Consider the following 114,030-nt stretch of genomic DNA (forward strand, 5'->3'; position numbering starts at 1 on the left):
TGCGCGTCATCACCTACGTCCACGACGACGTCGCCGCCGTGGCCGAGCTGCTGGCCGAGGAGCTCGCCGTCCTCGACGACCGCGACATGGGCCTCGAGACCGCACGATCGGGACGCTTCGGCTACGCGAGCCGGCACCTGCTCGTGGCCGTCGACGCGAGCCGCACCGTCCCGACGGCCTACGAGGCGCTCCGCCGACGCAGCGCGTCCGTGCAGATCCGGACGGTGCTCCAGCACGCGTGGGCCGAGTTCGAGCACGACATCCGCTACAAGGGCACCGTCCCCGAGGAGCACGCGCACGACCTCGACCGCCGCTTCACCCTGGCCGCCGGGCTCATCGAGCTCGCCGACCGCGAGTTCTCGGCCATCCGCGACCGGCTCCAGATGGCCCTGCCGGCGAGTCCGCCCGACGCGGTCGCGCAGGACTCCCGCATCAGCACGCAGGACCTCGCGAAGTTCCTCGCCGCGAAGTACGCCGACGCCGGCTGGTCGCGCACCGACCACTACACGTGGGTGTCGGGCCTGCTGCTCGAGCTCGGCATCACGTCGGTCGACGCCCTTGCCGAGGTCATCGCCCCCGTCGACGGCACCGCCCTCATCGAGCGGATGGGCTACAAGTACCCGCCCGGCGCGGTGCGCCGACTCGACGACGCGCTGCTCGCGACCTTCGGCACGCGCTACCTCGACCTCGAGGGCAACGCCCACCGCCGGGCCTCGCTCGAGGGCCGCCTCGAGCGTCTCGGGGGGAGCTGACCGAACCGGCCCGAGATTCTCGGGACCGCGTGTCGATTCCCATCCGGCGAGTTCGTCAGGATGATGTGGCGAGAGTCGCCACCCGCGCAGATCTCACGGCTGCGCGCCTGTTCGAGAAGGAGCCGGCCATGGCCGACACATACGTCTACCTGATCCACGAGGGCGACTGGGACTCCGACGCCTACCTCGGTGGCGAGCCCACGACCGACGCCGGCCCCGCCGGCAAGGACCCCAGCGCCGCTGCGGCGTCCGACATGGACGCGTCGTTCCCCGAGCACAAGGCCTTCCAGCAGGCCGTCGCCGACCTCGGGGCCCGCATCATGGGTGGCGCCGCCCTGCAGAACTCCCGCTACGGCGGCACGGTGACTCCCGGCTCCGGAAACCGCGCCGTCGAGGACGCGGTCTACACCGACGGGCCCTTCACGGACACCTCGGAGGTCATCACGGGCTTCTACCTCGTCGAGACCGACGACGAGGACACGGCCCGCCGGATCGCCGCCCTCGTGCCGACCACCAGTCGGATCGAGTGGCGCAAGGTCTTCCCGACGGGGATGTGAGTGCCGCTCGGGACGGGTGAGTTCGAGGAGGCGTGGCCGCGCATCGTGCGCGCCCTCGCCTCCTTCACCGGGAGCCTCGACGACGCCGAGGAGTATGCCGCCGAGGCCGTCGCACGAGCCGCCGCGCACGAGCGCGCCGGCGGGGCGCCGATCGAGTCGTATGCCGCGTGGTGCACCTCGGTGGCCCGGCGCGCCTGGCTCGACGACGCTCGACGGCGGACGACGCTGCGCCGGCTCGCCCCCGAGCTCGCCCGTCCCGAGGCGGACCACGCCGCCATGGATGCCGACGACCTGTCCCTGCACGGACGCGAGGGGCTCGACGACCGCCTCGCCCTGCTCTTCGTCGCGTGCGACGAGGCCATCTCGCCCGCGTCCCGCATGGTCCTGGCCCTGCGCGTCGTGTGCGGCCTGACGATCCCGGAGATCGCGGGCCACCTCGGCGTGCAGGACACCGCGGCCGCAGCCCGGCTCACGCGCGCCAAGCGGGCCCTCGCCGAAGCCCGGGGCACCTTCCACGTGCCGGACGCCACCGAGCGCGGTCGGCGGCTCCCTGTCGTCATCGCCTGCGTCTCAGGCATGTTCACGGTCGCGCACCGGACGGTCCTCGACCCTGCCGATGCCTTGGCCGACACCGGGCGCCAGGCGCTGTCCATCGCCGACGCCCTCGTCGCGGCCTACCCCGACGACACCGAGGTGCGCGGGCTGCGAGCCGTCATCCGGCTCGGCCTGGCCCGTCGGCCCGGCCGCGTCGACGACACCGGGACAGGGCTCGCGCTCGACGAGGTCGACCGCAGCCGGTGGGACGGCGCCCTGCTCCGGGCCGGGCTCGCCGACGCGACGGTCGCCGCGGCAGGAGACGGTCGCTTCGCCATCGAGGCGGCGATCGCCGGACTGCACTCGAGCGCGCCGTCGTTCGAGCGCACCGACTGGAGGCGCATCGTCCAGCTCTACGGCGCGCTCGAGCACCGGTGGCCCTCCCCTTCCGTCCGGGTCGCTCGACTCGTCGCCACGGCCCAGGGCATCCTCGCCGCCGACCCCGGTGGGTCCGTCGCCGAGGTGGAGGCCGAGCTGGCCGCGATCGAGGCCGGCTCACCGGCCTACGCCAGCCGCGACGCGAGCCTCGCCCTCGCCGACCTCGAGTGGCGCACGGGGCGACGCGAGCACGCGGCGCAGCGCTACCGCGACCTCGCCGAGGTCATGCCGGCGGAGCCGCTCCGTCGCTTCTGCCTCCGGCGGGCCGTCACTCCCCGGTGACGCCGTCGACCGCCTCGCGGAAGAAGTCCGCGTGGCCGTTGTGGCGGGCGTACTCCTCGATCATGTGCAGCAGGATCCAGCGGAGGCTGAACGTCTGGTTCTCCTTGCGCGACAGCGTCGCCGAGCGGAACTCGAGCCCACCCGCGGCGAGCGCCGCGTCGATGTCGCGCCGGGCCTGCTCGACCGACTCGTCCATGATCCGGCGCAGCTCCTCGGGGCTGTCGTCGCGCGCCGACGTCATCTCCCAGTCGCGGTCGGCGTCCCAGTCCGCGCTCGCCCACGGCTCGGGCATCGGACGTCCGTGCAGCACCTCGCCGAACCAGCTCGCCTCGTTGAGCGCGACGTGCTTGAGCAGGGCCCCGAGCGTCAGGGTGGACGGCGCGAGGGGCTGGGCGAGCTGCTCGGCCGTGAGGCCCTCGGTCTTCAGACGGAGGGTGTCGCGGTGGTAGTCGAGGAAGGCCACGAGGGTGGTGGCCTCGTCGGCCGCGAGGGGCGGGTCGGTGCGGTCGGTCCGAGCAGGTGTCGTCATCCCCCGACGCTAGTGTCCGAGCCTCGAAAACCGCCTGCCCTTTGTCGGCCGCCGGGAGCACACTGGTCCGGTGCCGTCATCGAGCCAGTGGGTCGCGTTCCTCGTCGCGTCGATCCTCTTCATCCAGGTCCCGGGCCCCAGCCTGCTCTTCACCATCGGTCGCGCCCTGACCGTCGGGCGGCGCGAGGCGCTGCTCTCGGTCGTCGGCAACGCCGTCGGCGTCACGGCGCAGGCCGTCTTCGTCGCCGTCGGCCTCGGCGCGGTCGTCGCCGCGAGCATCACCGCGTACACCGTCATCAAGGTCGCGGGCGCCGCCTACGTCATCTACCTCGGCGTCCAGGCCATCCGCCACCGCCACGACGCCCGGGAGGCCATGGAGGCGCACGTGTCGGCGAAGCGCGGACACGCGCTGCGCATCGGTGCCGTCGTCGGCCTCACCAACCCGAAGACGATCCTCTTCTTCGTCGCCTTCCTCCCGCAGTTCGTCAACACCGGCGCGGGCCACGTGGGCGTCCAGATGGCCGTGCTCGGCGGGGTCTTCGGTCTCATGGCCATCTGCAGCGACAGCATGTGGGCGCTGCTCGCCGCGCGGGCCCGGGAGTGGTTCGCCCGCAAGCCCGCCCGGCTCGACACGCTCGGCGCCACCGGCGGGGTCATGATGGTCGGGCTCGGCGCCGCGATGCTCGCTCGCGAGTAGTCGCGCATCCCGAGCGCACCCGATCCGGATCTGTTTGACTGACATGGTGGCAACCCCTCAGGTCACGTCTCCTGCGGATCGGCACGACCCCCTCCAGCGGGTCCGCGAGCACGAGCGTGCACTCGAACAGGTGGGGAGGGCGTATGCCGCCCTGCCGCCCGACCGGCCCGTCCGGCTCGCGAAGCGCACGTCCAACCTCTTCCGCGACCGCAGCGCCACCGACTCCCCCGGGCTGGACCTCTCGGCCATGACCGGCGTCGTCGAGGTCCGCCCCGGCGTCGACGGCGGTCCGGCGACCGCGCTCGTCGGGGGTCTGACGACGTACGAGCAGCTCGTCGACGAGCTCCTGCCACACGGCTTCGTGCCACTCGTCGTGCCGCAGCTGCGCACCATCACGATCGGCGGGGCCGTCACGGGTCTCGGCATCGAGGCGGCGTCGTTCCGCAACGGCCTGCCGCACGAGTCGGTGCACGCGATGCGGATCCTCACCGGGGACGGCGCGGTCGTGACGGCGACGCCCGACGGCGACCACGCCGACCTCTTCCACACCTTCCCCAACTCCTACGGCTCGCTCGGCTACGCGCTCGACCTCGTCATCGAGCTCGAGCCCGCCCGGCCGTACGTCGCCCTGCGGCACGTGCGGTTCGACTCGGTGCGCGCACTCACCGACGCGGTCGACGTCGTGCTGTCGTCCCAGACGTGGGACGGCGACCGGGTCGACTTCGTCGACGGCGTCGTCTTCGGCGCCACCGAGGCCTACCTCTGCCTCGGACGCTGGACCGACCACCTCGAGGGCCAGGCCCGGCCGAGCGACTACACGGGCGAGCACGTCTTCTACCGCTCGATCCAGCAGCGGCGCACCGACGTGCTGACCGCCCACGACTACCTCTGGCGCTGGGACACCGACTGGTTCTGGTGCAGCCGGGCCTTCGGCGCCCAGGTCCCGGCGATCCGCCGGCTCTGGCCGCGGCACCTGCTGCGCAGCGACGTCTACTGGCGGATCGTCGCCTTCGAGAACCGGCACCGCGTCATGGGCCGGCTCGACCGGCTGCGCGGACTGCCCGACCGCGAGCGCGTCGTGCAGGACGTCGAGATCCCGCTCGCGCGCACGGCCGAGTTCGTCGACTGGTTCCTGCGCGAGGTGCCGATCGAACCGGTCTGGCTGTGCCCGATCCAGCTGCGCCCGGCTCCGGGCACGGCCCCCGACGAGACGCCGTGGCCGCTCTACCCGATGCGCCGGGACGAGCGCTACGTCAACGTCGGCTTCTGGTCGACGGTCGCCATCGAGCCGGGCGCGGCCGACGGCGACGTCAACCGCCGCATCGAGGCCGAGGTGACCCGGCTCGGCGGCCACAAGTCGCTCTACTCCGACGCGTACTACGACGAGGGGACCTTCGCCGCCCTCTACGGCGGCACGGCATACGCCCCCGTCAAGCGCAGGTACGACCCGGGGGGACGGTTCCCGACGCTCTACGAGAAGGCGGTGCAGGCTCGATGACCTTGACAGTGGGACAGGCATTCGACCAGGTGTTCGGCCCCGGGGCCCCGGTGCGGGTCGTCGCGTGGGACGGCTCGGAGGGCGGCAGCCCCGACGGGCTCGTGCTGCGCCTGACCAACCCCGACGCGCTCAACCACCTCCTGACCGCGCCCGGCGAGCTCGGCCTCGCCCGCGCGTACCTGCTCGGTGACCTCGTCATCGACGGGATCGACGAGGCCGACCCCTACGACGTGCTGCGCGTCGTCGGCGACGGGCTCACCCCGCGCCGCCCCTCGCGGCACGAGGCGACGGAGCTGGCGCGCTTCGTCGCCCACCACCGGCCGCACGCCCCGACCCTGCCGCCGGAGGAGACGCCGGGGCAGCTGCGTCGGCTGGCACACGGGTTGCGGCACGCCCGGACACGCGACGCCGAAGCCATCAGCCACCACTACGACGTGTCGAACGCCTTCTACGAGAAGGTCCTCGGCCCCTCGATGACCTACACCTGCGCGTGCTTCCCCACCGACGAGGCCTCGCTCGAGGACGCCCAGGCGTACAAGTACGACCTCGTCGCCCGGAAGCTCGGCCTGCGGCCGGGCATGCGCCTGCTCGACGTCGGGTGCGGCTGGGGCGGCATGGTGCGCCACGCGGTGCGGCACTACGGCGTCACGGCGCTCGGGGTGACGCTCTCGCGCGAGCAGGCGACGTGGGCGCAGGCCGCGATCGAGGCCGAGGGCCTGGCCGATCGGGCCGAGGTCCGGCACGGCGACTACCGGGACGTCTCCGAGCGCGGCTTCGACGCGATCAGCTCGATCGGGCTGACCGAGCACATCGGGGTCGGCAACTACCCCGCCTACTTCCGCTTCCTGCGCGAGCGGCTGCGGGACGAGGGCCGCCTGCTCAACCACTGCATCACCCGCCCCGACAACCAGCACCCGGGACTGCCGCCCCGCGGCTTCATCAACCGCTACGTCTTCCCCGACGGCGAACTGACCGGCAGCGGCGACATCGTGCGGGTCATGGAGGACGAGGGCTTCGAGGTGCGCCACCACGAGAACCTCCGCGAGCACTACGCCCGCACGTGCGCGGCGTGGAACGCCAACCTCGCCAAGAGCTGGGAGGACTGCGTCGAGATCGCCGGTCTCGGCACCGCTCGGGTCTGGGGCCTCTACCTCGCGGGGTCGCGGCTGGCCTTCGAACGCAACGAGATCCAGCTGCACCAGGTGCTGGCCTCGCGCACGAGCACGGAGGGGGTGTCGGGCTTCACGCTGCGGCCGCGGTTCGAGCCCAGCGCCTGACCGAGGGCCTAGCCCGAACCACCGAGGTCGACGTCGTAGGCCTCGTAGACGAGGTCGCCGCCCTTCTGGCGGTGGCGCACGAGCCGGCCGACGAGGACCGTCAGCTCCTCCCGGAAGACGGGCAGGTCGGCCATCGTGCCGCCGTGCTCGAGCACCGCGAGGTAGCCGTGCAGGGCCTCGCGCAGGTCGCGGTGCTCCTCGAGCAGCCGCTCGACGCGGACCGAGAGCCGCGGCGCGCTGCGCCGGGCCCGGTCGTAGATGCCGCCCGGGCTCTCGGTCAGCGCGACGTGGTCGTCGAAGTCGTGCGCCAGCTCGGCGAGGGCCGCCCGCACCCGCTCGCGCCACATCCCGCCGCGGGCGATCGGCGCCTCGAGCGCGAGGTCGACGGCGGCGACGGAGTCACGCAGCTCGGACCGGTGTCGCCGCACTCGTTCGAGATGGACGGCGAGGTCGGCGGCGGTCTCGACCCGGCCACGATCGAACCCCTGCGCATCGAGCTGGCCCGCCGGGGCGAGGGGCGGGATGGCGGCATTCGGCTGGACGTTCATGGCGCGACCTCCGTGCCCTCCATGGTCGCGCCGCAGTGCCCGGTTCGTCCAGAGTCCAGCCGCCCACGATTCGCTCGGATACCCCCTGGGGTATTATCAGGGCATGGAACACATCATCATCGGCGGCGTCGCGGGCGGCATGAGTGCCGCCACGCGCCTGCGCCGGCTCGACGAGGACGCCCACATCACCGTCGTCGAGCGCAGCGGGCACGTGTCCTTCGCCAACTGCGGCCTGCCGTACCACGTCGGCGGCGTCATCGAGGACCGCGGGTCCCTGCTGCTCCAGACGCCGGCGTCCCTCGGGCGCCGCTTCGGGCTCGACGTACGCGTCGGCACCGAGGCCGTGCAGATCGACCGCGAGCGCCGGGTCGTCGTCGTGCGCGAGCTCGCCACCGACACCGTGTCCGGGCTGCCCTACGACCACGTGCTCCTCTCCCCCGGCGCGCGGCCGGTCCGGCCGCCGATCCCGGGCATCGAGCGCGCCCTCTCGCTGCGCGACATCGAGGACACCGACGCCCTCGTCGCGGCCAGCACTCCGGCCCGCACCGCCGCGATCATCGGCGGCGGATTCATCGGGCTGGAGCTCGCCGAGAACCTCACCCGCCGCGGCATCGCCGTCACGGTCGTCGAAGCCGCCGACCAGGTCATGACGCCACTCGACCCCGAGATGGTCGCCCCCGTCCACGACCACCTCCGCGCCTCCGGCGTGGTCCTGCGGCTCGGTGCATCCGTCACGGCCGTCGGACCCGACACGGTGACGCTCGCGACCGGCGAGCACGTCCCCGCCGACCTCGTCGTCTCGGCCGTCGGCGTCCGGCCCGACACGCGCCTGGCCGACGACGCCGGACTCGAGACGGGCCGCCTCGGCGGCATCCTCGTCGACAGCAGGTTCCGCACGAGCGACCCGCGGATCCTCGCCGTCGGTGATGCCGTCGAGAAGCGCGACGCCCTCGACGGGGAGCAGGTCCTCGTGCCGCTCGCCAACACCGCGAACCGACAGGGCCGCATGGCTGCCGACGTCATGGCCGGCCTCCCGGCCCACGACCGGCCCGTGCTCGGCACCGCGATCGTCGGCGTCTTCGGCCTGCAGGTCGCGACGACCGGCTGGAGCGAGAAGCGCCTCGTCGCCGCCGGGCGCCCGCACCGCGTCGTCCACACGCACCCGGCGTCGCACGCGACGTACTACCCCGGCGCCGAGGGTATGAGCCTCAAGCTCCTCGTCGACCGCGACACCGACGCGATCCTCGGCGCGCAGGGCGTCGGCCGCGAGGGCGTCGACAAGCGCATCGACGTCATCGCGACCGCCATGACCGGCGGTCTGACGGCGTCAGCCCTCGCCGACCTCGAGCTGGCCTACGCCCCTGCGTTCGCCTCGGCCAAGGACCCCGTCAACATGCTCGGCTACGTCGCCGACAACCTCCGCACGGGCGTCAGCCGCTCGGTCCAGTGGCACGAGCTGGCGGACGCCGTGGCGGACGGCGCGGTCCTCGTCGACGTGCGCACCCACGAGGAGCACGAGTCCGGGGCCATCCCGGGCGCGGTCCTCATCCCGGTCGACGAGCTCCGCGGACGCCTCGACGAGATCCCGCCCGGCCCGGTCGTCGTGCACTGCGCGGTCGGCCAGCGCGGCCACACCGCCGCCCGGGTGCTCGCGCACGCCGGTCGCGAGGTGCGCAACCTCGACGGCGGCTACCGCACCTGGCTCGCCGGCACGGGCCTCCGCCACCCGGTGCTGGCCCACTGACCTCAGGCCAGGGAGAGGAAGAGCTTCTCCATCTGGGCGACGTCCATCGTCTCGCCGTCCGGGTTGGTGATGCACTCGCGCAGGCCGGTGGCGATGACGGCGAAGCCGGCCCGGTCGAGCGCCTTGGAGACGGCGGCGAGCTGGGTGACGATGTCCTTGCAGTCGCGCCCCTCCTCGATCATCTTGACGATGCCGCCGATCTGGCCGCGGGCGCGGTTGAGGCGACGGATGACCGACTGCATCTCGTCGAGGTCGAGCTCCACGGCATCCTCCTGGGGTCGTTGCGGGAACGCCCCATGATACCCCCGGCCGTATGCCGTCACGAGCGTCCGAGAGGCACCGCTCAGCCCGAACGGGGTGCGTACATGATGAGTGCGACGCCGACGAGGCACACGAGGGCGCCGGCGACGTCCCACCGGTCGGGTCGGAAGCCGTCGGCGACCATGCCCCACACGAGCGAGCCGACGACGAAGACGCCACCGTAGGCGGCGAGGATGCGCCCGAAGTTCGCGTCGGGCTGGAGCGTGGCGACGAAGCCGTAGAGGCCGAGAGCGACGACTCCCGCGCCGGCCCAGATCCAGCCCCGGTGCTCCCGCACCCCCTGCCAGATGAGCCAGGCGCCGCCGATCTCGGCGAAGGCGGCGAGCACGAAGAGCAGGATCGAGCGGGTGACGGTCATGCTCAGAGGTCCCCGGCCGCGCGCCGCTCGTCGTCGCTGCGCAGGATGCAGAACTCGTTGCCCTCCGGGTCGGACATGACGACCCAGCCACGACCGTCGTCCGTGCGGCAGTCCTGCACGACGGCCGCCCCCAGCCCCGTGACGCGCTCGACCTCCTCGTCCCGCGGTCGGTCGGTGGGGCGCAGGTCGAGGTGGACGCGGTTGCGCACCTGCTTGGCGTCCTCCACCTCGATGAAGAGCAGCCGGTGCGACTCGTCGGGCGAGAAGATCATGCACTCCTCGTGCCCCGGCTCATTGGGGTCGGCGGGGTCCTCGTGGTAGCCGAGGAGGTCGGCCCACCACACGGACTGCGCGTGCGCGTCGAGGGCGTTGACGGTCGTGTGCGAGAGCTCGAGTGCCATGCCGCCATCCTGCTGGGCGCGCACCGGTCGGGCCACTCCTGCGCAGGCGCCCCCCCCCGTCAACATTGGTTGACGGACCCGGCCACGCGGCCTACGCTGTCAACAGAAGTTGACACGGCACGGGAGGTGACCGCCGCGATGACGAAGGAGGTCGACGACATGCTCCAGCTGGCTCGGGCCACCGGTGACGACGACCCGCGCGCCGCCCTCGCCGCGGCGCGCGAGCTGCGGCGCACCGCCGACCGCACCGAGGCCGCCGTGGTCCGGCGCGCCCGCAACCAGGGCCTGGCCTGGGCCGAGATCGCCGAGCAGCTCGGCGTCAGCCGCCAGGCCGTCCACCAGAAGTACGGCAAGCGCTAGGGCAGGGCGCTCAGCCCTCGCGGTGCAGCACGACCACGGTGTCGAGCGCGACGCGCTCACCGTCGTCGGTCGCGACCGGACGCTCCCGGATGCCCGACTGCAGGGCCGCGACGGGAAGCCCCTCGGCCCGGTCGAGCACCTCCTCGGGGTCGTAGAGCACGGCCCGGTCGCTCGGGCCGCCCCAGCCCTCGGCGAGGTTGCGACCGGCGTGGCCGACGACGACGACCAGGCCGCCCGGGCGCACCGCCTCGACGGCCGAGCGCAGCGCCTGCCGCCACTGCTCGGCCGGCAGCTGGAGGTAGCAGAGCAACGCGAGGTCGTAGGCGGCCGGGCCGCCGGGCGTCGACAGCGTCGCGTCGGCGACGACCGCGGTCAGCCGGCCCAGGTCGTCGCCGAGACGGTCGGCCGCGAGCGACCGCATCCGCTCCACGGCCACCGGCGAGTAGTCCGACGCCGTGACCACCCAGCCCTGCTCGACCATCCAGATCGCGTTGCGCCCCTCGCCCGCGGCGAGGTCGACCGCGTGACCCGGCGTCAGCGGGCCGATGATCTCGGCGACGAAGCGGTTCGGCTCGGCCGACCACACGAGGTCGTGGGCGGCATACCGCTCGTCCCAGTCCTTGGCGTCCACGGTGACTCTCCTCGTCGTCGGCTGGCGACCCGGTGGAGGCCGCGAATCCCATTGTGTCGCGGCACGTCTCGTGCGTCACGATTCGTACGCGCCCACGCACGCCGCGCGTAGCGTGGATGGCGGAAGGGATCCATGATGAACGTCCTCATCGTCCACGAGTCCATGTTCGGCAACACCCGCGAGATCGCCTCGGCCATCGCCGACGGGCTGCGCCGTGGCAGACCGGTCGAGGACGGTGACGTCCGGCTCGTCCACGTCGACGACGCCCCGACCGTCATCCCCGACGACGTCGACCTGCTGCTCGTCGGCGGACCCACGCACGCCCTCGGCATGACCCGCCCGAAGACGCGCGAGGACGCGACGACGAAGGGCGGCACCGCCGCACACGAGGGCGTCCGCGAGTGGATCGAGTCCGTGACACCGCGGCCCGAGCTCCCCGTCGTCACCTTCGACACGCGCGTGCACGTCAAGATGCTGCCGGGGTCGGCCGCGAGCGCCGCGGCGAAGTCCTTGCGGCACCACGGATTCGGTCGCGCCGAGCGCGGCGAGACCTTCTGGGTCCAGGGCACCCCCGGACCCATCGAGGCGGGCGAGCTCGACCGCGCCCGCGAGTGGGGCACCGAGCTGGCCTCACGCGTCACCCACGGCGTCGCCTGATGCCGGCGGGTCCCTTCAGACGAGGGAGTCGAGCCAGGGCTCGAGGTGCCCGAGCACGTCATCGGGCGCCTCGAGCTGAGGCGTGTGGCCCATCCCGTCGAGCCAGGCCGTGCGCCAGGCCGGATTGAGCCGCGCGGCGCGGCGGGCGGCCGAGACGGGCACGAGGCGGTCGCTGGTGCCGTGGATGAGCAGCACCGGGCGGTCGAGGTCACGCATGATCCGGTCGTACTCGCGGCGCCCGCGGAGCACGCGCAGCAGCGACCGCGCGGCACCGAGGAACTCGCCCTCGGGGTCCGGGAGCGACCGGCGCCAGGCGGCGAGCTCGATCCCGGCCTCGACGACGTCGTCGTCGGCACGTGACGGGTCGGCGAAGCACAGTGCCACAGTGCCGAGCACGCGCTGCCGGTCCGAGACGCTCTTGTTGTAGCGGGTGAGCACGAGCTCGCCGACGCGCGGCACGGCATACATCGCGAAGGTGGCGGCGACCTGGGGGTCGGGCCGCGCACCGGGGTTGGGCAGCGCGGGGTCGACGAGCGCGAGACCCACGACCTGCTCGGGGCGACGGTCGGCGAGCAGCAGGCTCACCATGCCGCCCATCGAGTTGCCGACGAGGACGACGGGGCGGCCGAGCACCTCGTGGACGAAGCGGCTGAGCAGGGCCGCGTTGTGGTTGACGCTCGTCGCACGACCGAGGGCCGGGCTCAGCCCGAAGCCCGGCAGGTCGATCGCGACGACCCGGCGACGGGCGGCGAGCGCCGGTGCGATGCCGACCCAGTTGAGGTGCGAACCGCCCAGACCGTGGACGAGGACCACCGGTGGCGCCTCGGGCACCTCCGGATCCGCGTCGGGGCCGCCGAAGTCGACCCAGTGGACGGGGCCGTCGAGGTCGATGGTGCGGCCGACCCCTCCCCACGGGGACGCGATGTCGGTCGGAGCGGTGGACGGCGGGGTCGTCATGACCGCAGGTTACCGCCGGTCACCTGTCCGCGCCGCAGCTCCGGCAGCTCTGGCGGCACGGGCCAGCAGGTGGCGCGACTCGGGCCCGTTGTCGCTGAGCCCGGCGGCCCGGTCCCACTCGGCGGCCGACTCCGGCCACCGCGCGAGACGACCGAGCAGCTCGGCCCGCACGACGTGGAGGGCGACGTAGCCGTCGAGGTCCAGACGGTCGAGGAGGGCGAGCGCGGCCTGTGGACCGTCGAGCTCGGCGACGGCGACGGCCCGGTTGAGCCGCACGACGTCGGTCGGCGCGAGGCGCAGCAGGTGGTCGTAGAGCGCGACGACCTGGGACCAGTCGGTCTCCGCCGCGGTGCGGGCATCCGTGTGCACGGCGTTGATCGCGGCCTGGAGCTGGTACGGGCCGGGGGCGCCGCGCCGCAGGCACCGGTGCACCAGCGCCTGGCCCTCATCGACGAGCGCGCGGTCCCAGAGGGAGCGGTCCTGCTCCGCCAGGACGACGAGCTCGCCCGCGGCGTCCGTGCGCGCCGGGCGCCGGGCCTCGGTCAGCAGCATGAGGGCCAGCAGGCCCGCGGCCTCCGGCTCGTCCGGCATCAGCTCGACGAGCACCCGGGCCAGCCGGATCGCCTCGGCGGCGAGGTCCGGTCGGCCGAGGTCGGCGCCGGCGGTGGCCGTGTGACCCTCGGTGAAGACGAGGTAGAGCACGGCGAGGACCGAGGCGAGCCGGGCGGGCAGGTCCTCGTCGCGCGGCACCCGGTAGGGGATGCCGGCCGAGCGGATCTTGCTCTTGGCCCGGACGATCCGCTGGGCCATCGTCGACTCCGGCACGAGGAAGGCGTGCGCGATCTCGGGTGTCGTCAGGCCGCCCAGCAGCCGGAGCGTCAGCGCGATCTGGGCCTCACGCGAGAGGGCGGGGTGGCAGCAGGTGAAGACCAGGCGCAGTCGTTCGTCCCTCACGGGTCCCTCCTCCGGGAGTCCAGAGCCGTCGTCCGGCGCGTGCAGGGCGAGCGCCTCCGTGTGGCGGGCCTCCCGCGTCGCCTCCCGGCGCAGCCGGTCGATGGCACGGCGCCGCGCGGTCGTGATGATCCAGCCGGCGGGACTCGGCGGCATACCGTCGCGGGGCCAGCGCTCCACGGCCACGGTGAATGCGTCCTGGACGGCGTCCTCGGCGAGGTCGATGTCACCGAGCGCGCGGATGAGCACGGACACCGCGCGGCCGTGCTCGGCGCGGAAGACCCGCGCGATGTCCGCGCCCGAGACCGTCATGACGTGCGCGCCGTCACTGGTCGGTCGGCGCCTGGCCGGGGTCGCCGTCGCCCTGGAACGGGCGGACCTCGACGGGCAGGCCCGTGGCTCCGGCGATCCGCTCGGCCCAGCCGAGGACGACGTCGTAGTCGTCGGAGCGCAGGATCGTCAGGCCGCCCAGGTGCTCCTTCGCCTCGGCGAACGGCCCGTCGGTGAGGACGGCGTCGGCCACCCCGTCGCGCGGTCGGCGGATCGTCGTGGCGCTGGCCTGGTCGGCGAGGCCGCCGGCGAACACCCAACCCCCGGCCGCGCGGATGTCGGCGTTGACGACCTCGAGGTCGGCCATGACCGTCGTGAGGTCGAGGTCCTCGGGCGGCGGCCCGTCGGGCGAGAAGAGGCTGATGAGGTAGGTCTTCACGATGATCTCCTCCTGCCGGCGCTGCCGGCTGGTCGGTGGTGCACCCGGTGTGCACCCTGCACCACCTACACGAAAGGGGTCACCCGGAATCGACAGATCGCCCGGTCACGCGTCGGTCAGCCGCGCGGTCGCTGCTCGACGAGTCCGACGAGGTTGCCCTCGGAGTCGACGACGAACGCCATCCACTCGTCGGTGCCGGCCGGCCCCAGGGTGTCGTCGTCGTGGCCGAAGATGACGTGCGGCTCGGCGCGCACCTCGACGCCGGCCGCTCGCAGACGCTCGACCGTGGCGTCGATGTCGTCGACCCGCAGGTAGTGCAGGGCGCTCGGCGCGCCCTGGTCGAGGAGCAGTCGCACGCCGCCGACGTCGAAGAAGACGAGCCCCGGAGGGTCGAACGTCGCGAGCGGCTCGGACCCGAGCAGGTCGCGGTAGAAGGCGGTGGCCCGGCCGAGGTCGTCGGCGTGCTGGGCGATCTGGACGAGTCCCATGCCCCGACGGTAGACCCGCCGGGGCCGCGGGCGTCAGTCCTTCGAGCTGCTGAAGGCCGCGTCGAAGGAGGCGGTCGGGCGCTCGAAGTTGAGGCCCCGGACGTACTCGAGTGCCCCGGGCGCACCGACGAGACGGTCCATGCCGGCGTCCTCCCACTCGATCGAGATCGGGCCGTCGTAGCCGATCGCGTTGAGCGTGCGGAAGCAGTCCTCCCACGGCACGTCGCCGTGACCCGTCGACACGAAGTCCCAGCCGCGGCGCGGGTCGCCCCACGGCAGGTGCGAGCCGAGACGACCGTTGCGGCCGTTGCCGATCCGCTTGCGGGTGTCCTTGCAGTCGACGTGGTAGATCCGGTCCTTGAAGTCCCAGATGAAGCCGGCCGGGTCGAGGTCCTGCCACACCATGTGGCTCGGGTCCCAGTTGAGGCCGAACGCCTCGCGGTGCCCGATCGCCTCGAGCGTCGCGACGGTGCTCCAGTAGTCGTAGGCGATCTCGCTCGGGTGCACCTCGTGGGCGAACCTCACTCCCACCTCGTCGAAGACGTCGAGGATCGGGTTCCAGCGGCGGGCGAAGTCGGCATAGCCCGCCTGGATGACGTCGTCACCCACGGGCGGGAACATCGCGACGTACTTCCAGATCGCCGACCCCGTGAAGCCGATGACGGTGTCGACGCCGAGCCGTGCCGCGGCGCGGGCCGTGTCGGCCATCCGCTCGGCCGCGCGCTGCCGCACGCCCTCGGGGTCGCCGTCGCCCCAGACGGCCGACGGCAGGATGTCCTGGTGCCGCTGGTCGATGGGGTCGTCGCAGACGGCCTGGCCGACGAGGTGGTTCGAGATGGCCCAGACCTTCAGGCCGTGGCGCTCGAGGATCTCGTGACGTGACTCGATGTAGCCGTCCTCGGAGAGGGCCCGGTCGACCTCGAAGTGGTCGCCCCAGCAGGCGATCTCGAGACCGTCGTAGCCCCACTCCCCTGCGAGGCGGCACACCTCCTCGAAGGGCAGGTCGGCCCACTGTCCGGTGAAGAGCGTGATCGGTCGGGCCATCGTGGATCTCCTTGCTGCTGCTGTGAGGGCTGCGGTGAGGTGCTGGGTCAGTGGTGGGTGGCTGCGGCGACGGGGACGCCGGCGGCCTCGAGGACGAGGTCGTGGACGTCCGCTGCCGCCACCGTCTCACGGCGCAGGCTCGCGTCCGAGGTGAGGACGACGGGTCCGTCCGCGGGGTCCGCGGGCAGCCGTCCGTGGCTGCCGCGCACCCACCGCGGATCGAGCGGGACGACCTTCATGGCATACCGCAGGCCGAGCTTCTTGCGCACGAGCCCGAGCCCGGCGCGCGCCTTGGCGGAGCGGTCGGCGGGGTCGAAGAAGAGCTCGGCGGGGTCGTAGCCGGGCTTGCGGTGGATCTCGACGCCGCGAGCGAAGTCGGGTGCGCGCTCGTCGTCGAGCCAGTAGTAGTAGGTGAACCAGGCGCGTGGCTCGGCGACGAGGACGAGGTCGCCGCTGCGCTCGTGGTCGAGGCCGTATGCCGCTTGGGCGGCCCGGTCGAGCACCTGGTCGACGCCGGGGGTCGCCTCGAGCAGCGCGCGCACCTCCTCGAACCGGTCGGCGTCCTTGACGTAGACGTGGGCGACCTGGTGGTCGGCGACGGCGAAGGCCGCCGACGCCCACGGGTCGAGGTACTCCATGCCGGCCTGGGTGTGGACCTCGAGCAGCCCGGCCCGGCGCAGCACCCGGTTGACGTCGACGGGCTGGTCGACGGCGGTGATGCCGTACTCGCTGACGACGACGACACTGACGCCGAGGCGCTCCGCGTCGTCGAGGAGCGGCGCCAGGGTGGCGTCGAGCTCGCGCGCCGCGGCGCGGGCCTCGGGCGACTCCGGGCCGAAGCGCTGGAGGTCGTAGTCGAGGTGCGGCACGTAGGAGAGCGTCAGGTCGTGCTCGGGCAGCAGGATGCGGGTCGCCTCGACGATCCAGCGGGACGAGGCGATCGACGCGGTGGGGCCCCAGTAGTGGAAGAGCGGGAAGGCACCGAGCCGGTCGGTGAGCCGGTCGTGGAGGGCCGCCGGTCGCGTGTAGCAGTCGGGCGACTTGCGGCCGTCGGCGTGGTAGACCGGGCGCGGCGTGACGATCGAGTCGACGTCCATGCCCATGGCGTACCACCAGCAGACGTTGGCGACCCGCGCGCCGGGGTGCGCGCGGCGCAGGGCCTCCCAGACCTTCTCGCCCTCGACGAGGGCGTGGTGCTGGCGCCAGAGGAAGACCTCGCCGAGGTCGCGGAAGTACCAGCCGTTGCCGACGGCCCCGTGGTCGGCGACGGGGCGACCGGTGAGCATCGTCGACTGCACCGAGCACGTGACGGCGGGCAGCACGGTCCCGAGCGACGACTGCCAGCCGGAGCGGGCGAGCCGGGAGAGGCGTGGCATGTCCGCGAGGGCGCGCGGCGTCAGGCCGACGACGTCGAGGAGCAGCACCTTCGTGGGCTGCGTGGTCGGGGTGGGCTGCGTGGTCGGGGTGGTCATGCGGACTCCTTGAGGCCGAGATCGATGAGGGTGTCGCGCAGCCAGGCGAGCTCGCCGGCGATGCTCACGGCGAGGGCCGCGTCGTCGGTCGGGCGCACCGCCTCGGGCACGACGGTCCACGTGTAGGTCTCCACCTCGAGGTGGTCGGTCAGGGCGGTGTCACCGCCGACGAGGACGTCGAGCGAGTGCCGCAGGTCGCCGGTCGTCGCGGAGAGCGGTGGCTCGGGGGCGTGGTCGAGCGGCACGTGGAAGTGGACCCGCCACGGACGCTCGGTGCCACCCGGGCACGGGTCGAGGGGGCGCGGGCCGCCGAGCGCGTCGCCGAGGTCGTCCCGGGCCCGCAGCTGGTGGCCCTCGCCCGGCTGGCCCGGCGAGCGGGTCTGGTGCAGGAAGCGGTTCTCGTCGAAGGCGGCGAGGGCGCTGCGGGTGGCGTCGTCGCCGGGGTGCTCGACGTGCAGCGCAGCGGAGACCTGCGCCTTGACGACGCGACGGCCGGCGGCGGCGAGCCGAGGCACGGCGACGGCCGCGTCCTCGAAGCCGACCGCGAGGTGGCAGAGGTCGAGGCAGACCCCGAGCACCTCCTGATCCCACCCCGCCATCCGGTCGACGAGCTCGGTCGTCGTCTCGATGACGCAGCCCGGCTCGGGCTCGAGGCCGACGCGGATCTCGCGGCCGGTGCGGTCGCGCAGGGCGTGGAGGTGGTCGGCCAGCCGGTCGAGCTGCTCGGCGGCGAGGACCTGCCGGTCGCCGAACCACGGGTGCCGCCACCCGAGGGGAAGCGTCGAGATGCTGCCCCGGGCGGCGTCGTCGGGCAGCAGGCGGGCGAGCACCTCGGTGAGGTCGGTCGTGTAGGCGAGGCGGGCCGGCTCGGTCCAGTCCGGGTGGTAGACGCGGTGCTTGACGACCTCGTCCTGGAAGCCGCGGTAGGGGAAGCCGTTGAGGGTGACGACCTCGAGACCCCGCGCGTCGAGGGCTGCGCGCAGGCGGTCGGTCTGCCGGGGGTCGTCGGCGAGGCCACGGGCGACCGGGGCGCTGAGCCAGAGACCGAGGCCGAGGAGGTCGGCGCCGACGTGGCGACGCACGGGCAGGGCGAAGCGGTCGAGCTGCCCGATGATCGTGTCGAGGTCCTCACCCGGGTGGACGTTGGTGCAGTAGGCGACGTGGACGGTCTGGCCGTCGGCGTGGAGCAGGCGCACGACTCACTCCCTCGCGCCGCGGAGCACGGAGTTGCCCATGAACGTCGCGCCGGCGCCGACGAGCTCGGTCTCCGGCGCCTCGGTCTCGGGCAGCTCGAGCCGCCCGCTCTGGGCGTAGAACTCGACGGGGTTGCGCCACAGCACCCGGTCGACGTCGTCGGCCGTGTAGCCCGCGGCGAGCATCGTCTCGGCGACGCGTCGGGTCTTGAGCGGGTCGCTGTTGCCCCAGTCCGCGGCCGAGTTGACGATCATCCGCTCGAGGCCGTGGTGGCGGAGGATCTCGACCATGCGGTGCTCGTCCATCTTCGTGTCCGGGTAGACGGAGAAGCCCATCCAGCAACCGGACTCGGCGACGACGCCGACCGTCATCTCGTTGAGGTGGTCGACGAGGACGGCCCCCGGCTCGAGCGCCGACTCGCGCACGACGTCGAGCGTGCGGCGCGTCCCGGCGAGCTTGTCGCGGTGCGGCGTGTGCACGAGGGCCGGCAGCTCGTGCTCGGCGGCGAGCGCGAGCTGGGCGGCGAAGACGTCGTCCTCCTCCGGCGTCATCGAGTCGTAGCCGAGCTCTCCGACGGCCACGACGCGGTCCTTGGCGAGGTAGCGCGGCAGGACGTCGAGCACCTCGCGGCAGCGGGCGTCGTTGGCCTCCTTGGGGTTGAGGCCGATCGTCGCGTGGTGCGCGATGCCGTACTGCGACGCGCGGAACGGCTCCCACCCGAGGAGCGCGTCGAAGTAGTCGGTGAAGGAGCCGACGCTCGTGCGCGGCTGGCCGAGCCAGAAGGAGGGCTCGACGACGGCCCGGACGCCGGCGGCATGCATGCGCCGGTAGTCGTCGGTGGTGCGCGACGTCATGTGGATGTGGGGGTCGAAGATGCGCACGGCTGCTCCTCAGTCGGCTCGGTGGGCAGGGGACAGGTCGAGGACCGTTCGGGCGTCCGGCGGCACGACGCGCCCGGCGGCCTCGCGCTCGGCGGCGTAGTCGCGCACCATCCGGGCCAGCTCGTCGTCGGCGCGGTCGGCGAGGCCGGCGACCTGCTCGACGGGGATGCCGGTGAAGAGGACCTTGAGCACCGCCTGACGCCAGGCATCGTCGTCGAGGTGCGCGGCGGCATACGGACCCAGCGCAGCTGCGACGAGGCGGGTGTCGTTGGTGCGCAGGGCATCCCGCACGATCGGGAGCGCGCCGTCACCGATGGCGTTCGCGCGGTCGGGTGCGTCGAGCGCGGGCAGCGCGAGCAGCACCGCACGCCGCTCGGCCGCGTCGCCGTGGTCGTAGACCCGACGCACGACGTCGACGACGTATGCCGCCGCGCCGGGCACAGCGAGCAGCAGCGCCTCGCGTGCCGCGTCGCCGTCGAGGCCCTCACGGGCCGCGGTGCGTGCAGCGGCCGGGAAGTACCGGTCGATGGCGTCGGGGTCGGACGCCACCTCGGCGATCGCGTCCTGCGTGGTCACCGGGCTCATCGGCCCACCTCCTGGGGTCGTCGGGCGGCGTCGCGGAGGAACGTGAGGCTCGAGGCGGCCAGCGACGGGGCGGCGTGCGAGTGGCGGGGCAGCTCGACGGCGACGAGGCCGGCGAACTCGATGGCCTCCAGCGCGGCGAGCACCGGGGGGACGTCCACCTCGCCCTCCCCGAAGGGCAGGTGCTCGTGGACGCCGTGCCGCATGTCGTCGATCTGGACGTTGGCGACGAGGTCACCCGCACCGAGGATGCAGGCTGCCGGTTCGGCGTCCTCGGAGCAGCGCAGGTGACCGACGTCGATCGTCAGGCGCAGCCGGTCGGGTGAGTCGAGGCGACGTCGCAGCTCGAGCACGTCGGCGATGCGCTCGACGAACATGCCCGGCTCCGGCTCGAGGGCCAGGTCGACACCGTGGGACTCGGCGACGGGCAGCAGGGCGGCGACGCCGGACTCGACGCGGGCCCAGAGCTCGTCCCGGCTCGTGCCACGCGGGGCGATGCCGCTCCAGAAGGACACGACGGGCGAGCCGACCTCGGCGGCGACGCGGATCGCTCTCTCCAGCAGGTCGATCCGTCTGTCGCGGCCGGTCTGGGACACGAGGGTGGGCTCGTGCTTGTGACGCGGGTCGAGCACGTAGCGGGCCCCGGTCTCGACGACGACCGCCAGCCCATGACGCTCCAGCAGGGCCCCGGCCCGGGCCGCGCGGCCGGCCAGGTCGGGCGCGAAGGGGTCGAGGTGGGCGTGGTCGAGGGTCAGGGCGACGCCGTCGTAGCCGAGGTCGGCGAGGAGCGCGAGCGCATCGCCGAGCCGGTGATCGGTGAAGCCGTTGAGGCCGTAGCCGAAGCGGAGGCTCATGTCGCCGACACCCGCCTCATCGCGGCCGCACCGACCGGCGCCGATGCGGCGAGGCCGAGGGCGGCCGCGTGGTGGCCGGTCGCCGCGAGAGCCGCGCCCTGGAGCGGCACGAGGCCACGGATGCCGGCACCCGTGGCCCGGCGGACCGTGCCGGCGTCGGGGGTGCGCGCGGCGGCGAGCTGGGCGCGGAGGACGCCCACGGCATACGCCCCCGTGAGGGCGACGGAGACCGCGGCGCCCAGCGCTCCCCCGGCGCGTCCGCGTCCGGCGACCGGGACCTGGCGCAGCGCCGAGGCGGTGGCGACGGCCGCCGTCGCGACGACGCAGGCACGGGCGAGACCGGTCGAGCCGCCGTGGACCTCGCCGCGGCTCAGGGCCGTGACGCCGGCGGTGTGGACGGCGACGAGGGTGGCCGGGACGGCCGCGGCGCGCAGGCCGGACAGGCCGCCGGCACTGGCGCCGAGGAGGACGTCGAGCCCGCGGGTCGAGGCCATCGTCGCGACGCTGAGCGGACCCTGCTTCGGGGAGAGGTCGTAGGCCCAGACTGCGGCGGCGAGGACCGCGGCGGTGGCGGCCGAACGACGCCCGCCGGCAGCCGCCGCGACGGCGACACCAGTGACGGTGAGCCCGGTGGCGACGGCGAGGGCCGTCCGCGCCGGCACGCGACCGGACGGGATGGGTCGCTCCGGACGCTCGACCGCGTCGGTGCGCCGGTCGGCCCAGTCGTTGAGCGCCATCCCCGCCCAGTAGAGGCACGTCGACGCGACCGGCAGCGCCGCCGAGCGCGCGCCGGCCGGCCAGCCCGCGCTCGCCGCACCCGCGAGGGTGTCGCCGGGCACGGTGAGGGCGGCCGGTGCGCGCACCAGCTCCACGAGGTCGCGCAGGGTCGTCACGACGCGGTCGCCCAGGCGGTCAGCACCCGCTGCTGCTCGAAGAGGCGGTGCTCCTCGGAGCCGACGGGGTCCTTGAAGAAGAAGCCGAGGGCCGGCAGCGGGCCCACCTCGCCGCGACGCAGGGCCAGGTCGACGAGGCGCGCGAGGTCGATGACGAGCGGCGCGGCGAGGGCCGAGTCGCAGCCCTGCCACGTGAACTGCATCGACATCCGCGTGCCGAGGAAGCCGGAGAACGTCAGGTGGTCCCAGGCCGTCTTCCAGTCGCCGAGGTCGGCGATGTTGTCGATGTGGACCGGGCCGTCGACGGGGTGGCCGAGCATCGCCTCGAGGCCGCGAGCCTTGCTGCGGGCCTTGCTCTCCATCGCCTCGGGGTCGGCGAGCGTGGCACCGTCACCGCCGCCGAGGAGGTTGGTGCCGGCCCAGGAGCGGACCCGGAGCGCGCGGGCGGCGAACATCGGCGCGAGGACCGACTTGACGAGCGTCTCGCCCGTCTTGCCGTCGCTGCCGCCCCACGGCACGCCGTGGCGCCGGGCGAGCTCCTCGAGCGCGGGCAGGCGCGCACCCGTCGAGGGGGTGAAGTCGACGAACGCGGCTCCCGCCGTGAACGCGGCCGCCGCGTAGACGGCGCTCGGTGGGAGCGGGGACTTCCCTGCAGCCCAGGCCTGCTCGAGCGCGTCGAGCGAGGCGTGCGCGGGGTCGTCGCGGACGACCGGCTCGGTGGAGCTGACGTTGACGACGACGACGCGTGCCAGCGACTCGGCCTGCGCGAACGCGCGGATGTCGGCCGCCAGCCGCTCGACGGCGTCCGCCTGACGCTCCTCGGCGTCCCGGTGTCCGTGGCGGATCCGGCTGCAGGTGCGGTCGAGCTCGTCGGACACCAGCGCGAGAGCGGTGTGCGGGATGACGCCGGCGTCGGCGAGCTGCGCCGCGCGCTTGACGAGCGGCACGTCGGCGACGTCGTGGCCGCCGACGACGAGGTGGTCGAGCGGGACGAGGCCGGCGCCGGCCAGGTCGGGTTGCTCGGTGACGAGCCCGTCGGGTCCGGCACCACCGGCGGTGATGAGGGCGAGGCCGGTGGCGACGGTCGTGGCGACCGAGCCGCGTGCGCCGACGAGCCAGAGTCCGGTTCGTGCGTCCGTCATGGTCGTTCTCCTCTACGTGGTGGGGCCGGTGGCCCGGCGGCGGGGGCGTGTGCCCGCCGCCGGGCCACCGGGATGGGTCAGCGCAGCGAGGCGATGACCGCGTTGGCGTCGCGCTGCAGGGCCGCCGAGGCCGCCGCGTCGCGGACGTTGGAGCTGGACTTCGCTGCCGCGACGAAGCCCTCGAGCTGCGAGATCGCTGCCGCGGTGCGACCACCGGCGACGTGCTTCTCGGCCTGCTGGAGACGCTTCTCGAGCTCCTTCTCACCCGTCGGGGTGACGAGTCCCTCGCGGGACAGCCGCTCCGTCAGGGCGGTGAGCGTCAGCAGCGACGTGCGGGTCGTGAAGGTCACCGTCGTGCTGCGCTCGAGACCGGCCTTGTCCTTCGCCGTGACGACGAAGGTGTGGCTGCCCAGCGAGAGCGTCCACAGGGCGAGCGGCTTGTCGGCCGCGACCGGGGTGCCGTCGACCGTGGCGGTCACGGTGTCGATGCCACTCGTCGCGTCCGTCGCCGTCCACGTCACGTCACCGGAGTTGCCGACGGTGGCGCCGTCGGTCACCCCGGACACCGCGACCGCGGGCTGGGTCTTGTCGAGCCTGACCGTCACCGAGCCGACCTGCGAGACGTTGCCGCCGTTGTCGGTGGCGCGGTAGAGCACGGTCGTCGTGCCCTCGATCGAGATCGTCAGCGCCGTGTTGGCGTTGACCCACGTGGCCCCGCCGTCGGTGGAGCGCTGGCGCGAGGTGACGGTGCCGTTGTCGGTCGCGTTGACCGTCACGGTGACGTTGCTCGTGTACCAGCCGTTCGCACCGTTCGGCGTCGCCGGGTTCAGCGTCGCCGCGACGACCGGGGGCGTGACGTCGGCGACGCCGTTGCCCACGAAGGTGAGGGAGTCGAGGACGACCCCGCCCGACGAGGTGACGTAGAGCTTGCCGGTGCCGGTGGGCTTCGACGACAGCGTCGCTGCCGCGTCGGTCCAGCCGGGGCCGTTCACCGCGATGGTCCCGAAGGGAGCCGCCGTCGGCGAGTCCCACCGGAGCGACAGGGTGCCGCTGCCGGAGGCGCGGGCCGTCACACCGGTGACGCCGACGAGGTTCGCCGGGTCCCAGGCCAGCCAGTCACCGGCATCGAACGAGGTGACCTTGCGCAGGCCGCTCGCCGAGTCGTCGTTCGTGATCTCGACGCCCTGGGTCGCGTCGGCCCACTCGGCCTCCTGCTTCTTGGGGTTGAGGATCAGCTGCTCGGTGGTGGTCGCACCGGGCAGGCCGTTGGCGCCGTTGTCGGTGTAGGTGATGACGACGACGCCGAAGATGTTCTCCGTCTCGCCGTGCTGGGTCGCGTCGGCGGGGGTCGGGATCGCGAACTGGCAGCCCGTGCCCTGGCTCAGCGGGTGGGCGTGCGCGTCGTGGCCCAGCCCGAAGGTCCAGGTCACGCGGGAGCACACCGTCGCCGTCCCGTCCTCGGGGTCGGCAGTGGTGACGGTGAACGGCACGGCCTGGCCCCAGTCGAAGAAGGCACCGTTGGGCGGCGTGGCGATGGTGACGGTCGGGGCGACGTTGCCGACGCTGATCGACGTGCTCGTCAGCCCACGACGGCCCTCGGGGTCGGTGACACGCAGTCGTGCCGTGTACTTCCCGAGCTGGGTGTACGTGTAGCTCGCCGTGGCGCCGGTCGCGTCGAACGTGCCGTTGCCGTCGAAGTCCCACTCGTAGGTCAGGGCCCCACCCTCGGGGTCGACCGAGCCGGACGCGTCGAACCGGACCGTCAGCGGCGCGCTGCTGCTGCTGATCGGGTTCGCCGCGATCTTCGCCTGGGGCGCCTTGTTGCCGGGCGAGTAGTCGATCCGGTAGAGGCCGGCGTCGGGGTTGGCCCGGAAGAAGCCGTCGCCGTAGTCGAGGACGTAGAGCGACCCGTCCGGACCGAACTCGATGTCGATCGGGCTGTCGGTGATCGGCTGGCCGTTCGTCTCGAGGTCCCGGTTCGGCAGGAAGTGCGTGATGTGGTCGACGGGTCCGTTGGGCCACTGCACGTCGAACACCGCGAGGTAGTCCTGCGAGAACTCGGCGAAGAACGCCTTCTTGTCCCAGTAGGCCGGGAACTTCGTCGTCGACGGGTTGGTCGCGTCGTAGTGGTAGACCGGGCCGCCCATCGGGCCCTGGCCGCCCTGCGGGTCGAAGTCGGTCAGCTCGGGCCAGGGCTGGTGCGTGTTGTTGTCGCCGTAGTAGAGCGTCGGCGCGGTCGCCGGGGGCACCTGGGCGAGACCGGTGTTCCACGTCGAGTTGTTCAGGGCGCCGGCGCTGCAGTCGAACCACGGACCGGGCGTCGCCGTCGCGAAGTTCCACTCGTTGTAGTTCGCGTTGGGCCCGTGGCAGTAGGGCCACCCGCCGTTGACCGGCTTGGTGATGGCCGTCGACTGCCACTCGACGTAGCCCATCGGGCCGCGCTGCGCGTCGGGGGCTCCTGCGTCGGGACCGTAGTCGCCCCACGACACGGAGTTCGTGATCGGGTCGACGTCCATCCGGAACGGGTTGCGCACGCCCATGACGAAGATCTCGGGCCGCGTCTTGGCCGTGCCCGGCGTAAAGAGGTTGCCCGCCGGGATCGTGTAGGACCCGTCGGCCTCGGGATGGATGCGCAGGATCTTGCCGCGCAGGTCGTTCGTGTTGCCGGCGCCGCGACGTGAGTCGAAGCCGGGGTTGAAGCCCGGCGCGTTGTTGTTCGGCGCGAAGCCGTTGGCGCCCGGCGCGCTCGCCGGCGTGTTGTCGCCGGTCGAGAGGTAGAGGTTGCCGTCGGCGTCGAAGTCGACGTCACCGGCGACGTGGCAGCACTGGCCGCGCTGGGTCTCCACCTTGAGGATGACCTGCTCGCTCGCGAGGTCGAGCTTGTCGGCGGCGTCGTCCCAGCGGAAGCGGCTCAGCTGGTTGTAGCCCTTCCACTGGTCCCAGTAGGAGGCGTCCGCACCCGCGGGCAGGCTGTTCGGCGCCGACCCGGTCGGGGTCGTCGTCACGTACGGCGCCGTCATGGTGCGCGGTGCGTAGTAGAGGTAGACCCACTTGTTCGTGTCGAAGTCGGGGTCGATGGTGACGGTCTGGAGACCGTCCTCCGAGTTGTTGTAGACCGGGAGGGTGTTGACCACCTTGGTGACGCCGGTGTCGGGGTCGACCAGGCGGACGTCGCCGTTGCGGGCGGTCGTCAGCACGCGGCGGTCCGGCAGCACGGCCATGTCGATCGGCTCACCGGTGTCCTTGGTGAGCGTGATCTTCTCGTAGTTCGACCAGTCGAGCGCCGGCTCGGAGCCGTGGTCGACCCCGTCGTGCGCCTGGGCGGGGAGGGTGGCCACGGCGCCGAGCGCCGTGCAGGCGAGGACGGCTGCCGCAGTTGTGGCAACCAGCCTCCTCGCCCTGGATCGCGAAGTAGCATTCATCGGTACGTCCTTCTTGACAGAGACGGGCGAAGCCGGTCCCCGGGGAGCGCGCCGCTGCAACGGCACTGCACTCCCCGGGGGTCGGCGTTTCGTGCTTCAGGCCCCGTGGGGAACGGGACGGCGTCAGCCGCGAAGGGCGGCCATGTTGTCGTAGCTGACCTTCGAGAGCTCCATCGACTGGTTCGGTGCCGTCGTGGCGTTGCCCGGTGCGGTGTCCATCTCCCACATCGGGTTGTGCGAGCCCTTGGCACCGACGCGACGCAGGAACGTCGAGTAGTCGATGTCGCCCTGGCCGAAGGGGGCCATGACGTAGCCGTTGGCCTGCGTCGTGTCGATCTTGCCGTCCTTGGCGTGGAAGAGCGGGAAGCGGTTCGTCTGGGCGGCGACGACGGCGGCCGGGTCGAAAAGTGACGTGACGACCGATCCGTCCGGAGCGGTGTACGCCTTGTGCTTGTACTGCGCGACGTGCGCCCAGTAGATGTCCATCTCGAGGTAGACGTGCTTCGGGTCGGTGTTCGCGAGGAAGTGCTCGAGGCGACGGATGCCGGACGAGCGCGTCGGCCGGCCGGTCGCGTCGAGCGGCCCGCTGTCGAGCAGGAAGCTGTAGGCGATGTCGTGGTTGTGCGTGTAGAGCTTGAGGCCGTGGCGCGATGCCCGCTCGCCGTAGAAGTCCCAGCGTGCTGCGGCGGCCTCCCAGTCGGCGACGTAGGCGCTGCTCGTCGGGTCGCTGCCCGTGCCGATGTGGCCCATGCCGAGGATGTTGGCGATCTCGCAGGCCGTGTCGAACGCCGCGATGTTGGCGTCCGTGATCGTCGACGGGACGGAGCCGTGGTTGCCCTCGGCCTGGAGGCCGAGGTCGTCGAGCCACGAGCGGAGCAGGGTCGCCCCCTCGACGGTGTTGAGGTTGGCACCACCCTCCGAGTTGGCGTTCTGGGTGAGGCCGGCGAACTCGATCTGGCGGTAGCCGATCGAGGACAGCTCGGTGAGCACCTCCTTGAAGCCGGAGGCGTACGGCGAGGTCAGCGGGTTGCGACTGACGGCATCGCGCACGGTGTAGAGGATGATGCCGCGGCGGGGCGCCGGGATGAGGACCCCGTTGGCGCCGGGGGCGGCCTGGGCCGCGGCGGCCCCGGTCACGGCGACGGCGGCCGCCATGCCGGTCGTGGCTGCGAAGAACTGGCGACGGTTGAGGCCGAGCTTGCTGACGAGCTTGAGCGGGTTGACGTCATTGTCGTGCATGTGAGCTTGCTCCTTCAGGGGGTGACAGAGACGAGACGTGCGGTTGAGCCGAATCTCCTTGTCTTTGGGCGAGGTCGGGTGCACCACCGCAGCGTTCAGGACATGGCCGGTGACGTCGCGTGGGCCCCGTCGATCGGGGTCCAGGACCCCTCCCGCTCCACGCTCGTCTCGACCGCCGACAGGATCCGCTGCACCTGGAGCCCGTCGGAGAAGGAAGGCCGGGGGTCGGTGCCCTCGGCGATGGCGGTCAGCAGGTCGACCGCCTGGTGGGTGAAGCCGTGCTCGTAGCCGAGCACGTGACCGGGTGGCCACCAGGACGCCACGTAGGGGTGGCTGGACTCGGTGACGAGCACCCGGGTGAAGCCGGCGTCTCGGCTGGGGACACGTCCGTCGAAGACGTGCAGGACGTTCATGTCCTCGAAGTCGAAGGCGAGCGAGCCCTCGGTCCCGTTGATCTCCAGCCGGATCGCGTTCTTGCGGCCGTTGGCGAAGCGGGTCGCCTCGAACGTGGCGAGGGCGCCGCCGCTCATCCGCGAGACGAGGACGGCGGCGTCGTCGACGGTCACCGGACCGGTGGTGGCCGAGCCGTTCTGGGCGGCCGAGGCACTGATCCCGCCGGTGCCGACCGTCGTCGGGTCGGCGACCGGCCGCTCGCGAACGAACGTCTCGGTGAGCGCGCTGACACCGGTGAGGTGCTCGCCCGTCACGAACTGGGCGAGGTCGACGATGTGCGCGCCGATGTCGCCGAGCGCCCCGGAGCCGGCGCGCTCCTTCTGGAGCCGCCAGGTGAGCGGCGACTGGGGGTCGACGAGCCAGTCCTGGAGGTAGGCGCCTCGGACGTGGAGGATGCGACCGAGGCGTCCCTCCGCGACGAGGCGACGCGCGTACGCGATGGCCGGGACCCGGCGGTAGGTGAACCCCACCATCGAGCGGACCCCCCGCGACCGGGCCGCCTCGGCCGCCACGACCATCGCCTCGGCCTCCCCGACCGAGTTGGCGAGGGGCTTCTCGCAGAGCACGTGCTTGCCGGCCTCGAGCGCGGCGACCGCGATCTCGGCGTGGGTGTCGCCCGGCGTGCAGATGTCGATGATGTCGATGTCGTCACGCTCGAGCAGGCGTCGCCAGTCGGTCTCGACCCCGGCCCAGCCGAAGCGGTCGGCCGTGTTGCGCGCAGCCGCCTCGTTGCGCCCGGCCACGGCGACGAGACCCGGCGCGGCCGGCACGTCGAAGTAGCTGCGCGCGTTGCGCCAGGCCTGGGAGTGGGCCCGCCCCATGAAGGCGTAGCCGATCATCCCGACCCCGAGGGTGGGCTTGGTGGGTGTGCTCATGACGTCCTCACATCCGATGTGGGGTGGTACCGCTGACGGTTCGGTCCTGCGTGCGGTGCGGTGCCCGCGTCACCGGTGCGGCGGCGCGGGCACCGACCGGTCAGGACTCGAAGCCGAGAGGCAGGTACTGCTCGACGTTCTCCTTGGTCACGACGGGCGCGTTGAGGACGACGCGGTTGGGCACCTCGACCTGGACGAGGTCGCTCAGACCCTTGTTCTGGGCGATGAGGCGCGCGAGCTTGATGCCGTCAGCAGCCTGGGTCGGCGGGTAGATGACCGTGGCCTCCATCTTGCCCTCCTGGATCCAGCGCATCGCGTTGGCCGAACCGGCACCGCCGATGAAGGCCATCTCGTGGCGGTTGGCCTGGTCGAGGGCAGCCATGACGCCGACACCCTGGTCGTCGTCGTGGTTCCAGAGGACGTCGATCTTCGGTGCGGCCTGGAGCAGGTTGGACGCCTGCTTCTCACCGGACTCGACCGTGAACTCGGCCGCGACCCGGTTGTCGACGGTCTGGTTGCACGCCTTGAGCGCGTCGGCGAAGCCCTTGCTGCGGTCCTGGGTCAGGGGCAGGGCGTCGATGCCGGCGATCTCGGCGATGACCGGGTTGGTGAGGTTCTTGTCCTTGACGATCTTGCAGGCGTAGGTGCCGGCCGAGACGCCCATGCCGTAGTTGTCACCGAGGATCGTCGCGCGGGCGGCGAACGGGCTCGAGAACTCACGGTCGACGTTGATGACGGGGATGCCGGCCTGCATCGCCTTGGTCGCGATCTCGGTGAGCGCAGCGCCGTCCGTCGGGAGCAGCACGATGGCGTCGACCTTGTCGTTGATGAAGGTCTCGATCTGGGCGATCTGGGCGCTGGCGTCGTTGGTGCCCTCGGCGGCCTTGAGCTCGATGTCGCTGTACTTCTTCGCCTCGGCGAGGGCCGAGTTGTTGACGGCGGCGAGCCAGCCGTGGTCGGCGGCCGGTCCGGAGAAGCCGATGACGACCTTCTTGCCGGGGGCGTCGTTGTCGCTCACGGCGTTGCTGGCCTGCTGGGTCGAGGCCGCGGGAGTCGTGGCCGGGTCGTTGCTCGTGCACCCGGCGGCGACGAGTGCCGAGCTCAGGGCGACCGCCAGGACGGCGATGCGCTTGGTCGAACGGGAGAGTGATGCGGACACGCTGACTCCTATGTGAGCGAAGAGGGTGGTGCGGTGTGAGTGGTGCTCTGCCGTGCTGGTGGTGCTGTCGACCGGGCCGTTCGGCTAGCCCGACCTGGTGCGGGAGACCCGCTGCTGGAGCAGGACGGCGGCGACGATGATCGCCCCCTTGGCCACCGCCTGCGTCGACGTGTCGAGGTTGTTGAGGGTGAAGACGTTGGTGAGCGTCGTGAAGATGAGGACGCCGAGGACGGTGCCGACGATCGTGCCGCGACCGCCGCTGAGGAGCGTGCCTCCGATGACGACGGCCGCGATCGCGTCGAGCTCGTAGAGGGTGCCGTGCGTCGAGGTGCCGGTCGTCGTGCGGGCCATGATCATCACCGCCGCGATGCCGCAGGCGACACCGAGCAGGATGTATAGGTACATCGTCTGGCGCTGCACCCGGATGCCCGCGAGGCGAGCCGCTTCGGGGTTGCCCCCGATGGCCAGCGTGCGTCGGCCGAAGGTCGTGCGGTTGAGCAGGACCCAGCCGACGACGGCGACGATCGCGAACATGATCACGAGGACGGGGATGCCGAGGACGCTGCCGCCGAAGAAGTCGATGAAGCCTCGCTCGCGGATGATCTGGGTGCGGCGCTTGGCGATGATCTCGGCGAGCCCTCGGGCGGCCGCGAGCATCGCGAGGGTGGCGATGAACGGCGCCATCCGCCCGTACGCGATGAGCACCCCGTTGACGAGACCGCAGACCGCACCGACGACGAGCGCCGCGAAGACCAGGACGATCCAGTGGTAGTTCGCGGCCATCGTCTGCGTCGCCACCGTCGTGGCCCAGACGGACGAGAGGGCGACGATGGCGCCGACCGAGAGGTCGATGCCGCCTCCGGAGATGACGAACGTCATGCCGACGCTGACGACACCGATGACCGAGCCGAGGCGCAGGATCGTCAGGGCGTTCTCGGGGCTGGCGAAGCGGTCGCCCGCCGTGATGATGCCGACGACGACGAGGAGCAGGAGGGCGAGCACGAGGCCCGCGTTGCGCCCGGCCGGTCCGCTGAGGAAGCCGGCGAGGCCCCCTTCCCGGCGGGGCGCGGCACCACCGACCGGTGGTCCGCTCGGGGTGGCCGTGGCCTCCCCCTCGGTGCGGCCGGCGACGGGCTCCCCTGCCTGGTCGACCTTCGTGACGTCGGCGCTCATGCCGCGTCTCCCTTCAGGATGATGTCGAGGACGGCGTGCTCGTCGAGCTCGTCGGCCGGGCCCTCGTGACGGACGGTGCGGTCGGCGAGGACCAGCACCCGGTTGGACAGCCCCAGGACCTCGGGGATCTCGCTGGAGACGACGACGACGGCGACGCCCTCGTCGGTGAGGCGACGGATCAGTGCATAGATCTCGGAGCGGGCGCCGACGTCGACGCCACGGGTGGGCTCGTCGAGGAGCAGCACCTTGCAGCCGCGGAGCAGCCAGCGGGCCAGGACGACCTTCTGCTGGTTACCGCCGGAGAGGGTGCGCGACTCGCGGTGCACGCCGCGGGGGCGGACGTCGAGCGACTCGACCAGCTCCTCGGCAGCCTCGACCTCGGCTGACCCGTCGAGCAGGCCGCCTCGTGAGAAGCGGGGCAGCGTCGCGAGCGTGATGTTCGAGGCGAGCGAGGCGCCGAGGACGAGCGCCTGGCTCTTGCGCTCCTCGGGGCACAGGCCGATCCCGGCGGCGACGGCTGCGGCGACGGACCCGCCGCGCACCACCGTGCCGTCGACGGTCACCGTGCCGCTCGTGGCCTTGCGGGCGCCGAAGATCGTCTCGACGACCTCGCTGCGCCCCGAGCCGACGAGGCCCGCGAGCCCGACGACCTCACCGGGTCGGACGTCGAAGCTGACGGAGCCGAACTCGCCCGCCCGGCTGAGGCCCTCGATGCGGAGGACGGGCTCGGCGTCGGCGACGACCTCGGGCTTGGCCGGGAAGACGTACTCGATGGAGCGACCCGTCATGAGCCGGATGAGCTCCTGGGTCGGCGTGGACTTGGCGTCGAGGCCGGTCGCGACCGTCTTGCCGTCCTTGAGCACCGTGACGCGGTCGCCGATCTCACGGATCTCCTCGAGACGGTGGGAGATGTAGACGACGGCGATGCCCTGGTCGGTGACCTCGCGGATGACCCGGAAGAGCTGGTCGACCTCGCCGGCGTCGAGCACCGCGGAGGGCTCGTCCATGATGATGAGCTGCGCGTCGCGCGAGAGGGCCCGGGCCATGCTGACGATCTGGCACGACGCCGCCGAGAGCGTGCCGACCTCGGCGGCGGGCGAGATCTCGGGGTGTCCGAGGCGGGCGAGCAGCCGAGCCGCCTCGCGGCGGGCAGAGGTGCGCTGGGAGAACCCGAAGCGCGTGGGCTCGTGCCCGAGGAAGATGTTCTCGGCGACGGTGAGGCCCTCGACGAGGTCGAGCTCCTGGTACATCGTCGCGACGCCGAGGTCCATCGCGGCCTGCGGGTGGTGCAGGGTGACCGCGTCGCCGGCCCACTCGATGGTGCCCTCGTTGGGCTCGTGGACGCCGGCGAGCACCTTGATGAGGGTGCTCTTGCCCGCGCCGTTCTGGCCGAGCAGGCAGTGCACCTCGCCGGACTGCACGTCGAGGTCGACGCCACCGAGGGCCACGACCCCGGGAAAACGCTTGACCACGTTCGTCATTCGCAGGAGAGGGGCGCCTGCTACATCTCGCCGTCGAGATTCCATGCGTCACACCGTGACCCACTTTTGTCGGGACGTCAAGCAAAAGTTTTCTCGTTGAGACACCAAAGCCTGATGCATGACATACCGAAGCCGCGTGTGCTTGACTTGAAACGTGCGTCCAGAGCCATCGTCGTCCGCGTATGCCGCCACCGCCGTGAGCGGCGCCGGCGAGCTGCTGCAGCTGCTGCGCGACGAGACGCCACGCACCCGCGCCGAGCTCGCGAAGCTCACCGGACTCGCCCGCTCGACGGTCGGCGCGCGCGTCGACGCGCTGCTCGCCACCGGCCTGCTCGCGCCGAGCGGTGAGGCGGTGAGCACCGGCGGCCGACCGCCCGTCCGCTTCGCCTTCAACCCCGAGGCCCGCGTCGTCGTCGGCGCCGACATCGGCGCCACGCACGGCCGGGTCGCCCTGACCGACCTCAGCGGCCGTCCGATCTGCGAGATCGGCGAGAACCTCGACATCACCGACGGCCCCGAGGTCGTCCTCGACTGGCTCGTGGCGACGACCCGCCGGCTCCTCGAGCAGGCGGGCCGCGAGCCCCGAGACCTCATCGGCATCGGCATCGGCGTGCCCGGGCCCGTCGAGCACTCGAGCGGACGCCCGATGCGACCGCCGATCATGCCCGGCTGGGACGGCTACGACGTGCCGGCCCACGTGCGCCGCGACTTCGACGTGCCGGTCCTCGTCGACAACGACGTCAACATCATGGCGCTCGGCGAACACGCGATGGCTCACCCCGACGTCGAGCACCTCCTCTTCGTCAAGGTCGCCACGGGCATCGGCGCCGGCATCATCAGCGGCGGGCGCCTGCACCGCGGCGCCGTGGGCGCCGCCGGCGACCTCGGCCACGTCGCGGCGCCGCACGCCCCCGAGGTGCTCTGCTCGTGCGGCAACGTCGGCTGCCTCGAGGCGGTCGCCAGCGGGCCGGCGATCTCCAAGGCGCTCAAGGAGATCGACATCGTCGCCGAGTCCAACAAGGACATCGTCGACCTCGTCCGGGGCGGCAACATCCCCGCCGCCCTCGCGGTGCGTCAGGCCGGGCGCACCATCGGCGAGGTGCTCGCCACGTGCGTCAGCCTGCTCAACCCCTCGGTCATCGTCATCGGCGGCTCGCTCGTCCAGGCGGGCGAGAGCCTCATCGCCGGCGTGCGCGAGGTCGTCTACGGTCGCTCGCTCCCCCTCGCCACCGGCGTGCTCCAGATCGTGCCCGCCACCACCGGCGTGCAGGCCGGCGTCATCGGCGCGGCCACGATGGTCATCCAGCACGCCCTGACGGCCGACCGCGTCGATCTCGCCATCGCCCAGTCGGCGTCCTGAGGCGTCGGCTCGCTTCGCTCGTCAGTCCAGGCGTGACGCACGCCGGACCTGCGGCACGGCGGCCCGACCCGCCACAATGGGGTCCATGACCGATCACCGGCCCGTCGAGACGTGGCTCACCGACATGGACGGCGTCCTCGTGCACGAGGAGGACGCGATCGCCGGAGCCGCCGAGTTCGTCACGGCGCTCAAGGAGTCCGGCCGGGGCTTCCTCGTCCTGACGAACAACTCGATCTTCACGCCGCGCGACCTGCGCGCCCGACTGCTCCGCAGCGGCATCGACGTGCCGGAGGAGGCGATCTGGACCTCCGCCCTGGCGACGGCCCAGTTCCTCGCCGAGCAGCGCCCCGGCGGCTCGGCCTACGTCGTCGGCGAGGCGGGCCTGACGACGGCGATGCACGACGTCGGCTACGTCATGACCGACCGCGACCCCGACTACGTCGTGCTCGGCGAGACGCGGACCTACTCGTTCGAGGCCATCACCCGCGCGATCCGCTTGATCGAGAAGGGCGCCCGCTTCATCGCGACGAACCCCGACCCGAGCGGCCCGAGCCCGGCCGGCACCCTCCCCGCCACCGGCTCGGTCGCCGCCCTCATCTCGACGGCCACCGGTCGCCAGCCCTACTACATCGGCAAGCCGAACCCGCTCATGATGCGCAGCGCCCTCAACCGCCTCGACGCCCACTCCGAGACGACGATCATGGTCGGCGACCGGATGGACACCGACATCATCAGCGGGCTCGAGGCGGGCCTGCGCACCGTCCTCGTCCTCACCGGCTCGACGAGCCAAGAGCAGGTCGAGCACTTCCCCTACCGCCCGAGCCGGATCGTCGACTCCGTCGCCGACCTCGTGCGCTTCGTCGCGCACGAGGACTCCCAGCGGCACTGAGCCGCAACGGAGCCCACGACGACGTATGCCGTCACGCCCGTCGGTGACGGTCGTGACGGCATACGTGCTGCTGGCCCGTCGGGGCCGGCTGGTCAGGGCAGGTAGTACGTCGGGTTGGGCAGCTTGACCGCACGGTCGGCGTGGCCGCCGATGAGGTCGCTGTACTGGTCGCCGAGGTTCGCGACGACGTCGTAGCCGAGGTCCTGCTCGATGTGGGCGCGGGTCGTCGACTTGTACTCGATGGTCGCGCACGTCGGGTAGGCCTTGCAGTGGCCCTGCATGTAGGCCGGCGGCGTCTCGCTCGAGCGCCACTTCGTGAAGTAGAGGTCGTCGCTGAACTGCGGGTAGCCCTGCTCGTGGAGGTTGGCGAGCGTCGCGGCCTTCTGGCCGGTGTTGCGACCCGTCAGACCGATGACCGTGCAGCCGGAGTCGGCGACGGCCTTGACGACAGAAGGCATCCCGGGCGTCGCCGGGAAGAGCTTGTTCTGGACCCAGTAGTCCTGGCGCACGGGGTTGAAGACGAACTTCATGTCCGCCACCTCCATGTCGTAGGTCCACAGGGTCGTGTCGTCGGCGTCGAAGACGACGGCCGGCTTCGAGCCGGAGCGGGCGCCCTGCCGGCACTCGTTGACGAGCCGCTGGGTCGTGCGACGCTCGAGGGCGGCGAGCTCGGTGATGTACGGCGAGCTCGTCTTGTCAGCGATGCCGGTGCCGGGGTCGCCGTAGTAGGTGGCGATCGTCTTCTTGACCGAGTCGATGTTGGGGATGCCCTCACCGCTCTCGGTGAGGCCGCTCGAGCCGTCCGGCTTCATCGTGAAGTGGGTGCGCGGCGCGAGGCGGGGCTCGCTGACCCCGGGCAGGTCGGGCGACGGGAGGTAGTACGTCGGGTTGGGCAGCTTGACGTTGCGGTCGGCGTGCCCGCCCTGCAGGTCGGACCACTGGTCGCCGATGTTGAGGACGATGTCGTAGCCGAGGTCCTGCTCGATGTGCTTGCGCGTGCCCGCCTTGTACTCGACGGTCGTGCACTTGGCCGTGGCGCACGTGATGTACGCCGGCGGCGTCGACCCGGCCCACTTCGTGAAGTAGTGGTCGGGCGTGAACGCGTTGTAGCCGACGTCCTTGAGGTTGCCGATCGTCGCGTCCTTCTGGGCCGCGCCCCGGCCGGTCAGGCCGAAGATCGTGAAGCCCATGGCGTCGGCCTCGTTGACGAGGTCGACCATGGTCGGCGTCGCCGGGAAGAGCTGGTGCTGGACCCAGTAGTCCTGGCGCACGGGGTCGAAGACGAACTTCATGTCCGCGACCTCCATGTCGTAGGTCCAGAGCGTCGTGTCGTCGGCGTCGAGCACGATGGCCGGCTTCGTGCCCGCTCGCTCCGCGGCGGCATACGTCCGCTTGAGCTGGGCCCGGAGACCATCGGTGATCCGGCCCATCTCGGAGATGTAGGGCGAGCTCGTCCGGTTGGCCAAGCCCGTGCCGGGGTCTCCGTAGTAGCTGTAGATCGTCTTCTTGACCGAGTCGATGTTGGGGATGCCGGCGCCGTCGGCGCGGGCGCCGCTCGAGCCGTCGGCGGCCATGACGAAGTGGGTGCGCGGGGTCAGGGTCTGGTCGTGGCGGCCGCCGGCGTCGCCGTGGGCGAGGGCCGGGGACGCGCTGGCGACGACCAGGGAGCCGATGATCGAGCCGACGGCTGCGACGGCGAGGCCGGTGGATCTGGGGGTGGGACGCCTCATGGGTTCACCTCTGGGGCTGCTCGGGGTGCGGGTGGGCCGCTCGACCGTAGTCCCGGGCATGCCCCCGCGGGGGTCTGGCGACCCGCCGCGAGGGCATTCCCATCGAAATGGCATGCAACTCCCAGACTTCACCCAGACTCACGCCAGGTGGTGGGTCTCCGCGAGAGCGTAGACGGGGGTGTCGATGCCCTCCATCCGGGCCTTGAGCTGCATCGCGAGGTAGCGGGAGTAGTGCCGCGACTGGTGCAGGTTGCCCCCGTGGAACCACAGGTTGTCCTGTCGCGTGGGCTTCCACATGTTGCGCAGCTCGCCCTGCCAGGGACCCGGGTCCTTCGTCGTGTCGGAGCCGAGCCCCCAGCACTTCCCGACCGCGTCGGCGACCTCCTGGCTGATGAGCCGGGCGGCCCAGCCGTTCATCGAGCCGTAGCCGGTGGCGTAGACGACGGCGTCGGCCTCGAGCTCGGTGCCGTCGGTGAGGACGACGGCGTGCTCGGTCAGGTGGTCGACCTGCCCGCGCACCAGCCGGATCGCGCCCTTCGCGACGAGCTCGGAGGCGCCGATGTCGATGTAGTAGCCGGAGCCGCGACGCAGGTACTTGAGGAAGAGGCCCGAGTCGTCGTCGCCGAAGTCGAGGTCGAAGCCGGCCGCCTCGAGCGCGGCGTAGAAGTCCTTGTCCTGCGCACGGATCGCGTCGAAGGCCGGTCGCTGGAAGTCGGCGAGGATCTTGTAGGGGATCGAGGCGAAGACGAGGTCGGCGGTGTCGTGGTCGATCCCGCTCGCGACGGCCTCCTCGGAGTAGAGCGGGCCGAGGACCTGGTCCATGAGCGAGTCGGACCGCACGATGTGCGTGCTCGACCGTTGGAGCATGATCGGCTCGGCGCCGTTCTGCCACAGGTCGGCACAGATGTCGTGGGCCGAGTTGTTCGAGCCGATGACGACGACCTTCCTGCCGGCGTAGCGCGCGCCGCCCGGGTGCTTGCTGCTGTGGTGCTGGTCGCCCTGGAAGACGTCCTGCCCGGGCAGCGTCGGCACGTTGGCGATGCCGCTCATGCCGGTGGCGAGGACGAGCTGCGCCGGGTGGAGCACGACCTCGCGCCCCTCGCGGGTCACGTGCACGGTCCATGCCCCGGTCTCGGGGTCGAAGGTCGCCGACGTCGCCTCGCTGTTGCTCCAGTAGTCGAGCTCCATGACTTTCGTGTAGCTCTCGAGCCAGTCGCCCATCTTGTCCTTGGGCGTGAAGACGGGCCAGTGGTCGGGGAAGGGCAGGTAGGGCATGTGGTCGTACCAGACCGGGTCGTGCAGGCACAGCGAGTGGTAGCGGCTGCGCCACTGGTCGCCGGGCCGTGGGTACTTGTCGACGACGAGCGTCGGCACGCCGAGACGCTTGAGCCGCGCGGCGAGGCCGATGCCGCCCTGGCCGCCGCCGACGACGAGGACGTAGGGCTCGGCGTCGACGCCGAAGGACTCGACCTCCTGCTGCCGCTTGTCGAGCCAGTTCTCGGTCGAGACGTTGACGCCGTGCTCGGCGCCACGGGGCCGACGCGTGCCGGACGGCTCTGGGTGGTCCTTGAGCGACTGCGCGCTCGTCAGCAGGGTCCAGGCCAGGCCGTCGCGGACGCGGACCAGGCCCTTGCCGGTGAAGGTGGCGTTGCCGTAGGTGAACCACGCCTCGTGGACGCCGTCGGCCTCGGACTCGCTCGTCGCCACGATGTCGGTGGGCCACGCGCCGGGCTCGATGCCGGTGAGCATGTCGCCGATCTGCCCGCGCCCCTCGGACGTGTGGATGTTCCACGTCACGCTGATGAGGTCGCGCCAGTAGCACTCGTCGCCGAAGAGACCGGTCACCCGGTCGACCTCGCCGGAGGCCAGCGCGTCCCCGAACCTCCCGAGCCACTGGCTCGCCGTCAACTGCTCACCCATCGCCAACTCCTTTGTCCACGTCGTGGGGTCGTGGTGCTGACGCTAGGAGTGCGTGGGGTCGCCGGACAGGGTTGCAGAACGTTGCAGGTCGCCCCCGCTGGCGTATGCCGGGTGCTCAGGTCGCGTCGGTCCGCACCGTCGCGGGCGTGGTGAGGCGGTAGGGCCGGCTCTCGACGAGACCGCCGAGGCGCTTGCGCAGGCGCGACATCTCGGCCCGGATCGTCACGGGCGTCGTCGCACCGTCGAGCAGGGCCATCAGGCCGGCTGTGTCGAGCCCGGCGGGATGGTGCGCGAGGAGGGCGACGATCTCGGCATGCCGCTCGGACAGGGCGATCTCGACGGTCGACCCCGCGGTCGTGACGAGGAGGCGCGGGCTCGGGTGGCGCACCACCTCGACGGACGCCGGGGCGCTGACCGCCTCGTGGAGCACCCAGCCGCCGGTGATCGCCTCGGCCCGGACCTGCCCGATCTCGGGCACCCACACCGTGCCCTCGCGCAGGCTGCCCGGCACCCAGACACGCTCGCCGACGCCGTAGCCCTCCGCCCGGGCCACCCACCCGTGACGGTCGACGACGACGAAACGGCCCGACCCGGCATACGGCTCGCTGGCGCGGGCGACCCGGCGCAGGTCGCGCTCGTGCTGGCCGGCGAGCGTGTCGACGGCCTCACGGACGGCCATGGTCACGAGCATGAGCGTGTGCGGGTGGGCGGTGCGGAAGGCCCCGCTCAGCGTGACGACGCCGAGCGGCGTCCGCGCCCGCCGGTCGAGGATCGGGGCGCTCGTGCACACCCACGCGTGCTGGTCCTCGCGGGCGTGCTCGGGGCCGAAGATCTGGACGGGGCGGCGCTCCTCCATCGCGGTGCCGAGCGAGTTGGTGCCGACGTCGCCCTCGCGCCAGCGGGCGCCCTCGACAAAGCCGAGGCCGTCGCTGCGCCGGCGGATCGGCGACGGGCCGAACATCCACAGCGGGTAGCCCTCGTCGTCGCTGATGACGAGCTCGTTGCCGGCCTCGTGGGCGAGGGGGAGGAGCCGGTCCTTGAGGACGGGGACGACGGAGGAGAGCAGGCGCGAGCGCTCGCGGCGGGCGAGCAGCGCGTGGTCGGAGATCGGCGTCGAGATCTTGTCGCCCTCGGGCGTCTGCCGCAGCCACGAGCGGGCGACGACGCCCCGGGCGCCGGCGGGCACCTCGTGGGTGTGCGCCCACGCCCGGTGCAGGCGCAGCAGGTCCCGGGCCTTGGCTGCGGGGTCCTCGAACGCAGTCAGGGCCGCTTCGAGTCCGGAGGCTGTGGACATGCGCACCTTTGCGACGGGTGGCCCCGCGCGAGGTCGTACGCGTGGGGTCACGGCTCCTCGTGATCGTGACACGCGGGCGGCCGGTTGGGTAGGGCGCGTTCAGCCCCGGTCGGCGTCAGTCAGCGCCCGAGGAGACGACGCCACCAGGAAGGGCGCGTATCGGAGGCAGCGGCACGTGCCGCGGCAGCCTTGTCCTCCCGGGCTGCGCGCTGCTGCTCCTCGAGCGCGGCGCGCAGCGGCCGCCAGCGCCCGACCATCTCGTCGACGTCGAGGGTCTTGGCGATGAGCGGCGGCAGGTTGCCGACCGCCGGTCGCAGCCGGTTCGGCGAGGACGCGCTTGTTGTAGTCCTCGATGACCTCGCGGAATTGCGCCTCGGTGCGGACGTCGACGAGCGACTCCGGATAGCCCGCGGCCTCCTTGCGCAGCCCCAGCGCCCCCGGCAGGGCACCCCCGAGGTCGAGGTTCTCGCGGGCCGCGAAGCGCTTGACCCACCAGTCGGGATCGCCCGAGTCGCTGAGGTCGAGGGGTTTGCCGGCACCCGGCAGGTTGTCGAACTCCCCACGCTCCTGCGCCTCGCGGATCTGCTTGTCCACGGGGCTCTCCCAGTACGGCTGGCCCGTCATGCGATCCACGCTAACCGACGCCGGACGGCTCTCGTGGCCTCAGCCCGGCTGGACGCTCGGGCGCACGAGCACGGCGAGGGCCTCACCGTCGCCGAGCTCGAGGCGGTCGCCCGTGACGACGAAGGCCTGGGGTGCGTCGAGGAGGGCGAGCAGCCGCTGCTCCTGCTCCATCGCCTCGGGCGGGCCGGCCATGCGGGTCGTCGCGGCGTCGACCACGGTGAGCAGTCCCTCGGCGACCTCATAGCGCCCCATCACCCGGTTGACGCCGGTGGTGCCGGTGAGCCGGCCGTCGTCGCCGAACGCCAGCTCGGGCTTCGGGTCGGACAGGACGCCGCCGCCGAGCTCCTGGACCACCCACGACGTGCCGACGATCGCCTTGTCTGCCATGCGCCCCACGTTAACGGGATGCGCCCTGGGGGTGGGTCGGGTCGGTCGGAGACGAGTCAGCGTCCACGACGACAGGGGAGACCGTGCTCGGACTCGTGGCATGCCGCTCGACGAGTCGGAGGACGGCACGCACGAGGAGCTGATGGCCGCCGGGGCGCCTATACCGAGCTCTTCGAACTGCGGGCGCGGTCGTGTCGCCGAGGCGCGTGCTCTGGTGAGAACGTCTGCGCTGCAAGGGAATTGGTGTGGACAAGTCTTGTCTGGTCATTCGAACACCTGTACGATCAAGGGTATGGAGCAGAGCCGGAGCACGCAGCAGATCGAGCAGGACTGGGACCACGTCGCGTCCCTGGCCGCCGACCTGCACGACGCGCACGCCCGGCTCGTCGACTTCGTCGTCGCGGTCCTGGCCGACGGGTCCNGAGCAGGACTGGGACCACGTCGCGTCCCTGGCCGCCGACCTGCACGACGCGCACGCCCGGCTCGTCGACTTCGTCGTCGCGGTCCTGGCCGACGGGTCCTGGCAGGCCGCGGGGCTGCGGTCGCCGGAGCACTGGCTGATGCTCCGCGCGGGACTCTCGCGAGGCCAGGCCGGTGCGATGGTGCTGCTCGCCCGGCGGGCGCAGGAGCTGCCCGCCACCGTCGCCGCGTTGCGGGAGGGACGGATCAGCCTGGACCAGGCGGCGGTCGTGGCCCGGCACACCCCGGCCGCGTTCGACACCACGGTCGCGGAGTTCGCCCAGCACGCGACGGTGACCCAGCTGCAGCGCACCGTCACCCGNGCAGGAGCTGCCCGCCACCGTCGCCGGGTTGCGGGAGGGGTGGATCAGCCTGGACCAGGCSGCGGTCGTGGCCCGGCACACCCCGGCCGCGTTCGACACCACGGTCGCGGAGTTCGCCCAGCACGCGACGGTGACCCAGCTGCAGCGCACCGTCACCCGCTACGACTTCACCCTCCAACCCGACAGCGTCGACGACCGCGGCCGCGGCCTGCCCGGCGAGATCCCGCCCGGTCACGAGAGCGGTGACGAGATCGACCAGGAGGGCGGCGACGGTGGCGACGGTGGGTCGGGGAAGCAGGTGCCGGTCGAGCCGGCCCACCTGAGCATGGGCCTCGACGCCGACGGGCGGTTCCGGCTGCGCTACGACGCSCCSGCCGAGGTCGGCGCCCTCGTCGAAGCCGCCCTCGCCGAGGCCAAGGACCACCTCTTCCACACCCTCACCCCCGAGAGCGCCCGCGACGCTGACGGCGGTGTGAGCGACGAGCAGAAGCAGGCCCTCAACGGGGACGTGCTGCACCCGGACCGGTACTGCACCGACGGAGGCCGGCCCCGCGTCACGTGGGCCGACGCCCTGCTCGTGCTCGCCACCCGTTCCCTCGACGCCGCCACCACGTCCGGCGCCGCCCGGCGGGCTCGCTACCGGGTGCAGGTCCACCTCGACACCAACGGTGGCTGGCTCACCGGCCGGCCCCGCCTGCCCCAACACATCACGAACCACCTGACCTGCGACGGACAGCTCACCCCCGTCTGGGAGACCGACGGACACCCCGTCAACGTCGGCCGCACCCACCGCGTCGTCCCCCACCGCACCCGCATCCTGGTCCTGGACCGCGACCGCGGCTGCCGCTTCCCCGGCTGCGCCTCCACCCACCACCTCGAGATCCACCACCTCCGGCACTGGCGCGACGGCGGCCCCACCGACACCAGCAACCTCCTGGCCCTGTGCACCTTCCACCACGACGGACACCACCGCGGCGAGTTCACCCTCACCGGCGACCCCACCCACCCGGACGGCCTCACCTTCCACACCGACACCGGCCTGCTCATCGGCCCACCCCGCCTCGCCCTGGCGCCCGATGTGGCGCCCGACCCGGAGGCTGAAGACCACGGCGACCACAGCTCTGCCCCGGGCGCACCACATCGACGCAGACCCCCAGCCCGACTCGGCCGGCGCTACCCGGCCCCGACTGGCGGCCACCTGCACCTGCACCTCGTCGACTTCACCCCGACCTGAGGCCCTCCAGCGCGTGCCGCTCGGCTACTCCGCCTCCGGTCGGAGCCGGGCCGCGTCGAGACGATGGCTCCCACCCGCGAGCAGGTGCGCCGTCTCGGCTCGGGACACCGCACCGAGCGTGTGCATGAGCACCGAGACGTCGGCGGCGACGGTCCGCAGCGACACGGCGAGATCGCGGGCGATGGCCGAGTCCTTGGCCCCGAGGACGAGCCTCCGGGCGACCTCGCACTGGCGGGCGGTGAAGGGCGGCTTCTGGCCCGCGGGCACACCGGGGTGCGACAGCTGCCAGGTCAGTTCCCAGATGCCTCGGACGAGCGTCAGCACATCGGCGCGGGTCGTGAGCCACGCCGTCGGATAGCCCTCTTCGCTGTGCGGCCCACCGACGACGGCGACCGCCTCGTCGACGAGGATGAACTGTGAGCGGGCCGGGCCGAAGCGGACGTGCGGGATCTCCGAGGTGAGCAGGGGGTAGAGGTTCAGGCTGCGTTCGGTCGTGATGCACCGCATGTCGACGCCTCGGCGTCGGGTGTGGTCGTCGAGCAGCGTCATCTCGTTCGCGGGGTCGTAGCTGAGGATCGGGTGCATCGTCCAGACGCTGCGCTGAGCGGTGGGCTCGAGGGCCGTGAGCCCCTTGTCGATCTGGTCGATGCCCACGCCGAGCCGGCGGAAGCCAGGCGTCGGTCGACCGGCGAGCAGCCCGACGACGTGGTCGCTCACGAGCCGGGTGAGATCGGCAGCCGCCGCGTAGAGGTCGAGCCCGGCGCCTGCGGTGAGGTGCCGCTCCCTGTCGCCGCGCACCGGCACCTCCTGGTCTCTCTTGGTCTTCTCCGGGCCTCTCCCGGCTTCTCCGGTCCCGGCGAGGTGTCACGCCCGCCCACGGACCCGTCGGTCGGACGGGCCCTCCAACCGTAAGGGAGCCGAGCCGGGGCCCGTCCGTGGGCACCGTTTCTATTCACTGGTGCTCCCGCCCCGTCCGGACGAGCATGGGCCGCGTGGCCGGCGCATCGAGACCTCCCCTGCAGGGCGGCCTGCCGCCCGTAGGCGATCTCGCCGGCGCCGTCGTCGAGATCGCCTGCGACGAGTCGGGCTTCTCGGGCAGCAACCTGCTCGACCCCGCGACGCCGGTGTTCACGCACGCCAGCACCGACCTCAGCCTCACCGAGGCGACGGAGCTCGTCGATGCGCTCAGGAGCGACTCACGCTGGTCCCTCGACGAGCTCAAGTCCGGACAGCTGCTCCGCGGCCGCCACGCGGACGAGGCCCTGGTGTGGCTGCTCTCGCGCCTCGAGGGCCGTGCCCACGTCGAGGTCGTCGACAAGGAGTACTTCCTCGCGACCCGCGTCGTCGACCTCTTCCTCTCGGAGCCGTCGTGGGCGGCCGGCACCCGCCTGACGGCGCACCAGCGACCCGCCGCCATCGCGCTCCACCGGTGCGGCCGGTCACGCGCACCGGAGTGGCTGGCCTTCCTCGCGGCCTTCGTCGACCTCGTCCGCACCAAGCGCCGACACCACGTCGACCGCAGGGTGCTCGAGACCTTCTTCCAGGCCAGGGACGCGCTCGCGCCCGGGGTGGACCCCGAGGCCCGGGCCGTTCTCGCGGCGTTGACCCGGACCAGGGTGCGTGGCGTCGTGACGCGGCTCGTCCACGACGACCGCACGATCCCACCACCGCTCGAGCCCCTGCTGACAGCCCTCGCCGACACCGTCCTGACGTGGAGCGACGGTCGACGGCAGGTGCTCGTGGTCCATGACGAGCAGAGCGCCCTGACCGCCGACCGGCTCCGGCGCCTCCAGCAGGCCCTGTCGGACGGCACCGACGACGGCACCGACGACGGCGGCCACGGCGGCGGCCACGGCGGCGTGTCACCGCTCGCCGGGCTCGTCACGGTCGACTCCCGCGACGACGCGCGGGTCCAGGTCGCCGACCTGCTGGCCGGCGTCGCCCGGCGGTGGCCCGACCTGGGCGTCGACAGCCCCCTTCGCCCGTTCCTCTCCCCGACCTCGCTCCGGGTGCCCTAGCCGGCGAGGACGTGGGCCTCGCCATGGGTCTGGCGACGCAGCGCGGCCGCGCACTCGGCGACGACCGCGAGCGCCAGCGAGGCGGCCGTGTCGTCGGCAGGCTCGGGCACGATGCGGCTGACGATCCCCCGCGCGGCGAGATCGAGGACGCCCACCTGCTGGAGCTCGGCCATCTCAGCGGCGTGCGCCACGTCGCCGTGGACGATGGCGCTCGCGCCCTCGGGCGGGAGTGGCGAGAGCCAGGCGTGCTCGGCGGCGATGACCTCGCGGGCCGGCAGCAGCGCGAGTGCCCCTCCCCCGCAACCCTGCCCGAGGACGACCGACACCGTCGGCACGGTCATCGTCGTCAGGGTCGCGATGCACCGGGCGATCTCGCCCGCGATCGCGCCCTCCTCGGCGTGCGCCGACAGCTCGGCGCCAGGGGTGTCGATGACGGTGACGAGCGGCATACCCAGCTCTTCGGCGAGGCGCATGGCGCGCCGGGCCTCACGCAGCGCGCCCGGCCCCATCGGCGACGTCGGCGACTGCCGCGCCCGGTCCTGTCCGACGAGGACGCAGGGCTGTCCGTCGAGGCGCGTCAGCGCGACGAGCATCGTGGAGTCCCGCTCGCCCTCGTCGGTGCCCCGCAGCCGCAGGGTGCCGGTCGCGCCGTAGCGCAGCAGCTCACGAACGCCGGCGCGGTCCGGACGGCGAGTGACCTCGATGGACTCCCAGGCGGACAGGTGCCGGCTCGGCTCGCCGGCACGGTGGTCGAGACGCGGCAGGGTCGGGCCGTCGACGAGGACGCCCAGGGCCCGGTCGACGAGCATCGGCAGGTCCTCGGCGGCCACGACCGCGTCGAGCACCCCCTTGGCGGCGAGGTTCTCGGCGGTCTGCACGCCGGCCGGGAAGGGCACGCCGTTGAGCGCCTCGTAGACCTTCGGCCCGAGGAAGCCGACGAGCGCTCCGGGCTCGGCGACGGTCACGTGCCCGAGGGACCCCCACGACGCGTACACCCCTCCGGTCGTCGGGTGCCGCAGGTGTACGAGGTAGGGCAGCCGGGCGGCGCGGTGCGCCATGAGCGCCCGCGAGATCTCGACCATCTCGATGAACGCCGGGGTCCCCTCCTGCATGCGGGTGCCACCGGAGGCCGTCGAGGCGAGCACGGGCAGACCCTCGGCGGTCGCGCGCCGCACGGCGGCGGTGATCCGCTGGGCCGCGGCCCGACCGATCGAGCCGGCGAGGAAGCGGAACTCGTTGACGACGACGGCCACGGGCCGGCCGCGGACGAGGCCGCGCCCGGTGAGCACGGACTCGTCGGTCCCGGCCCTGGCCGCCGCCGCCTCGAGCTGGCGGCGGTAGTCCTCGGGCTGGCCGCTGATGTCGATCGGCTCGTCCCACGACTCGAAGGAGCCGGAGTCGAGCACGAGGTCGAGCAGCTCGTGCGCGGTCCACGGTCGGCGCGCCATCACTCCTCCTTGAGCCAGGCGCGGATGGCCGCACCGTCCTCGTCGAGAGTCGGTGGTGCGTCATGGTCGCGGCGCGTCACCTCGGTGCCGTCACCGTCGAAGAACCGCAGTGGCGGACCCGGCAGGGTCAGCGGCCCGAGGGTCGGGTGCTCGACCTCGACGAGCAGGCCCTGGCTCGCGGTCTGGTCCCACGCATACACCTCGTCGAGGCTGCGCACCTTGCCGGCGGGCACGCCGACCTCGGCGAGCCGGGCGAGCAGCGGCTCGGCGTCCCAGTCGGCGAAGGCCGCCTCGACGACCTCGATGACCCGCTCGCGCTCGGCGACGCGCTCGGCGTTCGTCGCGAGTCCCTCGGCGGCCGGGTCGAGGCCGAACGCCGCGCAGAGCCGCTGCCAGAGGCCCTCGCTGCCGACGGCGATCTGGACGAAGCCGTCGCGGCAGTGGAAGAGGCCGTACGGGCTGATCGACGGGTGGTGGTTCCCGGCCGATCGGCCGACCTCTCCGGCCACGGTCCAGCGCGTGCCCTGGAACGCGTGCACGCCGACGACCGCTGCGAGCAGGGAGGTGCGCACGACGGAGCCCGTCCCGGTGCGGTGCCGCTCGTTGAGGGCGGCGACGACGCCGTAGGCCCCGTACATCCCGGAGAGCAGGTCGGCGATCGGCACGCCGACGCGCTGCGGGTCGTCGGGTCCGGAGCCGGTCAGCGACATGACGCCGGCCTCGCCCTGGGCGATCTGGTCGTAGCCGGCGCGGCCGCCCTCGGGCCCGTCGTGGCCGAAACCGGTGATCGACAGCACGACGAGCCGCGGGTTGCGCTCCATGAGCGAGTCGATGCCGAGGCCGAGCCGCTCGAGCACACCGGTGCGGAAGTTCTCGACGAGCACGTCGGCCCGGTCGACGAGCGCGAGCAGCACGTCGCGGTCCGCCTCGTCCTTGAGGTCGAGGGTGATCGACTCCTTGTTGCGGTTGGCCGACAGGAAGTACGTCGACTCGCGCGCGCCCTCCTCGCCGACGAAGGGCGGGCCCCAGCCGCGGGTGTCGTCCCCGCGGCCGGGGGCCTCGACCTTGATGACGCGCGCGCCCTGGTCGGCCAGCATCATCGTCGCGTGCGGTCCCGCGAGGGCACGGGAGAGGTCGACGACGACGATGTCGGAGAGGGGTCCATGAGCGGTCATTCGGTCACCATCCGGGGAGGATCAGGGCGGCCCACACGAGCAACGGGCCGGCGACGACCACGATGACGCTGTAGGTGAGGATCTGCTTGTAGTACACCGGTTCGCTGATGCTGTCGGGCCGGTTGGCCAGCATCAGGGCGCCGTTCGTCGAGAACGGGCTCACGTCGACGATCGTCGAGCTGATCGCGAGCGCGGCGACGAACGCCGCAGCGCCGATGCCGCCGTTGGCGATGAGCGGCACGGCGATCGGGATGATGACGGGCAGCAGGGCCGTCGACGACGCGAACGCCGAGACGACGCCACCGACGTAGCAGAGCACGAGCGCCCCGATGACGGCGGCGCCGAGGCCTGCAGCCCAGTTGCCGACGAACTCGGGCGCCTTCGCCTCGGTCAGCACGGCGGCATACGTGCTCACGCCCGCGACGAGGAGGACGGTCGGCCACGCGACCTGCTTGATGGCGTCCTTGTGCTGGGTCGGCGCGAACATCGCGAGGATGACGGCGGCCGTGATCGAGACGAAGCCGATGTTCTTGTCGAAGGCCAGCGCGATGAGGGCCACGAGCGTGAAGGCGACGAGCGTCAGCACCTGGTCGCGCTTGACGCCGAGCGCCTGGGTGCGGGTCGCGGTCATCGTGCCGGTACCGCGCGTGGCGACGCCGACGCCGCCGCGGTGGAGGTCCTCGGAGATCGAGTCGCCGCCCATCGGGCCGTCGACGTCGTCGAGGTCGTCGGCGCGCTGGTTCATGAGGCGCCGGCCACCGAGGACGAGGAAGAGGATGACGGCCATGAGGACGTTGACCGCCAGGCTCGCGAGGAAGACGGTCATCTCGCTCGACGGGAGGCCGTTGTCCTTCATGACGGAGTTCGTGATCGTGCCGTAGATGCTGATCGGCGAGAAGCCGCCGCCCTGGGCGCCGTGCACGACGAACATGCCCATGAGGAGCGGGTTGATCTTGTAGCGCCCGGCGAAGCCGAGGGCGATCGGGCCGATGATGGCGCAGGCCGCAGGGCTCGCAGCGCCGATGGCGGTGAGCAGCGCCGTCACGAAGAACATCACCCACGGGATGAGTGCCACGCGCCCCCCGACCGCCTTGACCGCGGATCTGACGATGAGGTCGACGGTGCCGTTGTTCTTGGCGATGGCGAAGAGGTACGTGACCCCGATCAGGGTGAGGATGAGGTCACCGCTGACGCCACCGAGGATCTCCTTCTCGCTGAGGCCGAGCGAGTAGACCCCGACGAGCCAGGCCGCCACGTAGGCGAGGGCTCCCATGTTGATCGGCAGCAGCGTGCCGATCACGAAGAGTGCGACGAGCGCGATGATCGAGACCCATTCCGGTCCCATGCGTGTCCTCCGTCGGTCGCGGCCAGCGCGCCTGGTTCCACGCCCTTGTGACGAGGCTCATGGCTGGCTCAGTGGCCTAGCCAATAGGTCAGTGGGCCGACTGTCAATAGAGTGACCCCATGTCGACATCGGGCATGTCCCGCCTCACGCGCACCCGGCTCTACGAGCAGGTGGCCGAGCAGATCACCGCGTGGATCGACTCGAACGGTCTCACGACGGGCGACCGGCTGCCTCCCGAGCGCGAGCTCGCCCAGCGCCTCGGCGTCAGCCGCGCCACACTCAGCCAGGCCCTCGTCGCGCTCGAGGTCATCGGTGTCGTCACGGTCCGGCACGGCGACGGCACGGTCCTGTCGGACGCCCCCGGACCGCGGCGGATCGTCGAGGCCATCCGCGCGCACGCCCACCGGCTGCCCGAGATCATCGACACGCGTGACGCCCTCGAGACGAAGATCGCCGCCCTCGCCGCAGCCAGACGCACCGCCGACGACCTCGCCCGCATCGACGAGGCCATCGAGGAGATGGCCCGCGACGTCGAGGCCGGCGGGCGCGGGGTCGAGGGCGACGAGCGCTTCCACGGCGCCGTCACCGCGGCCGCCCACTCGCTGCTGCTCGCCCGGCTCATGGACGAGATCCGCGACCTCGTGCGCGAGACCCGCATCGAGTCGCTGAGCCAGCCCGGCCGCCCTGCCGACTCGCTCGTCGGGCACCGCGCCATCGCCGACGCCATCCGCTCCGGCGACCCGGAGGCGGCCGCCGCGGCGATGCACGCCCACGTCGTCATGGTCAGTGACGTGGCGGTGCTGCGAGACGGGTCGTGACGCCCCTCGAGATGCTCGCCGTCCTCGGCGCAGGTCTCGGCGCCGGCATCCTCACCACGACCGTCGGGGTGGCCTCGCTGCTCAGCTTCCCCGTCCTGCTCGCCGTCGGGCTGCCACCCGTCGTGGCCAACGCCTCCAACACCGTCGGCCTCGTGCCCGCGGGCGTCAGCGGGTCGTTCGGCTACCGGGCCGAACTGCGCGAGCACCCGCGCATCACGTGGACCGTCGTCGTCACGTGCGCGCTGGGTGCCGTCGGCGGCGCGGTGCTGCTGCTGGCCCTGCCGTCCAGCGTCTTCGAGGCCGTCGCGCCGTGGCTCATCCTCTTCACCTGCCTGCTCGTCGGCGTGCAGCCGTGGGTCGCCCGCTGGCTCCGGTCGCGCGGCGGCAAGGACGTCGGGCCACGCACCCGGATGGGGCCGGTGACGACCTTCTTCGCCCTGCTGACCGGCGTCTACGGCGGCTACTTCGGGGCGGGCTCCGGCGTCATGATGGTCGCCGTCCTCGGGCTCGGGCTCGACATCGACCTGCGGGTCGTCAACGCCCTCAAGACCCTCGCGATCTTCGCCGGCAACGTCGTCGCCGGGCTCATCTTCATCGCCGTCGCCGACCTCGACTGGCAGGCCATCGGGCTGCTCGCGGCCGGCTCGGTCGTCGGCGGCTACGTCGGCGCCCGCGTCGGACGCCGCCTGCCGCCGACCCTCTTCCGGGTGCTCGTCGTCGTCGCAGGCGTCGTCGCCGCGGTCCTGCTCCTCCGCTGAACCGCCGTTCGAGGTGATGCCGGCACCGACATCGCTCGCGACATCACCTCCGTCCAGCGGAGGGTATGCCGGGTGGCCCGCCGCCGCGCGTGCGCGCGCTCAGGCGCTGGTGGCGTCGCGGTGGCGGCGGGCGAGCTCGACGTAGACCTCGGCGTTGGCGCGGATGCGCGCGAGCCCCGGCTCGTCGATCTCGCGGCGGATCTTCCCCGGCACGCCGGCGACGAGCGACCGGGGCGGGATGACGGCACCCTCGGGCACGACGGCGCCCGCGGCGATGAGGCTGCCCGCGCCGATGCGTGCTCCGTTGAGCACGATGGCACCCATCCCGACGAGGCAGTCGTCCTCGACGGTGCAGCCGTGGAGGACGGCACGGTGGCCGACCGACACGCCGGCGCCGATGCTCGTCGGGTGTCCGGCATCGGTGTGCACGACGACACCGTCCTGCAGGTTGCTGCCCTCGCCGAGCACGATCGGGTCGAAGTCCGCACGGAGCACGGCGGTGTACCAGACGCTCGAGCCCGCGCGGAGGTCGACGGCCCCGACGAGGTCGGCGCTCGGCGCCACCCAGGCGGTCTCGTGGACCACCGGGGTGACGCCGGCGAGGCTGACGATCACGTCAGTGCACCGAGACGCTGTCGGCGCGGTCGCTGCTGGCGACGCGGTCGGTGGCGTGCAGCTCGGCCGTCGACATCTTGCGACGGATCCACGGCACGAGCGCCAGGAGCACGCCGGCGACGACGAGGGTGATGACGCCGTTGACGAGGTAGTACACCGCGTCGCTGAGGCCGCCCATCGCCTGGATGAGCTGCGCGGCGATGGCCTGGCCCGCGGCGCTGCCGAGGAACCACAGCGCCATGGCCTGGCTCGCGAAGGCGCGCGGCGCGAGACGGGTCGTGGCCGAGAGTCCCACCGGCGAGAGGCACAGCTCGGCGACGGTCTGCATGACGAAGACGCCGCCGAGGATGTAGACGGGCGCCGTGTTGTCCTGGAACGTCGCGAAGGCCCACGACATGGCGAGGGCCGAGAGGCCGATGATCGTGACACCGAGGACGAACTTCATCGGCGTCGAGGGCGAGCGTCCGGCGCGCTTGGTCCAGATCCAGCCGAAGACCGGCGCGAGCAGGACGATGGCGAGCGGGTTGATCGACTGGAACCACTCGGGGTTGATGGTGATGCCCGCCGTCTCCTTGACGGTGTTCTCGGCGGCGAAGATCGCCATCTTGCCGGCGGCCTGCTCGAAGATCATCCAGAAGAGCATCGCGCCGATCCACAGCGGGAGGTAGGCGGCGAGGTGCGACTTCTCCTCGCGCTCGACCTTGGGGCTGCGGAACATCATCGTGAAGTACGCGATGGGCGTCAGCACGGCGACGATCGAGATCGCGTCGATGACCTGGTCGAGGACGGTGTCGCGCCACAGGCCGGCGAGCACGACGATGACCGCGAAGGCGACGACGGCGCCGACGGCGAGGGCCGACACGCGGCCGCGCTCCTCGGGCGAGAGCGGGTTGGGCACGTCGTCGACAGCGGGGCCGAGGGCCTTGCGACCGAGGACGAACCACACGATGGCGATGGCCATGCCGACGGCCGCGGCCGAGAAGCCGGCGTGGTAGCCGTAGTGCTCACGCAGCCACCCGACGACGAGCGGCGAGAAGAACGAGCCGATGTTGATCGACATGTAGAAGATCGAGAAGCCGCCGTCGCGACGTGCGTCCTCGGGCTTGTAGAGCGTGCCCACCATGGCGGAGACGTTGGGCTTGAGCAGACCGGTGCCGAGGGCCACGAGCGCGATGCCGAGCCAGGCGGTCGCCGCGGCCGGGACGGCGAGGCAGACGTGGCCGGCCATGATGACGACCGCGCCGTAGAGCGTCGAGCGGCGGGCGCCGAAGAGCCGGTCGGCGGTGAAGCCGCCGATGATCGACAGGAGGTAGACGGACGCGCCGTAGATCGCGACGACGGCGGTGCCGGTGGTCTCGTCGATGCCGAGGCCGCCGTTGGCCACGGTGTCGATGAGGAAGTAGAGCAGGATGGCGCGCATCCCGTAGTAGGAGAAGCGCTCCCACAGCTCGACGAAGAAGAGGGTCGACAGTCCCTTGGGGTGCCCGAGGAAGGCCCGGTCGTCGGCGCTGGCGCCCGAGTCGGGAGTCGGTGGTCGGTCCTGGGTCTGTGTGGTCATGCGAGTCTCCCAGCCCCTCGTGGGGGCAGTTCGATGGTTGGACAACCACACAAAACTAGAGGGGTCCCGCCGTCGGACTCAAACCGTGGAGGTGCGCGCGACGCCGGTCCGCAGCGCCAGCGCGTCCTTGACGAGGCCGGTCGCGAGGGCCGCACCGACGCCCTCGCCCGCACGGATCCGCAGGTCGAGGAGGGGCTCGAGACCCAGCTCGCGGAGCACGAGGGCGTGGGCCTTCTCACGTGACCGCTGGCCGGCGACGAGGTGCGCCGCGACCGCCGGCTCGAGGCGCACGGCGGCGAGCGCACACACCGACGTGGCGAGGCCGTCGAGCACCACGACCCCTCCGGACTCGGCCACCCCGAGCACGATCCCGGTGAGGACGGCGAGCTCTCCCCCGCCGAGGCGACGGACGGCCTCGTCGGGGCCGACCCGCCCGACCCGGGCGAGCGCCTGCGTCACGACGTCGCGCTTGCGGTCGAGCATCGCGGCGTCGGCGGACGACCCGCGGCCGACGACGTCGTCGGCCGGCACGTCGAGCAGGGCTGCGGCGAGTGCGGCCGCCACGGTCGTGTTGCCGACACCGACCTCGCCGAGCGCCACGGGTCCGGCGCCCGCCAGCGCGCGACCGCGGTCGCGACCGAGGGCGAGCAGGGCGGCATACGCCACCTCATCGAGTGCGTCGGAGGTGACGAGATCGCCTCTGCTGCAACCGATCCCGGCGTCGATGAACTCAACGTCGAGGCCCGCAGCGCGAGCCGCGACAGCCCCCATCGACGTGCCCTCACGGGTCGCGCGAGCGACGTCGGCAGTGACCGTCGGGTCGAAGGCGGAGATGCCGTATGCCGTCACGGCATGGTCGGCGGCCGCGACGACGAGGGTGCCCCGACCGTCCACGGCCGCGAGCGCGGTGACGCGGTCGAGGACGGTGTCGAGGACCCCGAGCGAGCCCGGCACCGTGAGGAGGTCGTCGGAGCGGTCGCGGGCGGCGACGACGTCGGCCGGCTCCGGCGCACGCAGGTGGGAGGGCGGGGCGTCGCGCTCGGTCCAGCGTTCGCGCATGACGACCTGCTCGAGCGGGAGGCGCCTGCTCCAGCCGGCCCGCTCGAGGCCGGGCTCGGGCGGCCGCTCGTCGGGCCAGCCGAGGCAGAGCCAACCGAGGGTCTCGACGCCGTCGGGCAGGCCGAGCAGGTCGGCGAGCTCGGCCGGCTCGAAGAGGGTGACCCAGCCGAGACCGAGGCCGTGGGCCCGGGCCGTCAGCCAGATGTTCTCGATGGCCGCCGCGCACGACCAGAGGTCGGCGTCGGGGAAGGTGGCCCGACCGAGCACCCCGGCGGCCGGGGTGCGGCGGTCGCACGCGACGACGACGCCGACGGGCGCCTCCCGGATGCCCTCGAGGCGCAGGTCGAGCAGGCCGCGCGCCGACTCCTCCGTCATCCCGGCGGCCTGGCGCAGGCGGCTCCGGTCGGCCATGAGGGCGGCGGTGTCACGGATCGCGGCCTCGGTGACGACGACGAAGCGCCACGGCTGGCTGTGCCCGACCGACGGACCGAGGTGACCGGCCGTGAGCACCGCGGTGAGCACGTCGTCGGGCACGGGGTCGGGTCTGAAGCGGCGGATGTCGCGGCGAGCGCCGACGACCCGCTCGAGCGAGGCGAGGTCGTCGCGCAGCGCCCACGCGTCGGGCGCCTGGGCCCGCTCGGCGGCCGACGACGGGTCACCGATCGTCGGGACGGGCCTGCGGTAGCTCACGGGGCCGACTCTAACGAGGAGCTCACTCGATCCAGGACCGGGTCACGCCGAGCACGCGGCTGCCGTCCGTGTCGGCGAGCGACATGCCGACGAAGGCGGTCGCGCCCTCCGAGGTCTGCCAGCGGAAGCGGTGCTCGGCCGACGTCGCGGCGTCGGCGATGGCGACCGCGGCGTCCCGGGAGGACTGCGCGTTGGCGAAGGCGCCCGCGGACCGCGCGAGGTACGCGTCGAGCTGGGCGGCATACGGGTCGGCGGGATCGCCCCCGGGACGGGCCACGTTGCCGACGAAGTCGCTCGCGACGGCCGCGGGCTCGATGACCGAGACGTGCACGCCGTGGGCGAGCATGACGACGGCGAGCGACTGCATGAAGCCCTCGACGGCGAACTTGGCGCCGCAGTAGGCGTCGGCGAACGGCTGCCCGACGGCGCCGCCGACGCTCGTCACGGTGAGCACGGTGCCGGACCCGGCCGAGCGCATGTGGGGCAGGACGAGCTTGGTCAGGGCGACGGGCCCGAGGTAGTTGACCTCGAGCTGGTCGCGGATCTCGTCGAGGCTCAGCTGCTCGGCGGTGGCGACGGCGCCCCGGCCGGCGTTGTTGACGAGGACGTCGAGGCGGCCGTGGTCGGCGAGCGCCCCGTCGACGCAGTGCCGGGCGGCCTCGTGGTCGGTGACGTCGAGGGCTCGCACGTCGAGCTCGACGCCGGCCTCGGTCGCGGCATCGGTCAGCGCCGCGGACCGGCTCGTGTCGCGCATCGTCGCGACGACGGTGAGGCCGCGGCGGGCCAGCTCGACGGCGGTGTGCAGGCCCATGCCCGAGGAGGTTCCGGTGACGAGGGCGACCGGCTGCCCGTTGGCGTTCATGCGGGCGACGCTACGCCCGCGACGCCGGCCCGGGCTACGCGTCGATGTCGTCGAGCCCCGCGATGACGATGTCGAGGAGCCGGGCCAGCTCGTGCCGCTCCGAGTCGGACAGCCCGCGCAGGGTGTCGCTCTCGACGACGTTGGACTCGCGGACCGCGGCGCTGAACAGGGCCCACCCGTCCTTCGTCAGGGAGACGAGGGTGCGGGTGCGGTTGGACTCGTCGGGGCGGCGCTGGAGCAGGCCGCGGCCGGCCATCTTGTCGAGGCGGTGCGTCATCGACGAGGGGGCGACGTTGGAGAGGTCGGCGAGCTGGCTCGGGGTGAGGCACGTGTCGCCCGCGCGGGCCAGGGAGGCGAGCACCGACCACTCGCCCTGGGTCAGGTCGAGGTCGGCGAACTGCCGGACGTACCACTGGTCGAGCTTCTTCGTCACGGAGAACACCGCGGTGATGACCCGCTGGACGGACTCCTCACCGCCGGCGGCCACGTAGGTCGCGACGTCCGCGGCGTGCTCCTGCTGGGCGGTCGGTCGTCGCTTCGCTGCCATGGAAAGGCATTGTCGCACCCGGGTGGGCTGGTGCTACTCTTTCGACGTCGAACTTCGATGACGAAATATTCGATACCGAAGCTGCGTTGACTCCCGAAGTCCGCCTCCCCGTCCCCGAAAGGGTGTGAAACCCATGCGCACCAAGCTGCTCATCCTCGCGTCGTCCATCGGCATGCTCGGATGGGGCACCGTGCTGCCCTACCAGTACGCGTATGCGGCCAACACCCGCGGCTGGGGCGCCCTCGCTGCCGCCCTGGCCAGCACGCTCTTCTCGGTCGGCGCGCTCGTCGCCGCACCCTTCGCCGGGCGCCTCAGCGACCGCTACAACCCGGTCACCGTCGCCGTCGTGGCCAAGCTGCTCGCCGCCGTCGGCGTCGGCAGCCTCGTCTGGGCCGGGTCGGCGCCGGCCTTCCTCGTCGGCATGTTCGTCTTCGGCTTCGGCCTGACCGCAGCCGGCCCCGCCGCGTCGGTGCTCGTGCTGCGCTGGGCCGGGAGCGACGACCGTCGCAAGGTCTTCGCCTACAAGTTCACGGCCGAGGCCATCGGCATGGCCCTCGGCGCCTTCGTCGCCGGCCAGTTCGTCGACCTCTCGCGCGCCGACGGCATGACGTTCGCGTTCATCGCGGCGGGTGCGGGCTTCGCGATCTCGGCCGTCCTCATCCACGTCGCCGGCATCGGCGCCCCGAGCGAGGTGGCCCCCGACCTCGCCGCCGGCGAGGCGGAGACGCAGCTCGGCACGATGGAGGCCCTGCGCCGCATCTTCGCCGTGCCGGCCCTGCGCTGGACCGCGGTCGTCGCGGTGGCCCTGGCCCTCGGCTTCTACGCGCAGTTCGAGTCCGGCCTGCCGGCATACGCCCTCACCGTCCTCGACGTCGACGAGTCCGCCATCGGTCTCGCGGCCGCCGTCAACTGCGTCGTCATCGTGGCCCTGCAGGTCGTCGTCGTGCGGGTCACCGCGCGCCGCAACGCGGCCAGCCTGCTCATGGTCGTCGGCGCCATCTGGACCCTGTCGTGGGTCGTCCTCTCGGTCGCGCAGCTCACGCCGCAGGTCGCCTCGGCCCTCTTCGTCACGACGTTCGGCATCTTCGCCGTCGGCGAGACGATGTACGCACCCGTGCTCAACCCGCTCACCGCGAGCCTCGCTCCCCGCGGGCTCGTCGGCACGACGCTGGGCACGTTCACGGCGATCCAGACGACCTTCTCGGCCGTCGGGCCGCTCGTCGCCGGCGCCCTGCTCGGGATGGGGCTCGCCAACGGCTTCCTCGGTCTGCACCTCGTCATCAGCCTCGTCGCCGTCTACGGCGCGTGGCGCCTGCGCGCCGCGCTCCGGGACCGCCGCGTCGAGGAGCGTCGGGAGGCTGCACACCGAGCCGCCGCCGAGCCGTCGCTCGAACCGGCCCCGGCGCCGGTCGCCGCCTGACCTCGCCGGCCTCGCTCCCTCACGGGGCGAGGTCGGCGACCGGCGTCAGCAGGTAGCGCCCGGCCATCCCCACGGTGCGCGACAGGGTGGCGAGGAAGTCGGTGCGCAACGGCTCGACGCCCTCCAGCGACCACAGCACGCGGGCGTTCGTCCACGCGGCGTCGCGGGCGCGCGCGATGCTCCAGCCGCTGACGAGGTTGGCGACCGGGCCGGCGTACTGCTCGTCGACGGTGAGCGCGATGCCGTCGAGGAACGATCGGCGCACGTCCTCCTGGACGGCGGCGAGCAGGTCGTTGACCCGGTGGTAGTCGTCCTCGACCCCGGGGCTGTCCGGCGACAGGCCCAGCTGGCGGCACGTCGTGACGACGGCCAGCGGCAGGTCGTGGTTGATGTGGGCGTTCATCCCGGCGAGCGCGAACTGGATCGGCACCCGGCCCTGCTCGAGCCGGCACGTGAAGAGCGGCGCCCACGACGGGTCGGGAGTGCCCGCGCCGACCGCGTCGAGGTAGAGCCCGGCGAAGACGAGGTCGAGCCGCGTCACGAAGGCCGGGTTGCCGAACCACCCCTCGACGAGCCGGTCACGGACGAGCTCGGTGACGCGGAGGTACATCCGGTTGAAGGCCACGACACCGTCGGTCGACGGCAGGGCGCGGTCGATCTCGTGCATCCGCTCGACGAGCGCGTCGACCGTCGCCGGCTGGCCGGGCGCCGGCGGCTCGGGCCGCGGCTGGCTCCCGATCCGCGAGCGGACCCACGCCACCGCGCCGGAGAACCACCCCATGGGCCGACGCTAGCGGCTCAGCGCGTCCCGGGTGGGCAAGACGCGGGACCAAGGCCTCTGACGCGCGCGCTCCGGGTGAGCCACGCTGGAAGGAGACGAGGAAAGGAGGTGAGGACGATGTCACAGCTCCTTGAGAAGGAACGTGTGGGGACCGAACGTCTCCCGAGGTTGTTCCGCAACCGCACGTTGGACTACACGCTCTTGACCCTGGGTCTTCTGGTTGCAGCCTTCGGCGCGTATGCATACCTCGTGCCGGCCGGCTGGATCCTGGCGGGCCTGAGCGAGGCCTGGTACCTCGGCAGCTGGATCGCCGGCGGCGTGCTGCTCACGGCAGGCTTCGGCCTGTTGGGTGCGAGTGTCCGCGACCGGTCCGGCTACTGGACCGCAGGCGCAGTGACGAGCTTCGTGCTCGGCACGCTGAGCCTGGCCGGAGCGATCATCGCTGCGGTAGTGCTCATCCTCTGACCACCCGGAAGGGGTGAGGCCAGATCGAAGCCCCCAAAAGATTGGGGGCTTCGACGCGACCGGCGACGCATCCGGGTCAGCGGGCGTTGAACGCCTCGATCCGCTCGATCGCCTCGCTGACCGCGGTCGCTCCGGCGGCGAAGCTGAGGCGCACCGAGTGGCCGCCTGCCCGGTCGTCGAAGTCGCCGCCCGGCGTGATCGCGACGCCGACCTCCTCGAGCAGGGCGCTGGCGTATGCCGCCGAGCCGCCCCACCGGCCCCGTTGCGGCCCGAGGTCGGCCCAGTAGTAGAACGCGCCGTCCGGCGGCGCTGACTCACCCCAGCCGAGGCGGGACGCGTTGTCCAGCAAGAGCTTTCGCGTCCGCGCGAACTCGGCGACCGCGTCGTCGCACTCGCGGTAGGACTCCTCCGCGAAGGCCGAGACGGCGGCATACTGCGCCGGTGCGGGTGGGCACAGCGCGACGTTGCCGGCCAGCGCGTCGACGGGGCGCACGAGGTCGGCGGGGAGCAGCATCCAGCCCAGACGCCAGCCCGTCATCCCCCAGTACTTGCTGAAGGAGGAGATGACGAGGGACGTGTCGTCGGTCTCCCAGGCGCAGACACCGCGGGGGTCGGCGGCGCCGGGGTCCGGATAGGTGACGCCGTGGTAGATCTCGTCGCTGACGAGGCGCACGCCGTGGGCCGCGCACCAGTCGGTGATCGCCGCGAGCTCGGCGCGGTCGACCATCGTGCCGGTCGGGTTGGCGGGCGAGGCGACGATGAGCCCCGCGAGCTCCCCGTCGGCCTGCGCGGCGTCGAGCAGCTCGGGCGTCGGCTGGTAGCGGGTCTCGGGGCCGCAGTCGATCAGGGCGACCTCGCACCCGAGCGAGGTGAGGATGTTGCGGTAGGCCGGGTAGCCGGGCCGCGCGAGCGCGACACGGTCCCCCGCCTCGAAGGCTGCGAGGAAGGCGAGCACGAAGCCGCCCGACGAGCCCGTCGTGATCGCGACGCGGGCGGGGTCGACGTCGAGGCCGTACCACCGGCCGTAGTGCGCGGCGATCTCGGAGCGCAGCTCTCGGATGCCGAGCGCCGAGGTGTAGGTCAGGGCGCGGCCCGAGCCGTGGATGCGTGCCGCGGCCTCCGAGACGAGGCTCGGCGCACCTCCCGACGGCTCACCGGCGCAGAGGGACACGACGTCGCGCCCCTCGGCCCGGAGCACGGCCACCCGGTCGAGCACGTCCATGACCTCGAACGGGGGCACCTGCGAGCGCCGGGAGGGCCGGAGCGGTCGGGTCGGGCGGCTGGCGCGGCTCGGGTCGAGGGTCACCCGGCCAGTCTGCCCGAAGCCTCGACACCCGAAACACGCCGTTCACGTGACGTGACCAGCCTTCCTCGCATGACGATCGCCTACCACGCAGACGCCTCCACGCTCGTCGACACGGAGGTGCTGACGTGGGAGCAGTTCGGCGTCGCGATCCGCGAGCTCGCGACCCTCGTCGCCGACTCGAGCTTGCGCCCGGAGGTGCTCGTCGCCGTGGCGCGTGGCGGGCTCATCCCCGGCGGCGGGCTCTCGTACGCGCTCGGCGTCAAGCTCACCGATGCTCGACCTGCTCCAGGAGCACGGTGCCGAGGCACGCAGCGCGGTGCTCCACGGCACGCCCGGATCGGTCGTGACGCCCGACTACGTCTGGCGCCAGACCGACCAGTGGATCGTCTTCCCGTCGTCGGCCGAGCCGCCCGTCTCCGGCTCCCAGGTCACCGCGACTCCAGGATCCGCCTGATCCTCGCGAGGTCCTTCGTCATGGCCCCACGCATCGCAGCGGCCATGGCCTTGGCGCCGAGCGCCGCGAAGCCGGTGGGCTGCCCCGTGTTGCGCAGCACCATCCGGGTGCGTCCGTCGCCGGCGTCCTCCCACTCGTAGGTCGTGCGCATGGGGAACGGCCTGCCGTCGGTCTGCATGACGAGCCGCTCGCCCGGAACGAGCTCGACGACCTCGTAGACGTACTCGATGCGTCGCCCGAGGAAACGGGCCACGAAAGCCAGCCTGCTGCCCACACCCGTCGGCGGCGCCGTCTGCCAGTCGACCGAGTCGATGTTGGCGTACCACTCGGGAGCGTGGGACGGGTCCCCGGCGTACGCCGCGACCTCGGCCACCGGTCGGGCTATCACCGTCTCGACCCGCACGTCGACCGCCATCGTCCGCCTCCTCGTTCTCGCCCGCCGGACCCGGCCATCATCCCGCACGAGATCGAGGCGCTGCTCCCACGCCGATCCCAGCGAGCGGACGTAGTGTCGGAGGATGCATCTCGGACTGCACCTCGCCAACTTCACGTGGAGCGGCGGCTCCTCCACCTTCGTCGACGACCTCGTCCGCACGGCGCGGACCGCCGAGGACGTCGGCTTCACCAAGCTCTCGGTCATGGACCACGTCTGGCAGATCGGCATGGTCGGGCCCAAGGAGCACGAGATGCTCGAGGCCTACACGGCCCTCGGCTTCCTCGCGGCCGTCACCGAGAAGGTGCAGCTGCTCGCCTGGGTCACGGCCGCCGTCTACCGCGAGCCCGGGCTGCTCGCCAAGGAGGTCACGACCCTCGACGTGCTGTCGAAGGGCCGCGCCATGCTCGGCATCGGCGCGGCGTGGAACGAGGAGGAGTGCGTCGGTCTCGGCCTACCCTTCCCCGCCACCGCCGAGCGCTTCGAGCGCCTCGAGGAGACGCTGCAGATCTGCCTCCAGATGTGGGGCGACAGCGTCGAGCCGTATGCCGGCAAGCACTACCGGCTCGGCAGCACCCTCAACTCCCCGCAGTCGGTGCAGCGCCCGCACCCGCCCATCCTCATCGGTGGCGGCGGCGAGAAGAAGACGCTGCGGATGGTCGCGCAGTACGCCCAGGCCTGCAACCTCTTCGACAGCCCCGACCTCGCCCACAAGCTCGAGGTCCTCCGCGGCCACTGCGAGGCTCTCGGCCGCGACTACGACGAGATCGAGAAGACCGTCATGGGGCCGGTCGACCCGGGCCCGAACGGCGAGAACGTCGACGCCACCCTCGAGCACCTCCGCGACCTCGCCGGGCTGGGTGTGACACACGTGCAGCTGGGCATCGGTGACGGGTCGAAGACCGACGTGCTCGAGCTCATCGGCGAGCGCATCATCCCCGAGGCCGCGAAGCTCTGAGCCTCGTCGGGCTCCGACGCAGCAGTCCCGCCGTGGCTGGATGGTTGCGGCGAGGTCGGGTGACTGGCCGCATCCATCCACCCACGGCGGGTATGCCGCAGAGCTCGCTCAGTCGGTCGCGACCGCGGGCGTACGCGTCGGGCTAGCTGAGGATGTCGCTGCGCCGGAAGCGGCGGTAGGCGAGCATCGTGAAGGCGACGGCCCACACGAGCGCCCACAGGGCGCCGTGCACCATGTCGGTGTAGTCCGGTGACACGGCGAGGGCGTCCTGCCAGGCCCGCGAGTAGTGGCCCGGGAAGGCGTTGCGGTAGGGGTCGAGCGCGTCGAGCTGGTCGAGGATGTTGAGCAGGATGCTGACGAGCACGGCGCCGCCGACCGCGGCGAGCGGCGCGTCGGAGCGGGTCCCGATCCAGAAGGCGATGGCTGCGATCGGCAGCAGTGTCACGAAGATGTAGGCCATCGCGAGCGCCAGGCGCGGCAGGAACTGGCCCCACGAGAGGTTCTCGCCGAGCGGGTTGGTCAGCGGGTCCCATCCGTAGGCGACGCCGCCGACGAGCAGGCCCCACGCCGGCAGCAGGACCGTCGCGACGAGGGTCGAGGCGATCCCGATCGCGAGCTTGCTCGTGAGCAGGCGGGCCCGCTGCACCGGCGCGATGAGCAGGTAGCGCAGCGACGACCACGACGCCTCGGACGGCACGGCGTCGCCGCAGAAGAGGGCGGCGAGCAGCACGAGGAGCAGCTCCGAGGCGAGGAAGACGAGCACGAGGCTGAAGTTCGCGGCCCCGCTCTGGGCGAGGTCGAAGATCCGGGTCGAGGCACCGCCACGGCTGTTGCTCGACCGCTGGCCGAAGGCGAACGACCCGACGAGGACGAGCGGCAGCGCGAGGAGCAGTCCGAAGGCCCAGATCGTGCGTCGCCGGCCCCACTGCCGGCGCAACTCGGACCGCCACGACAGCGGGTCGCGCACCTGGTGGATCTCGCCGCTCCCTGCTGCCGGAGCCGGCTCGATGACGTCGAGCAGCGCGTCCCCGGGGCTCACGTCCGGGCCCTCTGCGTGGGTCTCGCTCATCGCGCCCTCACCTGCCTCAGTCGCTCGACGAGGGACGCGCCCTCGTCTCCGGGCTCGCCGGCCGCACCCGGTGCGGACGCCGACGAGATGACGCCGAGGAAGACCTCCTCGAGGTGGCGGCGGCTGCTGACGCCGACGACGGGCAGCCCCGCCGACACGGCAGCCGCGACGACCTCGGCCCGGCCGCGGTCGGCGACGACGACGATCCGGGTCGGGGTGTCGACGCGCACCTCGGTGACGCCACCTGCGGCCTCGAGCGCGTGCACGCCGGCGCTGACGACGTCGTGGGCGACGTGCTCGGGCAGGTCGAGGATCGTCGTGTCGTCGCTGTCGACGAGCTCGGCGACGGGGCCCTGCGTGATGACCCGGCCGGCGTGCATGACGACGACGTGGGTGCACGTCATCTCGACCTCGGCGAGCAGGTGGCTCGACACGACGACGGTGCGCCCGGTCTCGGCGTAGCGGCGCAGGATCGGGCGCATCGCCGCGATCTGGGGCGGGTCGAGGCCGTTGGTCGGCTCGTCGAGGATGAGCAGCTCGGGCAGCCCGAGCATGGCCTGGGCGATGCCCAGTCGCTGCTTCATGCCGTGGCTGTAGGACTTGACCGGCCGGTCGACGGCGCCGCCGAGGGCCGCGACGTCGAGCGCCTCGGCGATGTGGGCGTCCTCGGGGTCCCGGCCCGTGGCGGACCAGTAGGCCTCGAGGTTCTGGCGCCCGGTGAGGTGCGGCAGGAAGCCGGGTCCCTCGATGAGCGCACCGACCCGGCCGAGCACCCGCGAGCCGGCGGAGACGGGCTCGCCGAGCACGTGGACGCTGCCGGCGTCGGAGGAGATGAGTCCCATGACCATCCGCATGGTCGTCGTCTTGCCGGCGCCGTTGGGGCCGAGCAGCCCGACGACCTGACCCTTCTCGGCCCGCCACGACACGTCGTCCACGGCGCGGTGGCCGTCGGCGTACGTCTTGACGAGTCCCTCGATGACGAGCGGGACGTCGGCGAGGTCAGGCCGCGCGGGCAGGTGCATCCGGCGGCGCCGGCGCACGAACCAACCGGCGAGCGCCGCGAGGAGCAGCACCGCGAGGGCGCCGGAGGCGAGGAGGGTCTCGGTGTCGACGCCGCCGGCCACGGCCCCGTCGACCGCAGCACCGGTCGCGACCGGGAGGGTGAGCGCCGAGGCCCCCGAGATGCGGATGCCGCTCGGGGTCCGCGAGTTGGAGTACGTCGACTCGGTGCTCGTCAGCAGGACGCGCCACCGGGTGCCGGCCGGCAGGTCGTAGGTCGCTGCCGGGAGCGAGATCGTCACGGGGGTGGGCCGGCCCGGCGTCACGGTGAGGCGCACCGGCGCGACGAGCGGGTTGGTCAGCGTCACCGAGCCACCGGTGACGCGCCACACCGACGCGAAGAGCGTGACGTCCGGCGCGTCGGACGTGACGGTGAGTCGCATCGTCGGCGACCCGACCACCGTCTCGGCCTCGGCGACGGGCTGGGTGTCGAGGGCCGTCGACTGACCGGGCAGCGCCGCGATCTGGTACGTCGAGAGGCTGACGCCCAAGGCGGCGAGGCCGGGCACGGCGATGAGCGAGGCCGGCTGTCCGCCGGGCGGGTGCAGCAGCGCCCCGGAGGTCGTCGTCAGGGGCAGCTCGCGCGTCCGGAGTGCCGCGCCGGACAGCCCCGGGTATGCCGTGAGGGTGTGGAGCGTCGTCGGCTGACCCGCCCGACCGGCGGGGGTGCCGTAGGTGAAGGCCGCTGTGGGCAGGGCCGATCCGCGCGCGCCCTTGTCGCGCACGTAGTGGTCGAGCCACGTGTAGGAGGCCTCGACCTCCTCCGCCTCGTGGGTGCTCGGGGCGTCGTGGCCGCCGTCGCTCCACCGGACGGCATACGGCGTGCCGGAGGCGGCGAGCGCCGACGCGTTGGCGTCGGCCTGGTCGAGCCCGAAGAGCGAGTCGCCGACCCCCTGGACGAGGAAGGTCGGCGCGGTGACGGCGTTCATCGTCGGCTTCGGGCTGTGCGCGCGCAGCAGCGTCGTCAGCTGTGGTGAGGCGGTGCCGGTCTCGGAGGCCTGGACGAAGAGGCGGCAGATCGTCGGGTCGAAGCGGCCGCAGTCGGCGGCTCCGGTGCCCGCCCCCTGGCCGCCACGGAGCGCCGAGAGGAAGAAGTTCGTCGCCCAGACCTGCTTGAAGGGTCCGACGACGTCGATCGGCGAGCGCCCGGCAGCGGTGGTCGCCGGCTTCGTCACGGCGGCCTGCGGGAAGAAGGCGTCGGCGAGGTCGTTCCACGTGATGGCCGAGACGACGCCGTCGACCCGCCGGTCGGAGCCGGCCAGCATGAGGGCGAGGGCGCCGCCGTAGGAGGCACCCATGACCCCGGCGCGCGGGTCTCCCGGACCGTCGAGCTCGACGTCGGAGCGCTTGGCCGCGAGGTCGAGCAGCGTTCTCGCGTCAGCGATCTCGTAGGCCGGGTCGTTGAGGTGGATGCGACCGCCGGACGCGCCGTGCCCACGGGCGCTCCACGCGATGACGACGTAGCCGCGGTCGTGCAGGTCGTTCGCCTGGCTCGTCACCGAGTCCTTGGTGCCGCCGAAGCCGTGGGCGAGCAGGACGACCGGGTGCTTGCCGCTCGACTGCGGCCACACGGAGACGTCGAGGCGCACGGCCGTGCCGTCGGGCTCGGCACCGACGGGCACCGTCGTGGCCTCGGGCGAGACCGGGTCGGCGGCGAGAGCGGCCGGGGCGGGCGCCATCGCCAGGCTCGACCCGAGGACGAGCGCGGCGAGGAGGGAGGCCCGGACCGACATGCCCACATCACATCACGGGCTCGTCGTTGAACGGTCACCGACCGTCGAGGGTTGGACCCGGGTCAGTCGCGGGAGAGCCGCTGCTCGAGGACGTAGGCGACGACGATGCACGCGACGAGGACCATCCCGGGCGGGAGGAACCGCGCGGCCCCCTCGAGCTGGAGCCACGCGTACGGCGCGACGGTGAACTCGAAGAGCGACAGGTCGAGCAGGTAGCGCACGATCGGGAGCACCCCGAAGACGATGCCGATGACGCCGACGAGGTTGATGACGAAGCGCGAGCGTGCTCCGGTGTCCTGCGGGTCGGTCACCCTCGGTCCTCTCCGTCGATGAGGTGCTGCTGCCCGAACAGCTGGGCCGTGGCGCGCGCGGTCGGCGACCCGGCGTCGAGGTCGGCGCCCGCGGCGACGAGGACTCGGACGACCTCGTCCTCGCCCTTGAACATCGCCCCGGCCACCGGGGACTGGTCGCGGTCGTTGCGGCGGTCGACGTCGGCGCCGCGGTCCACGAGGCTCGTGACCGTGTCGAGGTGACCGTGGTAGGCCGCGAGCATGACGAGCGTGTTGCCGGCGGGGTCCTGCTGGTCGAGCGGGAAGCCGTGGTCGAGGAACTCGACGAGGTCGGCCGTGCGCCCGTCGCGCGCCATGTCCATCGCGACCGCCACGATCTGCTCCTGCTGCTCCGGCGTGAGCGGCGACTCCGTCATGCCACCAACCTACGGGTCGCCCAGTGGCGGGCGAGGCACCACCCGGCGACGGCGCCGAGGACGTGCCAGGCCGCATGCCCCTGCAGCGGGCTCGTCGGGTCGCAGAGGACGCCCCACTGGTCGAGCAGCCAGAGGGCGTATGCGGTCACGAGCAGTCCCAGCCCGACGTGCAGCCAGCGCGCGCCGCCGGCACGGCCCCGGGCGGCCACCAGCTCGAGGACGATGCCGGGCAGCAGGACGGCGGCGAAGAGCACCCGCCGGGACTCGGGCCAGACCCGGAGCAGGACGCCGAGGGCCACGAGGAGGGAGACCCCGCCGAGGACGGCCACGCGCGGCGTGACCCGGCGCAGGCGCACGAGGGCACCGGCGAGCAGGACGCAGCCGACGGCATACATCGGGAGGACGTCGACGAACTGGCCCCACAGCGTCAGGGTCGCGTGGAAGGCGAAGCTGCCGATCCCGACGGCGACGAGCGAGACCGCGAGGAGCGGGACGAGGACGCGCTCGGGACGCGCGGCAGGACCCAGGAGCACGGCTGCGGCGACCCCGGCCACGACGAAGGCCAGGGACGACCACGCGTCGGCCGGCTGGGCGATGCCGTCGGGGCGGGCGAGCTCGCAGAAGCAGCGGGTCGCGAGGCACGTCGCGCCGTCAGCGGGCATGCCGCGACGGTAGCCCCAGGCGACCCGTGTTAGATACGTCCATGGCCACCACCTCCCTCGGAGACACCACCGTCCACACCGTCGGCGACCTGCCGGCCGTGGGCACCCCCGCTCCCGCGTACACGCTGACCGGCACCAACCTGCGCGACGACGTGACGCTGCCCGACGGCAGCCGCGTGGTCCTCAACATCTTCCCGAGCGTCGACACCGGCGTCTGCGCGGCGAGCGTGCGCCGCTTCAACGAGATCGCCGCCGGGCTCGACAACGCGGCGGTCGTCTGCGTGTCGGCCGACCTACCGTTCGCGCTGAACCGCTTCTGCGGCGCCGAGGGCATCGAGAACGTCGTCGTGGCGTCGTCGTTCCGCTCCGGCTTCGGCTACGACTACGGCGTACGGATGGAGAACGGCGGCTTCGCCGGCCTCCTCGCCCGTGCGGTCGTCGTCATCGACGCGGACGGCACCGTCGCGCACACGGAGCTCGTCCCCGCCATCGGCCAGGAGCCCGACTACGACGCCGCCATCGCCGCCCTGGGCTGACGCGCGGGTGAAGCCGCGGACGCTGCGCACCAGCAGCGGCCAGCAGCCGGCGACGAACATCCAGACGGCGATGCCGACCATGAGGTCGGGCGTCTCGACGGAGGCGCTGAGCGGGCCGGCGATGACGTTGCCGAGTGGCAGCGCGACGAACGAGATGAGCACGTCCCACGAGACGACGCGGGCCAGCCGGTCGTGGGGCACGCCCTGCTGGACGGCGGTCTGCCACCCGACGTCGAAGTAGAGCAGTCCGGCCTGGCCGACGAGGGCGAGCGCCATGATCGCGACGAGCCCGCCGGGCCAGGCGAACGCGAGCGGGAAGAGCGGGAAGAGGCCGAGGAAGGCGAAGGCCCAGAGGAGCATCCGGCGCGGCTGGAGCCGCATGGCGACGAGCCCTCCGACGAGCCCGCCCACGCCGAGCGCTGCCGTGACGAGGCCGAGGGCGTGGGCGCCGCCGAGGTCGCGCACGGCCGTCACCTCGACGAGGACGATGAAGACCCCACTGGCGACGTGGAACATCGCCGCCGCGAGGAGGCTCGACCACAGCCAGTCCCGACTCCGGATCTCCGCGAGGCCCTCGCGGATCTCGGTCAGCATGCCGGTGCGCTCCGCGACGTGGTCGGCGCGAGCCCGGAGCCGCGCGACGCAGACCGCCGACCAGGCGAAGGTCAGCGCGTTGACCGTGAGGCCGGCGACCGGGCCGAACCGGGCGACGACGAGGCCGGCGAGGACCGGGCCGCCCACCTGGGCGCTCGACTGGAGGAAGCTGATCGCGCCGTTGGCGGTCTGCAGAGCTGCAGCCGGGACGATGAGGGGCCTCAGCGAGACGAAGGCCGGGTGGAAGAACGCGCCCGCACCCGCTGTGACCGCGGCCAGACCGGCGAGCACGGCCACCGGCGGGTCGCCGAGCGCGAAGGCGACGGCCATGGCGGCGACGGAGCCGGCTCGGGTGAGGTCGGCGCCGACCATGATCCGGTGCGGCGTGACGCGGTCGGCCCAGACGCCGCCGACGAGGGTGCACAGGAGGCGGGCCACCACGGCGCTCGCGAGGACGACACCGAGCTCGCCTGCACCCCCGCCACCCAGGACGACGGCCACGGACAGGGCGATGGGGTTGAAGGCGTCGCCGACCCACGAGAGTCCCTGACCGGCCAGCAGGAGTCGGACGTCGCGGAGGTGGAGCAGGTCGCTCATGGTCATGACGTGACATTAGTTAGACGTCTGACTATCTGTCAATGAATAGTCAGGGATCTGCGCTCCCCGTGCTGCACCTCTGCGAGACTGACGCCATGGCGAGAGCACGGCAGGACTCGGTCGACCGGCACGTCGCACGCTGGAGCGGACTCCTCGAGGACATGGACCCCGAGGTCGAGGGTGCCGTCACGCGCATGCAGGCGATCACCAAGCGGCTCAAGGCCGCCGACCACGCGAGCTACGCCGGCACGGACGACACGATCGAGGACTACCACACGCTCCACGCGCTGATGATCCAGCCGTTCCCCGAGGAGGCGACACCCGCACAGCTCGCCGACGCGTGCGGCGTGACCCGGGCCGCGATGACGTCACGCGTCGACCGGCTCGTCCAGCGGGGCCACGCGACCCGCGAGGTCGACCCCATCGACCGGCGCCGCATCCTCATCCGTCCGACGCCATCGGGACGGGCCATGTGGGAGAAGGGGATCGAGGCCGGCATGGCTCGTGAGCAGGAGGCCTTCTCGGGCCTGACCGCCAAGGAGCTCGTCGCCCTCAACGGCCTGCTGCGCAAGGTCGTCCTGCACCTCGAGGGCGAGGACTGAGCCGTCAGGGAGTGTCGTCGTCGACCCAGTCGAGGGTGCGTTCGACGGCCTTCTTCCACGTGCGGAAGAGGCGCTCCCTCTCGGACTCGTCCATCGCGGGGGTCCACCGGCGGTCCTCGCCCCAGTTCTCACGGATCTCGTCGGTGCTCTGCCAGTAGCCGACAGCCAGCCCGGCGGCATACGCGGCCCCGAGAGCGGTGGTCTCGGCCACGACGGGTCGCACGACGTCGACCCCGAGCAGGTCGGCCTGGAACTGCATCAGCGTCTCGTTGACGACCATGCCGCCGTCGACCCGCAGCTCGGTGAGCGGCACTCCCGAGTCGGCGTTCATCGCCTCGAGCACCTCGCGCGTCTGAAAGGCCGTGGCCTCCAATGCGGCTCGGGCGATGTGGGCCTTGTTGACGAAGCGGGTCAGACCGACGAGCGCACCGCGGGCGTCGGGACGCCAGTGCGGCGCGAAGAGGCCCGAGAAGGCCGGGACGAAGTAGGCGCCGCCGTTGTCGTCGACGCTCGCCGCGAGCGTCTCGACCTCCTTGGCGTCCTTGATGAGGCCGAGGTTGTCGCGCAGCCACTGCACGAGCGACCCGGTGACGGCGATGGAGCCCTCGAGGGCATAGACGGGCCTGCCGTCACCGAGCTGGTAGCAGACCGTCGTCAGCAGCCCGTTCTTCGACGCGACGATCTCCTCACCCGTGTTGAGGAGCATGAAGTTGCCCGTGCCGTAGGTGTTCTTGGCCGTGCCGACGTCGAGGCAGGCCTGGCCGAACGTCGCCGCCTGCTGGTCGCCGAGGATGCCGGCGACCGGTACGTCGATGAGGATGCCCGGCTTGCACGAGCCGTAGACCTCGGACGACGAGCGGATCTCGGGGAGCATCGCGAGCGGGACACCGATCGCCTCGGCGGCCGACGCGTCCCAGTCGAGGGTGCGCAGGTCCATCAGGAGGGTGCGCGAGGCGTTCGTGACGTCGGTGACGTGCACGCCACCGTCGTCGGCGCCTCCCGTGAGGTTCCAGAGCAGCCACGTGTCGATGGTGCCGAAGAGCAGCTCCCCCGCCTCGGCCCGTTCGCGGGCGCCGTCGACGTGGTCGAGGATCCAGCGCGCCTTGGGCCCCGCGAAGTACGTCGCGAGCGGCAGACCGGTGACGTCCTTGAAGCGCTCGATGCCGCCGTCGCGGGCCAGCTCGTCGCAGATCGCCTGGGTGCGGGTGTCCTGCCAGACGATGGCGTTGTGGATCGGCCGGCCGGTCGCACGCTCCCAGACGACGGTCGTCTCGCGCTGGTTCGTGATGCCGACCGCGGCGACGTGGGTGGCGTTGAGGTTGGCCTTGCCGAGCACCCCGCCGACGACGACGCGGGTGTTCTGCCAGATCTCCATCGGGTCGTGCTCGACCCACCCGGCGCGCGGGAAGATCTGCCGGTGCTCCATCTGGTCGACGGCCACGACGCGGCCCCTCCGGTCGAAGACCATGGCCCGGGTGCTCGTCGTCCCCTGGTCGATCGACACGACATGGCTGCGCTGCTCCGTCGGCATGACCAGACCGTACCGTCGCGCGCCTACATCTCGTCGCGTCCGAGCTGGCGGTGGCGCTCCCGGGCCTCGGCCACGGCGCTGATCGCGTCGCACCGTCCGCACACGATGACCGACCCGTCGTCGCGGCTCTCACGGCGCCACCGGTGACCGGCGAACAGGCAGATGATCCACATGAGTCTCACCGACCCAGTGTCGTCCCCCCTCGGCGTCTACTGCACCACGATGAGAACCGCAGCGTCATGAGCCGCCGCGCGGACGTAGAAGTCGCGCAGCTGCTGGACGTTCGGCAGGAGGTACTCGTCGAGGATGTCGCTCTCCTCCCAGATCTGGGGGTAGATGTCGAGGCGCTGCATCTCCTCGGGATCGAAGCGCGCGCGGAGCTCCGCGTCGGTGACGACGCCCAGCGCCTCGGCCACCTCACGGACGATGTCGGGCTCGAGCAGGCGCGGCGGCCCGTAGCCGTCGTCCTCACCGACCTCACGGCCGCCGAGGACGGCTCCGCCGAGGGGGTTGTCCGTGCCCCACGCCGCACCCGTCAACAGGAAGTGGACGCCGTGCCACGCCTTGTCGAGATCGAGCCAGCCGTCGCTGCCGTCCTCGTCCTCGTCCTCGTCCTCGTCCTCGTCGAGGATCAGGTCGTTCGCGATCGAGGGGTCCGCGAGGAGACTCGCGAGCTGCTCGGAGTCCAGTTCCCGTGCCACCACCGTCATGCCCATGGCGCTGAGGGTACGGGCTGACCGCCCGGTGAACTGCCCGGAGTCGACACCGGGCCCGGTCGTTAGAGTGTCGTTCTCGGCACCGACGTGAAGGGGAACCGATGACGAGCCCAGTGCGGCTGGACACGGACTACCGGGCGCGGGCGTGGAAGCGCCTCGCCACGAAGCAGTTCGACGTGCTCGTCGTCGGTGGCGGCGTGACCGGCGGCGGCGTGGCCCTCGACGCGGCCACCCGCGGTCTCTCGACGGCACTCGTCGAGCAGCGCGACTTCGCCTCCGGCACCTCGTCGCGGTCGTCCAAGCTCTTCCACGGCGGCCTGCGCTACCTCGAGCAGATGAACTTCGACCTCGTCCGCGAGGCGCTCAAGGAGCGCGAGCTCATGCTGAGCCGCATCGCACCGCACCTCGTCAAGCCGGTCTCCTTCCTCTACCCGCTGACCAGCCGTGGCTGGGAGCGCCCCTACGTCACCGCGGGCCTGACCCTCTACGACTCGATGGGCGGCGCGCGCTCGGTCCCGCGCCACAAGCAGCTGACCCGCACCGGAGCGCTCAAGCTGGCCCCGGCCCTCAAGCGCGACGCCCTCACCGGTGGGCTGCTCTACTACGACGCCCAGGCCGACGACGCCCGCCACACGCTGACGACCGTCCGCACCGCGGCCGCCTACGGCGCCACCGTCGTCGCCTCGGCCCGCGTCGTCGAGCTGCTGCGTGCGGGCGAGCGGGTCGTCGGCGCCCTCGTCGAGGACGTCGAGACGGGCGAGCGCACCGAGGTCCGGGCCTCCGTGGTCATCAACTGCACCGGCGTGTGGACCGACGACATCCAGACCATGGCGGGTGGCCGCGGCCGCTTCCACGTCCGCGCGAGCAAGGGGGTGCACATCGTCGTCGCCCGCGACCGGATCAACTCCGAGACCGGCCTCATCCTGCGCACCGAGAAGTCGGTCCTCTTCGTCATCCCGTGGGGCACGCACTGGATCATCGGCACGACCGACACCGACTGGGAGCTCGACCTCGCCCACCCGGCAGCGACGCGCGCCGACATCGACTACATCCTCGAGCACATCAACACCGTGCTCAAGGTGCCGTTGACCCACGAGGACATCCAGGGCGTCTACGCCGGCCTGCGCCCCCTTCTCTCCGGTGAGAGCGAGGACACGAGCCAGCTCTCCCGCGAGCACGCCGTGGCCCGCCCGCAGCCCGGGCTCATCTCCATCGCCGGCGGCAAGTACACGACCTACCGCGTCATGGCCGCAGACGCCGTCGACGCCGCACGCGAGGACATCGGCGGCGACGTCTCCGACAGCGTCACCGAGTTCATCCCGCTGTCGGGCGCCGAGGGCTACGTCGCTCTCGTCAACCAGATCGACCGCCTCGCGCGCCACCAGGACCTCCCGGTCTGGCGCATCACGCACCTGCTCGAGCGCTACGGCTCGCTCGTCCACGAGCTCTTCGCCCTCGCCGAGGACGACCGCTCGCTCTACGAGCCGCTCCCCGGGGCGGAGGAGTACCTCCGGGTCGAGGCGTTGTATGCCGCCACGCACGAGGGCGCGCTGCACCTCGACGACGTGCTGGCCCGGCGCACGCGCATCTCCATCGAGACCTCGAGCCGCGGCGCCGACAGCGCCCGCGCCGTGGCCGAGATCGTCGCGCCGGTGCTCGGATGGGATCCCGAGCGGGTCGAGGCCGAGGTGTCCGGCTACATCGCCCGGGTCGAGGCCGAGCTCGAGTCGCAGAAGGAGCTCGCCGACTCCGAGGCCAACGCCGAGCGCCTCAGCGCCCCGGACGTGCGCCGCATCCCGGTGAGCCGCGCGCCGGAGCAGTCCTGAGGGACCAAACGCTCGACAACCGCTCCGCAGGACGGCCTCGTTCCTAGACTGACGGGATGAGGACTCGACGCGGCCGGACCGCGGTAGGGGCTACCGTCGCGGCAACCGTCGCGGCGGCCGTCGCGGCCGTCGTCCTGCTCGTCGCGGGCTGCGGCACGCCCAACCCGACCGCCCAGGCCCGGCTCGAGGGGCACGCGACCGGGCACACGGCGGGCGCCACCGACCACCCGGCGACGGCTGCCACGGGTCACGCGGCGAAGCCCGTCGCTCCCGCCAAGCCGGCCGCGCTGCGGGCCGGTGAGTCGATGCGGACGGTGACGTCGCCGGTCTCCTACACGCCGAAGGCGCCGACGACCGGCACCGACGACTACCGGTGCTTCGTCCTCGACCCCCAGGTCACCCGCGACGCGTTCGTCACCGGCTTCGACATCGCCCCCGGCCAGCCGCAGGAGGTGCACCACGTCATCCTCTTCCGCGTGCCACCGTCGGCGGCCGCTGCGGCCCGCGCCCGCGACGCCGAGTCCGGCGGCAACGGCTGGACCTGCTTCGGCGGCACCGGGCTCGGGTCGAGCGGCGCGAGCCTCGACGACGCCCCGTGGGTCGGAGCCTGGGCACCGGGTGGTCGCGAGAACGTCCTACCGGCCGACGTCGGCATCCCCCTGCAGCGCGGCTCCCTGCTCGTCATGCAGGTGCACTACAACCTCCGGCACGGCGTGACGCCCGACCGCACCTCGGTGAAGCTGCGTCTCTCGTCCTCGTCGAGGCTCAAGCCACTCGAGACGATGCTCTACCCCGCGCCCGTCGAGCTGCCTTGTCGCGCAGGCACGTCGGGACCGCTGTGCGATCGCAACGCGGCAGTCGCCGACGTGACCGAACGCTTCGGCGCCATGTCGTCGCGCATCGTCAACGGCCTGCTGCTCGTCTGCAACGGCACGCTCATCCCGACCCCCGGCGCCACCCAGTCCTGCACGCGCAGCGTCGAGCAGGCCGCGACCATCCGCGCCGTGGCCGGCCACATGCACCTGCTCGGCTCGTCCCTGCGCATCGACCTCAACCCCGGCACACCCAAGGCGAAGACCCTCCTAGACATCAAGATCTGGGACTTCGACAACCAGGGCTCGGTCCCGATCCCGGCGACGGCGATCCGCCCCGGCGACTCGATCCGGGTCAGCTGCACCCACGACCAGGCCTGGCGCGACAAGCTGCCCGACCTCCAGGGGCTGCCCGAGCGCTACGTCGTCTGGGGCGAGGGCACGACCGACGAGATGTGCCTCGGTCTGCTCAGCGTCACGCGTCCCTGACCGCGTCCGGCCATGCACAATGAGGCCGTGAAGACTGACGTCCTCGTCGTCGGCGGTGCCGGCGTCGACACCATCGTGCGCGTCGAGGCCCTGCCCGTTCCCTTCGCCGACTCCCACGTCGTCCCGCCCATCGACACCGTCGTCGGGCACACGGGCAGCGGCGTCGCGCTCGGCTGCCACCGCCTCGGCCTCGCCACGCGCTTCGTCGACGTCATCGGCGACGACCACGAGGGCCGGATGCTCCTCGACCGGTTCGCGGCCGAGGGGCTCGCCTTCGACCATGTCGTCGACGCGAGTGGCACCCGTCGCGCCGTCAACCTCGTCGACGCCACGGGCCGCCGAATGTCCTTCTACGACCCGCGCCACCCCTACGACCTCGCCCCCGACCCGACGCTCTGGCGCAGTCCGCTCGAGCAGTCACGTCACGTGCACGCCTCGATCATGCCGTGGGCCGTCGGCGCCCTCAAGGACGCCACGGCCGCCGGGGCCACGACGTCGACCGACCTGCACGACTGGGACGGGCGCAACCCCCACCACCGCCCGTTCGCGTATGCCGCCGACCTCGTCTTCGTGTCGGGCTCGCGTCTGGACGGGGTCGAGGACGATGTCGTCGCCGACGTGCTCGACCGCGGCCGCGCGCGGCTCGTCGTCGTCATGGACGGCGCCCGGGGCAGCCGGGTGACGGTGCGCGAGGGCGGCTCCTTCGCGGTGGCCGCCGTCGACATCGACGGTCGCCCGGCCGTGGACTCGAACGGCGCCGGCGACGCCTACGTCTCGGCATTCCTCCACGCGTGGCTCGCCGGCGGTGACGCCCGCGCGGCCGCCCGGGCCGGGACCGTGGCGGGATCGTGGGCGTGCGGCACCGCGGGCACGCACTCGAGCCTCATCGGCCCGGACGAGCTCACCCGTCAGCTGGCGCGCCACTACGGCGGCGCCGGTCGGGACTGAGGCCCCGACCGGACCGCCTCGGCGCTCACCCCGTCGGCGCGTCGTCCGTCATGCCGCTGCCGATGTTGACCATCCAGCCGATGCCGAACCGGTCGGTCACCATGCCGAACTCGTCGCCCCACGCCTGCTTCTCGAGGGGCATCATGACGGTGCCGCCGTCGGCCAGCTTGTCCCAGTAGCCGTGCAGCTCGTCGCTGTCGTCGCCGCTCAGGCTCACCGAGATGTTGGTGCCCGGCTGGTAGGGCATCTGCTCGGGGGTGTCGGACGCCATGATCGTGTAGCCGCTCGGCGTCTCCAGCTGGGCGTGCATGACGTTGTCGGCGTTGGGTCCGCTGTCGCCGAGCTCGCCGAACGTCGACACCGTCAGCTCGCCGCCGAAGACGGACCTGTAGAACTCCATCGCCGCTCGGGCGTCGTCCTTGAAACCGATGTACGGGTTGAGGCGTGATGCCATGGCCGTGCTCCTCTCGATTGCTGCGGTCCCAAACACACTAGGACCGTGCGCCGACACGTAGGTTGCGTTTCGGTGGGCACCGACGCCCACCACGAAGGAGCGGGTCCGCCCGCACACACCGTCAGGGGATGGTCTTCATGACCCAGCAGCAGCACGTCCGCACCCGATCGCCGAGGTTGCGGCGACGCGCCCTCGCCGTCGGCGCCACTCTCGCCGTGGCGGCAGCCACCGCGGCGACCGTCGCGACGACGACCGCCGCGCCGGCCGAAGCCGCGACGTACGGCACGATCTCGGCCCACCGCGGAGGCGGCTGGGGTCCCGACAACTCGCTCAAGGCGTTCAAGGGCGCGCTCGCGGCCAACATCGACGACATCGAGGGCGACGTCTACTTCACCACCGACGACGTCGCGGTCTTCCGGCACGACAACTCGCTGTCGGCGTGCGGCCTGAACCGGACGATCACCGGCTCGTCGTGGGCGCAGATCGACCAGGTGCGCTGCAGCGGCGAGCCCCTCGCCCGGCTCACCGACGTCGCCGCGGCGTTCCGCGCCTCCCCCAACACGAACGCGGTCCTGCGCGTCGAGCTCAAGCACCCGGCATCGCAGACGGCCGCCGCCGCGCAGGCCCACGCACGGCTGCTCGTCTCGCGTCTCGTCGACCGCGGGATCGCCGGCCGGAGCATCATCCAGGACTTCGACTGGCGCACGACGGCCGCGACGATCCACGCCGCCCGGTCGACGATGCGGGTCTCGTGCCTCGAGTCGTCCGTCACCGACGCCGAGGTCGCGACCGCAGACTCCAAGGGCTGCTACGACCTGTCCTACAACTACGCGAACTGGCGCGACGGGCTCAACGCGACGATCCACGGCAAGGGCATGCAGGTCGCGGTCTGGACCGTCAACAGCGCCTCGACCTTCACGCGCTTCCGCGACGACCTGCACGCCAACGTCATCATCACCGACTACCCCGGGGCCGCCAAGGGCTGGTGACGCTCAGTACGAGCGTCGCGACCGGGCCGCTCCCCGGTTCGAGCCGAGGGGTGCCTGGGGCCGGCCGTCGTCGGTCGGTCCCAGGCCGCCCTGGCAGCCGGGGCAGTAGAACATCGTGCGTTCGCGGGTGGGCTCGCCGATCATCGCGACTCGCACGGTTGCACCGCAGCGCCGGCAGGGCCGGCCGCTGCGCGCGTGGACGTAGTGCGCCTCGTCGAGGCGCTGGCTGCCCGTGCTCGACTGCACCGCATGGCGCCGGCCGTTGTCGATGAGGCGGTGCGCGCGGGCGACGACCCGCTCGACCGTCTCGCGCCCGAGCTCGTCGGCGCGGCTCCACGGCGGCACGCGCTCGAGGAAGAGCGTCTCGGCGCACCACATGGTGCCGACGCCCGCGAGGTTGCGCTGGTCGAGCAGGGCCTGACCGACGGGCACCCGCGCGCCCGCGACGTTGTCGACGGCACGGGCGAGGTCCCAGTCCGGGCCGAGCACGTCGGGCCCGAGGTGGCCGACGAGGTCGCCCTCGTGCGCGGTCGGCACGAGGTCGAGCATGCCGAGCCGCAGCCCGAGCGCGGTCCAGTCGGGCGCCGCGACGAGGGCCCGCAGCTGCGGGTTGCGTCGCCAACGGGCGGGCAGACCGGCCGTCGCCTCGACGCGCCACTGCCCCTCCATCCGCAGGTGCGAGTGCAGGGTCAGGCCACCCTCGACGCGGTGCAGCACGTGCTTGCCGCGGCTGACGACCTCGAGGGTCGTGCGACCCGTGAGGTCAGCCGTGGCGATCTCCCCCGGCCAGCGCAAATCGGACTCGACGATCTCGCGGCCGGCGAGGGCCTGGTCGAGGCGGGTGGCGGTGCGCCACACGGTGTCTCCCTCGGGCACGCCACCTCCTGATCACCGGTCGTTCACCTGCGCGGTCGCGCGCCCGTCCAGCCTATTCACATCGCGCGACTACCTTCGCCGGGTGCGTGACCTCTCCGTCGTGGTGTCCGCCCACGGCTCCTGCGACCGGATGGCCGCGTGCCTCGGTGCGCTGGCAGCCCAGACCCTCCCGGCCGACCGGTTCGAGGTCGTCGTCGTGATCCACGGGTCCGGGTCGCGCGCCCGGGACGCCGTCGAGCGCGTGACCCGGGGACCGCTCGCGGGCCACGAGGTCGAGCTCGTCGACGCCGTGGCCGACTCACCCGGTGCCGCCCGCAACGTCGGTGTCGGGCTCGCGCGAGCACCGTGGACGACCTTCGTCGACGGGACCGACGCCGTCGCGCCGACGCACCTCGAGACGTTGTATGCCGTCCGCCACCCCGAGCGCATCGTCGTCAGCACGACGTCGGCGGCCGACGACTCCCCGCGACACGTCGCGCCGCACCTCGCCCCCGGGGCGTTGCGCGGGCAGGGCGGGAGGCTCTACCCGACCCGGTGGCTCGTCGACACCCCGTTCGTCGAGGGGCTGTGCGGCAGCGAGGACACGGTGCTCCACGGACAGCTGCTCAGCCGGTTCGACCGCCAGTTCGCCGAGCTCGACCTGACGCCCGGTCCTCCTGACGCGCAGCCGGACCGGCCCGACGACGCCATCGACCTCGACCACGACGCCGCCGTCCGGGCCCACCTGTCCGTCCTCACCGCCCTGACCACCGGCACGCAGGCCGACCCGGCCGACCGCACCGCGGTCACCAACGCCCTCGCGGCCGCCGAGGTCGCCGACCTGCGGCAGATCAGCGACCTCCACCCCGGCGGGCACGCCCACGTCGAGGCCGCTCTCCGGGACGCCGGCATCCGCGGCATCACCTCGCTCGGGCCGGCCCACGTCGACGGGACCGCCGACGGCTTCGGCCTCTTCCACACGCCTCCGTCCGGCGCCCGGTCCCTCGTCGTCGTCGCGGGCAGCGCCGGGTCCGTCAACGAGCACGCGCGGATGCTCGGCTTCCTCGCCCGCAGCGGGCACGGCATCCGCGTCCTGCACTATCGCGGGCGGCTCGAGCACAGCCTGCGCAAGCTCCCCGAGACGCACCGGGTCGAGGTGCTTCCCGCCTCCCTCGGCTGGATCGAGACCCGGGTCACCGCCGGTGCGCCCCGCCGCCGCCGGATCGCGCTGCGGGCCTCGCAGGAGGGCCTGCGCCTCGGTCGGCGCGCGCTCCCCGAGCTCGTGCCCGCCCGGCTGGCCGCACCCGCCTTCGGCCGGGTCGACACCCGCGCGGCCACGCTGCTCGACGAGCCGGGGACGCGGGTCGTCCTCGACCGCGCCGGCTCGACCCTGCTGCGCGCGTGGGGCGACGACAGCCCCACCGTCGGCGCGCCCGAGCTCGCCGACCTCGTGCTGCGCACCGCCGCCAGCCAGCTGCGCGGGTCGCTCGCCGACGCGCACGCCGCCCGCGCGGCCTCGCGGCTGCTGCGCGGCCAGGCCGCACGGACCCGCGGCGAGCTCGACCCGGACCTGTGGACGATGGTGGCCTACCGGCTGCTCCGCGCCGGCCGGCTCGAGGCCGCCACCGCCCTCCTCGACGACCGGGAGGCCCTCTTCGGCGCGCTCCCCCACCCCGCCCTCCAGGCACTTCACGCCGTCCTCACCGGCGTCGACCCGTCGACCGTCGACGTCGTCGACGCCGCCCGTGTGACGCTGCGTCACACCGACGACGCCCTGGCCGACGGCGACCTCGACCGCGCCGCCTTCCTCACGACGGTTGCTCTCGACCTGCTCTTCACGCGGCGCCTGCACACGGCCGAGACGCGCTCGGCCATCGTGTCCGAGCCCGACGCCTTCCTCGCTCCCCTGAGGGAGACCGAGGTCGGACGCCTGCTCGGCCGGCGCACGGCCAGCCCGACGCCGCGGCTGTCGCGGCAGCAGCCGAGGGAGACCGACCGCCCTCGCGTCACCGTGCTGCCCGGCGCCTACCCGAAGTTCGCGGCTGCCGTCGTCGCCGGCCTCGACGACCACGCCGACGTCGAGGTGCTCGACCTCTCGACCCGGCAGAGGCGCTTCGCCAACACCGGGGTCGACCCGGTGACGGTGCGCGAGCGGCTGCTCGCCGCGACCGGCCACCCCCCGACGCTCGACCTCGCCACCGCGGAGGCGCTCTCGGCCGACGTCGTCTTCGTCGACTGGGCCGACAAGGGCCTGACCTGGCTGACGCAGGTCGTGCCGGAGGGGACGCGCGTCGTCGTGCGCCTGCACGGCGTCGACACCTTGAGCGCCTGGCTGCACACCGCCGAGTGGGACAAGGTCGACGACGTCATCTTCCCGAGCGACCACCTGCGGCGTGCGGCCGCGGCGGCGCTGGGAGGACGTCTGGACGGCATACGCCAGCACGTCGTCGCCAACCCCGTCGACGTCGAGCGCTACGTCCTGCCCAAGACCGAGTCCGCTCGCACGACGCTCGGGATGGTCGGCTGGGCGCAGCAGGTCAAGGACCCGCTGTGGACCCTCGACGTCCTCGCCGCGCTGCGTCGGCACGACCCCCGCTGGCGGCTTCGGCTCATCGGCACCGACTTCGCCGTCGACGACCCCAACCCCGTCGAGCGGGAGGCCGCTCGCGCCTTCCACGCCCGGATGGGCGACCCCCTCGTCGCCGACGGCGTCGACTTCGTCGGCTACACGACCCGGTTGCCCGAGCACCTCCGTGAGGTCGGCTGGGCCGTGAGCTCGAGCCGACGCGAGGGCTTCCACATCGGCCTCGTCGAGATGGCCGCGAGCGGCGCCGTCCCCGTCGTGCGCGACTGGCCGGTGTATGCCGGCATCGGCGGTGCCACGAGCCTCTTCCCGGCCGACTGGGTGTCGACCACCCCGGCCGAGGCCGCCGAGCGGATCCTCAGGGTCAGCGGCTCCGGGACGTGGGACGACGCGAGCGGGCGCACCGTCGACACGGTGCGCGAGCGCTTCAGCGGGACGGACTCGGCAGAGCGGCTGCGCCGGATCGTGCTGGGAGAGCGCTGATCCGGCGGAGCACCTGCACCGCCGCGCTGACGTGCTCGATCGGCGAGCGGTGGTCGAGGGGCTGCTCGTCGAGGGCGCTGCCCTCCTCGACGACTCCCCACACCTGGGTGCCGCTGCCTCGGTAGTCGCTCCACTTCGACGGCAGGAAGGGGTTCGGCGCCCCCGGTGGGCTCACCGCGTCGTTGACGAGCAGGCAGTCCATCCGACGCGACAGCGCGAGGAACTCGAGGTAGCCGACGAAGGGCCCGACGCGGACGCAGTCGGCGAGCCCGCGTGCGACGACGACGTCGTGCAGCTCCTCGGGCTTCGAGGTGAAGACGTGGAGCATGAGGCGGTCGCGGGACTCGCGAGGGAGCAGAGCCAGGGCGTCGAGCACCCCGGAGACGCCACGGTTGGCGTAGAAGTTGCCGAAGTAGCCGATGTGCCGCCGGCCCGGGTCCAGCTGGCGCGTCGACGGTTTCGCGTCGTAGAGCGCGGCCGGCGGCGTGGGGTGCGGTGACACGACGGCGACCTGCTCGACGCGGGCAGCGAGCTCGCGGTCGTGGCAGCTCTCGAGCATGACGTCGCGCTGGCGCGTGTTGGTGAACATCACCGAGTCCGCGAGGGCGAACGCCGCGACCTCGCACCACTCGAAGGCGTTGAGGCCGTCAGGTGGCCGGAACCCGGCCCCCTGCACGGCCGAGCGCAGTCGGGCGAGGGTGCGGTCGTCGTGCGCCGGGGCGGCACGCACCTGTCCGAGGACGTCGTGCGACAGCGGGTCGGAGAACTCGGCGTCCCAGTGCAGCCCGGGCCGCGCCGACTTGAGCGCGACCGCAAGGAAGTGGGATGCCGCGAACTGCGCTCTGCTGTAGACGGACTCGTACTCACCCTGCAGCGACTCCCAGCGGACGAAGGTCTCGAGACCGAGCTGCTGGTAGTCGACGATGGAGCCCCACGAGCTGAAGGCCGTGCGTGAGGGCACGGCGGCGAACCGCCGGACGAGGCCGCCGCAGAGCTGGACGAGGTCAGGGTCCTGGTGGCGGATCGAGTCCATCGCGTTGCAGATGACGTCGACGGGCTCGCCGCGGTCGTGGACGCGCTTGGCCGCGACGACCGCAGCGGTGTCGCTGTAGGGCGGGAAGCAGTACGACGCGACGAGGCGACGGGCGGGTGCGTTCATGGTGGGTCCTCAGACGGTGACGTGGACGGTGGGGTCGCCGTGGAAGGCGAGCACCCCACGGCGGGAGAGCAGCTCGACGTCCGAGATCGGCCACGTGTGACCGTCCGGCGTCGACGCGCGCACCGACACGAAGTTGAAGCGGTCCGTCGAGTAGACGCGGCCGCCCTCGGCGCGCACCTTGTCGAGGAACGTCGTGTCGACCCGCCGGGGCAGGTCCTCGAACCGCAGCCGCGCCGCGAGGTCGCGCTCGAAAAGCAGGGTGCCGCCCTGGACGAGGTCGACGTAGCGATGCTCGGCGTCCGGGAAGCGCAGCAGGGTCGCCCCCGTCGCGGTCAGGTGCGCGTAGTGCGCCCACTTCCCGACGACGGCCGCGTCGGTGTAGTCGAAGGCGCGGACGAGGTCGCGGAGGTAGTGCGCGGCGTAGACGTTGTCGTCGTCCATCTTGGCGACGAAGCGCCCGGACGCCGCGTCGACGCCGGCGTTCATGCACGCGCCGAGGGTGTCGGTGGACGGACGCGCGACGACGACGACGCGGGTCGGGTCGAGCCCGGCGGCCTCGGCCCGACGACGCAGCTCGTCGCCACCCACCTCGAAGCCGTGCGTCACGAGGACGAGCTCGGTCTCCGCGTGGGCCTGCGCCGCGACGAAGCCCAGAACGTGCTCGACCTGGCCGGGACGCATCGTCGGGACGACCGCCGAGACGCCGAGGTCGCGGGACGGCGTCTCGAGACCGACGGCGGCCAGCACGGTGTCGATGCGGTGACCGTAGGTGTGGGCGTCGAGCACCCGGCGGTGGGCGCGCAGCCCGAGCCGGTCGCGGTAGTCCTCGTGCTGGAGGAGCGCGCGCAGCTCGCGCGTCGTCTCCTCGGCGCTGCGGGTGACGCGGACCGTGTCGCCGAAGAAGGGCTCGACCGAGGCGGCCGGACCGGACAGCAGCGGCGTCTGCGCGGCGGACAGCTCGAAGAGCCGCCGGGCGCACATCGTCGGCGACTCGGTGACGGAGTTGACGTTGAGGAAGACCTTGTAGGCCGTGTAGGCGCCGAGCATGCGACGGTACGGCAGGCTCCCGACGAGCGCTCCGGCATACGCCCTCGGGAACTGGTAGCGCTGGTCGCGGCCGGCAAGGCGGGAGAAGACCTCGAGCCCGAGCGGCAGGGCGGGCTCGAGGACGTAGGCCATCTGTGCCCGGCGCTCGTCGTGCTTGTCGGCGAAGTAGCTCCCGGCGAAGGCGACCTCGCGGGTGCGGCCGGCGCCGTGCCGCACCGGCGTGTGGATGCGGGGCTGGGCACCGAAGGGCAGCAGGCCGATCCGGGTGTGGCCGAGGTCGCGCTCATAGTCCGGGATGCGGCCCGCGTCGACGGTGAAGACGTGGTCGAAGAGGCGGGCCGTCTCGACGAAGAGGTCGTAGTTGGGCGGGTCCTCCTTGTTCCAGAAGACCGTCGGGACGCCCGTCGAGCGGCAGTGCTCGACGAGCGCGCGCAGCTCCGGTGACGGGCCGGCCTCGGTCGTCATGGCGAGGCGCCACGTGCCCCCGTTGCCCGCCCACGCCGACTCGACGAAGAGGAGATCGACCGGCCGGGCCGCGAGCTGGTCGCGCCAGTCCCGCGGCGTCACGCAGACCTGCGTCCACTCGTAGCCAAGCGCGAGCTGCGAGAAGTCGTCGAGGACCACCGCGGCGACGACCTCCGGACGCGCCACGGGACCGCTCGGGATCTCCGGGCGCGGCACGTCGACACGCAGCCGGGCCGATCTCACCCGGGGCAGGCGGCGTTCGACCTCCTTGCGCACCTTGCGCGGAAGAGCCTGTCGCGCTTGGGGATCCCGCGCCGCCCGCACTACGGCACTGCGGGCCCGGTCGAGGTCGGACAGCACTCGCTGCCGCGTGTTCACCACAAACTTCTCTCTCTGTTCGACTGACGTTCCGCCTGGGCCGGTCCGCCGTTGGGGGTGGGACTGCAACGTTCGGTGCGTGACCTCCAGACTCGGCGCCAGTGTGGCATCCGCGCTCGGCGCCCCCGGTCCACGCGATGCAACGGGGAGTCGAACAGTTGGTGACGTCCCGACCACGACGGCACTGCTCGTCGCCAACCTCCCCGTCGCCGCGTGCGTGGCCCGCTCCCACCTCGCCCGCAACCCGTGGCAGGCGGTGTGGGTCGGCGCCCGGGTGCTCCCCGCCGGCGCGCGGCGCGAGCTGAGCCGGCGCAGCCGCGGACCACTGTCGGTCATCGCCGCCGCGGCCTCCGGACAGCGCGAGCTCGCTCGCCGCCGTCTCACGGACGAGCTGCGTGGCGCGGGTCCCCGGCGGGCACAGCACCTTCTCGCAGCCGCGGCCGCGACAGGCCAGCTGGACGGGATCGATGGCGCCACAAGCGGATTCACGCAGGCCACGACGGGCTCCTCCGCCGCCTACCTCGCCCACGCCGCCGGCGACGTCACCGGTGCGCAGCGCGCCCTCGACGGCCTGCGCAACCCTGCCGCCCGAGTGCACCGTCGCTGGCTGGCCGGCGAGCGCTCCGTCCTGACGGGCGCGGCACTCGACGGACTTCCCACGACGACCGACGGCCCGCACCACGCTCCGTCCACGGCGACCCGCACCTCCGTCGTCCACGTCGTCACGAACTCGCTGCCCGAGGTGCAGGCCGGCTACACGGTGCGCACGCAGGGCCTCGTCGCCGCCCAGCGCGCCGCTGGGATCGACGCGCACGTGTGCACCCCGCCGGGCTTCCCCGTCGCCCAGGGACACCTCTGCGCGGCGCCGTCCACGACGCTCGCCGGCGTGCCCTACCACCGTGACCTCGCGGCCGGGCGCCGTCTCGATCTCCCGGACCGCCACCTGGAGGCGTATGCCGTCACGGTCGCCGCGCTCGCCCGCGCCGTCGGTGCCGACGTCGTCCACGCGCACTCGAAGCACGTCAACGCCCAGGCCGCCCTGCTCGCCGGCCGACGCCTCGGGGTGCCCGTCGTCTACGAGGCCCGCGGGTTCCTCGAGGACACGTGGCGCACGCGCGGCGGGGACGCCGACAGCGACTTCTACCGCTGGACGCGCCGGACCGAGACGCGCTGCCTCTCGCTCGCCGACGCCGTCGTCACGCTGTCGCAGAGCATGCGCGAGGACGTCGTCGCGCGCGGCGTCGACCCGAAGCGGGTCCACGTCGTCGGCAACTGCGTCCCCGACGCCCTGCTCACCGACGTCGTCGACGGCGGACCCGTGCGCGCGGCCCTCGACATCCGCCCCACCGATGTCGTCATCGGCACGGTGTCGACGCTCAACGCGTACGAGGGCATCGACGTGCTCCTCGACGCGGGTGGCCTGCTCGACGACGCCCGGCTCGTCGTACTCGTCGTCGGGGACGGTCCGGCCCGCGAGCGTCTGACCCGTCGCGCTGCCGAGCTGCGCCGGTCGGGCACGCGGACGCGCTTCGTCCTCACCGGGCGGGTGCCGCACAGCCGCACCCACGAGCACCACGCGGCCATCGACGTCTTCTGCGTCCCCCGCCGGGCCACCCCGGTCACGACCCTCGTGCCGCCCCTCAAGCCCGTCGAGGCGATGGCGCTCGGACGTCCCGTCGTCGTCACCGACCTCCCGCCGCTGCGCGAGCTCGTCGCCCCCGACCGCGGATTCGTCGTCGAGGGCGCGGACCCGCAGCTGCTCGCGCAGGCGCTGGGTGAGCTCGTCGCCGACCCCGACCGGCGGCACCGGCTCGGGGCGAGCGGACGCGACCACGTCGCGAGCGAGCGGACGTGGTCGGTGGCCGCGGCGGCATACGGACAGGTCTACGAGCAGGTGCAGGCGGTGGCGGCATGACGATCGGGAGCGGCAGCGTGGTGGAGAGCGTCGAGGCGCCGGAGGCACGGACCGAGCGGGCCCGACTCACCCCCGAGGAGGCGGCCGCCCTGGCGCGCCGTGCCGGCCTGGAGGAGCTCGGCGTCCGGCCGGGCCTGCTCGGCTACGCCCGCGAGGTCTGGAGCTACCGCCACCTCGTCTGGCACCTGTCGTCGGCGCAGGCCTGGGCGACGAACCAGAACAACTACCTCGGCCAGCTGTGGGCGGTCCTCAACCCGTTGCTCCTCGTCGGGTCGTACTACCTGATCTTCGGGCTGCTGCTCAAGACCCGCGGCGGCACGTCGAACTACATCGCGTTCCTCACCATCGGCATCTTCGTCTTCGGCTACTCCGCGAGCGCGATCATCGCCGGCTCGCGGGCCGTCGTCGGGCAGATCGGGCTCGTGCGCGCATTGCGCTTCCCCCGGGCCGTGCTGCCCATCTCGGTGACGCTGACGCAGTTCCTCGTCAACGTCCCGGCGTTCGCCGTGCTCATGGTCATGATCCCCCTGACGGGAGAGCCGTTCTCGCCGCATTGGCTGCTGTTCCCCGTCGCGCTCGTCTTCCAGAGCCTCATCAACCTGGGTCTCGCGTTCTACCTCGCCCGCGTCGTCAACACGGCCCGCGACTCGGCCAACCTCGTGCCCGTCGGTGTGCGGCTCGCCCGCTACGTCTCGGGCGTCTTCTTCTCGATCCCGCACTACGCCGGCTACGGGCTGGTCAGCGCCCTGCTCCTCTACCAGCCGCTCGCGGTCAGCATGACGACGGCGCGCGAGGCCCTGATGGACCAGTACCCGCTGACGTGGGGCAGCTGGGTCGCTGCCGCGGCCTGGGGCGTCGCGCTCAGCGTGACGGGAATCGTCTTCTTCTGGCGCGGGGAGGGTCGCTATGGGAGCAACTGACGTGGCTGACACGACGACGCCCAGCGTCGTCTGCTCGGGGCTCGACATCGTCTACACGGTCTTCGGCGCCAAGCAGAAGGGCACCGACACGGGCGGCCAAGTGCCGCTCGTCGAGCGCCTGCTGACGAAGCGCAACCCGGTCAGCTCGGTCCGCAAGGTGCACGCCGTCAAGGACGTCTCGTTCGTCGTCAACCACGGCGAGGCCGTCGGCATCATCGGGCGCAACGGCTCGGGCAAGAGCACGCTGCTGCGCGCCGTCGCCGGGCTCATGCCCCCGACGAACGGGCGCGTCTGGGCCTCTGGACGCCCGTCGCTCCTCGGCGTCAACGCCGTGCTGCTCACGGGCCTGACCGGCGCCAAGAACGTCATGATCGGCGGTCTCGCGCTCGGCCTGACGCCACGCCAGGTCCGTGAGCGCTACGACGACATCGTCGACTTCAGCGGCATCGGGGACTTCGTCAACCTGCCGATGAGCGCCTACTCGTCGGGCATGGGGGCACGGCTGCGCTTCGCGATCTCGACGGCGGCCGCCCCCGACATCCTCATGATCGACGAGGCCCTCGCGACCGGTGACGCCGAGTTCCAGGCACGCAGCCGCGACCGCATCGCCGAGATCCGCCGCGACGCGAGCACCGTCTTCCTCGTCAGCCACAGCAACGCCGCGATCCGCGAGTCGTGCGACCGCGTGCTGTGGATGGAGCAGGGACGGCTCGTCATGGACGGCCCCACGGACGAGGTCGTCCGGGCCTACGAGCAGTCCCACCGGAGGGCTCCCGCGTGAGCCCTCACCCCGCACCGCGACGCGACGGGACCCTGCGCGCGCTCGTCGTCACCGTCGTGCACCACCCCGAGGACGCCCGCATCCGGCACCGCGAGATCGGCGCCCTCCTCGACGCGGGCGTGCAGGTCACGTATGCCGCCCCCTTCGTCGCGCACGGCCTCGACCTCCCCGACGTGGCCGGACTGCGCCCGGTCGACCTCCCGCACGCCACCGGGCGCTCGCGCGGCGAGGCCTTCCGGGCCGCCCGGCGGCTGCTGGCCCACGAGGCTCGCGACCACGACGTCGTGATCGTCCACGACCCCGAGATCGTCGCTGCCGCAGCGGGTCTGCGCCTGGACAACCTCGTCTGGGACGTCCACGAGGACACCGCTGCCGCCATCGAGGCGAAGCCCTGGGTGCCGGCACGTGCCCGCGCTCCTCTCGCCAGTGCGGCCCGCGCCATCGAGCGGCACGCGGAGCGTCGACACGAGCTCATCCTCGCCGAGTACGCCTACGCCGACCGCTTCGAGCGGGAGCACGTCGTCGTGCCCAACACGGTGCGCGTCCCGGCCACGGCGACGGCGCCCGGCGCGTCGCGTGCCGTCTACCTCGGCTCGCTGACGATGGCCCGCGGCGCGGCGACCCTCCTCCAGACCGGGCGGCTGCTCACGGTCGCCACCCGCGGCGAGGTCAAGGTCGAGATCATCGGGGGCGCCCGTGACACCCGCACCGCCGACACCCTCGACTGGGGCGTCAAGTGCGGCCACGTCGTGCACCACGGCTTCGTGCCGAGCGCGCGGGCCCTCCCGATGCTCGACGGTGCCCTCGCCGGCCTGTCGCTGCTCGAGGACCGCCCGAACTACCGCCACTCGATGCCGACCAAGGTCATCGAGTACATGGCCCACGGCCTGCCCGTCATCACGACGCCGCTGCCGCTCGCGGCCGACCTCGTCGAGCGATCGGGCTGCGGCGTCGTCGTGCCCTTCGACGACGCCGAGGCCACGGCCGCCGCCCTCATCGAGCTGGCGCGCGACCCCGAGCGACGCGCGGCGCTGGGACGGGCCGGACACGCGTACGCCCGAGAGCACCACGACTGGAACGTCATCGGCCGCGACTTCGTGCGCCACGTCACCGACCTCGCCCAACGCCACCGCGGCGCGGGCGAGCCCCGTGACGTCGGCGAGCGACCCAGCACCTACGCCCACCCCGCCACCCACCAGCAGCACTGACAGCACAGGGAGATCCACCATGTTCGAGGACGGAATCGCCGTCATCGGCCTCGGCTACATCGGCCTGCCCACCTGCGCCGCCCTCACCCGCCACGGACTGCGGGTCACGGGCGTCGACGTCAACGAACGCACCGTCTCGGAGATCAACGCCGGACGCGTGCCCATCGTCGAGCCGAACCTCGACGTCGCGATCGCCTCGGCCGTCGCCGACGGCCTGCTGACAGCGACGACGACGATGCCGCACGCGTCCGTCTACCTCATCGCGGTGCCGACCCCGTTCATGGGCGACCACGAGCCCGACCTGCGGCACGTGCGCTCGGCCACCGAGGCGATCGCGCCGATGCTCCGTGGCGGGGAGGTCGTCATCCTCGAGTCGACGTCGCCGCCCGGGACGACCGAGCTGATCTCCGAGTGGATCTCGGACCTGCGCCCCGACCTCAAGCTGCCGCACCTGGGCGGCATCTCGGACGTTCACGTCGCACACTGTCCGGAGCGGGTGCTGCCCGGCCGGATCATGGTCGAGATCTTCTCCAACGACCGCATCGTCGGCGGTCTCTCGCCCGAGTGCGCGCTGCGCGCCGCGGAGGTCTACCGGCTCTTCGTCACGGGCGAGATCATCCTCACCGACGCGAAGTCGGCCGAGATGTCCAAGCTGACCGAGAACGCGTTCCGCGACGTCAACATCGCCTTCGCCAACGAGCTCGCCGAGATCTGCGAGCACATCGGCCTCGACGTCTGGGAGGTCATCTCGATGGCCAACCACCACCCGCGGGTCAACATCCTCCAGCCCGGCCCCGGCGTCGGCGGGCACTGCATCGCCGTCGACCCGTGGTTCATCGTCTCGGCGGCCCCCGAGCAGGCGCGGATCATCCGGGCCGCCCGGGAGACCAACGACGCCCGCCCGGGCACCGTCATCCGGAAGGTGTCCGACGCCCTCGTGGCCGCGGGCCGCGGGGACGGGCAGGGCGCGACGGTGGCCTGCCTCGGTCTCGCGTTCAAGGCCGACATCGACGACCTGCGCGAGTCGCCGGCCCTGCTCATCACCGAGACGCTCGCCGCCGAGCTCCCCGGCACCCGGGTCCTCGCCGTCGAGCCGCACGTCGGCGCGTTGCCCCCGGCCCTGGCCGCCCTGCCGAACGTCGAGCTCGCCGCGACCGGACAGGCCATCGACGAGGCGGACGTCGTCGTCCTCCTCGTCGACCACGCCGCCTTCCGGTCCATCAGCCTCGGCGACCTCCGCGGTCGCGAGCTCGTCGACACCCGCGGCCTCTGGCGACTGAAGGAGATCCGGACATGACTACTGCACTGCCCACGGCCCGACACCGCGTCATGACCGTCTACGGGACACGACCCGAGGCGATCAAGATGGCCCCGCTCGTGGCGGCCCTCGAGGCCGACGAGCGCATCGAGCCGGTCGTGGCCGTGACCGGCCAGCACCGCGAGATGCTCGACCAGGTCAACGCGCTCTTCGGGATCCGTCCGGCCCACGACCTCGACCTCATGGCCCCGGGGGCGACGCTCGCCGAGATCACGGCCCGCACGGTGCTCGCCACCTCGGCCCTGCTGCGGGAGACCCGCCCCGACGTCGTCGTCGTCCAGGGCGACACGACGACGGTGCTCGCGACGGGGCTGGCCGCCTTCTACGAGCACATCCCCGTCGTGCACCTCGAGGCGGGCCTGCGCACGGGTGACGTGCGCTCGCCCTTCCCCGAGGAGGCCAACCGGCGCCTCACCGCGCCGCTCGCCGACCTGCACCTCGCCCCGACGGCGACGTCCAGGGCGAATCTCGTGCGCGAGTCGATCGACCCGAGCCGCGTGCCCGTCACCGGCAACACCGTCATCGACGCGCTCCAGTGGACGACCGCCCAGCCCGTCGAGTTCGACGACCCGCGCGTGGCCGAGGCCGTCGACCACGCGGCGGGTGGGCGCGACCTGCTCCTCGTCACCTCCCACCGGCGTGAGTCGTGGGGTCCCCGGATGGTCGAGACGATGACGGCGATCCGCGACCTCGCGCTCGACCGGCCCGACCTGCAGGTCCTCCTGCCGATGCACCGCAACCCGATCGTCCGCGACGTCATCGAGCCGCTGCTCGGGTCGCTCGACAACGTGCTGCTCACCGAGCCGCTCGACTACCACCAGTTCGCGCACGCCCTCGCCGGCGCCACCGTCGTCCTCACCGACTCGGGCGGCGTGCAGGAGGAGGCCCCGAGCCTCGGCAAGCCGGTGCTCGTCATGCGCGACACGACCGAGCGCCCCGAGGCCGTCGAGGCCGGGACGGTCCGCCTCGTCGGCACCGACGGCGGCACGATCCGCGCCGCCGTCGAGGAGCTGCTCGACGACGCCGATGCCTACGCCGCGATGGCGAACGCCGTGAACCCCTACGGCGACGGTCGGGCCGCCGAGCGGTCGGTCGCCGCCATCGCCGAGCTGCTCGGCCTGGGCCACCGGGCCCCGGACTTCGACCCGAACGAGTCCACGCGGGAGGCTGCGTCCGACAGCGACTCCCGACTGGTCCGTGTCTGACCGGCGACGCCACGACGTCGTCGTCGTGGGGCTCGGCTACGTCGGCCTCCCGCTCGCGCAGGCCGCGGTCGGCGCGGGCCTGTCCGTCGTCGGTCTCGACGCCAGCGCCGTCGTCGTGGCCTCCCTCGCGAACGGCCGGTCGCACGTCGACGACCTGACCGACGAGGACGTGACGAAGATGCTGGGCGCCGGCTTCGAGCCGACGACCGACCCGACCTGCCTCGCCGAGGCCGCCGCGGTCGTCGTCTGCGTGCCGACGCCGCTGGGCGACGAGGGCGGCCCCGACCTCGCCGCCGTCCGGGCGGCCATGACCGAGCTGTCCCGGCACCTGACCCGCGACACCCTCGTCGTCCTCGAGTCGACGACCTACCCGGGCACCACCGACGAGGTGGTGCGCCCGATCCTCGAGACGACCGGGCTGCGCGCCGGGGTGGACTTCGCACTCGCCTTCTCGCCCGAGCGCGTCGACCCGGGCAACACGGCATACGGCATCGGCAACACCCCGAAGGTCGTCGGCGGGCACACGCCCGCGTGCACGGAGGCGGCCTGCGCCTTCTACTCACGCTTCGTCGACACCGTCGTGCCGACACGGGGCACCCGCGAGGCCGAGACGGCCAAGCTGCTCGAGAACACCTACCGCCACATCAACATCGCGCTCGTCAACGAGATGGCGCGCTTCTGCCACGACCTCGACATCGACCTGTGGGAGGTCATCGCGGCAGCGGGGACGAAACCCTTCGGTTTCCAGGCGTTCTACCCGGGCCCGGGCGTCGGCGGCCACTGCATCCCGATCGACCCGAACTACCTCTCGCACAACGTGCGCACGCGGCTCGGCTACCCCTTCCGCTTCGTCGAGCTCGCCCAGGAGATCAACGCCTCGATGCCGGCCTACGTGGCGCGCCGGGTGCAGGACGCGCTCAACGAGGACGGCAAGGCGCTGCGCGGGGCGCGGGTGCTGCTGCTCGGCGTCACGTACAAGGCCGACATCGCCGACCAGCGCGAGTCGCCCGCCGTCCCCGTCGCCCGCCGCCTCCTCGAGCAGGGCGCACGCCTGTCGTTCCACGACCCGCTCATCGACCACTGGGACGAGCTGGAGCCCGAGCTCGGGGACGCCGCCATCTCGGTGCCGCACCTCGAGGCCGCCGTCGTCGACGCCGACCTCGTCGTGCTGCTGCAGCGCCACCGGGACTACGACGTGGACGCGCTCGCGCGAGCGTCGCGCCGCTTCCTCGACACCCGCGGCGTCGTCACACCCAGCGAGCACGCTGAGCGTCTCTGACGCCTCCTCCGTTGCGGCGCAAGGGTCCCGGCCCCACGACGGCGCGGCGTCGTGGGCTCGGCGACACACCGACCACGACGTGGCCGGGCGGGCCTACCGGTCAGGTGGTTACGCGTACGCCCTCGGCTCGAACCAGAAGCTCGGGCTCTACAACACCTTCTACACAGCCACGCTCAAGCAGTCCTCCCCCGGCTACTGGGAGAGGTGCTGAGCAGGCTCAGTTGAGCGTGCGGGTGCCCTCGGGCAGCGCGCCACCGGCATAGACGTCCTCGGCGAGACGGGCCAGAGCGGTCAGGGCGACGTTCTGGCTCCACGGGCCATAGGACACCCGGGCGACGCCCAGGCGCTGCAGGGCCGCGAGGTCGAGGGAGCCCGGGACGGCGATGACGGTGAGCTTCTGCGGCCCCAGCTCCTCGACGAGCCGGCTCACGGTCGGTTCGTCGAGCTTGCCGGGGACGAAGAACGTCGAGGCGCCGGCGTCGAGAAAGGCGCGGCCCCGCTCCACGGCGTCGGTGAGCACGTCGGCCGGGTCGCGGTCGCCGGCCTTGACGTAGGCGTCGGTGCGGGCGTTGAGGACGAAGGGGATGCCGGCCCGCTCACCGGCGGCGACGGCAGCCTCGACGGCCCGGACGGCGTCCGGCAGCGCCTTCATCTGGTCCTCGAGGTTGGCGCCGACGATGCCGACGTCGATGGCGCGGGCCACCGTCTCGCCCGCGTCGCCGTAGCCGGCCTCGAGGTCGGCCGTGACCGGCAGGTCGACGGCGGCGGCGATGCGGCCGACGGCCTCGATCATTAGATCGCGCGGGATCTGCTCGCCGTCGGGGTAGCCGTACGACGCTGCGATCGAGTGGCTCGCCGTGGCGAGCGCCTTCGTGCCGGGGGTGTCGGCGACGACGCGGGCCGTGATGACGTCCCAGACGTTGACGACGAGCAGCAGCTCGGGGTCGCGGTGCAGGCGCTGGAGCTCCTGGGCCTTGGCAGCGGTGTCCATCTCGGGTCCTCTCGGTCGTGGTGCTCGACGAGTTGGACGTACCCGGACGCGACGGGGCACCGACGGCCCGTTCGCGGCTAGCATCGCGACGTGATCGGGTCGTACGCGTCCGCCGGAGCCTGGGGTGCCCGCTACGGTCCCGTGCTCATCCGGCGGATGCTCGACCGCGAGCGTTCCGGCACCTACGTGGTGCTCGTGCTCGCCGAGCTCGCCCTCGTCGCCGCTTTCGCGGGCGTGCTCGTGGCACTGCTCATCGTGACCCGGGACGATCCGCTGTGGCTGCGCGCACTCGGCGTCGGCACCGTCGCGATGGCCACGTGCGGCGCGGTCGTGTGGGTCGTCGAGGCGGCCGCGCGTTGGTCGTGGAGCGTGCGTCGCCCGGAACGGCTCGTCCTCGCGGCAGCGCCGTCCGGTGCCGCTTCGACCGCCGTCCTCCGCTCACGCGCGTCGTTTGCGACGCCGCTCACCAACGCGATCCTCGTGACGGCGTGGTGCGCCTTCATGGTCGTGCTCACCGCGCCCGTGCCCTGGGCAGCCGTGGTCTTCGGCCTCGCCACGCTCGCCTCCTGTGCCCGGCTGGCGCCCTTCGCCCTGGGTCGCGCCTCGGCGGGCGGGGTCTACCTGACGCCGACCGCGGTCGAGCTGCGCTGGGGCGTGCGGTCGGCGAGCGTGCCCTGGGAGACGGTGCGTGGCACCCCCGACGACCTCGCGCACGGCCTGGCCGGGGCGACCGACGCGACAGGTGACCGGGCCTTCCCGGTCGACGTGCCCCTCGACGTCACCGACCAGCCGTTCGCCGGTCGCGTCGCCGTCCCGGTCGCCTACCTCTGGCTCCGGGCGGACGAGCTCTCCGAGCTCATCGGGTGGTATGCCGCCCAGCCGGCTCTGCGAGCACGCCTCGGCACGCAGGAGTCCCTCGCGTGGCGGCCGACGGCGCCGAGTGCCGTGACGATGGCCGACGGCGACACCTTCTCGTGACCCGAGGTCAGCCGCTCGGTTGGCGGTGCTGCCTGGGTCCGATCCGGTAGGGCCGCATCATCTCGTTGTCCTCGTGCTCGACGATGTGGCAGTGCCAGACGAACTGGCCCGGGTTGCTGAACCTGGCCCGGATGCGCGTCACCTCGCCCGGGTAGGCGATGACGGTGTCCTTGACGCCGCTCTCCCAGGCCTCGGGTGGGCGGGGATCGCCTGCCGGCCGGGACGGTGGTTCGGTCTCACCGGCCTCGTTGGTCACCAGGGCCTGTCGGTCGACCACTTCGAACGTCGTCTCGTGGACGTGCATGGGGTGGGCGTCAGCCGTGAAGTTGTGGAACTCCCAGATCTCGGTGTCTCCGACGCGAGGGCTCTCGGTGACCGGGTCCGCCCACATGAGGTGCTCCGGATTTCCCCCGCGGTCCACGGTGCCCAGCATCGCCTCGGCGGGTCCGTCCCAGGCGCTCGACATCATCTCGAGCAGGCCGAGTCGTCGGGTGCGCGTCTCGGCCGGCAGCGGCACGAGGGCCGGCAGGCGCAGGAACCGGGGCGGTGTCGTCGGGTCGGGCCCGGTGGCGGGCACGACCCGGAACTGCAGGACCTGGCCGGTCGTGTCGGGGTCTGCCGCGTCGAAGTCGTCGTCCGGCTTGCCACCGCCGAAGGGCTCGTCGGGGCCGACGTTGGCCAGGACGTGCTTCCCGAGAGGCACGTGTGTGAAGTCGACGACGATGTCGGCGCGCTCGGCGAGGCCCATCAGGAGCCGGTTGTCGTGGTGGGCAGTGAGGTTCACCGGCGCAGCCAGGAAGCCGCCCTCGTTGCCGATGGCCCAGACCTCCACGCCGGGGATGTGGGCGAAGTCGAGGATGAGGAAGCGGGACTGGCAACCGTTGAGGAAGCGGAACCGGTAGCGGCGCTGCTCGACGACCTGGAAGGGCCAGGTGTTGCCGTTGACCATGATCGTGTTGCCGAAGAACTCGGGATTCCAGATCGGTGAGAGGTCCGTGTCCGGGACGAAGCCCGGGTCCGCCGCCGTGGCGCCGTCGAAGAACTCGCGGCTGTCGGGGTAGAAGAGGGAGCCATCCTCGTTGAACGCCCGGTCCTGGATCGCGATCGGGATCTCGTAGTAGGCCTTCTTCGGAGGAGAGGGGTCTCCCCTCTTCGGCGCGGGTCCCGGCAGCACGGCAGTCGCACCGGAGCGGACGTCGAGGACGGCCTCGTCACCCTGCGGTCCACCCCTGATGAGGAAGAACCCGGCAGGCCCGGCGTACACGTTGAGGCGGGTCATGCCGAGTGCGTGGTCGTGGTACCAGAGCGTCGACGCACGTTGGTCGTTCGGGTACTGGAAGACGGCGTAGCCCGGGCCCCACTGGGGGCCGAGTGTCCGGGCCGCCTTGTCCTTGAAGAAGGCGTACCAGGTGCCCTCGGTCGCGTATCCGGTCGGTAGGTTGGCAGCGGCCGGCAGGAACCAGGCCTCCGGGTAGCCGTCGCTCTCGTCGCCGACTCCAACCGCTCCGTGGAGGTGGGTCACCATGGGCACGGGGCCGGTGTAGCGCCCGGGCGTCTGCCGGAAGGTCGGCCGGGTGTCACGCCCGACAACCCCACCGGGCGGGTTGGCCCAGTGCAACGTCGGGTCGACCGGCAGCAGGTGCGGCAGGTACTTCCCGGCGGTGTCCACGAGACCGTTGATCCACTTGACCCGCACCGGGCGGTCCCAGCGCGACTCGATCGTCAGCGACGGGGCGTGATGCAGCAACAGTCCCTTCTTGCTGTCAGAGGTCACGGCGCCGTAGCCCCACACCGTCGTCGCGGGCAGGCCGGCGGGAAGGATCTGCTGGGAGAACTGCTTCACCGAGATCTCGTAGTAGTCGGCAGGTTTGCCGCCCTTGCGCTTGATGGACCCCGCGCGCGGCATCACCGGCGGTACGAGCAGCGGTGTCACGAACTTCGGCACCGTCGAGGGATCGAGCGTGCCACCGAGGACAGCGGCGACGGCCTGTCTCGTGCCGTCCGGTGCGTAGGCGTAGAGCACGAACCCCGCGCCCGCGACGCCCGCTGCCCTGATGAAGCTGCGCCGGCTCAGCTGCCGGGGCCGTGTGTCGCCTGGGTCCTGCATCGTTCTCACCGTCCAGCTCGGCGACAGCTCCCGCGGGTGGGGTGTCCCCGCCTGCGCTCGGTGGCCGCCTGGGGCGCCTTGCCCCCTCCCTGCCAGAGTCGCACCGCGACAACCCCAGGACCGGGGAATCAGGAACAATGCTGTGAGATCCATGTGACACCCCTCAGGGCGGATTCCCTGTCGTACCAGCACGATCGTGACATTTCACGATCAGCGACAGACGCTGCGGCGCGTCAACGGCGCAGGCGCAGTCCCCGCGGTGTCATGTGGAAGCCGGCCTGCGACAGGGCCTGCACGAGCGGGTGGTCGGAGCCGAGCACCGAGGCGCCGTCGGCCTTCTCGACGGTGAGTCGGCCGAGGGCTCCCTCGCGGACGGCGAGCGCGAGGGCGTCGGCCGCAGCCTGAAGTCGCTCGGGGTCGTCGGACCAGCAGAGCATCGTCTTGCCGCCGCGCTCGACGTAGAGGACGAGCTCGCCGTCGACGAGGACGACGAGCGCCCCGGCCTTGCGGCCGGGCTGGTGGCCCTTGCGGCGAGGCGCCTGCGGGGACTCCGCTGGCTCATCAGCGGCGTCGGTGAGCCCGCGCTCGGGCCAGCCGATGGCGGCACCGTAGGGGTTGGCGGGGTCGCTCGCGGCGAGGACGAGGGCCGGCGGCCCGGTGCGCTCACGCCCGGCCGCAGAGTCCTGGGCCCCCGCACCGGGCAGCCGTGACATCGACCTGAGCCGGTCGACGGCCCCCGTCGAGGCGAACTGCGAAGCGCCGAGGCCCTCGACGAAGTAGCCGCGCCGGACCTTGCCGGCCTCCTCGGCCGCGGCGAGCACGCGGTAGACCGCCGCGAAGCCACCAGGGACGTCCTCGGTGACGACCGACCCGCGGGTCAGCACGCCGTAGCGGTCGAGGAGCAGCTCGGCGTTGGTGACGGCCCGGACCGTCGGGTCGGACTCGGCGGGCGGCAGCGACGTCCAGCGACCGACGCCGGTCGAGGGCCCGGACCCGACCGCGCGACCTGCGGCCAGCGCCTTGCCCGTCGCAGCCTCCTCGGCGGCCTCGATCTGCGACGGGCTCGTGCCGGCGAGGGGACCGCGCAGGGAGCCGAAGCGGCCGAGCGAACCGCGCCGGCCGGCATACCTCGTCGACCGGGGTCCGGACGTCGTGCGCTTGTGGGCGGTGCGGCCACCGGCGAGGAGGGCACGCAGCGGCGCGATGGTGTCGTTGGTGATGCGCCCCGACCACAGCAGCGACCACAGCGCGTCGTTCAGCTCGGTGTCGCCGAGCCCGACCCGCGTCGAGAGGGCCCGGAAGAAGTACGCGCCACCGCTCTCGAGGGCCTCGAGGACGGCCTGCTCGTCGTCGGTGAGGTCGACGACCTCGGGTGGGGTCAGCGTCAGGTGCGCGGCATCGGCGAGGTGGAGGCTGACCCAGCCGTCGTCACCGGGCAGCGAGCCGTGGCCGCGCCAGACGACCTCGCCCGAGCTCATCACCTCGTCGAGCAGCGCCGGGCGGTAGTCGGCGACGCGCGCAGGGAGCACGAGCGACTCGACGGCGCTCGCCGGGACGACCGCTCCGGTCAGCTGCTCGACGGCGCGGAGCAGGCCCTCTCGGCCGCGCAGGCCGCCACCGACGCCCTGCCACTGCGGGAGGAAGCGGGCGAGGTCGGGCTGGGCGACCGGCTCGACCTCGTGGCGCAGCGCGGCGAGCGAGCGGCGCCGGAGCAGCCGGAGCACCTCGGCGTCGCAGAACTCGGGGCCGTGGCCGCCGCCGTTCTCGGTGGGGAGCAGCTCGCCCTCGACGACCCGACCGGCCGAGACGAGACGGCGCAGCGCGTCGTGGACGACCGCCGGACCCACGCCCCACCACGCGGCGACGGTCTGGACCGCGAAGGGCCCGTGGGTGCGGGCGAAGCGCGCGACGAGGTCGGCGAGCGGGTCGGGCACCGGGTCGAGGAAGGCCTGCGGCACGCCGACCGGCAACGCGGTGCCGAGGGCGTCGCGCAGTCGCGCGGCGTCCTCGATGGCAGCCCAGCGCTCCTCGCCGCCGACGCGCACGGCGATGACGCGACGGGCCGCCTCGAGCTCGGCGAGGGCCGCCTCGACGGCCGACGGCTCGAAGCCCTCGGCCGCACGAGCGACGATGTCGCGCACCGACAAGGGGCCGAGCACCCGGAGCAGGTCGGCGACGTCCTCGCCGTCACGGGCACCCCGCTCTGGTGTCAGCCGCTGGAGCTCGGCCTCGGTGCGTGCGACGGCCTCGGGGTCGAGCAGGTCGCGCAGCGCGAGCGCCTCACCCTGACCGAGCAGCTCGGAGAGCAGCGACGGGTCGAGCGCGAGGGCGGCGGCCCGGCGCTCGGCCAGCGGTGAGTCGCCCTCGTAGAGGTACTGCGCGACGTAGCCGAAGACGAGCGACTTGGCGAAGGGGCTGGGCTGGCTCGACTCGACGTCGACGACCTTGACCGCGCGCGAGCGGATGTCGCCCATGAGCTCGACGAGACCCGGCACGTCGAAGACGTCCTGGACGCACTCGCGCACGGCCTCGAGGACGATGGGGAAGGTGGGGTACTGGCTCGCCACCTCGAGCAGCTGGGCGGCACGCTGCCGCTGCTGCCAGAGCGGCTGGCGCTTGTCGGGTCGGCGGCGGGGCAGCAGCAGCGCCCGCGCCGCGCACTCCCTGAACCGCGCTGCGAACAGGGCCGATCCGCCGATCTCCTGCGTCACGAGCTCGCTCACCTCCTCGGGCTCGAGGGTGACGAGCTCGACGAGCTGCTGACCGACCGCAGCGCCGTCGTCGAACTCGAGGTCGGGCAGGCGGAAGACGATGCCGTCGTCGCCGTGCATGGCCTGGACGTCGATGCCGAAGCGCTCGCGCATGCGTGCCGCGACGCAGAGCGCCCACGGTGCGTGGACCTGGCCGCCGAAGGGCGAGAGCACCGCGACACGCCAGTCGCCGATCTCGTCACGGAAGCGCTCGACGACGATGGTGCGGTCGTCGGGGACGTGCCGCGTCGCCTCCTTCTGCTCCGTGAGGTAGCCGATGAGGTTGTCGGCGGCCCACTCGTCGAGTCCGGCGGCGGTGACCCGCGCGCGGGCCCGCTCGGGCGTCAGGCCCACGATCTCGCGGACGAACCCGCCGAGGGCGCGCCCCAGCTCGGCCGGCCGGCCCTGCTGGTCGCCCTTCCAGAAGGGCAGCTTGCCGGCCTGTCCCGGCGCCGGCGTGACGAGGACGCGGTCGTGGGTGATGTCCTCGATGCGCCACGTCGAGGTGCCGAGGGTGAAGACGTCGCCGACCCGCGACTCGTAGACCATCTCCTCGTCGAGCTCGCCGACCCGGCGACCGGGCCCCTCACCGGACGCGAGGAACACGGCATACAACCCCCGGTCGGGGATGGTGCCGCCGCTCGTGACGGCGAGGCGCTGGGCGCCCCGGCGGCCGGAGAGCGTGTCGGTGACGCGGTCCCAGACGATGCGCGGGCGCAGCTCGGCGAACTCGTCGGACGGGTAGCGGCCGGCGAGCATGTCGAGCGTCGCCTCGAGGACCGAGCGCGGGAGGGAGGCGAAGCTCGCCGTGCGGTGCACGAGCGCCTCGACGTCGGCGACGGTCCAGTCGTCCATGGCGCACATCGCGACGACCTGCTGGGCCAGCACGTCGACGGGGTTGGCCGGGACGCGCAGGGACTCGATGGCGCCGGCGCGCATGCGCTCGACGACGACGGCGGTCTGCACGAGGTCGCCGCGGAACTTCGGGAACATGACGCCCTGGCTCACGGCACCCACTTGGTGGCCCGCCCGACCCACGCGCTGGAGCCCGCTCGCCACCGACGGCGGGCTCTCGACCTGGATGACGAGGTCGACGGCGCCCATGTCGATGCCGAGCTCGAGGCTGCTCGTCGCGACGACGGCGGGGAGGCGCCCGGCCTTGAGGTCCTCCTCGATGGTGGCCCGGTGCTCCTTGCTCACCGACCCGTGGTGGGCACGGGCGAGCACGGCCGGCGCCCCGCGAGAGACCCCCGCCTGGGCCATGACCTGAGCGGGCGGCCGCGTCGACAGGGCAGCAAAGCTCGGGACCGGGAGGTCCTCCTGCTCGGCGAGACGCTCCTCCCAGATCTCGTTGAGGCGCGAGGTGAGCCGCTCGGCGAGGCGGCGCGAGTTGGAGAAGACGATCGTCGAGCGGTGCTCGGCGATGAGGTCGACGATGCGCTCCTCGACGTGCGGCCAGATGCTCGCCTGTGGCGCCTGGCCCGCGGCCGGACCCGAGAGGTCGGGCACGCCGGGTGAGATCTCGGCCGGCGCGCCGCCCAGCTCGCCCATGTCGGGGACCGGCACGACGACCTCGAGGTCCCACTGCTTCGTCGACTCCGGCTGGACGATCTCGACCGGGCGACCGCCCGCGAGGTAGCGCGCCACCTCCTCGACGGGACGCACCGTCGCCGACAGGCCGACCCGCTGGGCGGGGGTGGGCAGGATCGCGTCGAGGCGCTCGAGGCTGAGCGCGAGGTGCGCGCCGCGCTTCGTGCCGGCGACGGCGTGGACCTCGTCGATGATGACGGTCTCGATGCCCTTGAGCGCCTCGCGCACCGACGAGGTGAGCATGAGGAAGAGCGACTCGGGCGTCGTGATGAGGATGTCGGTGGGCGTCCGGGCGAAGGCCCGGCGCTCGTTGGCCGGGGTGTCGCCCGAGCGGACGCTGACGGTGATGTCGGGCGGCGCCAGCTCGAGCCGCGTCGCGGCGTGACCGATGCCGACGAGGGGCGCGCGGAGGTTGCGCTCGACGTCGACCGCGAGCGCCTTCATCGGCGAGACGTAGAGGACACGGCACCGCTCGAGCCGCTCCTCGGGGACCGGCTCGCTCGCCATCCGGTCGATGGCCCAGAGGAACGCCGACAGGGTCTTGCCGGAGCCCGTCGGGGCGACGACGACGGTGTGGTGGCCCGAGCTGATCGCGTCCCACGCGCCGGCCTGGGCGGTCGTGGGCGCGCTGAAGCTGCTCCGGAACCACGCTGCGGTCGCCGGAGAGAATCGGTCGAGCACGTCGGCCCGTCTGCCCTTCGCCATCGGGCCCAGCCTGCCATCCCCCACCGACACGACGGCGTCGCCGTGGTCAGAAGGGCGGCAGCTCACCCTCGCCCGGCGTCACCCGACGCTCCGACTCGTCGATGCGCACGTCGTTGATGCTCGCTTCGCGCCGGCGCATGTACCCGAGGTCGTCGAACTCCCACTGCTCGTTGCCGTAGGAGCGCCACCACTGTCCGTCGGCATCTCGCGACTCGTACTGGAAGCGCACCGCGATGCGGTGGCCCTCGAACGCCCAGAGGTTCTTGCGCAGCCGGTACTCCCGCTCCCGGTCCCACTTGCGGCGCAGGAAGTCGACCACCTGCTCGCGACCCACGAGGTGCTCGTCGCGGTTTCGCCACTCGGTGTCCTCGGTGTAGGCGCTCGCGACGCGCTCGGGGTCACGGGTGTTCCAGGCGTCCTCGGCGGCCTGCACCTTCTGGCGCGCGGTCTCCTCGGTGAACGGCGGGACGGGGTGTCGTGGGTCCATCGTCGGTGCCTCCTTCACGAGACGATGACCAGCGTAGTCACGACGGCGCCGGCCGGTCCGGCCTGCGGACCTCGCGGTGCGAGCCGTCGAGACGGCGTGTCCAACCGCGGCCGTCGAGGTGCTCGAGCAGAGGGATGACGGTGCGCCGGGTGGAGGCGAGCGCGACCCGGGCTTCGCTCGTCGTGAACGGCTGCGGCAGCCCGGCGAGCACGCGCATCGCGCGGGCCGGACCGGTGGGCAGCAGCACGACGTCGTCGTCGAGGCGCACGAGGCGACCGGCTCGCACGGCCGCAGCCACCTCGCGCCGGCCGAGACCGAGGGCCTGCAGCTCGCGCTGCTCGGGCGCTGCGAACGGCTCGTCGCCGAGCCGGGCCTCCAACGTGCGCAGGGCGGCCTGCACCTGTTCCGGCAGCGCCTCCCAGTGCCCGGGCAGGCCGACGCGCCCGTCACGCACCGCGAGTCCTGCGTATGCCGTGAGGTCGGCCAGGAGCGCCCGGTCGGGCGCGCCCGCCGCGGCACGACCGGCCTCGAGCGTCAGGGTCGGATCGAGCGGGTCGCCGGCAGCCTTGCGCTGCACTGCTGCTCGCAGACGATCGGCCCACTCCCGCCAGGCTGCGTCGGACACGAGCCACTGCCCGTGCCGGGCGACCGACGCCGCCGGGCGGCTGCCGCCGGGCACCCGGTTGCCGAGGGCGAGGGCGGCCTCGACGGTCATGGCACCGCGTCGTCCGACCTCCTGCCCGAGGTCCGGTCGACTGCCCTGGCGTGCCACGACGTCTGCCCGAGCGGCAGCGGCGCCGCGCCGTTGCAGCCGTGGTGGGTCGGCGTCGACGACGAGGGCGCCGTGGAGCTGTCGGGAGCCGGGGTCACGCAGGATGAGGCGGTCGCCGGCGACGAGGGGCAGCAAGGACGGCAACGTGAGGCGCGCGGCCGGGCCGCCGAGGGGGCGCACACGCGCCTCGGCCGCGTGCGTGCCGACGTGGACCATGAGGTGTGCCGACAGGCGATCCGGCACCTCACCGGTGAGCCGGACGTCGAGCTGGGCGGTCGTCGGCCATGCGCCCGGTGCCAGGAGCAGGTCGCCGCGACGCACCTCCTCGGCTGGCACACCGCGCAGGTTCACGGCCACCCTGGCGACGGCGGGGACGACGTCGTGGCTCCGCTCCAGCGACTGGAGGCCGCGCACGGTGACGTGCCGCGATCGCCCAGCGGCGTCGTGCAGCACCAGCTCGTCACCCGCACGGATCGTGCCTTCGCCCAACGTGCCCGTGACGACGGTGCCTGCCCCGCGGATCGTGAACGACCGGTCGATCCACAGCCGCAACCGGCCATCGGCCGCCGGCGGGTCCAGAGCCCCGACGAGCGAGTCGATGGCCGCCCTCAGGTCTGCCAGCCCCTCGCCCGTGCGGGCCGAGACCACCACGGCCTCGCTCCCGGCGAGCGACGAGCGTGCCACGCGTGCAAGCGCATCCGCCAGCGCCGGGGCAGGGTCGGCCAGGTCCCTTCGCGTCACGACGACGAGTCCGTGGGTGACGCCGAGCGCATCGACGGCGGCGAGGTGCTCGGTCGTCTGTTGCCGCCAGCCCTCGTCGGCGGCCACGACGAGCAGCACTGCGGGAGCGGGCCCCAGGCCGGCCAGCATGTTGCCGATGAAGCGTTCGTGGCCGGGCACGTCGACGAAGGCGACCTGCTCCCCCGAGGGCAAGGTCGTCCACGCGTAGCCGAGGTCGATCGTCAGCCCACGGCGGTGCTCCTCGGCCCAGCGGTCCGGTTCGATCCCCGTGAGCGCGCGCACGAGGGTGGACTTCCCGTGGTCGACGTGGCCGGCCGTCGCGATGACGTGCACGTCACCCGCCGTGCGTCAGCGCCGTGCGTACTGCCCGCGCCAGATCGGCATCGGACTCCGTCGGGACACAACGGAGGTCGACGAGGCAGCGGCCACGCTCGACCCGGGCGACCACCCCGGGGTCACCGACGCGCAGGCGCTCGGCGCACGCCTCGGGAAGGGCGACGGCATACCCGGGCAGTGGTACGCCGGGGGCTCCGCCGCCGCCGACGCGTCCCTCCACGACCACCACCTCGCCGCCGACCGCCTCGGCGAGGCGCTCGGTGCGCGCACGCAGGTCGTCACGATCCGCGTGGAGGTAGGCGGTGACGGGCGGCACCGGACCGCGCAGGGTCGCCTCGAGGGCCGCGAGGGTCAGCTTGTCGACCCGGAGGGCGCGGGCCAGGGGGTGGCGGCGCAGGCGTTCCACGCTCTCGGCGTCGCCGAGCACGAGACCGGCCTGCGGGCCGCCGAGCAGCTTGTCGCCGCTCGCGGTGACGATCGTGGCCCCAGCCGCGATGGCGGAGGCGGCGTCGGGCTCGTCGGGCAGGAGCTGGTCGGGTCGCAGCAGGCCACTGCCGATGTCGACGACGAGCGGCACACGGAGGCCACCGGGCGTCGTCAGCTGCGACAGCTGATCGACGGGGGTGGCGCTCGTGAAGCCCTCGATCCGGAAGTTGCTCGGGTGCACCTTGAGGACGCAACCGGTGTCGGGGCCCAGCGCGGCTGCATAGTCGTCGACCGTCGTGCGGTTGGTCGTGCCCACCTCGCGCAGGCGTGCGCCCGTCGACGCGATGAGGTCGGGCAGCCTGAAGCCGCCACCGATCTCGACCATCTCCCCGCGGCTCACGACGACCTCGCGGCCAGCGGCGAGCGCGGTCGTGGCGAGCACGAGCGCCGCGGCCCCGTTGTTGACGACGAGAGCGTCACCCGCTGCGGGCACGGCGTCCCGGAGAGCGGCGAGGGTTCCCCGCCCGCGCCGGGCCCGTGCGCCGGTGGTCACGTCGTACTCCACGTCGACGTAGCCGGCCGCAGCGACCACGGCCTCGACCGCGGCCGCCGACAAAGGGGCCCGACCGACGTTCGTGTGCACGACGACACCGGTGGCGTTGAGGAGCGGGCGCAAGGTCGTGGGGCGCGCCGGCAGGGCCGTTCGTGCGGCCTCGATGACCTGGGAGGGCGCGATCTCACCGCCCCGCGCCTGCGCCTGCGCCGCGCGGACGGCGGCCTTGACCGTGTCGGCGCCGTGCCGCTCGACCGCGGCGGCGAGCACCGGGTCGGCGAGGAGCGCGTCGGTGCGTGGGATCCGCCGACGGGGGTCGCTCTGCGTCACGCCGGCCTCCTCACGAGTGGTTTGGCGGAGGTGGACGGGAATCGAACCCGCCAGACCGAGATGCTCGGTCTCACCGGTTTTGAAGACCGAGGGGACCACCAGGTGCCCAGACACCTCCACGGGTCACCGTACCCAGCACACCGCATGCACGCTGCGCCGACCTACGGTGTGGGTATGAGCGCTGACGTGGAGCACGTGACAGCGGTGAGGCTGACCCAGTTCGCGCACGGTGGCGGCTGCGCCTGCAAGATCCCCCCGGGCGAGCTCGAGGAGATGGTGCGCGGCCTGACCGGGACGAGCCACCCCGACCTGCTGGTCGGGCTCGACTCCGGCGACGACGCGGCGGCGGTGCGCATCGACGGTGGGCTCGCCGTCCTGGCGACGGCCGACTTCTTCACCCCAGTCGTCGACGACCCCTACGACTGGGGGCGCATCGCCGCAGCGAACGCGCTGTCCGACGTGTACGCCATGGGTGGCCGCCCGGTGCTGGCCGTCAACCTGCTGGGGTGGCCGCGCGACGTCCTGCCGCTCGAGCTCGCCGCGGAGGTCCTTCGGGGTGGGCTCGACGTCGGACGCCTCGCCGGGTGCCCGGTCGCCGGTGGGCACAGCATCGACGACCCCGAGCCCAAGTACGGCATGGCCGTCACCGGCATCGCCGACCCGGACCACCTGCTCCGCAACGATGCCGCCGTCGCGGGACTGCCGCTCAGTCTGACGAAGCCCCTCGGGGTGGGCGTCCTCAACAACCGCCACAAGGCGACGGGTGAGGTCTTCGCGCACGCCGTCGAGTCGATGGTGACGCTCAACGACGTCGCGAGCGCCGCCGCGGTTGCTGCCGGCATCCGCGCAGCCACCGACGTGACGGGGTTCGGCCTGCTCGGCCACCTCTACAAGATGGCCCGCGCCTCGGGGGTGTCGGCGGTCGTCGATGCGGCCTCGGTTCCCTACCTCGACGGGGCCCGAGAGAGTCTTGCCGCAGGTTTCGTCCCCGGTGGCAGCCGTCGCAACCTCGACTGGGTGCGTCCGCACCTCCACGCGTCCGTGGGTGACGACGAGCTCGTGCTGCTCGCCGACGCCCAGACCAGTGGCGGCCTCCTCGTCGCAGGCGAGGTGCCCGGGGGCCGTGTGGTCGGCGAGCTCGTCCCGCGCGGCGACCACGTGCTCATCGTGCGATGACCCGCGTCGACGAGGTCCTCGCCCAGGCCCGCGAGGGGGTGGAGCGGTTGTAGCCCGAGCAGGCGTGGGCCGAGATGCGCACGGGCGCCCTGCTCGTCGACACGCGCACGGCAGCCCAGCGCGCCCGACAGGGGGACCTGCCGGGCGCACTCGTCATCGACCGCACCGTCCTCGAGTGGCGACTCGACCCCACGAGCCCGTCACGGGTGCCCGAGGTGTGCGGTCCGGACCTCCGGGTCGTGGTCATCTGCCGCCAGGGCTACAGCAGCTCCTTCGCGGCGGAGTCGCTGCGCCGCATCGGACTCGCTCGGTCTACCGACGTCGTCGGCGGGGTGGAGGCGTGGCTGGCCTCCGGCCTGCCGCTCGCGGCCGGCCCCGCCGACGTTCGAGAGTGAGCCGACCTCAGCGCGGAGCGGTGTCCGCGGTGTCCGCCGTGCCCGTGGTGCCCCGGCTGCCGCGGGTGTCACGGGTGCCGGCCGCGCCGACTGCGTCGCGCCTCGGCTTCTTCGTGATGAGCGGGAGCACCAGCGCGACGAGGGTGATGATGCCGATGACCGTGAAGCCGAGGTTGTACGCCTTCTCGCTGCCGATGAGGGAGGCGATGAGCAGCGGGCCGACGACCCCACCGATGCTCCACCCGATGAGCATCAGGCCGTAGATCGCGCCGACGTTGCGCACGCCGAAGAACGCGCCCGCGGTCGACGGCATGGTGCCGAAAGCCCCGCCGTAGCAGAGGTAGACGAGCGCGGCGAGCACGGCGAAGAGGGCCTTGTTGGCGGCGTGGGGGATGAGCAGCAGGCACACGCCCTGGACGCCGAGGATGCCGAGGAAGGCCGGCATCTTGCCGACGAGGTCGGACAGCCAGCCCCAGAAGATGCGGCCCGCGCCGTTGAAGAGGCCGAGGACGCCGACGAGGGCAGCCGCGGCCGTGGCGGTGTAGCCGGCGACGTCACTGGCCGTGCCGGCCGCGACGGCGATGAGCGAGATCCCCGCCGTGACGCTCATCGTGAGGATCGCGGTGAGCAGGTACCACTGCTTCGTGTGCAGGGCCTCGCTCTGCGTGAAGTCACGCGACACCGCCGCGCCGCTGTCGGCCTTGCCGGCGGCCGTGGCCGCCCCTGCGGTCGCGTCCGGCACGACGGCAGGGTTGCGGAAGACCGACGTGCAGACGAGCAAGATGACGAGGTAGCCGATGCCGAGCCACAGGAACGCCTTGGTGGGCACGCTCGGGGACTGGTCGATGAGCGCCTGGCCCACGGGGGCGGTGACGACGGCGCCGAAGCCGAAGCCGGCGACGGCAAGACCGGTGATGAGTCCCGGCTTGTCGGGGAACCACTTCTGCAGCATGGCGATCGGGACGATGTAGACCATGCCGAGCCCGAACCCTCCGAGGACGCCGTAGCCGAGCACCAGCAGCCAGAAGGCGTCGGGCGACTGGGCGAACGACGCGAGGATGACCCCGACCGCGTAGATGACGCCGCCCGTCATGGCCACGAGGCGGGGGCCGCGCGCGTCCTGGAGACGACCGCCGACGTAGCTGCCGATGAAGATCATCCCGATGACGACGCTGAACGGGACGGCAGCCTTGGACTTGGACCACCCGAACGCCGCGTCGCTCTGCAGCGCCTTGGCGAAGACGCTCCACGCGTAGACGGAGCCGATGGACAGCTGCACGAGGACCGCGCACACGAGGATCAACCACCGGTTCGCGCCTCGGCCGGTGATCTCCGGCCCTGTGTCGGTCCTGCTCACGGCACTTCCCCTTCCGGTCGTCCGGCGGCGCGTCGTTGCGTCGTCGGGGGTGGCGCCTCAGCGCGCCGTGGTGATGGAGTCGTCGACGATGCCTTTCGCCCGGCGCGCCTCGAGGCGCTCGCGCTGTGGCTCGACGGTGTACTTCGGGTCGATTGCAGACGCCATACCCGCCTCGAAGACGCCGAATCGCGTGCACGCGGAACCGGCCATGAGGGCCAGGCCGCTCAGGGCGGCGCCGACGCGGGTGCGCCCGACGGTCACGGCCCCCGCCGCCCCGACGATCGTGAGCGCCTTGCTCGCCCTGAGCAGGCGGGCGGCCTTGCCGGTGCGCAAGGGCTCCGAGAGCGTCGGACCGAGCTGGTCCTGCATCCGCTCGAACGCCACGGTCTCCACGAGAGCGCTCACGGCAGCGAGCCGGCGCGCGGGTCCGTTCTGCCCGACCGGGACGGTGAGCAGGGCGAGCCCCGCCGCAGCCGCGTTCGCAGAGCTGACGAAGACGAAGGGCAGCTCACGGTAGGACTCGTGCCAGGTCGGTGTGGCGGTGTCGGCCAGCAGCACGGCGGTGTAGGCCGCGAGCGGGGGCGCGAAGAGGGCCGAGCCCACCGTCGCCGGTCCGTCGGCGATCTCGAGCACCCGGGCGACCCGAGCCAGCGCCGTGCCGGGCCGGCCCGTGCTGGAACGACGGTCGAGAAGCGCCTGCCCGAGCTCCGACGCGAGGGCGAGTCCGGAGAACCCTCCGAAGGCGGTGAGGATCCACGACCCGACCGACATCGGCGAGGTGAGCTTGACGGTGCGCATCATGTTGAGGGCGCGGCTCGGCTTGCCGAGGTCCTTGGCGAGGGCCGCGCCACCGAGGGCCGCGGCACCGACCGCAGCCACCCGCCCTGCCCGACGCAGCGCCGGGTAGCCCAGTGCCTTGCCTCCGGCCGCGAGCAGCCCCGACCCGCCTGCGATGCCACCGAGGAAGAGGTACGCCGCCACCTCCTTCTCCCACGGCGCGGGCTTGACGATGTGCCGGCCGTAGTAGCTGTCGAACGAGACGTCGGGCACCATGAGCGACTCGTCGCGGCGACGCCGCCCACCGTTGCTCCCCGCCTGCTTGGCGGCGTCGCGCGCGTTCCCGTGGCTCGCGTCGCCTCGGCGCCGCTCGCGCTCCGGCGGGCGGTCGGCGTCGAAGGGGTTGGTCGTCATCGCTTCCTCCCGACGAAGGCGGCGGCAGCCATGCCCAGCATGGCGAGCCCCGCGAGGCCGGCCTTGCGGAACATGTCGGGCAGGTCGGCCGTGGTGACGCGCGGGTCCGGCGGGAGGCCGTAGACCTCCGGCTCGTCGAGCAGGAGGAAGACCGACCCCGTGCCCCCGACGCCGTCGTTCTCGTCCGTGCCGTAGAGCCGGGCCTCGGTGTAGCCGAGCTCGTGCAGCTCCGCGACGCGGGCCTGGGCGGTGGCCCGCATGTCGGCCAGGTCACCGAACTTGATCGACGTCGTCGGGCAGGCCTGGGCGCACGCGGGGGTCTGCCCCTCACCGAGGCGGTCGTAGCAGAGCGTGCACTTCTGGGCGATGCCGACGTTCTTGACCTCGCCGTTCTGGGTGGGGTCGGCGCCCCCGGAGTTGATGCTGATGCCGTGCGACTCGCGTCCGCCTTCGTGGCCCTCGTCGCCGCGCCGCCGCTCGATGACCCCGAAGGGGCAGGCTGCGACGCAGTAGCCGCACCCGTTGCACACGTCGTCCTGCACGACGACGGTGCCGAACTCGGTACGGAAGAGCGACCCCGTCGGACACACGTCGAGGCACGCGGCGTGCGTGCAGTGCTTGCACACGTCAGATGCCATGAGCCAGCGCAGGTCCGGTACAGCGGTGTCGGTGGGTCCGGGCGCGGCGGCCGCGCCGGACCGGACGTCACCGGGCGCTTCGGCCGTGGCCGTCGCCGTGGCCGTCCCCGTCGCCGAACCGTCGCGGACGGTCGGCATGCCGAGCTGGACGAGACGACGCCCCGACTCGCGCGCCTGCTCGATGCGGTGGCTGTCCTGCTCCACGAAGGCGACGTGGCGCCACGTGCTGGCGCCGAGGGCACCGGTGTTGTCGTAGGACTGGTTGAGCAGGTCGAGGCCGTCCTCCGGGATGCCGTTCCACTCCTTGCAGGCCACCTCGCAGGCCTTGCACCCGATGCAGATCGAGGTGTCGGTGAAGAAGCCCTTGCGGGGCTCCACCCGTGCCCACGCCGCGTCGCTCGCCGGATCGGTGGGGCCGGACAGCTGATTGCGCCAGAACGCCACGCCTCAGCCCTCCTTCTGGTCGGGAGCCGGGTCGGGGGCCGGATCAGGGACGGACCGGGGATGACCGGTGCGCAGCTCGTTGCTCGTCATGACCGTCGAGCCGGCACGGGACTGGTACTCCGCGATGTAGCGCAGCAGGGCCTCACCGGTCGGTCGGCGCCCCGGCACGATGTCGCACGAGCCGGCTTTGCTCTCTTGGATCTGCACATTCGGGTCGAGGGCGACACCGAGCAGGTCGTTGGCGGCGTCACCGCTGACGACGGCGGCGCTGCCGACGCCCCAGTGGTAGGGCAGGCCGACCTGGTGGACGGTGCGGCCGCGGATGATGAGCGGTCTCATCCGTTCGGTGACGAGCACACGCGCCTCCACGGCCGCGCGGGCCGAGACGATCGTGGCCCAGCCGCCGGGCTCGAGACCACGTTCCTCGGCGAGCTCAGGCGAGACCTCGCAGAAGAACTCCGGCTGCAGCTCCGACAGGTAGGGCAGGAAGCGGCTCATCCCGCCCGCCGTGTGGTGCTCGGTCAGCCGGTAGGTGGTGAAGACGTACGGGTAGACGTCGGCACCCGGCTGATCGCCGGACGGGCTCCACAGATTGTCCTTGCGTGGGAAGACCTTGCGAGCGGGATTGGACTGCTGCGTATAGAGCGGGTTCTGGACAGGGGACTCCTGCGGCTCGTAGTGCGTCGGCAGCGGCCCGTCGAGCATGCCCTTGGGCGTGTAGAGCCAGCCCTTGCCGTCCGCCTGCATGATGAACGGGTCGTCGCCGGCCAAGCCGTCGGGGCCGCCGGTGCCGGGCTCCGGGCGGAAGCTCGGCGCCTTCGTCGGCGGGAAGTCGGGCACGTCGTGTCCGGTCCATTTCTGCTCGTCTACGTCCCACCAGACGTACTTCTTGCGCTCGCTCCACGGGTTGCCGTCGGGGTCGGCCGAGGCACGGTTGTAGAGGATGCGCCGGTTGGCGGGCCAGGCCCAGCCCCAGTCGAGCGCGGTGAGGTCCTGCTCGCGGCCCGGACGCCGGTTGGCTGCCTGGTTCTTGCCGTCGGCATACACCCCGGTGTAGATCCAGCAGCCGCCCTCTGTCGAGCCGTCGGCCTTCATCTCGGTGTACGACGACAGTGGCTGGCCGGCCTTCTCCCCCGTTCGGTGCCGACCGTTGACCTCGGCGAGCACGGCCTCGGCGTCGATCTCGCCGTCGGTGCCGAGGGGGTAGTCCCACGTGAGGTCGAGGAGCGGCCGGTCTCGCGGGTCGGTCGAGTCGGCGAGGAGCTCGCGGACGCGCCGGCCCAGCTCGTAGAAGAACTCGAGCTCGCTCTGGGCGTCGCCGGGCGGGGCAACCGCCTTGTGGTGCCACTGCAGCATCCGCTGGGTCTGGGTGAACGAGCCCGACTTCTCCGTGTGGGCCGCCGCAGGCAGGAAGAACACCTCGGTCTGGACGTCCTCGGGCCGCAGCTCGCCCGTGGCGATCTCGGGGCCGTCCTTCCAGAAGGTCGCCGACTCGATCATCGCGAAGTCGCGCACGACGAGCCACTTGAGGTGCGACATCGCCTGGCGCTGCATGCGTCCGTGCGCGGACCCGACAGCCGGGTTCTGGCCGAGGAGGAAGTAGCCCTCGACCTGGTCCTCGAGCATCGCCATCGTCGTCTGGTACGTGCCGTGCGCGCCGGAGAGACGCGGAAGGTAGTCGAAGGCCCAGTCGTTCTCGGCCGTGGACGCGTCTCCCCACCAGGCTTTCATCAGGCTCACGGCATACGTGTCGGCGTTCGCCCAGAAGCCCTTCTGCTCCTTGCTGCCGATCGCCCCGATGTAGTCGTCCCACGTGTCGTGCAGGCCCGCGACCGGCATCGCGAGGTAGCCCGGCAGGATGTTGTACAGCGTCGGGATGTCGGTCGATCCCTGGATGCTCGCGTGGCCGCGCAGCGCCATGACCCCGCCGCCCGGGCGTCCCATGTTCCCGAGGAGCAGCTGGATGATCGCGGCCGTACGGATGAACTGCGCGCCCAGCGTGTGCTGGGTCCAGCCGACGGCGTAGACGAACGCGGTGGTGCGCTCTCGGCCGCTGTTCTCGGTGACCGCCTTCGCCAGGTAGTGGAAGTCGTCGACGCTGATGCCGCACGTCTCGGCGACCATCTCGGGGGTGTAGCGCGCGTAGTGCCGCTTGAGGATCTGGAAGACGCACCTCGGGTCCTGAAGGGTCTCGTCGCGCAGCACCCTGGCGTGCTCGAGGGCGGGCCCGCCGGAACCGTGCTCGTCACCGGCCGCGCGCTCGGATTTGCTGTGCCCGTGCTCGTGGCCCCCACCGCTCTCGTGGCCAGCCGCAGGCCCACCGATGGTGCCCGGCGACGGGTCGTCGCCGCCCTCGTCCGCGGTCGCGTAGGCCCAGGTGTCCGGCGCGTACGCCCCCTTCTCGTCGTCGTAGCCGGAGAAGAGGCCGTCGAGCTCCTCGGTGTCCTGGAACTCATCACTGATGAGCGTGGCGGCGTTGGTGTACGCGACGACGTACTCCTCGAAGTACAGCTCCTTGGCGAGGATGTGGTTGATGAGCGCACCGAGCAGCACGACGTCGCTGCCCGCGCGGATCGGGATGTGCTTGTCGGACGTCGCCGACGTACGTGTGAAGCGCGGGTCGACGTGAATGACCTTCGCCCCCTTGAGGCGCGCCTCGGTCACCCACTGGTAAGCGACCGGATGGCACTCAGCCATGTTCGAGCCCTGGATGACGATGCAGTCCGAGTTGGACAGGTCCTGCACGTACTGCGTGGCGCCGCCGCGTCCGAACGAGGACCCCAGACTGGGGACCGTGGAAGAGTGTCAAATACGCGCTTGGTTCTCGATCTGGATGGCGCCCGCTGCGGTGAACAGCTTCTTGATGAGGTAGTTCTCCTCGTTGTCGAGCGTCGCGCCACCGAGCGAGGCGATGCCCATGGTCCGCCGGAGCGGACGGCCGTGTTCGTCGGTGTCCTGCCAGCCGGAGCGGCGGCTCTCGACGAAGCGCTGCGCGATCATCTCGACGGCTGTGGTGCGCGACATGGGCTCCCAGTCGGTGCCACCCGGCCGCCGGTAGAGCACGTGGCGCACCCGCCCGGGGTTGTTGACAAGCTGTTCGCTCGCGGAACCCTTGGGGCACAAGCGGCCCCGCGACACCGGCGAGTCCGGGTCGCCCTCGATCTGCACGACCCTTTCGTCCTTGACATACACCTTCTGGCCGCAGCCCACAGCGCAGTACGGGCAGACGCTCTGCACGACGCGGTCGGCCGTCGAGGTGCGGGGCTGCAGACCGCGGGTGCGCTCGGACGTCACCGCCGGACCGCGTCCGAGAAAGTCCCCGGACCGCGCCTGCCGGATCACCGGCCAAGACAGGAACGTCTTCTTCGCCTCCATCGAACGCCACCTTTCGCGGCGTGCGGGCACGCCGGCCGGAGTGTCACGACCTCTCGAATCTCTTCATTCCCACAAGACACGGGGTCGAAACCCACCTTAGACACGCCGGCGACCAAATGGGCGTGGTGAACTCTGTCCGTCGCGTCAGGAGAGGTACGGGTTGCCGCCGCTCCACTTGAGGACCCCGGTCCACGCCGGCCGGACGAGCGGGTCGTAGCTCTTGCGCACGTGGAAGGCGACGCGGAGCACGCCACCGTCGTTGATCACCTCGGCGCCGCCGGGGCC

102 protein-coding genes, 1 tRNA gene and 2 pseudogenes (2 of these 105 only partly in view) are annotated in these 114,030 nt (G+C 72.5%); 38 read left to right on the plus strand and 67 right to left on the minus strand.

Going from position 1 to position 114,030, the window contains the following annotated elements; genetic code table 11:
• From ASE25_RS21545 to ASE25_RS21555, 3 genes are all read left to right on the plus strand, one after another.
• Positions 1-752 carry the 3' portion of a helix-turn-helix domain-containing protein gene (locus ASE25_RS21545; protein WP_082619953.1) on the plus strand. 757 nt of this gene lie to the left of the window's left edge, so the window shows 752 of its 1,509 coding nt (coding positions 758-1,509); the start codon falls outside the window, past its left edge; the stop codon is at positions 750-752.
• A 128-nt stretch (positions 753-880) separates the two neighbouring features.
• Positions 881-1,309: a YciI family protein gene (locus ASE25_RS21550; RefSeq protein ID WP_056778906.1), complete on the plus strand. Its 429-nt coding sequence runs from the start codon at positions 881-883 to the stop codon at positions 1,307-1,309.
• A complete protein-coding gene (locus ASE25_RS21555; protein ID WP_056778908.1) occupies positions 1,310-2,563 on the plus strand; it encodes a DUF6596 domain-containing protein in 1,254 nt (417 codons plus the stop codon). It begins immediately after the preceding gene.
• Here the strand turns inward: ASE25_RS21555 and ASE25_RS21560 are convergent.
• Positions 2,550-3,092 (minus strand): DinB family protein, encoded by a 543-nt coding sequence (locus tag ASE25_RS21560; protein WP_056827389.1) that lies wholly within the window; start codon positions 3,090-3,092, stop codon positions 2,550-2,552. The two genes, ASE25_RS21555 and ASE25_RS21560, sit on opposite strands and share 14 nt — an antisense overlap.
• Positions 3,093-3,162: 70 nt before the next feature.
• Between ASE25_RS21560 and ASE25_RS21565 the strand changes: the two genes are divergently transcribed.
• The 3 genes from ASE25_RS21565 to ASE25_RS21575 are packed head-to-tail and all read left to right on the plus strand — an operon-like array spanning position 3,163 to position 6,564.
• Positions 3,163-3,789 (plus strand): LysE family translocator, encoded by a 627-nt coding sequence (locus ASE25_RS21565; protein WP_056827391.1) that lies wholly within the window; start codon positions 3,163-3,165, stop codon positions 3,787-3,789.
• 46 nt (positions 3,790-3,835) lie between these two features.
• A complete protein-coding gene (locus ASE25_RS21570; RefSeq protein ID WP_235508797.1) occupies positions 3,836-5,287 on the plus strand; it encodes an FAD-binding oxidoreductase in 1,452 nt (483 codons plus the stop codon).
• Positions 5,284-6,564: a cyclopropane-fatty-acyl-phospholipid synthase family protein gene (locus ASE25_RS21575; RefSeq protein WP_056778923.1), complete on the plus strand. Its 1,281-nt coding sequence runs from the start codon at positions 5,284-5,286 to the stop codon at positions 6,562-6,564. Before ASE25_RS21570 ends, ASE25_RS21575 begins: the two co-directional genes overlap by 4 nt.
• 8 nt (positions 6,565-6,572) lie before the next feature.
• On the opposite strand, the gene ASE25_RS21580 is transcribed toward ASE25_RS21575, so the two are convergent.
• Positions 6,573-7,112, minus strand: a complete 540-nt coding sequence (locus ASE25_RS21580) for a hemerythrin domain-containing protein (protein ID WP_056778926.1) — start codon at positions 7,110-7,112, stop codon at positions 6,573-6,575.
• Positions 7,113-7,215: 103 nt separating this feature from the next.
• Here ASE25_RS21580 and ASE25_RS21585 point away from each other — a divergent pair, with 103 nt between their 5' ends.
• A complete protein-coding gene (locus tag ASE25_RS21585) occupies positions 7,216-8,856 on the plus strand; it encodes an FAD-dependent oxidoreductase (RefSeq protein WP_056827393.1) in 1,641 nt (546 codons plus the stop codon).
• Between the two features lie 2 nt (positions 8,857-8,858).
• On the opposite strand, the gene ASE25_RS21590 is transcribed toward ASE25_RS21585, so the two are convergent.
• The 3 genes from ASE25_RS21590 to ASE25_RS21600 form a co-directional block, all read right to left on the minus strand.
• Positions 8,859-9,119, minus strand: a complete 261-nt coding sequence (locus ASE25_RS21590) for a metal-sensitive transcriptional regulator (RefSeq protein ID WP_020141925.1) — start codon at positions 9,117-9,119, stop codon at positions 8,859-8,861.
• Between the two features lie 80 nt (positions 9,120-9,199).
• Positions 9,200-9,535 carry a YnfA family protein gene (locus tag ASE25_RS21595; RefSeq protein ID WP_056778930.1) on the minus strand — a complete coding sequence of 112 codons (336 nt, stop codon included), beginning with the start codon at positions 9,533-9,535 and terminating at the stop codon, positions 9,200-9,202.
• A gap of 2 nt (positions 9,536-9,537) precedes the next feature.
• A complete protein-coding gene (locus tag ASE25_RS21600) occupies positions 9,538-9,936 on the minus strand; it encodes a VOC family protein (protein ID WP_056827395.1) in 399 nt (132 codons plus the stop codon).
• Positions 9,937-10,074: 138 nt separating this feature from the next.
• Between ASE25_RS21600 and ASE25_RS21605 the strand changes: the two genes are divergently transcribed.
• Positions 10,075-10,296, plus strand: a complete 222-nt coding sequence (locus ASE25_RS21605; protein WP_056779684.1) for a hypothetical protein — start codon at positions 10,075-10,077, stop codon at positions 10,294-10,296.
• Positions 10,297-10,306: 10 nt separating this feature from the next.
• On the opposite strand, the gene ASE25_RS21610 is transcribed toward ASE25_RS21605, so the two are convergent.
• Positions 10,307-10,927, minus strand: coding sequence for a bifunctional 2-polyprenyl-6-hydroxyphenol methylase/3-demethylubiquinol 3-O-methyltransferase UbiG (locus ASE25_RS21610; RefSeq protein ID WP_056778939.1), 621 nt, complete (start codon positions 10,925-10,927; stop codon positions 10,307-10,309).
• Positions 10,928-11,062: 135 nt separating this feature from the next.
• Between ASE25_RS21610 and ASE25_RS21615 the strand changes: the two genes are divergently transcribed.
• Positions 11,063-11,584: a flavodoxin/nitric oxide synthase gene (locus ASE25_RS21615; protein ID WP_235508798.1), complete on the plus strand. Its 522-nt coding sequence runs from the start codon at positions 11,063-11,065 to the stop codon at positions 11,582-11,584.
• 15 nt (positions 11,585-11,599) lie between these two features.
• Here the strand turns inward: ASE25_RS21615 and ASE25_RS21620 are convergent, their stop codons facing one another.
• From ASE25_RS21620 to ASE25_RS21705, 18 genes are all read right to left on the minus strand, one after another.
• Positions 11,600-12,541, minus strand: a complete 942-nt coding sequence (locus ASE25_RS21620; RefSeq protein WP_056827397.1) for an alpha/beta fold hydrolase — start codon at positions 12,539-12,541, stop codon at positions 11,600-11,602.
• 9 nt (positions 12,542-12,550) lie between these two features.
• Positions 12,551-13,804, minus strand: a complete 1,254-nt coding sequence (locus ASE25_RS21625) for an RNA polymerase sigma factor (protein WP_056827398.1) — start codon at positions 13,802-13,804, stop codon at positions 12,551-12,553.
• Between the two features lie 13 nt (positions 13,805-13,817).
• Positions 13,818-14,201: a YciI family protein gene (locus ASE25_RS21630; RefSeq protein WP_056778950.1), complete on the minus strand. Its 384-nt coding sequence runs from the start codon at positions 14,199-14,201 to the stop codon at positions 13,818-13,820.
• 116 nt (positions 14,202-14,317) lie between these two features.
• Positions 14,318-14,689, minus strand: a complete 372-nt coding sequence (locus tag ASE25_RS21635) for a VOC family protein (protein WP_056778953.1) — start codon at positions 14,687-14,689, stop codon at positions 14,318-14,320.
• Positions 14,690-14,722: 33 nt separating this feature from the next.
• On the minus strand, positions 14,723-15,733 hold the full coding sequence (locus tag ASE25_RS21640; RefSeq protein WP_056827400.1) for a sugar phosphate isomerase/epimerase: 1,011 nt from the start codon (positions 15,731-15,733) through the stop codon (positions 14,723-14,725).
• A gap of 47 nt (positions 15,734-15,780) precedes the next feature.
• Positions 15,781-17,205: a nucleotide pyrophosphatase/phosphodiesterase family protein gene (locus ASE25_RS21645; protein WP_056827401.1), complete on the minus strand. Its 1,425-nt coding sequence runs from the start codon at positions 17,203-17,205 to the stop codon at positions 15,781-15,783.
• Positions 17,202-18,401 (minus strand): metabolite traffic protein EboE, encoded by a 1,200-nt coding sequence (eboE, locus tag ASE25_RS21650; protein WP_056827403.1) that lies wholly within the window; start codon positions 18,399-18,401, stop codon positions 17,202-17,204. Before eboE ends, ASE25_RS21645 begins: the two co-directional genes overlap by 4 nt.
• A gap of 3 nt (positions 18,402-18,404) precedes the next feature.
• Positions 18,405-19,280: a TatD family hydrolase gene (locus ASE25_RS21655; RefSeq protein WP_056827406.1), complete on the minus strand. Its 876-nt coding sequence runs from the start codon at positions 19,278-19,280 to the stop codon at positions 18,405-18,407.
• Positions 19,281-19,289: 9 nt separating this feature from the next.
• Positions 19,290-19,865 carry an EboA domain-containing protein gene (locus ASE25_RS21660; protein ID WP_056827408.1) on the minus strand — a complete coding sequence of 192 codons (576 nt, stop codon included), beginning with the start codon at positions 19,863-19,865 and terminating at the stop codon, positions 19,290-19,292.
• Positions 19,862-20,716 (minus strand): sugar phosphate isomerase/epimerase, encoded by an 855-nt coding sequence (locus tag ASE25_RS21665; RefSeq protein WP_056827411.1) that lies wholly within the window; start codon positions 20,714-20,716, stop codon positions 19,862-19,864. Before ASE25_RS21665 ends, ASE25_RS21660 begins: the two co-directional genes overlap by 4 nt.
• Positions 20,713-21,609 (minus strand): SCO3242 family prenyltransferase, encoded by an 897-nt coding sequence (locus tag ASE25_RS21670; RefSeq protein WP_056778973.1) that lies wholly within the window; start codon positions 21,607-21,609, stop codon positions 20,713-20,715. Before ASE25_RS21670 ends, ASE25_RS21665 begins: the two co-directional genes overlap by 4 nt.
• Positions 21,606-22,751: an inositol-3-phosphate synthase gene (locus ASE25_RS21675; RefSeq protein WP_056827413.1), complete on the minus strand. Its 1,146-nt coding sequence runs from the start codon at positions 22,749-22,751 to the stop codon at positions 21,606-21,608. The genes ASE25_RS21670 and ASE25_RS21675 overlap by 4 nt, the downstream gene beginning before the upstream one ends.
• Positions 22,752-22,828: 77 nt before the next feature.
• Complete coding sequence (locus tag ASE25_RS21680) at positions 22,829-26,173, minus strand: PQQ-dependent sugar dehydrogenase (protein ID WP_056827415.1); 3,345 nt, start codon at positions 26,171-26,173, stop codon at positions 22,829-22,831.
• A 123-nt stretch (positions 26,174-26,296) separates the two neighbouring features.
• Positions 26,297-27,412, minus strand: a complete 1,116-nt coding sequence (locus ASE25_RS21685; RefSeq protein ID WP_056778981.1) for a sugar phosphate isomerase/epimerase — start codon at positions 27,410-27,412, stop codon at positions 26,297-26,299.
• A 95-nt stretch (positions 27,413-27,507) separates the two neighbouring features.
• On the minus strand, positions 27,508-28,740 hold the full coding sequence (locus ASE25_RS21690) for a Gfo/Idh/MocA family protein (RefSeq protein ID WP_056827417.1): 1,233 nt from the start codon (positions 28,738-28,740) through the stop codon (positions 27,508-27,510).
• Positions 28,741-28,840: 100 nt separating this feature from the next.
• Positions 28,841-29,899, minus strand: coding sequence for a substrate-binding domain-containing protein (locus ASE25_RS21695; RefSeq protein WP_056778988.1), 1,059 nt, complete (start codon positions 29,897-29,899; stop codon positions 28,841-28,843).
• 84 nt (positions 29,900-29,983) lie between these two features.
• Complete coding sequence (locus ASE25_RS21700) at positions 29,984-31,072, minus strand: ABC transporter permease (protein WP_056827419.1); 1,089 nt, start codon at positions 31,070-31,072, stop codon at positions 29,984-29,986.
• Positions 31,069-32,553 carry a sugar ABC transporter ATP-binding protein gene (locus ASE25_RS21705; protein ID WP_056827421.1) on the minus strand — a complete coding sequence of 495 codons (1,485 nt, stop codon included), beginning with the start codon at positions 32,551-32,553 and terminating at the stop codon, positions 31,069-31,071. The genes ASE25_RS21700 and ASE25_RS21705 overlap by 4 nt, the downstream gene beginning before the upstream one ends.
• Before the next feature lie 154 nt (positions 32,554-32,707).
• Here ASE25_RS21705 and ASE25_RS21710 point away from each other — a divergent pair, with 154 nt between their 5' ends.
• A complete protein-coding gene (locus ASE25_RS21710) occupies positions 32,708-33,913 on the plus strand; it encodes an ROK family transcriptional regulator (RefSeq protein WP_056778995.1) in 1,206 nt (401 codons plus the stop codon).
• Positions 33,914-33,989: 76 nt separating this feature from the next.
• Positions 33,990-34,802 (plus strand): HAD-IIA family hydrolase, encoded by an 813-nt coding sequence (locus ASE25_RS21715; protein ID WP_369793529.1) that lies wholly within the window; start codon positions 33,990-33,992, stop codon positions 34,800-34,802.
• 92 nt (positions 34,803-34,894) lie between these two features.
• Here the strand turns inward: ASE25_RS21715 and ASE25_RS21720 are convergent, their stop codons facing one another.
• From ASE25_RS21720 to ASE25_RS21740, 5 genes are all read right to left on the minus strand, one after another.
• Positions 34,895-36,532 carry an HAD family acid phosphatase gene (locus tag ASE25_RS21720; RefSeq protein WP_082623043.1) on the minus strand — a complete coding sequence of 546 codons (1,638 nt, stop codon included), beginning with the start codon at positions 36,530-36,532 and terminating at the stop codon, positions 34,895-34,897.
• Positions 36,533-36,670: 138 nt separating this feature from the next.
• Entirely contained in the window at positions 36,671-38,452 is a 1,782-nt protein-coding gene (locus ASE25_RS21725) for an NAD(P)/FAD-dependent oxidoreductase (RefSeq protein ID WP_056827426.1), read from the minus strand.
• 115 nt (positions 38,453-38,567) lie between these two features.
• Positions 38,568-39,746, minus strand: coding sequence for a hypothetical protein (locus ASE25_RS21730; protein WP_056779011.1), 1,179 nt, complete (start codon positions 39,744-39,746; stop codon positions 38,568-38,570).
• A gap of 99 nt (positions 39,747-39,845) precedes the next feature.
• Positions 39,846-40,370, minus strand: a complete 525-nt coding sequence (locus ASE25_RS21735) for a DUF1992 domain-containing protein (protein ID WP_235508799.1) — start codon at positions 40,368-40,370, stop codon at positions 39,846-39,848.
• A 39-nt stretch (positions 40,371-40,409) separates the two neighbouring features.
• A complete protein-coding gene (locus ASE25_RS21740; protein ID WP_056827429.1) occupies positions 40,410-40,757 on the minus strand; it encodes an META domain-containing protein in 348 nt (115 codons plus the stop codon).
• A gap of 461 nt (positions 40,758-41,218) precedes the next feature.
• Here ASE25_RS21740 and ASE25_RS23845 point away from each other — a divergent pair.
• The coding region (locus ASE25_RS23845) for a DUF222 domain-containing protein (RefSeq protein WP_369793535.1) at positions 41,219-41,538 on the plus strand (320 nt) is incomplete at its 3' end.
• Between the two features lie 29 nt (positions 41,539-41,567).
• On the plus strand, positions 41,568-42,773 hold the full coding sequence (locus ASE25_RS21745) for an HNH endonuclease signature motif containing protein (protein WP_056827431.1): 1,206 nt from the start codon (positions 41,568-41,570) through the stop codon (positions 42,771-42,773).
• Positions 42,774-42,797: 24 nt separating this feature from the next.
• On the opposite strand, the gene ASE25_RS21750 is transcribed toward ASE25_RS21745, so the two are convergent.
• Positions 42,798-43,571 (minus strand): LuxR C-terminal-related transcriptional regulator, encoded by a 774-nt coding sequence (locus tag ASE25_RS21750; RefSeq protein WP_056827433.1) that lies wholly within the window; start codon positions 43,569-43,571, stop codon positions 42,798-42,800.
• Positions 43,572-43,756: 185 nt separating this feature from the next.
• Here ASE25_RS21750 and ASE25_RS21755 point away from each other — a divergent pair, with 185 nt between their 5' ends.
• Positions 43,757-44,791 carry a DUF3800 domain-containing protein gene (locus ASE25_RS21755; protein ID WP_056827435.1) on the plus strand — a complete coding sequence of 345 codons (1,035 nt, stop codon included), beginning with the start codon at positions 43,757-43,759 and terminating at the stop codon, positions 44,789-44,791.
• Here ASE25_RS21755 and ASE25_RS21760 read toward each other — a convergent pair.
• Genes ASE25_RS21760 through ASE25_RS21770 form a run of 3 tightly spaced genes read right to left on the minus strand, consistent with a single transcriptional unit; the run spans position 44,788 to position 48,759 of the window.
• On the minus strand, positions 44,788-46,239 hold the full coding sequence (locus ASE25_RS21760) for a carboxyl transferase domain-containing protein (protein ID WP_056827436.1): 1,452 nt from the start codon (positions 46,237-46,239) through the stop codon (positions 44,788-44,790). The genes ASE25_RS21755 and ASE25_RS21760 overlap by 4 nt on opposite strands.
• A complete protein-coding gene (locus ASE25_RS21765) occupies positions 46,239-47,414 on the minus strand; it encodes a CaiB/BaiF CoA-transferase family protein (protein WP_056827438.1) in 1,176 nt (391 codons plus the stop codon). The genes ASE25_RS21760 and ASE25_RS21765 overlap by 1 nt, the downstream gene beginning before the upstream one ends.
• Positions 47,415-47,418: 4 nt before the next feature.
• Positions 47,419-48,759, minus strand: a complete 1,341-nt coding sequence (locus tag ASE25_RS21770) for an SLC13 family permease (RefSeq protein WP_056775570.1) — start codon at positions 48,757-48,759, stop codon at positions 47,419-47,421.
• A 119-nt stretch (positions 48,760-48,878) separates the two neighbouring features.
• On the opposite strand from ASE25_RS21770, the gene ASE25_RS21775 reads away from it, so the two are divergent.
• Positions 48,879-49,577 (plus strand): FadR/GntR family transcriptional regulator, encoded by a 699-nt coding sequence (locus tag ASE25_RS21775; protein WP_056827440.1) that lies wholly within the window; start codon positions 48,879-48,881, stop codon positions 49,575-49,577.
• Positions 49,574-50,335 (plus strand): sulfite exporter TauE/SafE family protein, encoded by a 762-nt coding sequence (locus ASE25_RS21780; RefSeq protein ID WP_056827442.1) that lies wholly within the window; start codon positions 49,574-49,576, stop codon positions 50,333-50,335. The genes ASE25_RS21775 and ASE25_RS21780 overlap by 4 nt, the downstream gene beginning before the upstream one ends.
• Positions 50,336-50,434: 99 nt before the next feature.
• Here ASE25_RS21780 and ASE25_RS21785 read toward each other — a convergent pair whose 3' ends face one another.
• The 5 genes from ASE25_RS21785 to ASE25_RS21805 form a co-directional block, all read right to left on the minus strand.
• A complete protein-coding gene (locus ASE25_RS21785) occupies positions 50,435-50,950 on the minus strand; it encodes a gamma carbonic anhydrase family protein (RefSeq protein ID WP_056827443.1) in 516 nt (171 codons plus the stop codon).
• A 1-nt stretch (position 50,951) separates the two neighbouring features.
• Entirely contained in the window at positions 50,952-52,508 is a 1,557-nt protein-coding gene (locus ASE25_RS21790) for a peptide MFS transporter (protein ID WP_056775584.1), read from the minus strand.
• Positions 52,509-52,586: 78 nt separating this feature from the next.
• Positions 52,587-54,257, minus strand: coding sequence for a 5,6-dimethylbenzimidazole synthase (gene bluB / locus ASE25_RS21795; protein ID WP_056775587.1), 1,671 nt, complete (start codon positions 54,255-54,257; stop codon positions 52,587-52,589).
• Between the two features lie 22 nt (positions 54,258-54,279).
• The gene (locus tag ASE25_RS21800) at positions 54,280-55,119 is read right to left on the minus strand and encodes an SDR family NAD(P)-dependent oxidoreductase (protein ID WP_056827445.1); all 840 of its coding nucleotides are present in this window, start codon (positions 55,117-55,119) and stop codon (positions 54,280-54,282) included.
• Between the two features lie 34 nt (positions 55,120-55,153).
• A complete protein-coding gene (locus ASE25_RS21805) occupies positions 55,154-55,666 on the minus strand; it encodes a MarR family winged helix-turn-helix transcriptional regulator (RefSeq protein ID WP_056827448.1) in 513 nt (170 codons plus the stop codon).
• Positions 55,667-55,799: 133 nt separating this feature from the next.
• Between ASE25_RS21805 and ASE25_RS21810 the strand changes: the two genes are divergently transcribed.
• Complete coding sequence (locus ASE25_RS21810) at positions 55,800-57,086, plus strand: MFS transporter (protein ID WP_056827450.1); 1,287 nt, start codon at positions 55,800-55,802, stop codon at positions 57,084-57,086.
• A 19-nt stretch (positions 57,087-57,105) separates the two neighbouring features.
• Here ASE25_RS21810 and ASE25_RS21815 read toward each other — a convergent pair whose 3' ends face one another.
• Positions 57,106-57,867, minus strand: a complete 762-nt coding sequence (locus ASE25_RS21815; RefSeq protein WP_056827451.1) for a DUF5995 family protein — start codon at positions 57,865-57,867, stop codon at positions 57,106-57,108.
• 117 nt (positions 57,868-57,984) lie between these two features.
• Here ASE25_RS21815 and ASE25_RS21820 point away from each other — a divergent pair, with 117 nt between their 5' ends.
• Positions 57,985-58,332: a hypothetical protein gene (locus ASE25_RS21820; protein WP_157623576.1), complete on the plus strand. Its 348-nt coding sequence runs from the start codon at positions 57,985-57,987 to the stop codon at positions 58,330-58,332.
• Positions 58,333-58,408: 76 nt separating this feature from the next.
• Here the strand turns inward: ASE25_RS21820 and ASE25_RS21825 are convergent, their stop codons facing one another.
• Both ASE25_RS21825 and ASE25_RS23850 read right to left on the minus strand, forming a co-directional pair.
• Positions 58,409-59,554, minus strand: a complete 1,146-nt coding sequence (locus ASE25_RS21825; RefSeq protein WP_235508806.1) for an aminotransferase class I/II-fold pyridoxal phosphate-dependent enzyme — start codon at positions 59,552-59,554, stop codon at positions 58,409-58,411.
• Positions 59,555-59,718: 164 nt separating this feature from the next.
• A complete protein-coding gene (locus tag ASE25_RS23850; protein ID WP_369793530.1) occupies positions 59,719-59,907 on the minus strand; it encodes a hypothetical protein in 189 nt (62 codons plus the stop codon).
• 2 nt (positions 59,908-59,909) lie between these two features.
• Between ASE25_RS23850 and ASE25_RS23855 the strand changes: the two genes are divergently transcribed.
• Positions 59,910-60,092: a hypothetical protein gene (locus ASE25_RS23855; RefSeq protein ID WP_056827457.1), complete on the plus strand. Its 183-nt coding sequence runs from the start codon at positions 59,910-59,912 to the stop codon at positions 60,090-60,092.
• Here ASE25_RS23855 and ASE25_RS21835 read toward each other — a convergent pair.
• Positions 60,067-60,507 carry an SRPBCC family protein gene (locus tag ASE25_RS21835; RefSeq protein ID WP_056827458.1) on the minus strand — a complete coding sequence of 147 codons (441 nt, stop codon included), beginning with the start codon at positions 60,505-60,507 and terminating at the stop codon, positions 60,067-60,069. The two genes, ASE25_RS23855 and ASE25_RS21835, sit on opposite strands and share 26 nt — an antisense overlap.
• A 103-nt stretch (positions 60,508-60,610) precedes the next feature.
• On the opposite strand from ASE25_RS21835, the gene ASE25_RS21840 reads away from it, so the two are divergent.
• Positions 60,611-61,483 carry an LLM class F420-dependent oxidoreductase gene (locus tag ASE25_RS21840; RefSeq protein WP_056775613.1) on the plus strand — a complete coding sequence of 291 codons (873 nt, stop codon included), beginning with the start codon at positions 60,611-60,613 and terminating at the stop codon, positions 61,481-61,483.
• A 142-nt stretch (positions 61,484-61,625) separates the two neighbouring features.
• Here ASE25_RS21840 and ASE25_RS21845 read toward each other — a convergent pair whose 3' ends face one another.
• From ASE25_RS21845 to ASE25_RS21865, 5 genes are all read right to left on the minus strand, one after another.
• Positions 61,626-62,552: an ABC transporter permease gene (locus tag ASE25_RS21845; protein WP_056775616.1), complete on the minus strand. Its 927-nt coding sequence runs from the start codon at positions 62,550-62,552 to the stop codon at positions 61,626-61,628.
• The gene (locus ASE25_RS21850) at positions 62,549-65,344 is read right to left on the minus strand and encodes an alpha/beta fold hydrolase (protein WP_235508800.1); all 2,796 of its coding nucleotides are present in this window, start codon (positions 65,342-65,344) and stop codon (positions 62,549-62,551) included. Before ASE25_RS21850 ends, ASE25_RS21845 begins: the two co-directional genes overlap by 4 nt.
• Positions 65,345-65,406: 62 nt before the next feature.
• Positions 65,407-65,655: a hypothetical protein gene (locus ASE25_RS21855; protein ID WP_056775623.1), complete on the minus strand. Its 249-nt coding sequence runs from the start codon at positions 65,653-65,655 to the stop codon at positions 65,407-65,409.
• Positions 65,652-66,050 (minus strand): ankyrin repeat domain-containing protein, encoded by a 399-nt coding sequence (locus ASE25_RS21860; protein WP_056827462.1) that lies wholly within the window; start codon positions 66,048-66,050, stop codon positions 65,652-65,654. Before ASE25_RS21860 ends, ASE25_RS21855 begins: the two co-directional genes overlap by 4 nt.
• Entirely contained in the window at positions 66,047-66,712 is a 666-nt protein-coding gene (locus tag ASE25_RS21865; RefSeq protein ID WP_056827464.1) for a ceramidase domain-containing protein, read from the minus strand. Before ASE25_RS21865 ends, ASE25_RS21860 begins: the two co-directional genes overlap by 4 nt.
• A gap of 41 nt (positions 66,713-66,753) precedes the next feature.
• Between ASE25_RS21865 and tpx the strand changes: the two genes are divergently transcribed.
• The gene (tpx, locus tag ASE25_RS22585) at positions 66,754-67,248 is read left to right on the plus strand and encodes a thiol peroxidase (RefSeq protein ID WP_082619691.1); all 495 of its coding nucleotides are present in this window, start codon (positions 66,754-66,756) and stop codon (positions 67,246-67,248) included.
• Between the two features lie 54 nt (positions 67,249-67,302).
• Here the strand turns inward: tpx and ASE25_RS23600 are convergent.
• A pseudogene (locus tag ASE25_RS23600) lies at positions 67,303-68,445 on the minus strand (MFS transporter); the annotation flags it as partial.
• Positions 68,446-68,534: 89 nt separating this feature from the next.
• On the opposite strand from ASE25_RS23600, the gene ASE25_RS21880 reads away from it, so the two are divergent.
• A complete protein-coding gene (locus ASE25_RS21880; RefSeq protein WP_056827542.1) occupies positions 68,535-69,041 on the plus strand; it encodes a MarR family winged helix-turn-helix transcriptional regulator in 507 nt (168 codons plus the stop codon).
• Positions 69,042-69,045: 4 nt separating this feature from the next.
• On the opposite strand, the gene glpK is transcribed toward ASE25_RS21880, so the two are convergent.
• Genes glpK through ASE25_RS21890 form a run of 3 tightly spaced genes read right to left on the minus strand, consistent with a single transcriptional unit; the run spans position 69,046 to position 71,288 of the window.
• Entirely contained in the window at positions 69,046-70,572 is a 1,527-nt protein-coding gene (glpK, locus tag ASE25_RS21885; protein WP_056827467.1) for a glycerol kinase GlpK, read from the minus strand.
• Positions 70,573-70,595: 23 nt separating this feature from the next.
• Positions 70,596-70,754 carry a hypothetical protein gene (locus ASE25_RS22980; protein ID WP_156415545.1) on the minus strand — a complete coding sequence of 53 codons (159 nt, stop codon included), beginning with the start codon at positions 70,752-70,754 and terminating at the stop codon, positions 70,596-70,598.
• A 27-nt stretch (positions 70,755-70,781) separates the two neighbouring features.
• Entirely contained in the window at positions 70,782-71,288 is a 507-nt protein-coding gene (locus ASE25_RS21890) for a YfbM family protein (protein WP_056827469.1), read from the minus strand.
• A 101-nt stretch (positions 71,289-71,389) separates the two neighbouring features.
• Between ASE25_RS21890 and ASE25_RS21895 the strand changes: the two genes are divergently transcribed.
• The 3 genes from ASE25_RS21895 to ASE25_RS21905 are packed head-to-tail and all read left to right on the plus strand — an operon-like array spanning position 71,390 to position 75,363.
• Positions 71,390-73,114 (plus strand): glycerol-3-phosphate dehydrogenase/oxidase, encoded by a 1,725-nt coding sequence (locus ASE25_RS21895; RefSeq protein ID WP_056827471.1) that lies wholly within the window; start codon positions 71,390-71,392, stop codon positions 73,112-73,114.
• 56 nt (positions 73,115-73,170) lie between these two features.
• Positions 73,171-74,415 carry a hypothetical protein gene (locus tag ASE25_RS21900; protein WP_082623045.1) on the plus strand — a complete coding sequence of 415 codons (1,245 nt, stop codon included), beginning with the start codon at positions 73,171-73,173 and terminating at the stop codon, positions 74,413-74,415.
• A gap of 27 nt (positions 74,416-74,442) precedes the next feature.
• Positions 74,443-75,363 (plus strand): carbohydrate kinase family protein, encoded by a 921-nt coding sequence (locus tag ASE25_RS21905; protein WP_200959209.1) that lies wholly within the window; start codon positions 74,443-74,445, stop codon positions 75,361-75,363.
• Positions 75,364-75,388: 25 nt separating this feature from the next.
• Here the strand turns inward: ASE25_RS21905 and ASE25_RS21910 are convergent, their stop codons facing one another.
• Entirely contained in the window at positions 75,389-75,817 is a 429-nt protein-coding gene (locus tag ASE25_RS21910; RefSeq protein ID WP_056827477.1) for a VOC family protein, read from the minus strand.
• Positions 75,818-75,954: 137 nt separating this feature from the next.
• Between ASE25_RS21910 and ASE25_RS21915 the strand changes: the two genes are divergently transcribed.
• Positions 75,955-76,806 (plus strand): glycerophosphodiester phosphodiesterase family protein, encoded by an 852-nt coding sequence (locus ASE25_RS21915; protein WP_162260630.1) that lies wholly within the window; start codon positions 75,955-75,957, stop codon positions 76,804-76,806.
• 3 nt (positions 76,807-76,809) lie between these two features.
• Here the strand turns inward: ASE25_RS21915 and ASE25_RS21920 are convergent, their stop codons facing one another.
• Entirely contained in the window at positions 76,810-77,682 is an 873-nt protein-coding gene (locus ASE25_RS21920) for a DNA-formamidopyrimidine glycosylase family protein (protein ID WP_056775654.1), read from the minus strand.
• Between the two features lie 82 nt (positions 77,683-77,764).
• Between ASE25_RS21920 and ASE25_RS21925 the strand changes: the two genes are divergently transcribed.
• On the plus strand, positions 77,765-80,728 hold the full coding sequence (locus ASE25_RS21925; protein ID WP_056827481.1) for a glycosyltransferase: 2,964 nt from the start codon (positions 77,765-77,767) through the stop codon (positions 80,726-80,728).
• Here ASE25_RS21925 and ASE25_RS21930 read toward each other — a convergent pair.
• Positions 80,673-81,887: a hypothetical protein gene (locus tag ASE25_RS21930; protein ID WP_056827483.1), complete on the minus strand. Its 1,215-nt coding sequence runs from the start codon at positions 81,885-81,887 to the stop codon at positions 80,673-80,675. The genes ASE25_RS21925 and ASE25_RS21930 overlap by 56 nt on opposite strands.
• 9 nt (positions 81,888-81,896) lie before the next feature.
• Positions 81,897-83,777, minus strand: a complete 1,881-nt coding sequence (locus ASE25_RS21935; RefSeq protein WP_056827485.1) for a glycosyltransferase — start codon at positions 83,775-83,777, stop codon at positions 81,897-81,899.
• 79 nt (positions 83,778-83,856) lie between these two features.
• Here ASE25_RS21935 and ASE25_RS21940 point away from each other — a divergent pair, with 79 nt between their 5' ends.
• From ASE25_RS21940 to ASE25_RS23685, 8 genes are all read left to right on the plus strand, one after another.
• Positions 83,857-85,692, plus strand: a complete 1,836-nt coding sequence (locus tag ASE25_RS21940) for a glycosyltransferase family 4 protein (protein WP_157623578.1) — start codon at positions 83,857-83,859, stop codon at positions 85,690-85,692.
• A complete protein-coding gene (locus tag ASE25_RS21945; protein ID WP_056827488.1) occupies positions 85,689-86,612 on the plus strand; it encodes an ABC transporter permease in 924 nt (307 codons plus the stop codon). The genes ASE25_RS21940 and ASE25_RS21945 overlap by 4 nt, the downstream gene beginning before the upstream one ends.
• 1 nt (position 86,613) lies before the next feature.
• On the plus strand, positions 86,614-87,393 hold the full coding sequence (locus ASE25_RS21950; protein ID WP_235508801.1) for an ABC transporter ATP-binding protein: 780 nt from the start codon (positions 86,614-86,616) through the stop codon (positions 87,391-87,393).
• Positions 87,390-88,601, plus strand: coding sequence for a glycosyltransferase (locus ASE25_RS21955; protein ID WP_056827493.1), 1,212 nt, complete (start codon positions 87,390-87,392; stop codon positions 88,599-88,601). The genes ASE25_RS21950 and ASE25_RS21955 overlap by 4 nt, the downstream gene beginning before the upstream one ends.
• Before the next feature lie 19 nt (positions 88,602-88,620).
• The gene (gene wecC, locus ASE25_RS21960; protein ID WP_056827495.1) at positions 88,621-89,898 is read left to right on the plus strand and encodes a UDP-N-acetyl-D-mannosamine dehydrogenase; all 1,278 of its coding nucleotides are present in this window, start codon (positions 88,621-88,623) and stop codon (positions 89,896-89,898) included.
• Positions 89,895-91,124 carry a non-hydrolyzing UDP-N-acetylglucosamine 2-epimerase gene (gene wecB, locus ASE25_RS21965; RefSeq protein ID WP_056827497.1) on the plus strand — a complete coding sequence of 410 codons (1,230 nt, stop codon included), beginning with the start codon at positions 89,895-89,897 and terminating at the stop codon, positions 91,122-91,124. Before wecC ends, wecB begins: the two co-directional genes overlap by 4 nt.
• Positions 91,117-92,403 (plus strand): nucleotide sugar dehydrogenase, encoded by a 1,287-nt coding sequence (locus ASE25_RS21970; protein WP_056827498.1) that lies wholly within the window; start codon positions 91,117-91,119, stop codon positions 92,401-92,403. Before wecB ends, ASE25_RS21970 begins: the two co-directional genes overlap by 8 nt.
• Positions 92,404-92,482: 79 nt before the next feature.
• The gene (locus ASE25_RS23685) at positions 92,483-92,614 is read left to right on the plus strand and encodes a hypothetical protein (RefSeq protein WP_255358451.1); all 132 of its coding nucleotides are present in this window, start codon (positions 92,483-92,485) and stop codon (positions 92,612-92,614) included.
• Positions 92,615-92,620: 6 nt separating this feature from the next.
• Here ASE25_RS23685 and ASE25_RS21975 read toward each other — a convergent pair whose 3' ends face one another.
• A complete protein-coding gene (locus tag ASE25_RS21975) occupies positions 92,621-93,394 on the minus strand; it encodes an isocitrate lyase/phosphoenolpyruvate mutase family protein (RefSeq protein WP_056775669.1) in 774 nt (257 codons plus the stop codon).
• A gap of 90 nt (positions 93,395-93,484) precedes the next feature.
• Between ASE25_RS21975 and ASE25_RS21980 the strand changes: the two genes are divergently transcribed.
• On the plus strand, positions 93,485-94,372 hold the full coding sequence (locus ASE25_RS21980) for a hypothetical protein (protein ID WP_056775670.1): 888 nt from the start codon (positions 93,485-93,487) through the stop codon (positions 94,370-94,372).
• 7 nt (positions 94,373-94,379) lie between these two features.
• Here the strand turns inward: ASE25_RS21980 and ASE25_RS21985 are convergent, their stop codons facing one another.
• From ASE25_RS21985 to ASE25_RS22010, 6 genes are all read right to left on the minus strand, one after another.
• Positions 94,380-96,479 carry a multicopper oxidase family protein gene (locus ASE25_RS21985; RefSeq protein ID WP_082623048.1) on the minus strand — a complete coding sequence of 700 codons (2,100 nt, stop codon included), beginning with the start codon at positions 96,477-96,479 and terminating at the stop codon, positions 94,380-94,382.
• Positions 96,480-96,712: 233 nt separating this feature from the next.
• Positions 96,713-101,524, minus strand: a complete 4,812-nt coding sequence (locus ASE25_RS21990) for an ATP-dependent helicase (protein WP_056827501.1) — start codon at positions 101,522-101,524, stop codon at positions 96,713-96,715.
• A gap of 46 nt (positions 101,525-101,570) precedes the next feature.
• Positions 101,571-102,011, minus strand: coding sequence for a nuclear transport factor 2 family protein (locus ASE25_RS21995; protein WP_056775674.1), 441 nt, complete (start codon positions 102,009-102,011; stop codon positions 101,571-101,573).
• Positions 102,012-102,048: 37 nt separating this feature from the next.
• Positions 102,049-103,857: a selenocysteine-specific translation elongation factor gene (gene selB, locus ASE25_RS22000; RefSeq protein WP_056827503.1), complete on the minus strand. Its 1,809-nt coding sequence runs from the start codon at positions 103,855-103,857 to the stop codon at positions 102,049-102,051.
• A 1-nt stretch (position 103,858) separates the two neighbouring features.
• Positions 103,859-105,169 carry an L-seryl-tRNA(Sec) selenium transferase gene (gene selA, locus ASE25_RS22005; protein ID WP_056827505.1) on the minus strand — a complete coding sequence of 437 codons (1,311 nt, stop codon included), beginning with the start codon at positions 105,167-105,169 and terminating at the stop codon, positions 103,859-103,861.
• Between the two features lie 22 nt (positions 105,170-105,191).
• A tRNA-Sec gene (locus ASE25_RS22010) sits at positions 105,192-105,287 on the minus strand.
• Positions 105,288-105,343: 56 nt separating this feature from the next.
• On the opposite strand from ASE25_RS22010, the gene selD reads away from it, so the two are divergent.
• Together selD and ASE25_RS22020 are read left to right on the plus strand one after the other, a co-directional pair.
• Positions 105,344-106,345 carry a selenide, water dikinase SelD gene (selD, locus tag ASE25_RS22015; protein ID WP_056827507.1) on the plus strand — a complete coding sequence of 334 codons (1,002 nt, stop codon included), beginning with the start codon at positions 105,344-105,346 and terminating at the stop codon, positions 106,343-106,345.
• A gap of 65 nt (positions 106,346-106,410) precedes the next feature.
• Positions 106,411-106,740, plus strand: a pseudogene (locus tag ASE25_RS22020) (rhodanese-like domain-containing protein); the annotation flags it as partial.
• A gap of 7 nt (positions 106,741-106,747) precedes the next feature.
• On the opposite strand, the gene ASE25_RS22025 reads toward ASE25_RS22020, so the two are convergent.
• From ASE25_RS22025 to ASE25_RS22050, 5 genes are all read right to left on the minus strand, one after another.
• Positions 106,748-108,097, minus strand: coding sequence for an OFA family MFS transporter (locus ASE25_RS22025; protein ID WP_235508802.1), 1,350 nt, complete (start codon positions 108,095-108,097; stop codon positions 106,748-106,750).
• Between the two features lie 57 nt (positions 108,098-108,154).
• Complete coding sequence (nrfD, locus tag ASE25_RS22030) at positions 108,155-109,288, minus strand: NrfD/PsrC family molybdoenzyme membrane anchor subunit (protein ID WP_056827509.1); 1,134 nt, start codon at positions 109,286-109,288, stop codon at positions 108,155-108,157.
• Positions 109,285-110,370, minus strand: coding sequence for a 4Fe-4S dicluster domain-containing protein (locus tag ASE25_RS22035; RefSeq protein ID WP_056775689.1), 1,086 nt, complete (start codon positions 110,368-110,370; stop codon positions 109,285-109,287). Before ASE25_RS22035 ends, nrfD begins: the two co-directional genes overlap by 4 nt.
• A gap of 3 nt (positions 110,371-110,373) precedes the next feature.
• Entirely contained in the window at positions 110,374-113,745 is a 3,372-nt protein-coding gene (fdh, locus tag ASE25_RS22040; RefSeq protein WP_082623049.1) for a formate dehydrogenase, read from the minus strand.
• A 144-nt stretch (positions 113,746-113,889) separates the two neighbouring features.
• A protein-coding gene (locus tag ASE25_RS22050) for a family 43 glycosylhydrolase (RefSeq protein ID WP_056827513.1) crosses the window boundary here: on the minus strand, positions 113,890-114,030 show its 3' end. It continues 873 nt past the right edge of the window; only the last 141 of its 1,014 coding nucleotides appear in the window; the start codon falls outside the window, past its right edge — the gene reads right to left on this strand; it ends in the stop codon at positions 113,890-113,892.

Origin of the sequence: Terrabacter sp. Root85, assembly GCF_001429185.1 — a bacterium.
GTDB lineage: Bacteria > Actinomycetota > Actinomycetes > Actinomycetales > Dermatophilaceae > Terrabacter.

Bases quoted from the DNA above. Each gene is read 5' to 3' on its own strand.
- ASE25_RS21550 (WP_056778906.1), top strand. From the start codon at position 881: ATGGCCGACACATACGTCTACCTGATCCACGAGGGCGACTGGGACTCC.
- ASE25_RS21560 (WP_056827389.1), bottom strand. From the start codon at position 3,092: ATGACGACACCTGCTCGGACCGACCGCACCGACCCGCCCCTCGCGGCC.
- ASE25_RS21575 (WP_056778923.1), top strand. From the start codon at position 5,284: ATGACCTTGACAGTGGGACAGGCATTCGACCAGGTGTTCGGCCCCGGG.
- ASE25_RS21580 (WP_056778926.1), bottom strand. From the start codon at position 7,112: ATGAACGTCCAGCCGAATGCCGCCATCCCGCCCCTCGCCCCGGCGGGC.
- ASE25_RS21585 (WP_056827393.1), top strand. From the start codon at position 7,216: ATGGAACACATCATCATCGGCGGCGTCGCGGGCGGCATGAGTGCCGCC.
- ASE25_RS21595 (WP_056778930.1), bottom strand. From the start codon at position 9,535: ATGACCGTCACCCGCTCGATCCTGCTCTTCGTGCTCGCCGCCTTCGCC.
- ASE25_RS21600 (WP_056827395.1), bottom strand. From the start codon at position 9,936: ATGGCACTCGAGCTCTCGCACACGACCGTCAACGCCCTCGACGCGCAC.
- ASE25_RS21605 (WP_056779684.1), top strand. From the start codon at position 10,075: ATGACGAAGGAGGTCGACGACATGCTCCAGCTGGCTCGGGCCACCGGT.
- ASE25_RS21615 (WP_235508798.1), top strand. From the start codon at position 11,063: ATGAACGTCCTCATCGTCCACGAGTCCATGTTCGGCAACACCCGCGAG.
- ASE25_RS21620 (WP_056827397.1), bottom strand. From the start codon at position 12,541: ATGACGACCCCGCCGTCCACCGCTCCGACCGACATCGCGTCCCCGTGG.
- ASE25_RS21625 (WP_056827398.1), bottom strand. From the start codon at position 13,804: ATGACGGTCTCGGGCGCGGACATCGCGCGGGTCTTCCGCGCCGAGCAC.
- ASE25_RS21635 (WP_056778953.1), bottom strand. From the start codon at position 14,689: ATGGGACTCGTCCAGATCGCCCAGCACGCCGACGACCTCGGCCGGGCC.
- ASE25_RS21640 (WP_056827400.1), bottom strand. From the start codon at position 15,733: ATGGCCCGACCGATCACGCTCTTCACCGGACAGTGGGCCGACCTGCCC.
- ASE25_RS21645 (WP_056827401.1), bottom strand. From the start codon at position 17,205: ATGACCACCCCGACCACGCAGCCCACCCCGACCACGCAGCCCACGAAG.
- ASE25_RS21660 (WP_056827408.1), bottom strand. From the start codon at position 19,865: ATGAGCCCGGTGACCACGCAGGACGCGATCGCCGAGGTGGCGTCCGAC.
- ASE25_RS21665 (WP_056827411.1), bottom strand. From the start codon at position 20,716: ATGAGCCTCCGCTTCGGCTACGGCCTCAACGGCTTCACCGATCACCGG.
- ASE25_RS21675 (WP_056827413.1), bottom strand. From the start codon at position 22,751: ATGACGGACGCACGAACCGGACTCTGGCTCGTCGGCGCACGCGGCTCG.
- ASE25_RS21680 (WP_056827415.1), bottom strand. From the start codon at position 26,173: ATGAATGCTACTTCGCGATCCAGGGCGAGGAGGCTGGTTGCCACAACT.
- ASE25_RS21685 (WP_056778981.1), bottom strand. From the start codon at position 27,412: ATGCACGACAATGACGTCAACCCGCTCAAGCTCGTCAGCAAGCTCGGC.
- ASE25_RS21690 (WP_056827417.1), bottom strand. From the start codon at position 28,740: ATGAGCACACCCACCAAGCCCACCCTCGGGGTCGGGATGATCGGCTAC.
- ASE25_RS21700 (WP_056827419.1), bottom strand. From the start codon at position 31,072: ATGAGCGCCGACGTCACGAAGGTCGACCAGGCAGGGGAGCCCGTCGCC.
- ASE25_RS21705 (WP_056827421.1), bottom strand. From the start codon at position 32,553: ATGACGAACGTGGTCAAGCGTTTTCCCGGGGTCGTGGCCCTCGGTGGC.
- ASE25_RS21715 (WP_369793529.1), top strand. From the start codon at position 33,990: ATGGGGTCCATGACCGATCACCGGCCCGTCGAGACGTGGCTCACCGAC.
- ASE25_RS21720 (WP_082623043.1), bottom strand. From the start codon at position 36,532: ATGAGGCGTCCCACCCCCAGATCCACCGGCCTCGCCGTCGCAGCCGTC.
- ASE25_RS21725 (WP_056827426.1), bottom strand. From the start codon at position 38,452: ATGGGTGAGCAGTTGACGGCGAGCCAGTGGCTCGGGAGGTTCGGGGAC.
- ASE25_RS21730 (WP_056779011.1), bottom strand. From the start codon at position 39,746: ATGTCCACAGCCTCCGGACTCGAAGCGGCCCTGACTGCGTTCGAGGAC.
- ASE25_RS21735 (WP_235508799.1), bottom strand. From the start codon at position 40,370: ATGACGGGCCAGCCGTACTGGGAGAGCCCCGTGGACAAGCAGATCCGC.
- ASE25_RS21740 (WP_056827429.1), bottom strand. From the start codon at position 40,757: ATGGCAGACAAGGCGATCGTCGGCACGTCGTGGGTGGTCCAGGAGCTC.
- ASE25_RS21755 (WP_056827435.1), top strand. From the start codon at position 43,757: ATGGGCCGCGTGGCCGGCGCATCGAGACCTCCCCTGCAGGGCGGCCTG.
- ASE25_RS21760 (WP_056827436.1), bottom strand. From the start codon at position 46,239: ATGGCGCGCCGACCGTGGACCGCGCACGAGCTGCTCGACCTCGTGCTC.
- ASE25_RS21765 (WP_056827438.1), bottom strand. From the start codon at position 47,414: ATGACCGCTCATGGACCCCTCTCCGACATCGTCGTCGTCGACCTCTCC.
- ASE25_RS21770 (WP_056775570.1), bottom strand. From the start codon at position 48,759: ATGGGACCGGAATGGGTCTCGATCATCGCGCTCGTCGCACTCTTCGTG.
- ASE25_RS21775 (WP_056827440.1), top strand. From the start codon at position 48,879: ATGTCGACATCGGGCATGTCCCGCCTCACGCGCACCCGGCTCTACGAG.
- ASE25_RS21790 (WP_056775584.1), bottom strand. From the start codon at position 52,508: ATGACCACACAGACCCAGGACCGACCACCGACTCCCGACTCGGGCGCC.
- ASE25_RS21800 (WP_056827445.1), bottom strand. From the start codon at position 55,119: ATGAACGCCAACGGGCAGCCGGTCGCCCTCGTCACCGGAACCTCCTCG.
- ASE25_RS21805 (WP_056827448.1), bottom strand. From the start codon at position 55,666: ATGGCAGCGAAGCGACGACCGACCGCCCAGCAGGAGCACGCCGCGGAC.
- ASE25_RS21810 (WP_056827450.1), top strand. From the start codon at position 55,800: ATGCGCACCAAGCTGCTCATCCTCGCGTCGTCCATCGGCATGCTCGGA.
- ASE25_RS21815 (WP_056827451.1), bottom strand. From the start codon at position 57,867: ATGGGGTGGTTCTCCGGCGCGGTGGCGTGGGTCCGCTCGCGGATCGGG.
- ASE25_RS21820 (WP_157623576.1), top strand. From the start codon at position 57,985: ATGTCACAGCTCCTTGAGAAGGAACGTGTGGGGACCGAACGTCTCCCG.
- ASE25_RS21825 (WP_235508806.1), bottom strand. From the start codon at position 59,554: ATGGACGTGCTCGACCGGGTGGCCGTGCTCCGGGCCGAGGGGCGCGAC.
- ASE25_RS23855 (WP_056827457.1), top strand. From the start codon at position 59,910: ATGCTCGACCTGCTCCAGGAGCACGGTGCCGAGGCACGCAGCGCGGTG.
- ASE25_RS21835 (WP_056827458.1), bottom strand. From the start codon at position 60,507: ATGGCGGTCGACGTGCGGGTCGAGACGGTGATAGCCCGACCGGTGGCC.
- ASE25_RS21840 (WP_056775613.1), top strand. From the start codon at position 60,611: ATGCATCTCGGACTGCACCTCGCCAACTTCACGTGGAGCGGCGGCTCC.
- ASE25_RS21845 (WP_056775616.1), bottom strand. From the start codon at position 62,552: ATGAGCGAGACCCACGCAGAGGGCCCGGACGTGAGCCCCGGGGACGCG.
- ASE25_RS21850 (WP_235508800.1), bottom strand. From the start codon at position 65,344: ATGTCGGTCCGGGCCTCCCTCCTCGCCGCGCTCGTCCTCGGGTCGAGC.
- ASE25_RS21860 (WP_056827462.1), bottom strand. From the start codon at position 66,050: ATGACGGAGTCGCCGCTCACGCCGGAGCAGCAGGAGCAGATCGTGGCG.
- ASE25_RS21865 (WP_056827464.1), bottom strand. From the start codon at position 66,712: ATGCCCGCTGACGGCGCGACGTGCCTCGCGACCCGCTGCTTCTGCGAG.
- tpx (WP_082619691.1), top strand. From the start codon at position 66,754: ATGGCCACCACCTCCCTCGGAGACACCACCGTCCACACCGTCGGCGAC.
- ASE25_RS21880 (WP_056827542.1), top strand. From the start codon at position 68,535: ATGGCGAGAGCACGGCAGGACTCGGTCGACCGGCACGTCGCACGCTGG.
- glpK (WP_056827467.1), bottom strand. From the start codon at position 70,572: ATGCCGACGGAGCAGCGCAGCCATGTCGTGTCGATCGACCAGGGGACG.
- ASE25_RS21890 (WP_056827469.1), bottom strand. From the start codon at position 71,288: ATGGGCATGACGGTGGTGGCACGGGAACTGGACTCCGAGCAGCTCGCG.
- ASE25_RS21895 (WP_056827471.1), top strand. From the start codon at position 71,390: ATGACGAGCCCAGTGCGGCTGGACACGGACTACCGGGCGCGGGCGTGG.
- ASE25_RS21900 (WP_082623045.1), top strand. From the start codon at position 73,171: ATGAGGACTCGACGCGGCCGGACCGCGGTAGGGGCTACCGTCGCGGCA.
- ASE25_RS21910 (WP_056827477.1), bottom strand. From the start codon at position 75,817: ATGGCATCACGCCTCAACCCGTACATCGGTTTCAAGGACGACGCCCGA.
- ASE25_RS21915 (WP_162260630.1), top strand. From the start codon at position 75,955: ATGACCCAGCAGCAGCACGTCCGCACCCGATCGCCGAGGTTGCGGCGA.
- ASE25_RS21930 (WP_056827483.1), bottom strand. From the start codon at position 81,887: ATGAACGCACCCGCCCGTCGCCTCGTCGCGTCGTACTGCTTCCCGCCC.
- ASE25_RS21945 (WP_056827488.1), top strand. From the start codon at position 85,689: ATGACGATCGGGAGCGGCAGCGTGGTGGAGAGCGTCGAGGCGCCGGAG.
- wecC (WP_056827495.1), top strand. From the start codon at position 88,621: ATGTTCGAGGACGGAATCGCCGTCATCGGCCTCGGCTACATCGGCCTG.
- wecB (WP_056827497.1), top strand. From the start codon at position 89,895: ATGACTACTGCACTGCCCACGGCCCGACACCGCGTCATGACCGTCTAC.
- ASE25_RS21975 (WP_056775669.1), bottom strand. From the start codon at position 93,394: ATGGACACCGCTGCCAAGGCCCAGGAGCTCCAGCGCCTGCACCGCGAC.
- ASE25_RS21985 (WP_082623048.1), bottom strand. From the start codon at position 96,479: ATGCAGGACCCAGGCGACACACGGCCCCGGCAGCTGAGCCGGCGCAGC.
- ASE25_RS21990 (WP_056827501.1), bottom strand. From the start codon at position 101,524: ATGGCGAAGGGCAGACGGGCCGACGTGCTCGACCGATTCTCTCCGGCG.
- ASE25_RS21995 (WP_056775674.1), bottom strand. From the start codon at position 102,011: ATGGACCCACGACACCCCGTCCCGCCGTTCACCGAGGAGACCGCGCGC.
- selD (WP_056827507.1), top strand. From the start codon at position 105,344: ATGAGCGCTGACGTGGAGCACGTGACAGCGGTGAGGCTGACCCAGTTC.
- nrfD (WP_056827509.1), bottom strand. From the start codon at position 109,288: ATGACGACCAACCCCTTCGACGCCGACCGCCCGCCGGAGCGCGAGCGG.